Source organism: Chromobacterium sp. FG22 (genome assembly GCF_057809415.1).
This window is the reverse complement of sequence record NZ_JBMDJX010000019.1, coordinates 1-96,708: the sequence shown is the minus strand read 5'-3', so window position 1 is coordinate 96,708 and position 96,708 is coordinate 1. Positions and strand designations below refer to the sequence as shown.

The 96,708-nt window shown below is 63.7% G+C and carries 89 protein-coding genes and 3 riboswitches; of the genes, 34 read left to right on the top strand and 55 right to left on the bottom strand.

Translation table 11 applies throughout. The features are described from left to right. The first annotated feature begins 144 nt into the window (after nucleotides 1-144). From ACODSD_RS17725 to ACODSD_RS17715, 3 genes are all read left to right on the top strand, one after another. Nucleotides 145-993, top strand: coding sequence for a DMT family transporter (locus ACODSD_RS17725; RefSeq protein ID WP_488877943.1), 849 nt, complete (start codon nucleotides 145-147; stop codon nucleotides 991-993). Between the two features lie 74 nt (nucleotides 994-1,067). Beyond that, nucleotides 1,068-1,523 (top strand): large conductance mechanosensitive channel protein MscL, encoded by a 456-nt coding sequence (mscL, locus tag ACODSD_RS17720; RefSeq protein ID WP_107798407.1) that lies wholly within the window; start codon nucleotides 1,068-1,070, stop codon nucleotides 1,521-1,523. Nucleotides 1,524-1,561: 38 nt separating this feature from the next. Continuing rightward, nucleotides 1,562-1,745, top strand: a riboswitch (yybP-ykoY riboswitch). Beyond that, nucleotides 1,746-2,315: a TMEM165/GDT1 family protein gene (locus ACODSD_RS17715; protein ID WP_488877942.1), complete on the top strand. Its 570-nt coding sequence runs from the start codon at nucleotides 1,746-1,748 to the stop codon at nucleotides 2,313-2,315. It begins immediately after the preceding riboswitch. Between the two features lie 65 nt (nucleotides 2,316-2,380). Here the strand turns inward: ACODSD_RS17715 and ACODSD_RS17710 are convergent, their stop codons facing one another. From ACODSD_RS17710 to ACODSD_RS17700, 3 genes are all read right to left on the bottom strand, one after another. Beyond that, on the bottom strand, nucleotides 2,381-4,201 hold the full coding sequence (locus ACODSD_RS17710) for a methyl-accepting chemotaxis protein (protein WP_488877941.1): 1,821 nt from the start codon (nucleotides 4,199-4,201) through the stop codon (nucleotides 2,381-2,383). A gap of 199 nt (nucleotides 4,202-4,400) precedes the next feature. Then, nucleotides 4,401-4,982 (bottom strand): methyltransferase domain-containing protein, encoded by a 582-nt coding sequence (locus tag ACODSD_RS17705; RefSeq protein WP_488877940.1) that lies wholly within the window; start codon nucleotides 4,980-4,982, stop codon nucleotides 4,401-4,403. Nucleotides 4,983-5,015: 33 nt separating this feature from the next. Then, nucleotides 5,016-5,405: a DUF1289 domain-containing protein gene (locus tag ACODSD_RS17700; protein ID WP_107798403.1), complete on the bottom strand. Its 390-nt coding sequence runs from the start codon at nucleotides 5,403-5,405 to the stop codon at nucleotides 5,016-5,018. A 95-nt stretch (nucleotides 5,406-5,500) separates the two neighbouring features. On the opposite strand from ACODSD_RS17700, the gene ACODSD_RS17695 reads away from it, so the two are divergent. Continuing rightward, the gene (locus ACODSD_RS17695) at nucleotides 5,501-5,752 is read left to right on the top strand and encodes a hypothetical protein (protein WP_107798402.1); all 252 of its coding nucleotides are present in this window, start codon (nucleotides 5,501-5,503) and stop codon (nucleotides 5,750-5,752) included. A 55-nt stretch (nucleotides 5,753-5,807) separates the two neighbouring features. Here the strand turns inward: ACODSD_RS17695 and ACODSD_RS17690 are convergent, their stop codons facing one another. Then, a complete protein-coding gene (locus ACODSD_RS17690) occupies nucleotides 5,808-7,097 on the bottom strand; it encodes an NAD(P)/FAD-dependent oxidoreductase (protein ID WP_235089679.1) in 1,290 nt (429 codons plus the stop codon). Nucleotides 7,098-7,212: 115 nt separating this feature from the next. Next, nucleotides 7,213-8,391: an ABC transporter ATP-binding protein gene (locus ACODSD_RS17685; protein WP_107798400.1), complete on the bottom strand. Its 1,179-nt coding sequence runs from the start codon at nucleotides 8,389-8,391 to the stop codon at nucleotides 7,213-7,215. Between the two features lie 648 nt (nucleotides 8,392-9,039). Here ACODSD_RS17685 and ACODSD_RS17680 point away from each other — a divergent pair. From ACODSD_RS17680 to sbcB, 3 genes are all read left to right on the top strand, one after another. Then, nucleotides 9,040-9,828, top strand: a complete 789-nt coding sequence (locus ACODSD_RS17680; protein WP_488877939.1) for an alpha/beta fold hydrolase — start codon at nucleotides 9,040-9,042, stop codon at nucleotides 9,826-9,828. A gap of 30 nt (nucleotides 9,829-9,858) precedes the next feature. After that, nucleotides 9,859-10,647 carry an enoyl-CoA hydratase-related protein gene (locus ACODSD_RS17675; protein WP_227107250.1) on the top strand — a complete coding sequence of 263 codons (789 nt, stop codon included), beginning with the start codon at nucleotides 9,859-9,861 and terminating at the stop codon, nucleotides 10,645-10,647. A gap of 81 nt (nucleotides 10,648-10,728) precedes the next feature. Further along, nucleotides 10,729-12,144, top strand: a complete 1,416-nt coding sequence (gene sbcB / locus ACODSD_RS17670) for an exodeoxyribonuclease I (RefSeq protein ID WP_253315033.1) — start codon at nucleotides 10,729-10,731, stop codon at nucleotides 12,142-12,144. Between the two features lie 365 nt (nucleotides 12,145-12,509). Here sbcB and ACODSD_RS17665 read toward each other — a convergent pair whose 3' ends face one another. The 3 genes from ACODSD_RS17665 to ACODSD_RS17655 form a co-directional block, all read right to left on the bottom strand. After that, nucleotides 12,510-12,785, bottom strand: coding sequence for a hypothetical protein (locus ACODSD_RS17665; protein ID WP_107798394.1), 276 nt, complete (start codon nucleotides 12,783-12,785; stop codon nucleotides 12,510-12,512). Next, the gene (locus ACODSD_RS17660; protein ID WP_227107247.1) at nucleotides 12,782-13,825 is read right to left on the bottom strand and encodes a DMT family transporter; all 1,044 of its coding nucleotides are present in this window, start codon (nucleotides 13,823-13,825) and stop codon (nucleotides 12,782-12,784) included. The genes ACODSD_RS17665 and ACODSD_RS17660 overlap by 4 nt, the downstream gene beginning before the upstream one ends. A 229-nt stretch (nucleotides 13,826-14,054) precedes the next feature. Continuing rightward, nucleotides 14,055-15,863 carry a PAS domain-containing protein gene (locus tag ACODSD_RS17655; protein WP_488877938.1) on the bottom strand — a complete coding sequence of 603 codons (1,809 nt, stop codon included), beginning with the start codon at nucleotides 15,861-15,863 and terminating at the stop codon, nucleotides 14,055-14,057. Between the two features lie 324 nt (nucleotides 15,864-16,187). Between ACODSD_RS17655 and ACODSD_RS17650 the strand changes: the two genes are divergently transcribed. From ACODSD_RS17650 to miaA, 4 genes are all read left to right on the top strand, one after another. After that, nucleotides 16,188-17,657 (top strand): aldehyde dehydrogenase family protein, encoded by a 1,470-nt coding sequence (locus tag ACODSD_RS17650; RefSeq protein ID WP_488877937.1) that lies wholly within the window; start codon nucleotides 16,188-16,190, stop codon nucleotides 17,655-17,657. A 49-nt stretch (nucleotides 17,658-17,706) separates the two neighbouring features. Continuing rightward, nucleotides 17,707-19,416 (top strand): choline dehydrogenase, encoded by a 1,710-nt coding sequence (gene betA / locus ACODSD_RS17645; protein ID WP_488877936.1) that lies wholly within the window; start codon nucleotides 17,707-17,709, stop codon nucleotides 19,414-19,416. Between the two features lie 23 nt (nucleotides 19,417-19,439). After that, nucleotides 19,440-19,700: a CBU_0592 family membrane protein gene (locus ACODSD_RS17640; protein WP_107798390.1), complete on the top strand. Its 261-nt coding sequence runs from the start codon at nucleotides 19,440-19,442 to the stop codon at nucleotides 19,698-19,700. A gap of 215 nt (nucleotides 19,701-19,915) precedes the next feature. After that, on the top strand, nucleotides 19,916-20,893 hold the full coding sequence (miaA, locus tag ACODSD_RS17635) for a tRNA (adenosine(37)-N6)-dimethylallyltransferase MiaA (RefSeq protein ID WP_235089703.1): 978 nt from the start codon (nucleotides 19,916-19,918) through the stop codon (nucleotides 20,891-20,893). A gap of 4 nt (nucleotides 20,894-20,897) precedes the next feature. Here miaA and ACODSD_RS17630 read toward each other — a convergent pair whose 3' ends face one another. The 6 genes from ACODSD_RS17630 to ACODSD_RS17605 all read right to left on the bottom strand — a co-directional run bounded on the left by ACODSD_RS17630 (nucleotide 20,898) and on the right by ACODSD_RS17605 (nucleotide 27,564). After that, on the bottom strand, nucleotides 20,898-22,115 hold the full coding sequence (locus tag ACODSD_RS17630) for a M23 family metallopeptidase (protein ID WP_488877935.1): 1,218 nt from the start codon (nucleotides 22,113-22,115) through the stop codon (nucleotides 20,898-20,900). Nucleotides 22,116-22,304: 189 nt separating this feature from the next. Continuing rightward, the gene (locus ACODSD_RS17625) at nucleotides 22,305-22,652 is read right to left on the bottom strand and encodes a RidA family protein (protein WP_107798387.1); all 348 of its coding nucleotides are present in this window, start codon (nucleotides 22,650-22,652) and stop codon (nucleotides 22,305-22,307) included. Nucleotides 22,653-22,709: 57 nt separating this feature from the next. After that, the gene (locus ACODSD_RS17620; RefSeq protein ID WP_253315040.1) at nucleotides 22,710-23,855 is read right to left on the bottom strand and encodes a trans-sulfuration enzyme family protein; all 1,146 of its coding nucleotides are present in this window, start codon (nucleotides 23,853-23,855) and stop codon (nucleotides 22,710-22,712) included. A gap of 59 nt (nucleotides 23,856-23,914) precedes the next feature. Continuing rightward, nucleotides 23,915-25,291: a pyridoxal-phosphate dependent enzyme gene (locus tag ACODSD_RS17615; RefSeq protein WP_107798385.1), complete on the bottom strand. Its 1,377-nt coding sequence runs from the start codon at nucleotides 25,289-25,291 to the stop codon at nucleotides 23,915-23,917. A 78-nt stretch (nucleotides 25,292-25,369) separates the two neighbouring features. Continuing rightward, complete coding sequence (locus ACODSD_RS17610) at nucleotides 25,370-26,206, bottom strand: methyltransferase domain-containing protein (protein ID WP_474455874.1); 837 nt, start codon at nucleotides 26,204-26,206, stop codon at nucleotides 25,370-25,372. Nucleotides 26,207-26,382: 176 nt separating this feature from the next. Continuing rightward, nucleotides 26,383-27,564 carry a DesA family fatty acid desaturase gene (locus ACODSD_RS17605; protein ID WP_107798384.1) on the bottom strand — a complete coding sequence of 394 codons (1,182 nt, stop codon included), beginning with the start codon at nucleotides 27,562-27,564 and terminating at the stop codon, nucleotides 26,383-26,385. A 222-nt stretch (nucleotides 27,565-27,786) separates the two neighbouring features. On the opposite strand from ACODSD_RS17605, the gene ACODSD_RS17600 reads away from it, so the two are divergent. Further along, on the top strand, nucleotides 27,787-29,403 hold the full coding sequence (locus tag ACODSD_RS17600; RefSeq protein WP_107798383.1) for a YdgA family protein: 1,617 nt from the start codon (nucleotides 27,787-27,789) through the stop codon (nucleotides 29,401-29,403). 83 nt (nucleotides 29,404-29,486) lie between these two features. Here ACODSD_RS17600 and bfr read toward each other — a convergent pair whose 3' ends face one another. Together bfr and ACODSD_RS17590 are read right to left on the bottom strand one after the other, a co-directional pair. Then, nucleotides 29,487-29,963, bottom strand: coding sequence for a bacterioferritin (gene bfr / locus ACODSD_RS17595; protein ID WP_107798382.1), 477 nt, complete (start codon nucleotides 29,961-29,963; stop codon nucleotides 29,487-29,489). A gap of 163 nt (nucleotides 29,964-30,126) precedes the next feature. Continuing rightward, nucleotides 30,127-30,327: a bacterioferritin-associated ferredoxin gene (locus ACODSD_RS17590; protein ID WP_019103980.1), complete on the bottom strand. Its 201-nt coding sequence runs from the start codon at nucleotides 30,325-30,327 to the stop codon at nucleotides 30,127-30,129. Between the two features lie 107 nt (nucleotides 30,328-30,434). On the opposite strand from ACODSD_RS17590, the gene ACODSD_RS17585 reads away from it, so the two are divergent. The 3 genes from ACODSD_RS17585 to mnmA are packed head-to-tail and all read left to right on the top strand — an operon-like array spanning nucleotide 30,435 to nucleotide 32,537. Beyond that, complete coding sequence (locus ACODSD_RS17585; RefSeq protein WP_107798381.1) at nucleotides 30,435-30,887, top strand: NUDIX hydrolase; 453 nt, start codon at nucleotides 30,435-30,437, stop codon at nucleotides 30,885-30,887. A 28-nt stretch (nucleotides 30,888-30,915) separates the two neighbouring features. Then, a complete protein-coding gene (locus ACODSD_RS17580; protein ID WP_233246647.1) occupies nucleotides 30,916-31,464 on the top strand; it encodes a hypothetical protein in 549 nt (182 codons plus the stop codon). Next, nucleotides 31,461-32,537, top strand: coding sequence for a tRNA 2-thiouridine(34) synthase MnmA (mnmA, locus tag ACODSD_RS17575; RefSeq protein ID WP_107798379.1), 1,077 nt, complete (start codon nucleotides 31,461-31,463; stop codon nucleotides 32,535-32,537). The genes ACODSD_RS17580 and mnmA overlap by 4 nt, the downstream gene beginning before the upstream one ends. A 229-nt stretch (nucleotides 32,538-32,766) precedes the next feature. Here mnmA and ACODSD_RS17570 read toward each other — a convergent pair whose 3' ends face one another. After that, nucleotides 32,767-34,029, bottom strand: a complete 1,263-nt coding sequence (locus ACODSD_RS17570; protein ID WP_488877934.1) for an MFS transporter — start codon at nucleotides 34,027-34,029, stop codon at nucleotides 32,767-32,769. Nucleotides 34,030-34,130: 101 nt separating this feature from the next. Between ACODSD_RS17570 and ACODSD_RS17565 the strand changes: the two genes are divergently transcribed. Next, complete coding sequence (locus ACODSD_RS17565) at nucleotides 34,131-35,033, top strand: LysR family transcriptional regulator (RefSeq protein WP_486636721.1); 903 nt, start codon at nucleotides 34,131-34,133, stop codon at nucleotides 35,031-35,033. Here the strand turns inward: ACODSD_RS17565 and ACODSD_RS17560 are convergent. Further along, complete coding sequence (locus ACODSD_RS17560) at nucleotides 35,017-35,769, bottom strand: SDR family oxidoreductase (protein ID WP_227107232.1); 753 nt, start codon at nucleotides 35,767-35,769, stop codon at nucleotides 35,017-35,019. The genes ACODSD_RS17565 and ACODSD_RS17560 overlap by 17 nt on opposite strands. Nucleotides 35,770-35,772: 3 nt before the next feature. After that, nucleotides 35,773-36,675, bottom strand: coding sequence for a prephenate dehydrogenase (locus ACODSD_RS17555; RefSeq protein ID WP_227107230.1), 903 nt, complete (start codon nucleotides 36,673-36,675; stop codon nucleotides 35,773-35,775). A 93-nt stretch (nucleotides 36,676-36,768) separates the two neighbouring features. Here ACODSD_RS17555 and ACODSD_RS17550 point away from each other — a divergent pair, with 93 nt between their 5' ends. Then, nucleotides 36,769-37,038 carry a DUF4936 family protein gene (locus tag ACODSD_RS17550; RefSeq protein WP_488877933.1) on the top strand — a complete coding sequence of 90 codons (270 nt, stop codon included), beginning with the start codon at nucleotides 36,769-36,771 and terminating at the stop codon, nucleotides 37,036-37,038. A gap of 132 nt (nucleotides 37,039-37,170) precedes the next feature. Here the strand turns inward: ACODSD_RS17550 and ACODSD_RS17545 are convergent, their stop codons facing one another. The 12 genes from ACODSD_RS17545 to ACODSD_RS17490 form a co-directional block, all read right to left on the bottom strand. Then, nucleotides 37,171-38,043: an EAL domain-containing protein gene (locus ACODSD_RS17545; RefSeq protein ID WP_107798374.1), complete on the bottom strand. Its 873-nt coding sequence runs from the start codon at nucleotides 38,041-38,043 to the stop codon at nucleotides 37,171-37,173. A 258-nt stretch (nucleotides 38,044-38,301) separates the two neighbouring features. Continuing rightward, a complete protein-coding gene (locus tag ACODSD_RS17540; RefSeq protein WP_488877932.1) occupies nucleotides 38,302-39,483 on the bottom strand; it encodes a dicarboxylate/amino acid:cation symporter in 1,182 nt (393 codons plus the stop codon). A 198-nt stretch (nucleotides 39,484-39,681) separates the two neighbouring features. Then, nucleotides 39,682-40,494: an aminodeoxychorismate lyase gene (gene pabC, locus ACODSD_RS17535; RefSeq protein WP_488877931.1), complete on the bottom strand. Its 813-nt coding sequence runs from the start codon at nucleotides 40,492-40,494 to the stop codon at nucleotides 39,682-39,684. Then, complete coding sequence (locus ACODSD_RS17530) at nucleotides 40,494-41,786, bottom strand: aminodeoxychorismate synthase component I (RefSeq protein ID WP_488877930.1); 1,293 nt, start codon at nucleotides 41,784-41,786, stop codon at nucleotides 40,494-40,496. The genes pabC and ACODSD_RS17530 overlap by 1 nt, the downstream gene beginning before the upstream one ends. Nucleotides 41,787-41,912: 126 nt before the next feature. Further along, complete coding sequence (gene fabF / locus ACODSD_RS17525) at nucleotides 41,913-43,154, bottom strand: beta-ketoacyl-ACP synthase II (RefSeq protein ID WP_107798370.1); 1,242 nt, start codon at nucleotides 43,152-43,154, stop codon at nucleotides 41,913-41,915. A gap of 177 nt (nucleotides 43,155-43,331) precedes the next feature. Further along, entirely contained in the window at nucleotides 43,332-43,571 is a 240-nt protein-coding gene (gene acpP / locus ACODSD_RS17520) for an acyl carrier protein (RefSeq protein WP_019103041.1), read from the bottom strand. 106 nt (nucleotides 43,572-43,677) lie between these two features. Next, on the bottom strand, nucleotides 43,678-44,415 hold the full coding sequence (gene fabG / locus ACODSD_RS17515; RefSeq protein ID WP_107798369.1) for a 3-oxoacyl-ACP reductase FabG: 738 nt from the start codon (nucleotides 44,413-44,415) through the stop codon (nucleotides 43,678-43,680). 52 nt (nucleotides 44,416-44,467) lie between these two features. Continuing rightward, nucleotides 44,468-45,397, bottom strand: a complete 930-nt coding sequence (gene fabD / locus ACODSD_RS17510) for an ACP S-malonyltransferase (RefSeq protein WP_488877929.1) — start codon at nucleotides 45,395-45,397, stop codon at nucleotides 44,468-44,470. 130 nt (nucleotides 45,398-45,527) lie between these two features. After that, entirely contained in the window at nucleotides 45,528-46,487 is a 960-nt protein-coding gene (locus tag ACODSD_RS17505; protein ID WP_107798367.1) for a beta-ketoacyl-ACP synthase III, read from the bottom strand. A 5-nt stretch (nucleotides 46,488-46,492) separates the two neighbouring features. Next, nucleotides 46,493-47,530 (bottom strand): phosphate acyltransferase PlsX, encoded by a 1,038-nt coding sequence (gene plsX, locus ACODSD_RS17500; protein ID WP_107798366.1) that lies wholly within the window; start codon nucleotides 47,528-47,530, stop codon nucleotides 46,493-46,495. A gap of 57 nt (nucleotides 47,531-47,587) precedes the next feature. Beyond that, a complete protein-coding gene (gene rpmF / locus ACODSD_RS17495) occupies nucleotides 47,588-47,767 on the bottom strand; it encodes a 50S ribosomal protein L32 (protein WP_011136965.1) in 180 nt (59 codons plus the stop codon). A 46-nt stretch (nucleotides 47,768-47,813) separates the two neighbouring features. Next, complete coding sequence (locus ACODSD_RS17490) at nucleotides 47,814-48,317, bottom strand: YceD family protein (protein ID WP_107798365.1); 504 nt, start codon at nucleotides 48,315-48,317, stop codon at nucleotides 47,814-47,816. A gap of 107 nt (nucleotides 48,318-48,424) precedes the next feature. On the opposite strand from ACODSD_RS17490, the gene ACODSD_RS17485 reads away from it, so the two are divergent. Genes ACODSD_RS17485 through pncB form a run of 3 tightly spaced genes read left to right on the top strand, consistent with a single transcriptional unit; the run spans nucleotide 48,425 to nucleotide 50,923 of the window. Further along, on the top strand, nucleotides 48,425-49,006 hold the full coding sequence (locus ACODSD_RS17485) for a Maf family protein (RefSeq protein WP_227107222.1): 582 nt from the start codon (nucleotides 48,425-48,427) through the stop codon (nucleotides 49,004-49,006). After that, nucleotides 49,003-49,707, top strand: coding sequence for an SAM-dependent methyltransferase (locus tag ACODSD_RS17480; protein WP_081546160.1), 705 nt, complete (start codon nucleotides 49,003-49,005; stop codon nucleotides 49,705-49,707). Before ACODSD_RS17485 ends, ACODSD_RS17480 begins: the two co-directional genes overlap by 4 nt. 16 nt (nucleotides 49,708-49,723) lie before the next feature. Beyond that, complete coding sequence (gene pncB, locus ACODSD_RS17475; RefSeq protein ID WP_488877944.1) at nucleotides 49,724-50,923, top strand: nicotinate phosphoribosyltransferase; 1,200 nt, start codon at nucleotides 49,724-49,726, stop codon at nucleotides 50,921-50,923. Here the strand turns inward: pncB and ACODSD_RS17470 are convergent. Beyond that, entirely contained in the window at nucleotides 50,912-51,784 is an 873-nt protein-coding gene (locus ACODSD_RS17470; protein ID WP_488877928.1) for a Rossmann-like and DUF2520 domain-containing protein, read from the bottom strand. The genes pncB and ACODSD_RS17470 overlap by 12 nt on opposite strands. Before the next feature lie 129 nt (nucleotides 51,785-51,913). Here ACODSD_RS17470 and ACODSD_RS17465 point away from each other — a divergent pair, with 129 nt between their 5' ends. Genes ACODSD_RS17465 through ACODSD_RS17455 form a run of 3 tightly spaced genes read left to right on the top strand, consistent with a single transcriptional unit; the run spans nucleotide 51,914 to nucleotide 53,916 of the window. Further along, nucleotides 51,914-52,486, top strand: a complete 573-nt coding sequence (locus ACODSD_RS17465) for a LemA family protein (protein WP_253315047.1) — start codon at nucleotides 51,914-51,916, stop codon at nucleotides 52,484-52,486. 1 nt (nucleotide 52,487) lies between these two features. Next, complete coding sequence (locus ACODSD_RS17460; protein ID WP_488877927.1) at nucleotides 52,488-53,417, top strand: hypothetical protein; 930 nt, start codon at nucleotides 52,488-52,490, stop codon at nucleotides 53,415-53,417. A gap of 46 nt (nucleotides 53,418-53,463) precedes the next feature. Then, the gene (locus tag ACODSD_RS17455; protein WP_488877926.1) at nucleotides 53,464-53,916 is read left to right on the top strand and encodes a BLUF domain-containing protein; all 453 of its coding nucleotides are present in this window, start codon (nucleotides 53,464-53,466) and stop codon (nucleotides 53,914-53,916) included. 47 nt (nucleotides 53,917-53,963) lie between these two features. On the opposite strand, the gene ACODSD_RS17450 is transcribed toward ACODSD_RS17455, so the two are convergent. Further along, a complete protein-coding gene (locus ACODSD_RS17450; protein WP_488877925.1) occupies nucleotides 53,964-55,241 on the bottom strand; it encodes an O-acetylhomoserine aminocarboxypropyltransferase/cysteine synthase family protein in 1,278 nt (425 codons plus the stop codon). A gap of 677 nt (nucleotides 55,242-55,918) precedes the next feature. Between ACODSD_RS17450 and ACODSD_RS17445 the strand changes: the two genes are divergently transcribed. Further along, nucleotides 55,919-57,028, top strand: a complete 1,110-nt coding sequence (locus ACODSD_RS17445) for a porin (protein ID WP_488877924.1) — start codon at nucleotides 55,919-55,921, stop codon at nucleotides 57,026-57,028. 296 nt (nucleotides 57,029-57,324) lie between these two features. Here the strand turns inward: ACODSD_RS17445 and ACODSD_RS17440 are convergent, their stop codons facing one another. The 3 genes from ACODSD_RS17440 to ACODSD_RS17430 form a co-directional block, all read right to left on the bottom strand. After that, nucleotides 57,325-58,395 (bottom strand): ABC transporter ATP-binding protein, encoded by a 1,071-nt coding sequence (locus tag ACODSD_RS17440; RefSeq protein WP_227107199.1) that lies wholly within the window; start codon nucleotides 58,393-58,395, stop codon nucleotides 57,325-57,327. Then, complete coding sequence (locus ACODSD_RS17435) at nucleotides 58,388-60,133, bottom strand: ABC transporter permease (protein ID WP_488877923.1); 1,746 nt, start codon at nucleotides 60,131-60,133, stop codon at nucleotides 58,388-58,390. The genes ACODSD_RS17440 and ACODSD_RS17435 overlap by 8 nt, the downstream gene beginning before the upstream one ends. A gap of 101 nt (nucleotides 60,134-60,234) precedes the next feature. After that, entirely contained in the window at nucleotides 60,235-61,326 is a 1,092-nt protein-coding gene (locus ACODSD_RS17430; RefSeq protein WP_107798355.1) for an ABC transporter substrate-binding protein, read from the bottom strand. 123 nt (nucleotides 61,327-61,449) lie between these two features. Between ACODSD_RS17430 and ACODSD_RS17425 the strand changes: the two genes are divergently transcribed. Both ACODSD_RS17425 and ACODSD_RS17420 read left to right on the top strand, forming a co-directional pair. Next, complete coding sequence (locus ACODSD_RS17425) at nucleotides 61,450-62,115, top strand: response regulator (RefSeq protein WP_081546142.1); 666 nt, start codon at nucleotides 61,450-61,452, stop codon at nucleotides 62,113-62,115. Then, the gene (locus ACODSD_RS17420) at nucleotides 62,116-63,537 is read left to right on the top strand and encodes a sensor histidine kinase (RefSeq protein WP_488877922.1); all 1,422 of its coding nucleotides are present in this window, start codon (nucleotides 62,116-62,118) and stop codon (nucleotides 63,535-63,537) included. Between the two features lie 137 nt (nucleotides 63,538-63,674). On the opposite strand, the gene ACODSD_RS17415 is transcribed toward ACODSD_RS17420, so the two are convergent. Continuing rightward, nucleotides 63,675-64,325, bottom strand: a complete 651-nt coding sequence (locus tag ACODSD_RS17415) for a TetR/AcrR family transcriptional regulator (protein WP_107798352.1) — start codon at nucleotides 64,323-64,325, stop codon at nucleotides 63,675-63,677. Between the two features lie 647 nt (nucleotides 64,326-64,972). Next, on the bottom strand, nucleotides 64,973-66,556 hold the full coding sequence (locus ACODSD_RS17410; RefSeq protein WP_107798351.1) for an ABC transporter substrate-binding protein: 1,584 nt from the start codon (nucleotides 66,554-66,556) through the stop codon (nucleotides 64,973-64,975). 187 nt (nucleotides 66,557-66,743) lie between these two features. Between ACODSD_RS17410 and ACODSD_RS17405 the strand changes: the two genes are divergently transcribed. Beyond that, nucleotides 66,744-67,520 (top strand): substrate-binding periplasmic protein, encoded by a 777-nt coding sequence (locus ACODSD_RS17405; protein WP_227107189.1) that lies wholly within the window; start codon nucleotides 66,744-66,746, stop codon nucleotides 67,518-67,520. Here the strand turns inward: ACODSD_RS17405 and ACODSD_RS17400 are convergent. The 4 genes from ACODSD_RS17400 to gcvT all read right to left on the bottom strand — a co-directional run bounded on the left by ACODSD_RS17400 (nucleotide 67,501) and on the right by gcvT (nucleotide 75,642). After that, nucleotides 67,501-70,941, bottom strand: a complete 3,441-nt coding sequence (locus tag ACODSD_RS17400; protein ID WP_488877921.1) for an EAL domain-containing protein — start codon at nucleotides 70,939-70,941, stop codon at nucleotides 67,501-67,503. The genes ACODSD_RS17405 and ACODSD_RS17400 overlap by 20 nt on opposite strands. 176 nt (nucleotides 70,942-71,117) lie before the next feature. Then, complete coding sequence (gene gcvP / locus ACODSD_RS17395; protein WP_488877920.1) at nucleotides 71,118-73,970, bottom strand: aminomethyl-transferring glycine dehydrogenase; 2,853 nt, start codon at nucleotides 73,968-73,970, stop codon at nucleotides 71,118-71,120. Between the two features lie 123 nt (nucleotides 73,971-74,093). Continuing rightward, nucleotides 74,094-74,480, bottom strand: a complete 387-nt coding sequence (gene gcvH, locus ACODSD_RS17390; protein WP_107798347.1) for a glycine cleavage system protein GcvH — start codon at nucleotides 74,478-74,480, stop codon at nucleotides 74,094-74,096. 73 nt (nucleotides 74,481-74,553) lie between these two features. After that, on the bottom strand, nucleotides 74,554-75,642 hold the full coding sequence (gene gcvT / locus ACODSD_RS17385; RefSeq protein WP_227107183.1) for a glycine cleavage system aminomethyltransferase GcvT: 1,089 nt from the start codon (nucleotides 75,640-75,642) through the stop codon (nucleotides 74,554-74,556). A gap of 41 nt (nucleotides 75,643-75,683) precedes the next feature. Beyond that, nucleotides 75,684-75,780: riboswitch (glycine riboswitch) on the bottom strand. Nucleotides 75,781-75,794: 14 nt separating this feature from the next. Continuing rightward, nucleotides 75,795-75,886, bottom strand: a riboswitch (glycine riboswitch). Nucleotides 75,887-76,131: 245 nt separating this feature from the next. On the opposite strand from gcvT, the gene ACODSD_RS17380 reads away from it, so the two are divergent. Next, entirely contained in the window at nucleotides 76,132-77,814 is a 1,683-nt protein-coding gene (locus ACODSD_RS17380; protein ID WP_488877919.1) for a dihydroxyacetone kinase family protein, read from the top strand. A 43-nt stretch (nucleotides 77,815-77,857) separates the two neighbouring features. Here ACODSD_RS17380 and ACODSD_RS17375 read toward each other — a convergent pair whose 3' ends face one another. From ACODSD_RS17375 to gluQRS, 3 genes are all read right to left on the bottom strand, one after another. Beyond that, nucleotides 77,858-78,610: a M15 family metallopeptidase gene (locus ACODSD_RS17375; RefSeq protein ID WP_488877918.1), complete on the bottom strand. Its 753-nt coding sequence runs from the start codon at nucleotides 78,608-78,610 to the stop codon at nucleotides 77,858-77,860. A gap of 141 nt (nucleotides 78,611-78,751) precedes the next feature. Further along, entirely contained in the window at nucleotides 78,752-80,092 is a 1,341-nt protein-coding gene (locus ACODSD_RS17370) for an amino acid permease (RefSeq protein ID WP_227107177.1), read from the bottom strand. A gap of 423 nt (nucleotides 80,093-80,515) precedes the next feature. Further along, the gene (gene gluQRS, locus ACODSD_RS17365) at nucleotides 80,516-81,403 is read right to left on the bottom strand and encodes a tRNA glutamyl-Q(34) synthetase GluQRS (RefSeq protein WP_488877917.1); all 888 of its coding nucleotides are present in this window, start codon (nucleotides 81,401-81,403) and stop codon (nucleotides 80,516-80,518) included. Between the two features lie 137 nt (nucleotides 81,404-81,540). On the opposite strand from gluQRS, the gene fdxA reads away from it, so the two are divergent. Continuing rightward, complete coding sequence (fdxA, locus tag ACODSD_RS17360) at nucleotides 81,541-81,864, top strand: ferredoxin FdxA (protein ID WP_107798342.1); 324 nt, start codon at nucleotides 81,541-81,543, stop codon at nucleotides 81,862-81,864. Nucleotides 81,865-81,967: 103 nt separating this feature from the next. Here fdxA and cheD read toward each other — a convergent pair whose 3' ends face one another. The 10 genes from cheD to ACODSD_RS17310 form a co-directional block, all read right to left on the bottom strand. Continuing rightward, complete coding sequence (cheD, locus tag ACODSD_RS17355) at nucleotides 81,968-82,576, bottom strand: chemoreceptor glutamine deamidase CheD (RefSeq protein WP_488877916.1); 609 nt, start codon at nucleotides 82,574-82,576, stop codon at nucleotides 81,968-81,970. Further along, the gene (locus tag ACODSD_RS17350; protein WP_488877915.1) at nucleotides 82,573-83,646 is read right to left on the bottom strand and encodes a protein-glutamate methylesterase/protein-glutamine glutaminase; all 1,074 of its coding nucleotides are present in this window, start codon (nucleotides 83,644-83,646) and stop codon (nucleotides 82,573-82,575) included. The genes cheD and ACODSD_RS17350 overlap by 4 nt, the downstream gene beginning before the upstream one ends. 75 nt (nucleotides 83,647-83,721) lie before the next feature. Further along, nucleotides 83,722-84,555: a CheR family methyltransferase gene (locus ACODSD_RS17345; protein WP_233246646.1), complete on the bottom strand. Its 834-nt coding sequence runs from the start codon at nucleotides 84,553-84,555 to the stop codon at nucleotides 83,722-83,724. A gap of 20 nt (nucleotides 84,556-84,575) precedes the next feature. Beyond that, nucleotides 84,576-86,924 carry a methyl-accepting chemotaxis protein gene (locus ACODSD_RS17340; protein WP_488877914.1) on the bottom strand — a complete coding sequence of 783 codons (2,349 nt, stop codon included), beginning with the start codon at nucleotides 86,922-86,924 and terminating at the stop codon, nucleotides 84,576-84,578. A gap of 10 nt (nucleotides 86,925-86,934) precedes the next feature. After that, nucleotides 86,935-87,441 carry a chemotaxis protein CheW gene (locus ACODSD_RS17335; RefSeq protein WP_227107169.1) on the bottom strand — a complete coding sequence of 169 codons (507 nt, stop codon included), beginning with the start codon at nucleotides 87,439-87,441 and terminating at the stop codon, nucleotides 86,935-86,937. Nucleotides 87,442-87,459: 18 nt separating this feature from the next. Continuing rightward, on the bottom strand, nucleotides 87,460-89,469 hold the full coding sequence (locus tag ACODSD_RS17330) for a chemotaxis protein CheW (protein ID WP_488877913.1): 2,010 nt from the start codon (nucleotides 89,467-89,469) through the stop codon (nucleotides 87,460-87,462). Between the two features lie 47 nt (nucleotides 89,470-89,516). Then, complete coding sequence (locus ACODSD_RS17325; RefSeq protein WP_043635932.1) at nucleotides 89,517-89,882, bottom strand: response regulator; 366 nt, start codon at nucleotides 89,880-89,882, stop codon at nucleotides 89,517-89,519. A 228-nt stretch (nucleotides 89,883-90,110) separates the two neighbouring features. Next, nucleotides 90,111-91,169 carry a SpoIIE family protein phosphatase gene (locus ACODSD_RS17320; RefSeq protein ID WP_488877912.1) on the bottom strand — a complete coding sequence of 353 codons (1,059 nt, stop codon included), beginning with the start codon at nucleotides 91,167-91,169 and terminating at the stop codon, nucleotides 90,111-90,113. Nucleotides 91,170-91,189: 20 nt separating this feature from the next. Next, nucleotides 91,190-91,495, bottom strand: coding sequence for an STAS domain-containing protein (locus ACODSD_RS17315; protein ID WP_039754785.1), 306 nt, complete (start codon nucleotides 91,493-91,495; stop codon nucleotides 91,190-91,192). Nucleotides 91,496-91,535: 40 nt separating this feature from the next. Then, the gene (locus ACODSD_RS17310; protein ID WP_227107165.1) at nucleotides 91,536-92,729 is read right to left on the bottom strand and encodes a sensor histidine kinase; all 1,194 of its coding nucleotides are present in this window, start codon (nucleotides 92,727-92,729) and stop codon (nucleotides 91,536-91,538) included. A 143-nt stretch (nucleotides 92,730-92,872) separates the two neighbouring features. Between ACODSD_RS17310 and ACODSD_RS17305 the strand changes: the two genes are divergently transcribed. The 5 genes from ACODSD_RS17305 to ACODSD_RS17285 form a co-directional block, all read left to right on the top strand. Beyond that, entirely contained in the window at nucleotides 92,873-93,826 is a 954-nt protein-coding gene (locus tag ACODSD_RS17305; RefSeq protein WP_081546080.1) for a chemotaxis protein, read from the top strand. Between the two features lie 39 nt (nucleotides 93,827-93,865). After that, nucleotides 93,866-94,804 carry a chemotaxis protein gene (locus ACODSD_RS17300; protein ID WP_107798334.1) on the top strand — a complete coding sequence of 313 codons (939 nt, stop codon included), beginning with the start codon at nucleotides 93,866-93,868 and terminating at the stop codon, nucleotides 94,802-94,804. A 51-nt stretch (nucleotides 94,805-94,855) separates the two neighbouring features. Next, nucleotides 94,856-95,251: a chemotaxis response regulator CheY gene (gene cheY, locus ACODSD_RS17295; protein WP_048410525.1), complete on the top strand. Its 396-nt coding sequence runs from the start codon at nucleotides 94,856-94,858 to the stop codon at nucleotides 95,249-95,251. Nucleotides 95,252-95,296: 45 nt separating this feature from the next. After that, nucleotides 95,297-96,055 (top strand): protein phosphatase CheZ, encoded by a 759-nt coding sequence (gene cheZ / locus ACODSD_RS17290; protein WP_107798333.1) that lies wholly within the window; start codon nucleotides 95,297-95,299, stop codon nucleotides 96,053-96,055. A gap of 51 nt (nucleotides 96,056-96,106) precedes the next feature. After that, nucleotides 96,107-96,708, top strand: a 602-nt coding sequence (locus ACODSD_RS17285; RefSeq protein WP_488877911.1) for an Hpt domain-containing protein, incomplete at its 3' end; no start/stop codon positions are given.

The window sequence follows — 96,708 nt, the reverse complement described above, 5'->3', positions numbered from 1 at the left end:
GAGCGACGGACTGTTAATCCGCAGGTCGCAGGTTCGAGCCCTGCTCGGGGAGCCAAAATTTCAAAAGCCACAATCTCCGGATTGTGGCTTTTTCCATTTTCGCTTCCGTTTTACAATCGGCCCACCCTCCCCATTGGAATAATAATGATTCCCAGACCGATTGCCTTTGCCGGGGGCGCCATCCTGCTCTGGGCCTCTCTGGCCGCGCTTGGCGCTCAAACACGCTCGCTTCCCCCTTTCTTCGTCGTTGGCGTCTGTCTGCTGATCGGCAGCCTGCTCAGCCTGCGCCATTACCGCGACTGGAAAGTCCCGATGCCCACCCTGCTGGTGGGGATCTACGGCTTGTTCGGATATCACTTCCTGCTGTTCTTCGCGTTTCGGCACGCGCCGGCGATGGAAGCCAATCTGCTGAATTACCTGTGGCCGCTGCTGATCGTCATGCTCTCCCCCATCCTGGTGCCGGGCACCGTGCTGCATGGCCGCCACATCCTGGCCGGCGCGCTGGGCTTCAGCGGCGCGGCGCTGATTGTCAGCGGGGGCAAGCTCGCCTTGTCCAGCAGCCATCTCGCCGGCTATCTGCTCGCCATCGGCGCCGCCGTGGTGTGGTCCACCTTCAGCCTGCTGACCCGCAGACTGCCCAGCTTTCCCAATAGCGCGGTGGGCGGCTTCTGCCTGCTGTCCGGCCTGCTCTCCTTGCTGTGTCACGCCCTGTTCGAACCCAGCGTCGCCCCCAGCGCCGGCCAATGGCTGACCCTGATCCTGCTCGGCATCGGGCCGATGGGCGGCGCCTTCTTTCTATGGGACCGCGCGCTGAAGGAAGGCGACCCCAGGCAGATAGGCTCCCTGTCCTACGCCACGCCGCTGCTGTCCACCTTGCTGCTGATAGGCAGCGGCCAGGGTCAATTGAACGCCGTCGCTCTGACCGCCATCGTGCTCATTCTTGGCGGCGCCTTGCTTGGCAGCCTGCCCGTCCGCTCACGCTCAGCCGCCTGATAGAAAGACCCGCGGTGGAGCGACGGCGGCCGAATGTCCTATAATGCTTAACGCTATTTAAACAGAGGCCAACCATGTCCATTATTAAAGAATTCAAAGAATTTGCCATGAAAGGCAATGTCATCGATCTGGCGGTCGGCGTCGTCATCGGCGGCGCTTTCGGCGCCATCGTCAAATCGCTGGTCGACGATGTGATCATGCCCCCAATCGGCCTGTTGATCGGCAACGTCGATTTCTCCAATATGTTCTTCGTGCTAAAAGAAGGCAGCAAACAGCTTGGGCCTTATGTGTCCGTGGCCGCGGCCAAACAGGCCGGCGCCGTCACGCTGAATATCGGTCTGTTCATCAATGCCATGGTCAGCTTCACCATCGTGGCTTTCGCCATCTTCATGCTGGTCAAGGCCATCAATCGGCTGAAGCGCGAAGAACCGGCCGCCGCGCCGGCCCCCGCCACCAAGGAATGCCCGTTCTGCGTGTCCAGCATTCCGGAAAAAGCTTCTCGATGCCCGCAGTGCACGTCTCAACTCTAAGAGCGGAGATTGCCCCGCTACGCCAACTGATTTAGAATCGGCTGGTTCTGGGGGAGTAGCCTCGGCGCGGTTTTCAGCGCCGGCATGCGTCAACAGGCTTGGCCATCACGGCCATGGCGCATGCGACGAAAACTTCCGTTTGGCAAGACCCATGACATGTCTGCGCAACGCGGGGCTGCGGCGCGGGCTTGTCATGGCGTATGCGCAGCCCCCGGAGTTTTCATGGAAGCCTTCCTTATTTCCACCGGCATCGTCGCTTTGGCTGAAATCGGCGACAAAACCCAATTGCTCGCCCTGATGCTGGCCGGCCGCTACCGCAAACCCACGCCCATCGTTCTGGGCATCTTCGTCGCCACCTTGCTCAATCATTTCGCCGCCGCCGCGGTGGGTCACTGGCTGATGAGCAAGATAGGACCGGACTTCATGCGTTGGGGCTTGGGTCTTTCCTTTCTCGCCATGGCGGGCTGGATGCTGATTCCGGACAAGCTGGATGAAGACAGCCGGCTCATGGAGCGCTTCGGCGTGTTCGGCACCACCTGTATCGCTTTCTTTATCGCGGAAATGGGCGACAAGACGCAGCTGGCCACCGTCGCGCTGTCCGCGCGCTTTCCCGAGGCCTTGCTGTTGGTGGTGGCCGGCACGACGCTGGGCATGATGCTGGCCAATGTGCCCGCGGTGCTCTTGGGCGAGGTGGCCGCGAAGAAGCTGCCGCAAAAGCTGGTGCACACCGTTGCCGCGCTCTTGTTCGCCGGCCTGGGCATTATCACCCTGCTAAGCCCGTTGCAGATCTGAGGCGACGCTCAAAACAAAACGGAGGCCGCGGCCTCCGTTTTGCTTTCCTGCCGACCTGCGCCGCTTCAAGTCCGAGCGGCTCCGCGCCCAAGCGCCTCCAACAGCTGCTCCGGGTTGAAGCCCAGGCGGAAGCCGCCCCAATGCTTGCCGGACAACATGATGGGCAGCACCACTTCCGACAGCACCTCTCCGGTGTCGCGGGTATACGTCTGCAGCAGGAAGGATTGCGTGCTGCGCGCGGCCCGCAAACCGGCGGCATCGGCGAACTTGCGCTTGTCGCGGCTGTTGATCAGGTCCTTGGCCGCATCTCCGCTCAAGGGCTGGCTATACCAGCTATTGTGGGTCGGCGCGTAGCCGTTGGTGTCCACCGCCAGGCAGAACACGCCGCCGGGCACGGACTTGGCGGCGCGGTCGTACACCGGCTGCATCAGTTTTTCCAGCTTGGCGTCGTACTGAGTGCGGAACTTGGCCGGCTTGGCGCCGGCGATGGGCTGGTAGTTCTGATCGAACAGCGCCACGCCCGCGGCCAGTTGCGCGGCCATCATGGTTTGCAATTCATCCCGCGCCTCGCGGGCCGTTTGCATGATCTGGTCGAACTCGCCCTCGCCCAGAATGAAGCGCGCCACCAGTTGCTGCACCTGCTCCGCCGCACCGGATAATTTGGTGGCCGAGTCTTCGGTATGGTTCAGACGGTCCGTCACCTGATGGCCCAGTTCGTGGATTTCCGCCACATGCAGATTGACCTGGCCATTGGAGGCGACGAACTCCGACATGGTGGCGGCGATCTGGCTGAGACTGCTCGCCGTGGTTTCGAAGTCTCCCATCATCTTGCTGAAATGGTCGGACGCCTTGGAGACGATCTCCCGCGCCGACTTGGTGTCCTCTGTGATCTGCGCGGTTTCCACCTGGGTTTCCGACACCAGCCCCAACATGCCGTCGATATTATGCGAAATCTCGTCGGTGGCCTTTTTAACCCGCTCGGCCAGTTTGCGCACCTCATCGGCCACCACGGCGAAACCGCGTCCGCTCTCGCCGGCCCGCGCCGCCTCTATCGCGGCGTTCAAGGCCAGCAGATTGGTCTGGTCCGACACGTCCTTGATCAGATCGACAATGGTCTTGATGCTGGAGGAGCGCTGACTCAGATCATCCACCGTGTGATTGAAATGCCCCACTTTCTGGTTGATGCCGTAGATGCTCTCCGCCACGGACTTGAGTTCGGCGTAGGATTCCCGCGCCACATCCAGATTGGCCAGCGTGGTGGACGAGATCGCCTGGGTTTGCTCGGTAACCTGGCCCACGCCCTCGGTGCTCTGATCGCTGGCGGCCCGGACCTGCGTCGCCAGCTGATCCTGCTTGCGCGCGCCCTCCAGCGATTCGACCACGTTCTTGCGGGTGCGCGCCGAATCCATCGCGATCCGCACCGTCATCAGCCGCACATTGCTGATGATCTCGCGCATTTTCAGCAGGAAACGGTTATACGACAGCGACAATTCGCGGATTTCGTCATGGGTGATGGTGGGAATGTCTCTGGACAAATCCCCCTCGCCGGCGCCGATTTCATTGAAAATCCGGATAATCATTTTCAGCGGTCTGACGATGAGAAAGCGTAGATACCAGACCATGAAGGCGATGAAAGCGACGCTGACCACCCACAGCGCCATCGTCCAAAACAGCGCGCCGTCGATGCTGGACTCGATGCCGGCCAACACCTGGGGCGAAGCGACTTGCCCTTTCAGCGAACTCCGTATGTTTTCCAGCACATAATAAACATAAGCCACCATGCCCAGCTGAAACACGCTGATGAAAAAGAAACTGCACAATTTCTTGGTCAACGTATCCCAGAAAGTCTTTTCCACCAGGGTATACACGCGCCAGAACCACTGCATGACTTCTCCTCTTGCTCCGCAATCCCGTTCAGCGGCTGGTGCCGGCCCCGCGCCCTCCGGCGCTTCGGGCCCGCCCGTCGCTGTTATCTAGAATTATTGTTGTTTATTGACTTCAGTCAGCCATGCTAAGCGATAGCGGCCTTGTTTTTGGAATAGTTGGCTGACTATTGATTATCATCAAATAGGCCATGTCAATGTATTACAAATCCCCGTTTCCGTGTTGCCTTCTCCACACCATCCAGCACTCCCGACCGCCAAACACCGGCACGCCCTCCGCCTGCGGCGCGCAACTCTCCAACACGAAAGCCGGCTCCAGCAAAGCGCTCAAGGCCGACATGCCCAAGCCGAACGGCGGGCCCCGCGGCGTGTCCGCGATAAAGAACACTCCAAGCAGCGCGCCGCCGGGGCGCAACAAGCGCGCCATCTTTTCCGCATAGCGGGCATGCAGGCGGGGCGGCAACGCGCAGAGAAAGGCCCGCTCGAACACCATGTCGAAAGACGGCGTTTCCTCAACGGCGAAAAAGTCCGCCTGCCGAATATGGGCGGCCGCCTGCGGCCACTGCGCGCGAGCGATCTCCACCGCCTGCGCGCTGAAATCGACGGCCAGCACCTGATGGCCGCAGTCCAGCAACAGAGGCAAGTCTCCGGCGCTGCCGCAGCCGGGCAGCAAGATTCGACTGGCAGGCTGAGCTTGGAAAAACGCCAGGGCCTCCGGACTCAGCCGCGCGCCCTCCCAAGGCGTCACGCCGTCGCGATAACGCACATCCCAAAACTCGGTCAAAGAACTGTCCTGCGCCATCGCCTTCCCCTCGTTCTATTCAACGCCCGCCTGCTCGCGCAAAAAGGCGGCCACCTGCGCCGGACTCCAGCCGGCGCAATCGCGCTGACACGCCGGCTCTCCCGCCCGCAGCCAGCGCAGGCAGTTCCCCTCCATGCGGAACCACAAGGGCAGGCAGGGCACGCTCATCCACTCGCCCCCGTCCTCGCCCTGATGAAGCTCCGGCAGGCAGGAGAACACCGCGGCGATCTTCAATCCGCGCTGACGCAGCGGCAGCTGCAACCACACCCGCTCCCGCTCCTCCGCGTCCATGAAGCACCACTGCGAGATCTCGTCGAAGCTGCGCGCGCAGCCGCGGCAGATATCGTCGCCCACCGCGGTGGAACACACGGCGATGCAAGGCGAATCAGGGCGCTCCGTCGTCATGCCCCGGCCCTTGAAACAATAATGTCATATTTCTTGACGCGCCAAACTAAAGTGTCAGATAAATGAATAGTCATAAAAATAAAATATCCGCTGTCATGACCCGCAATGAAACCTTGATTTTCCGCACCTTACGCCTGCTGCAGACCATGCACATCCAGTATCTGGACGAACACAAACTGTTTCAGGCGCTCTCGCGCGAATCCGGCGGCGAATACAGCGCGGCCGACGTTCACGAGCACCTAGTCTACATGCAGCAAAACGGCTTGCTCAAACCCGTCCGCACCGCGGACAACCATACCGCCTACGCGCTGGATTGGGGCGGCTACGATTATCTGGACCCCACCTGAAAAATAAAAAGGCAGCGCGAAGGCTGCCCAGGGTCCGCGGCACGGCGACGCCCGCTTATAAATAATCCCGCATCCGGAAATAAGCCATGCCCAGCACCAAGGCCGGCGTGCGCAGCCATTTGCCGCCGGGGAAGGGATTATGACGAATCTTGGCGAACAGGTCGAAGCGCGAAGCGTCTCCGGCCACCGCCTCCGCCACCACTTTGCCGGCCAGGCCGGTGATGTTGACGCCGTGCCCGGAAAAGCCTTGCAGATAATAGACATTGCCGTCCAAACGGCCAAAGTCAGGGGCGCGGTTCACCGTGATGTCGCAAAAACCGCCCCAGGCATAGTCGATCTTGACGTCGGCCAGTTGCGGAAACACCCGCAGCATATCGCTGCGCATGCCGTCGGCCAAATGGGCTGGCTCGCGTCCGGAGTAACTGACCTTGCCGCCGAACAATAAGCGGTGGTCGGCGGACAGACGATAGTAATCCAGCACGAAATTGGTGTCGCACACCGCCATATCGTTGGCGATCAAGGCCTCGGCCCGCTCCTTCCCCAAGGGCTCGGTGGCGATCACATAAGTGCCGGCCGGCATGATACGCCGTTCCAGCTCAGGCACCAGCGCGCCGATGTAGGAATTGCAGGCCAACACCAGCTGGTCGCAATTGACCACGCCCCGCTCCGTCGCCACTTGCGGCCGCGCCCCCCGCTTCAGACGCAGCGCCGGGCTTTGCTCGTAAATGGCCACCCCCGCCTCGCGCGCGGCGCGGGCCAGGCCCAGCGTGTAGTTCAATGGGTGCAGATGGCCGGAGCGCGGGTCGTACAGCCCGCCCTGGTAGCGATCGCTGGCCAGCCGGGTCCTGAGTTCGTCCCGGTCCCACAGCTGCATGCCGCCATAGTCATAGGCCTGCGCCGCCTCTCGCTGCCAGTCCTCCAACTCCTGCATATGCCGCGGCTTGACCGCCACGCTGACATAGCCGCGCCGCCAATCGCAATCGATGCCGTGCCGGTTCACCCGTTGTTCGATGATGTCCACCGCCTCCACCGACATGTCCCACATCTGCTTGGCCAGGCTGTCGCCCAATTGCGCGCGCAGCGTGTCGACGCCGCAAGCGAATCCGGAAATCACCTGTCCGCCGTTGCGCCCCGAGGCGCCGAAGCCGATTTGCGCCCCCTCCAGCAGCGCCACGGAGAATCCGCGCTCGCGCAGATTCAGCGCCGCCGACAAGCCCGCCAGCCCGCCGCCCACCACGCAGACATCGCAGTCGACGACGCCTTCCAGCGCCGCCCCGGGCTCCCAGGGCAGAGCGGTGGCGGCGTAATAGGATGGAGCGTGAGCCTGATGGGCAAAGCTAAGCATGAAGACCTCTCAATGAAAACAGGAATGGCGGCCAAAGCCGGGCGGACCAAACGCCTCGGGAAAGAGAAGAAAAAGCGGATGCCATGCGGCATCCGCTGCGGCGCGTGCGTGGGCGCTAGCGCGTCAACACCACCGGTACATCCTGGCGCCAACTGACGAAGACCGGATCTCCCCAGGTCGGCGCGGTTTCGCCCGCATCATACCAGCGCGAAGACGGCACCACTGATTTGACGACCTTGCCGCTGGCCAGTTTCACGTGATAGATGGAATAACTGCCCAGATAGGCGATGTCCTCCACCACGCCGGCGGCGACATTGGGGCCCGCCGGCAACGGCTTGATGTCCAGCCTCACGTCTTCCGGCCGAATGCTGGCCCAGACGTGCATGCCCTTGGGGCCGGTAATCCCGTGGTCGATGCGGATGTCCCCGCCCAGCTCCGGCGAGCGCACTTCGACCAGGTCCGGCTCGTCCACCACCACCGCGCCCTCGAAAATATTGCTCTCGCCGATGAATTCCGCGGTGAAGCGACAGCTGGGGTAATCGTAAATTTCGGACGGGGTGCCCACCTGCAGCAAGGAGCCTTCGCTCATGATGCCGATGCGGCTGGCCATGGTCATCGCCTCTTCCTGATCATGGGTCACCATGATGCAGGTCACGCCCACCTGTTCGATGGTATTGACCAGCTCCAGCTGGGTCTGCTGGCGCAGCTTCTTGTCCAGAGCGCCCAGAGGTTCGTCCAGCAGCAAGAGCTTGGGCCGCTTGACCAGGCTGCGCGCCAGCGCCACCCGCTGCTGCTGGCCGCCGGACAATTGATGCGGCTTGCGGTTGGCGTACTTGCGCATCTGCACCAGATCTAGCATCTTGCCCACCCGCTCCGCGATCTCCTCGCGCGGCACCTTGTCCTGTTTCAGGCCAAACGCCACGTTCTGCTCCACCGTCATGTGCGGAAACAAGGCGTAGCTCTGGAACATCATGTTCACCGGCCGCTCGTACGGCTGCAGGCCCTGCATGTCCTCCCCGTCCAGGATGATGCGGCCAGAAGTCGGCGTCTCCATGCCCGCCAGCATGCGCAGCAAGGTGGACTTGCCGCAGCCGGAGCTGCCTAGCAGGGCGAAGATTTCATTTCTGCGGATATCCAGATCCACATGATCCACCGCGACATGATCGCCGAACTTTTTCAGTACGCCGGCAATGCGCAGATAAGCCTTGTCGGCGTCGGCCTGGGTTCCGGCGGCCTGGGCGTTGTGGGCGGAAAAAGCGGCCTGGGCCGGTTTGGCGGCAATAGCTTGCGTCATTGAGTCGTTCCCTCTATTGCAATTCCGCAGCGGCGCGGGCCGGCTGCGTCCGCCGCGCGGGCCTCGTCTCGAGGCGGCGCGGCGGCAATCGAATGCCTTGCTGGATGATCGCGCCGGCCAGGGCCCGCGCGCATGGGTTCAAGAATCCGTCCGGCGTCCCGCGCCGGCCGGCGGTCCCGCCGCGAGAGCGCGTGGCCATGCCGCCACCGCCGTGCCTATTGCCAACATGATGTCTCCTCTGTACGGCGCTTAATGCGGACACGGCCCGGCGGCCGCGACGACGGCGAGCGCCCTTGTCGTTTTAGTCTTGAACAGAAGCCTATGCCACGTTTAATAAATTTGACAATATCTAGTGCAAACGCTCTCGAAAATTTATCGCCTCTGTGGCGCGCGCGCCTCACCCAGGCTGGCCGGTCAAACCCGAAAACCCGGCCCTTCTCCCTAAGACGCCGGCGGCGAAAACCCCACCATCATTGTTTAATTCGTCAAACACTTTACCCTTTTCCACCGCAGGCAGACCGGCGCGCGCGGCGCCGCGTCCTCGCCACGCGTCCGCGTCGCCAGCAAATTGCCCCGCAAACGCCGACGCGCTCTAGAATGAAGCATGCATGTTGACGCCGCGCAACGCCTGACCAAAGGAATACCGCCATGCCCTATGCCGAAATCGCCGGACACAAGGTCTATTACGAACTCAGCGGACAGGGCGCCCAAGTTCTGGCGCTATTCAACGGCATCACCATGTCCACCGCCGCCTGGGCCCTGCTGCAGCCGCAGCTGGAACCGCACTTCCAGCTATTGCGCTTCGACTTTCTCGGCCAAGGCCAAAGCGACCGCCCCGGCGGCGACAAATATCCGCTCAGCGAACAAGCCGACCTCGCCGCCGGTCTGTTGAATCATTTGGGCATTGCGGAGGTCTATCTCACCGGCTTGTCTTACGGCGGCATGGTGGCGCAGCACTTCGCCCATCGTCATCCCGAGCGCGTGTCGCGGCTGCTGCTGGCCGCCACGCTGGCCTGGGCCGACAGCGTCAACAACCATATCAGCGACAGCTGGATTGCGGCCAACCGCAGCGGCGGGCTGGATTTGCGTTACGCGGTCAGCGTGCCCTGGCTGTTTTCCAGCCGATTTCTCGCCAGCAACGCCGCCATGCTCGACGATATGAAGCTGATCGCCGGCATGGTGGACTGGGACGCGGTGATACGTCTGATCGCCGGCGTCACCGAGCACGACGCGCGCACCTGGCTGCACGAGCTGAGCATGCCCTGCCATATACTGGTTGGCGACGAAGACCGCCTGACGCCCTTGTATCAAGCCGAACTATTGCGCGAACGGCTGCCCGGCGCGCAGCTGGAAACTCTGCCGGGCACCGGCCATGTATTGCACATCGAGGCCGCGGACGCCTTTGTCCGCAGCATTATCCGTTTTGGCCACGGCTGAAACGGCCATCATCAGAACAAGGAGAACCGAATGACCGCCGAGTCCGTTTTGCTTGCCGTTGATTCAAAGGGAATCGCCACCATCACCCTCAACCGCGCGGAACTGCTGAACGCGCTGGACGACAGCAGCGTCGGCCTGCTGACCGCGATGCTGGAAACCCTGGCCGAAGACGCTAGCGTGCGCGCCGTGGTGCTGACCGGCAGCGGCATCAGCTTTTCCGCCGGCCATGATATTGACTGGATGCGACGGATGGCCGGTTTCGGCCGCGAGGAACTGGAGCGCCACGCCCGCCTGCTGGCCAAGCTGCTGCGCACGCTGGACACCTTGCCCAAGCCCACCATCGCCAAGATACAGGGCTCCGCCTTCGGTCTGGGCGCGGGGCTGGTCGCCTGCTGCGACGTGTCCATCGCCAGCTCCGAAGCGCTGTTCAGCTTCTCCGACGTCAAGCTGGGCGTGATCCCCGCGCTGGTGGCGCCCTATATGGTCCGCGCCATCGGCGAGCGCTCGACGCGCCGCTACTTCATGACCGCGGAGCGTTTCAACGCCGGCAAGGCCAAACGCCTGGGGCTGGTGCATCAGGTGGTGGAAAGCGATGAGCTCGACATGGCGGTGGACTTCCTGATCAACCATCTGCTGATCAACAGCCCGGCGGCGATGCTGGAAGCCAAGCGGCTGCTGGCCGACATCGCCGGCCTGGGCGTCGGGGAAGACGGCATGGAAATCTGCATCCAGCGCATTGTCGCCATCCGCCTGAGCGAGGAAGGCCGCGAGGGCGTTCAGGCCATGCTGGAAACGCGCAAGCCCTCGTGGATGGATTAACACGCGGCGGGGAACGGCGCGGCTGGCCCTGCCGCGCCATGGGTGCGACAATGCGGCCAACTTCACCGCATTGTTGCCGCCATGTCCAACCACAGCTTCTTCTGGCACGATTACGAAACCTTCGGCGCCGTGCCGCGCCAGGATCGCCCCTCGCAGTTCGCCGGCATCCGCACCGACGCCGAGCTGAATGAAATCGGCGAACCGGTCATGCTCTACGCCCGGCCCGCGCCCGACTACCTGCCGTCTCCGGTGGCCTGCCTGCTGACCGGCATCACCCCGCAATGGTGTTTGCAGCACGGCGTGGCCGAGCACGAATTCGCCGGCGTGATCGAACGCGAGCTGGCGACGCCGGGCACCATAGGCGTCGGCTACAACTCTATCCGCTTCGACGACGAAGTCACCCGCTTCCTGTTCTGGCGCAATCTGATGGACCCCTATGCGCGCGAATGGCAGAACCAATGCGGCCGCTGGGATCTGCTGGACCTGGTCCGCGCCACCTTCGCGCTGCGCCCGGACGGCATCCAATGGCCGCAGCACGAGGATGGACGCCCCAGCTTCAAACTGGAGCATTTGAGCGCCGCCAACGGCCTGGCGCACGAAGCCGCCCACGACGCCCTCTCCGACGTGCGCGCCACCATCGCGCTGGCGCGCCTGATCAAACAACACCAGCCCAAGCTGTTCGACTTCTACCTGTCCCTGCGCAAGAAAGACGCGGTCAAGGTCCAGCTCAGCCTCCACGCGCCCAAACCCGTGTTGCACGTTTCCGGCATGTACGGCGCCGAGCGCGGCAATATGGCCGTGGTCTGGCCGCTGGCGGCCCACCCCTACAACGCCAACGAGGTGATTGTCTGGGACTTGGCCCACGACCCCCGCGAACTGCAAGGCCTGGGCCCGGACGCCATCCGAGAGCGCTTGTACACCCGCAGCGAAGATTTGCCGGAAGGCGTGCAGCGTTTGCCGCTCAAAACCGTGCACATCAATAAATCGCCGTTCGTGGTCGCCAACCTCAAGGTGTTGAGCCCGGAGCGCGCCGCGCACTGGGGCGTGGACATGGAGCAGGTTCAGCGCCACGCCGACTACGCCGGCGCGCTGCCGGATCTGAGCCCGGTCTGGCGCAAGGTGTATAAGCGCGAAACCGGCGAGCCGCGCGACGTCGACGAAAATCTCTACGGCGGCTTCGTCTCCAACAACGATCGCAAAGTGCTGACCAAGCTGCGCCGCATGTCGGCCGACCAGTTGACCGGCGAGATGGCCTTCTTCGAAGACCCGCAGCTGGCCGAACTCTTGTTCCGCTACCGCGCGCGCAACTTCCCACGCTCCCTGTCCGGCGAAGAGCAAGAACGCTGGCAGACATGGCGTCAAGCCAAGCTCAACGGCGGACCCGGCCGCGATGTCCGGCAATTCCGCCAGGAACTGGAGGAAGCCCGCGCCGGCGAGCTGAGCGAAAAAGCTCAGGACGTGCTGGCGCAGCTGGAAGCCTACGCCGCGCAACTGTAAAGTCGGTTCAAAGCCTGAGAGCAAGGGCGGGACAAGCCCTTGCGGCGGAGAAAACGGAATGCGCGCGCGGCGCAGGGCCTGCCTTCAGAGCTATAGCGTTCTCACATAACGCCTGGCGACGAATAAAGCCGCCAGGCTCAAACCCACAATCACAACCATCGCCAGCGTGGATGCGCCTTCATAACCCCAATAGTCGGACATGCCCTTCTCCTTCAAAAGCGGTTCAATGTCTGCCGCGCGTCGGCGATATGGCCAGAACCGGGCCTTGAACCCGTCTTCGACATGCTCATGCGCCACGAGTACATTCCGCCTTCTAGCCGTTATCGTCTTGTCTCGCTCTTGCTCGCGAGGCTTTGCGCGGGCATCTAGACCAAACCGGTCTGCCGCATGCGTTCCAGCCCGAACTCGCTGACCCGATAATTGAACAACAGGCGCGCGCCCTCCTCCTGCCAACGCTCGCATAAGGCCACCACCAGACCGCTGGCGCTCAAATCCGCCAGGCAGGCCCTCACCATGCCCAGCCAGTAGGCGTCTTCCGGTTTGCGGTACTCCCGGCAGATGCGCCGGGCCAGATCCACATCCCACAAGCCCGGCTGCCTGGCCAAAGCCTGCAGGATAAAACCCTTGATGTGCACCTTCACGCCCCGCCCTCCACATTGCGCACCGCGCCGGGATGGCGCTCGCTGTCCGACACCATGACGAAGCCGCCCAGAATCACCAGGGCCAAGCCGATCAGAAAATGCCACTCGGGAAAATTCAAAGTGAACGCGGCGGTGAACAAGGTGGCGAACAGCGCGTAGAAAGCGCCGATCGCCTGGCCGCGCCCAACGCCGATCAAGGGAAAGGATTTGTACCAGGCCACGGCGCAGAAAGCGAAACTGAGCCCGCCCACCGTCAGATAGAGCATAGGCCGCCACGACCACAGCTCGCCGGCCAGCGCATACACCGGCAAGGGCGTCAGCCAGGCCAGCGCCGGCAGAATCAGCAGCAGCCAATACAGGGCCTCGGCCAGATAGCGGATCGCCACCCCGCAATCGGGATCGGTCACATCCATCGCCCGTCCGACGATGGCGCCCTCCAGTCCCCAGCCCAGCGCCGCCAGCGCGCCGCCCAGATAGCCCAGCCAGCGCGCGTCGCCGTCGCCGCTCAGGTCCCCAAGCAGGCCCGGCGCGTAAATCGCCGCTCCGCCCAGCACGATGACCGCGATGCCCAGCGCCGCGCGCCGATCTATCCGCTCGCGGTACCACAAACGCGCCAAGGCCGCGCCCACCACCGGATACAACAGGCCCGCCACCGCGGCGAACACCGCGCCCACATAACCCATCGCCAGATATGAGCCGAAATTGGCCATCAGGCCGCCCAAGACCGCGGCCAGGAAATACCACTTGGAAATGCCGCCGAAGCGCCATAGCGTGCGGAAGAAGTCGGCCAGCTTGCCCAAGGCCGCCAGCCACAACAATTGAAACGCCGCCACCAGGCAGGCGTGAAAGGCCGTCAACACCGCGGCCGCCATCAGAAACCACTCGGGCCGCCCCCGCGTCAGCCCGGCCAGCGGCGCCTCGTGCCACACCGCGGCGCCGGGCACATACCATGCGCCCCACAACACCGCCGCCCACAAGGCCCAGCCATAACCCCAGCGGGTTCGGCGGCGAAGATACCGCTGTCTGTGCATGCTGTTCATAGCGCGTCAGCTCCTGTTGTCGGACGCCGCCCAAGCTTCCAGCGGCGCCTATTCTGGGTTCGAACGCAACAAGACGAAATCCATCTGCCTTGCCAGACGAGGGCCAAAAATTACCATAAGTTAATTTTTTCACCAACAGTCAATTAGTCCACACCCAGCCACGGCGGACGCAAAAAAGCCAGCCGACAAGCGGCTGGTTCCATGCATCCTCAACGCTAGGCGACCGAGATCAGCGCGCGCCCAAAGCGCCGATCAGGCGGCTGAGCGCGCCGTCGCTCCCGCGCTGCGCCACCAGCGACAAGACCAGCGGCAAAGTCTTGCCGCCCTCGCCATGCCACGACACATCCAGCTGCGCGCGGCTGGAAATATTGAAAATCGCCTCCAGGCTGTCCAGCCATCCCTGCCGCGAGGCGATGCGCAAACCGTCCAGAAAGCGCTGCTCCGTCGTCTCCTCAAAAGCCTCGCCGAACAATAGCCGCGCGGCCTGCGGCGACAAGCGCAGCCGCCCGGCGCCCAGATCCCATTCCCAACTGGCCATGCCGATGGACTGCAGCGCCAATTCGCTGCGCAACCGGGCCTCCTCCTGCGCGCGGCGCGCCTCGCGCCGCGCGGCCACCTCCTCCACCGCGGCGATCAAATGCCAGGGCTCGCCGCTCACCGGGTGACGGCTCAGCGAGGCGCTGACGTTCACCCAGACATGGCCGCCCTGTTTGCGCAGCAAGCGTTTCTCCAGCGAAAAACTGGCGACCTCTCCGCTCAGCAACTGATCCAGCCGCAGCAGATTGTCCTCCAGGTCGTCGGGGTGGGTCAGTTGCTGGAAGCTCATCCCCTCCATCTCCCACGGCGCGTAGCCCGTCATCTCGGCCAGGCGGCGATTCACCTTGAGCCATCGACCATCCAGGCCCAGATGCGCCAGGCCCAGCGCCGCCTGCTCGAAGACCTCGCGGAAACGCTCCTCGCTTTCGCTATAGGCCACCGCGGCTTGCCGGCTGTCGGTGACGTCCTGAGCCGCGCCTATCATGGCCTCCGCCCGCCCTTCCCCGTATAGAACCTCGCCCTCCTCGTGAATCTGGCGGCGGCGGCCGTCCGGCAGCAGGATGCTGTACTCCACGCAATAGGGCTGGCGCTCATCGATCGCCCGCCGGATGGCCCGATCGATGCGATCTCGGTCCTCCGGCGCCATCGCGGCGAAGTAACGCTCCATCGTCACCTTGAAGGCCTGCGGCTGCCAGCCGAAAATCCGGTAAGCCTCATCCGACCAGATGCAGTCGTCCTTGCGCACATCCCAGAACCAACTGCCCAAATGGGCGATGGACTGCGCCTTGTCCAGGATGGCCTGGTTCTGACGCAAGGCCTGCTCGGCCAGGCAACGCTGGGTGATGTCGAAGCTGACGCCTATCATCTTCACCGGACGGCGGTCGGCGTCCAGCACGCAGGTGGCGCGCGAGGCGATCCATCTCGTGTCGCCCGCCGGCCAGCGCACGCGGAACTCGGCCTCGTAAGCCGTGCCGGAGTTCAGGCACGCCTCCAGCTTGGCGCGCAAGGCCGGCGCGTCGGCCGGATCCAGCGCCAGCCAGAAATCGGACAGCAGGCGCACCGGGCGGCCAAACAAGTGCTCGGCGTTGGCGGAGTAAGCCACCGCGTCGCTCAGGATGTTCCACTCCCAGGTGACGATGCCGGACACCTTCTGCGCGAACTTCATCCGCGCTTCGCTTTCCATGATCTCCGCCAGATGCTTGCGGCGGATCTCCGTCAATTGCGCATCCGTCGTCGTCGCCGTCGCCAGATCCAGCACCGCCTGCTCGCCGTAGCGCAGCCAGATCCAGTTCACGCCCAGAAAATCCGCCAACACTCGCAGTTTGCGATATTCGATTTCCCCGCCGCGCGTCCATTTGTGCACGGCGGCGGACGATACGCCCAGGGCTTCCGCCACCTGTTTAAGCATGACGCGCTTGCGCCCCAGCACCTCCTTCAGGCGGGTGGCGAAGGTTTCATCCCCGACGGGAACAAGGGTTTGGCTGACTTGATTTGACGACACGCAACTGGTCGCGGCGGCGGCCGCGCCTCCTGGGTAATTGAATGCGAACACGGCGCGGCGATGCGCGCGCGCCACAGCCTACGGCTGTCAGCCGGCATGTTAACTCAGGCCGGAAAAATCCCGAAGCAAAGCAAAAGCCCGGCAGCCAAGCAAGCCAGGCCGGCCTCCGGCCCGGCTTGAACCTCGCCGATATAGCCAAACCCAATACATCCATCATTACCATAGCTGATTACGGATTGCCGGCCGCGCCGAATCGACACTACAATTAAACCAAAGGTAAATTTATTTACCAATGGTTAATTTCATCTCTTGCGTGAGGCTGCCATGATCTCTACCCAGCTCTTCATCGATGGCCAATGGCGCGACGCCGCCAAGGGGCAAACCCGTCAGATTCTCAATCCCTGCGACGAAAGCGAGATCGCGGTCGCCGCGGACAGCGGCCGCGCCGATGCGCAGGCCGCCATCGCCGCCGCCCGCGCGGCGTTCGATCACGGCCCCTGGCGGCTCGTCACCCAGCGCCAACGCAGCCGCCTGCTGCTGGACATCGCCCAACTGGTGGAGCGCGACAGCGAGCGCCTCGCCGAACTGGAGACGCTGAACACCGGCAAAACCTTGAGCGAGAGCCGCACCGACATGGGCGACATCGCCGCCACCTTCCGCTATTTCGCCGGCCTGGTGGCCACCGAAAGCGGCCAGGTCAACCCGGCGCCCGAGCAGGTGATCAGCCGCACCCTGCACGAGCCGGTGGGCGTCTGCGGCCTGATCACCCCGTGGAACTACCCCTTGCTGCAAGCGGCCTGGAAGATCGCGCCGGCGCTGGGTGCCGGCAATTGCGTCGTGCTCAAGCCCAGCAGCCTGACCCCGCTCAGCAGCTGGCGCCTCACCCAGCTGCTGACCGAGCTGGATTTGCCGCCGGGCGTGTTCAATCTGGTCAGCGGCGGCGCCGAGGCGGGCGCCGAACTGGCGGAGCATCCCGACGTGGATCTGCTGTCCTTCACCGGCGGCGCTCAGGCGGGGGCCAGCATCATGCGCGCCGCCAGCGCCAACTTCAAACGCATCGGCCTGGAGCTGGGCGGCAAGAACCCCAACATCGTCTGCGCCGACGCCGACCTCGACGCCGCCGTCGACTACGCGCTGAACGCCGCCTTCTTCCACGCCGGCCAGGTCTGCTCGGCCGGTTCGCGGCTGCTGCTGCAAAACGAGATTCACGACGACTTCGTGAACCGGCTGGCGGAACGGCTGCCGCGCATCGTCGTCGGCCCCGGCCAGCAGCCGGACACTCAGATGGGGCCGGTGCAGTCCGCCCAGCAGCACGACAAGATCCTGAGCCTGATCTCCGCCGGCGTGGAGGAAGGCGCCCGCCTGGTCTACGGCGGCGGCCGTCCGGACGGCGAACGCTATCGCAAAGGCTATTGGCTGCAGCCCACGCTGCTGGTCGACGTCCACGCCGACATGCGCATCGCCAAAGAGGAGATTTTCGGCCCGGTCATCACCGTGGAGCGCTTCCGCGACGAGGCCGAAGCGCTGCAGCTGGCCAACGACACGCCCTACGGCCTGGCGGCGGCGGTGTGGACGCGGGATCTGGCCCGCGCCAACCGCATGAGCCGCGCGCTGCGCTTCGGCACCGTCTGGGTCAACGACTACCACCCCTATTTCCCCGAAGCCCCCTGGGGCGGCTTCAAATCCAGCGGCATCGGCCGCGAGCTGTCGCGCATCGGTCTGGACGAGTACACCGAGCTCAAGCACAGCTACATCAATCTGGCGCCCAAGCCGATGGGGTGGTTTGGCGCCTGAGGGTCCATTCACCCGGTACCGCCTTCGTTCACCGATAAGGAGAATCAAGATGAGCACCACCCAGGAATTCGACTACATCATCGTCGGCGCCGGCTCCGCCGGCGGCGTGCTGGCGGCGCGGCTGAGCGAAGACAGCGGCGTCAAGGTGCTGCTGCTGGAAGCAGGCGGCCCGGACTGGCGTCTGGACTGGCGCACCCAGATGCCGGCGGCCCTCGCCTACCCCTTGCAAGGCCGCACCTATAACTGGGCCTATCTGACCGAGCCTGAGCCGCATATGGGCGGACGCCGCATGGCCCAGGCGCGCGGCAAGGGCCTGGGCGGCTCCTCGCTGATCAACGGCATGGTCTATATCCGCGGCAACGCGCTGGACTACCAGGGCTGGGCCGAGTTGCCCGGGCTGGGCGACTGGAGCTACGCCGACTGCCTGCCCTATTTCCGCAAGGCGGAAAGCTACGACAAGGGCGCAAACGACTACCACGGCGGCGACGGGCCGCTGCACGTCACCACGCCCAAGGCCGGCATCAGCCCCTTGTTCGAAGCCTTCATCCAGGCCGGCGAACAAGCCGGCTACGCCCGCACCGACGATCTGAACGGCTATCGTCAGGAAGGCTTCGGCCCCATGGACCGCACCACCACCGCCCAGGGGCGGCGCTGCAGCGTGTCGCTGGCCTATCTGGACGCCGCTCGCGACCGCGCCAATTTCTCCGTGCGGACCCGCGCGCTGGCGGACCGCATCCTGTTCGACAGCGCGCGCGCCGTCGGCGTGCAATACCTGCAGGGCGGCCGCAGCCATCGCGTTCGCGCCCTGCGCGAAGTCATCGTCTGCAACGGCGCGATCGCCTCGCCGCAGTTGCTGCTGCGCTCCGGCGTCGGCGACGCCGCCGAACTCGGCCGCCACGACATCGGCGTGGTCGCCCACCTGCCCGGCGTGGGCGCCAATCTGCAGGACCATCTGGAAATGTATCTGCAGTACGAATGCCTGCGTCCGGTGTCGCTATACCCGTCCTTGCGCTGGTGGAACAAGGCCCGCATCGGCGCTCAGTGGTATCTGAACGGCAGCGGCCCGGGCGCCAGCAATCACTTCGAGGCCGGCGGCTTCATCCGCAGCGACGAACGCTTCGCCTTCCCCAATCTGCAATACCACTTCCTGCCGCTGGCGGTGAATTACGACGGCAGCCACGCCGTCAAGATGCACGGCTTCCAATGCCACGTCGGCTCGATGCGCTCGCCCAGCGTCGGCCACGTCAAGCTGGCCAGCCGCGACCCGCGCGACAAGCCGCTGCTGCAATTCAACTATATGGCGCACGACACCGACTGGCGGGAGTTCCGCGCCGCGGTGCGGCTGACGCGCGAGATCGTCGGCCAGCGCGCGCTTTCCGCCTTCCGCGGCCGGGAAATCCAGCCGGGCGACAAGGTCGCCAGCGACAGCGAGATCGACCGCTTCGTCAAAACCCACGCCGAAACCGCGCTGCATCCGTCCGGCACCTGCAAGATGGGCAGCGCCGCCGATCCGACGGCGGTGGTGGATCATCAGGGCCGCGTGCACGGCCTGACCGGCCTGCGCGTGGTGGACGCGTCCATCATGCCGCGCATCGTCACCGGCAATCTGAACGCGCCCACCATCATGATGGCGGAGAAGATCGCCGACCTGATCCGCCAACTACCGCCGCTGCCGTGCTCGAACGCGCCGTTCTACCAGGCCGGCGGGGATCAAGACCCCGTCGCCGAAACGGCCGCGGCGCAAACCGCCCCCTTGTAAACGCCACGGCCCAAGGAGCCCATATGTACGACCTCATCGGCCTGATCGGCGTCATCAGCTATCTGGGCGCCTACTTGGGCAACCAGCTATTGGGCCTGCGCACCTCGGACCCTCGCTACTTCGCCTTGAACCTGATCGGGCCGGTCTGCATTCTGATTTCGCTGTCCAACCACTTCAACCTGGCGTCCTTCGTCAACCAGTGCATGTGGTTTCTGATCACCCTGGGCGGCTGGTGGCGCGCCAGCCGCCGCCGGGCGCTGCCGGCGCCCGAATCCGGGGCCTGAGCGCGTGTTTACCCTCTAGCGAGACCAGGCCTTGCGGCGGGGAACGCGGAAGCCACACATGGCGCACGGGCATTTTGCAGACGGCTCCAAAGCCCATGCCCACACAGCCCCGTCGACGCGCAGCCCATCGTCGACACCTTGCGTGCCCTGGGCGGCACTGTCCGCCCATGGGCCGCTTATGCGACAATCCGTCGATTGAACCGCAAGACCCGCCCATGAACGATACCCCGCACGCCATCCTGCTGATGGGCCCCACCGCCTCCGGCAAAACCGGCCTGGCGCTGGAGCTGGCCCGCCATTTTCCGGTGGAGATCATCAGCGTGGACTCCGCGCTGGTCTATCGCGACATGGACATCGGCACCGCCAAGCCCAGCGCGGCGGAAATGGCGCAATGCCCGCACCATCTGATCGACATCATCAGCCCGCTGCAAAGCTATTCCGCCGCCCAGTTCCACGCCGACGCCAACCGGCTGATCCGCGAGATCAACGGCCGCGGCCGGCTGCCGCTGCTGGTGGGCGGCACCATGCTGTATTACAAGGCCTTGCTGGAGGGCTTGTCCGACCTGCCGCGCGCCGACGCGGCGCTGCGCGCTCAGCTGGACGCCGACGCGGCGCAGGCCGGCTGGCCGGCGATGCACGCGCGGCTGGCGCAACTGGACCCGGACACCGCCGCCCGCCTCAATCCCAATGATTCGCAGCGCATCCACCGCGCGCTGGAGGTCTGCCTGCTCAGCGGCGAGCCGATGTCGCGGCTGCTGGCGCGCGGCAAGGAAGCCGCGGCGGATTTTCGCCTGCTGTCGCTGGGCCTGGTGCCGGCGGAACGCGGCTGGCTGCACCAACGCATCGCGCAGCGTTTCGAACTGATGCTGGAACAGGATTTCCTGGCCGAAGTGCGGCGTTTGCGCGCCGCCTATCCGGCGCTGACGCTGGAGCTGCCGTCGATGCGCTGCGTCGGCTATCGCCAGGCCTGGGAATACCTGGACGGCGTCGGCGACGAGCAGACCTTCATCGACAAGGGCGTCGCCGCCACCCGCCAGCTGGCCAAGCGCCAGCTGACCTGGATGCGCAGCCTGGACCTGGTGCCGGTCAACGCCCAGCGGGACGGCCTGGCCGAACAGCTGGGCGCCGCCGTCGCCGCCTTCCAGGCCGACGAGCCCCTGCCCGCCGGCCTGCGTTTCGACGGCGTGTATTAATCGCTCACCAAGGCCGGCTGGCCGACGCGCACAGCGGCACCACCGGCCCGTTGCTGCCGGTGTCCAAGAAGCCGTCGCTGATCCAGTCGCCGCCGCGGGTGCGGTTCCACACATCGGTGCGGCCCCACACCCCCTCCACCGTCTCGGCGCGCACATGGCACTGCAAGGCGACGCTGTCGCCGCGGCTGACCGCGCCGGTGATGCCGGCGCTCAGGCTGGGCGCGCTGCGCAGGTTCACTCTTCCCTCGCCCTTCGCCGGCGTCGCCACGCCGCTGGCGCCGGCCGGCGCGCCTCCGCCGCCGTAATTGTTCAGCAGGCCGCCGACATTGACCCGCGTCCCGTTGCGCAAGGCATAGCCCTGATAGGCGCGGTTGCCGGCGAAGAACTGCCAGCCGCCGAACAGCTTGCCGTTCACCGGCTCGGCCCGGCCCTGATACAAGAGGGAGAAATGCACGTGCGGGCCGGTGGTGCTTCCGCCGCACGGCAGGCCGTTGCCTATGGTGCCGAGATACGCGCCCGGATTGACCCGCGTCCCGTCCGCCAGCGTGTTCAGATTGATCATATGGTAGTAAGTGGACGAGAAGCCGTTGTCGTGCACCAGCTTGACCAAGCCGCTGCCGCCGCGCACGCAGCTCTTGTAGATCACCCCGGCCTGCGGCGCCAACACCCTGCCGTCGCCGCCGGCGAAGTCGATGGAATCGTAAGGCTGGCTTTCCCCGCTATAGCCGTGCGGGCCGCCGGTCATCCGCCAGGCCGCGCCCTGCCGCCACGGCAGGCCCAGACCGGTGGCGTTGGGCGCGAACGGCAAGCCCGGCCTGGCCGACTGGCTGCCCCAGGCGCGGCGCTCGTCCGCGTTGAGCCAATCGGCCGGCGCCAGGCTCAGCATCGCGGCGAAGCCCGGACTGCCTTCCAGTTCCAGCGTCCAGCCCTGCGCGTCGCGGCGCGCCAGGAACAGCCTGGACACCGGCACATGATCCATCGCCGCGATCGTGGTCATCGTCGGCAGCGGCTGGGTCACCGATCCCAGCACCCAGCCGCCGTCGGCGCTGTCGCGGTTGACCTCCACCAGCATGTCCAGCATCTCCCCCTTGGCCAGCGGCAGCATGGGCTGCAAGGCCTTGACCGCCGCCTGGCGCAATAAGGGGTCCGGCTGCTTCGATTCCGCCTGCGCGCCGCCGGCCAAGGCCGCCAATACGGCCATCATCAGAGCTGCTTGTTTCATTTCGGGCTCCATTCCTGGTTGGGAAAAACCAAAGCGACGCAATGCCAATAGCATTGCGCCGCAAACCATAGGGTTATAGAAAGCCCCATCCTTATTTCCTGCTGGCCTTTGGCTCAGCAGACAGCCGGCAAAAATCGATAAAAAAAGCCCACGTCGCAGGACGTGGGCGGTAGCGGCGGCGAGGCGATGTCAGCGCGCGGCCACCAGCTTGATTTCCACCTTCCAGGCCGGGTTGGCCAGTTTGGCCTCCACCGTGGCGCGCGCCGGCACATGGCCGGCCGGCACCCAGGCGTCCCAGGCGGCGTTCATCGCGTCGTAATCGGCCAGGCTGGCCAGGAAGATGGTGACGTCGACGATCTTGCTCTTGTCCGAATCCAGCTCCGCCAACAGCGCGTCGATCTGGCCCAGCACGTTTTCAGTTTGCGCCTTGGCGTCGGCCTCGGTGTTTTCCGGCACCTGGCCGGCCAGGAAGATCAGGCCGTTGGTGACCACGGCTTCTGCCAGACGCGCGCCCTGCTTGTGACGATAAATGCTCATGCGGATTCCCCTTGGGTGAGTCGGAACAAGACGAAGATTCTAACCCGGCCGCGCCGGCTATTGCCATGCCTGGCGCAAGTCCTCGATCAGCGCCGCCTCGCCCTCGATGCCCACCGACAAGCGGATCAGATTATCGGCGATGCCCAGCTCGCGCCGACGTTCAAGCGGAATCGACGCATGCGTCATCGCCGCCGGCAGGCAGACCAGGCTCTCCACCCCGCCCAGGCTCTCCGCCAGCGTGAACAGCTTCAGCCGCGCCAGCACCCGCCGCGTTTCTTCGGCGTCGCCTTTCAGATAAAAGGACACCACCCCGCCGTAACCCCGCATCTGGCTGCGCGCCAGCTCATGTTGCGGATGGCTGGACAGGCCCGGATACAAAACCCGCTCCACCTGCGGCTGGGTTTCCAGCCAACGCGCCACCGCCAGCGCGTTGCTGTTGTGGCGCTCCACCCTCAAGGCCAGCGTGCGCAGGCCGCGCAGCACCAGGAAACTGGCGAACGGGTCCAGCACCGCGCCCACCGCGTTGTGCAGGAAGGCCAGTTGCTCGGCCAGCTCCGGCCGCCGACGGCTGACCACCGCCGCGCCGGCGATCACATCGGAATGACCGTTCAGGTATTTGGTGGCGGAATGCACGACGATGTCGAAACCGAAGGCCAGCGGGCGCTGCACCACCGGCGAGGCGAAGGTGTTGTCCGCCACCGTGATCAGGTCGTGCCGCCGCCCCAGATCGGCCACCGCCGCCAGATCCACTAGTTGGTTCAGCGGATTGGACGGGGTTTCCACCCAGATCATCCGGGTATTCGGCCGGATCGCCGCCTGCAAGGCGGCAAGGTCTTCCGACGCCACATAGCTGATCTCCAGCTGCGCGCTTTGCTTGCGCACCTGTTCGAACAATCGGTAAGTGCCGCCGTACAGATCGTTGACCGCGATCAGGTGGCTGCCGGCCGGCAGCAGCTCCAGCACCGTGGCGATGGCCGCCAGGCCGGAAGGGAAGGCGTAGCCGCGCGCGCCGTCCTCCAGCTCCGCCAAGGCCCGCTCCAAGGCCTCGCGCGTCGGGTTCTGCGAGCGGGAATACTCGTAGCCGCTGTGCTCGCCCGGCGCGTGCTGCCGGTAGGTGGAGGTGGCGTAAATGGGCGGAATCACCGCGCCGAAGGCGTCTTGATGCAGACCGGCGGTGATGGACAAAGTATTGAAATCAGTCATGGCGTTTTCTCGCAATGCGGGTGGCCGGCCCCGCTTGGACCGGCCGGGATGAGGAGGAGCTAGACGGCGCGCGAGCGCGGCTGACGGCGCCAGAAGGCCAGCAGATCGGCCTGGGTGATCAGGCCCAGGTAGCGCTCGCCGTCCACCATTAGGGCGACGTGGCCGTCGTTGAAAATATGCAGCAGGTCTTGCAGCGAAGCGCGCGGCGACAGGGTCCGCACCTCGCTGGTCATCGCGCTGCGCACGTTCTGGCGGAAGTTTTCCGGCTCGCCGTGCACCGACAGCAGCAAGTCCCATTCGTCCAGGATGCCGACCACCTTATCGTCGGCCAGCACCGGCAACTGCGACACATCGTGCAGGCGCATGCGCTGGTAGACCACGTTCAAGGGCTCGTCCGGGTGGCAAGAGACGGTGCTGCCGTCGGCGTGGCGGCGCACGATCAGATCGGTCAGATCGCCCAGCCGCGGCAGCTCCACCAGGCCGTTGTCCACCAGCCAATCGTCGTTGTACATCTTGGACAGATACTTGTTGCCGCTGTCGCAAACCAGCGTCACCACGCGCTTGGGCTCGGTCTGGGCGCGGCAATAACGCAAGGCCGCCGCCAGCAGCGCGCCGGAGGAGGAGCCCGCCAGAATGCCTTCCCGGCTCAGCAGCAGGCGGGCGCTGTCGAAGCTTTCCTGATCGCTGATGCGGTAGGCGCGCTTGACCAGGCTGAAGTCGGTTTGCGGCGGGATGAAGTCCTCGCCTATGCCTTCGATCAGCCAGCTGCCGGCCTCGCCGTGGCGTCCAGTCTCGACATGATCCGCCAGCACCGAGCCCACCGGGTCCGCCAGCACGATTTCCACCCGCGGCGCCTCCCGGCTGAAGAAACGCGTCAGCCCGGTCAGCGTGCCGCTGGAGCCCACGCCCACCACCACCGCGTCCAGTTCATGACGCGTCTGCTCCCAGATTTCCGGACCGGTGCCGGTTTCATGCGCCAGCGGATTGGCCGGGTTGTTGAATTGGTCGATGTAGTAAGCGTCCGGCGTTTCCTTGGCGATGCGCGCGGCGAGGTCCTGGTAATACTCCGGATGCCCCTTGCCCACGTCGGAGCGGGTCAACACCACTTCCGCGCCCAGCGCCTGCAGATGCAGAATCTTCTCCCGGCTCATTTTGTCCGGCACCACCAACACCAGCCGATAGCCTTTTTGCGAAGCCACCAGCGCCAGCCCCAGGCCGGTGTTGCCGGCGGTGGCCTCGACGATGGTGCCGCCCGGCTTCAGCTTGCCTTCGCGCTCGGCCGCGGCAATCATGGACAGCGCCACCCTATCCTTGATCGAGCCGCCCGGATTGTGGCTTTCCAGTTTCAGATACAGCTCGCACAGGCCGGTGTCCAGATGCGTCACCTTCACCAGCGGCGTATTGCCGATCAAGGACAAAACGGATTGGTCTTGCATATTGAAATCTCCTAGCTACCGCATATAAATATTGTTTTTAACAACTTGTAGTTATATCGAAAATAAAAAAACGCCGCTTCACACCACGGCGGTGGCTTGCAGAAAACTATAGAAAAACACCAGTTCCGGATTGCTGCGCAATTGGCGCAGTTCCCGCGTCATCGCCGCCACCAGCGCGGCGTCCACCCGTTTCGCCTCGATCAGCTGATCCGCGGCCGACAGCAAGAGCTCGGTCCAGTAATCCAGCACTTGCTGGCGACGATGCGGATCGCGGCTGTCCAGATGCCAGGTCTTGACCTGAGTCTCCACATGGCGAAAGCCCAGGCGCAGCAGCATATTGCCCAGCTTGGCGCCGACGAAGGGATCGCCGCCCACCGCCAGTTGATGGTCATTGAAGGCCAGCCAGTACTGCTGCAGGTTCGAGGAATAAGGCGATAGAAAGAAAGACGCGTTCATCGCCTCGGTGGCGTACAGCCGCGCGCCCGGCTTCAGCACGCGCCGCACTTCGGCCAACACCCGCTCCGGCGACAAGACATGCTCCAGCACCCAGCACAGAAAGGCGGCGTCGAAACTGGCCGGCGGGAAATCCAGATCCTCGGCGTCCATATGCAGCAGCCGGGCGCGGTCCTGCCAGGGGCTGCCCTGCAAACGCTGACGCGCCACCGCCAGCTGACGCTGGCTGAAGTCGACGCCGGTGACCTCCAGGTCCGGATAACGCCGCAACAGAATCTCCGTCTGCGCGCCCACCCCGCACCCCACCTCCAGCAGCTGGCCGACGCCGGAGAAATCGATGTCCCGGTAGACCACGGACTCGGAGAAGCGCGCCTGGCGCACCAGGCGCGCCTGTTCGGCGGCGGAAAAACCATGAATATAGGGCAGCTCGCTCGCCCCGTCGGTCAGTTGCAATGTGGCCATGTCCATCTCGCAGAGTTGCATCAACATGGCCACATTATATTTCCAATTATTATTACAAATATAAATTTTATTTCTTATTTTTATATAAAAAACGAGTCTATCCACCCCGCCACAAGCCTGCGCGGACGCAAAAAAAACCCGCGGCGCGCCGCGGGTTTTCATCGAGTCGGACAGGCTTAAACCATGGCCGCCTGACGCAGGCTGATCGAGAAGCGCTGCAAGGCGGCGATGCCGGAGGCCTCGGCGCGGGTGCACCAGTCCTGCAGTTCCTTGAGCAGCTGCTCGCGGCTCAGCGTGGAACGCTCCCACAGACGGGTCAGCTCCTGGCGCATCGAATACACGGTGGCCAGCACCTGGCTGTGCTCCAGCAAGGTGGCCAACTGCATGCGCTCGGTTTCCGGCGTGTCCTTGGCGTCCTGCTTCAGCCACACCTTCATCTTGCCGCTCAGCTTGCTGCCGGAAAAGTCCGGCAGATTGATCTTGTCCAGCTCGCTGCGGTACACCTCTTTCAACTCGCGCGCATAGCGGGAGGCGATGGCGTAGCGGTTGGAAATGATGGCCTGCAGATGTTCCAGATCCAGTTGCGGACGCGAAGCGTCCTCGGCCAGCCGCGGCGCCACCTTGCGCACCTTGGCCAGGCCCAGGATTTCCAGGATGCGGATATACATCCAGCCGATGTCGAACTCGTACCATTTATACGACAGCTTGGCCGAGGTGCCGAAGGTATGGTGGTTGTTGTGCAGCTCTTCGCCGCCCACCAGAATGCCCCAGGGGAAGATATTGGTGGACGCGTCCTCGTTCTCGAAATTGCGATAGCCCCAGAAGTGGCCGATGCCGTTGATCACCCCGGCCGCCCAGAACGGAATCCAGATCATCTGCACCGCCCAGATCGTCAGGCCAGCCGGCCCGAACAAGACCAGATTGATCAGCAACATCAGCACGATGCCCTTGGCGCTGTGGCGGGTGTAGACATTGCGTTCCAGCCAATCGTCCGGCGTGCCGTGGCCGAACTTGTCCATGATGGCCTGATCCTTGCAAGCGCCGCGGTACAGTTCCGCGCCCTCCCACAGGACTTTCTTGATGCCCAAGACCTGCGGGCTGTGCGGATCGTCCGCGGTCTCGCACTTGGCGTGGTGTTTGCGATGGATGGCGGCCCATTGCTTGGTGACCATGCCGGTGGTCAGCCACAGCCAGAAGCGGAAGAAGTGGCTGGGGATGGGATGCAGATCGAGCGCGCGGTGCGCTTGGTGACGATGCAGAAAGATGGTGACCGATGCGATGGTGACGTGGGTCAGCGCCAAAGCGACCACGATATAGCCCCACCAGGGGAGGTCAAGCACGCCGTTTATCCAATTCATGTACTAATCGCGCCTCGTAAAGCAATCTAGAAGAAAGACTCTATTCTATACAAGCGGCCCGCCGATGTCAGACCGTTTTGCGCTTGCGCCGGCAACCCGCCGCCGCAAACGCCCAACTTGGACCCCGCCGACGCCCTCCGGTTCACGCGCCGGCAGTAACGCAAGCGGTGGACGATGGTGTACCATAGGGCCTCATTCCATCCTAGTTAAGAAAAAGCGCTAGTGTTGCCAAATCGTCGTCTGATCATTGCCGGCGCCACCCTCGGTGGCCTGTTCGTTCTGTATGGAGGCGCGACCCTGTGGGCCGGCGTCAAGGCGGAGCAGACCTTGCAGGAACAGCACAAGATGCTGGCCGACCTGCCGCTGTTCAAAGTCAAATCCCACAGCTACCAACGCGGCTGGTTCTCCTCCACGGAAACCACCGAACTGGTGTTCAACCGCCATTTGTCCGGCCCGTATGAAAACATGCTGCCCGACAATGTGAAGCCGCTGCTGAACGCCACCATCAAGTTCACCAACCACGTCAAACACGGCCCCCTCCCCGGCATCGGCGATTTCGACTTCCGGCCCGGCCGCGCGCTGGTGCGCACCGAGTTCGCGATGAGCGACTCCACCCGCAAGACGCTGGCCAGCTTCTTCGGCGACAAGGAACCCATCACCATCTTCAACCGTCTGGGCTTCGGCGGCGGCGGCGAACTGGACGTCAAGGTGCCGGCCTTCGACTATGAAGAAGCGCTGTCCGGCGTGAAGATGAAATGGAAGGGCTTCGACCTGAAGCTCGACTACGCCAACGGTTATAAGGAATACAAGAGCGAGGCGCTGTCGCCCGGCTTCCTGCTGGAAGCCGCCAGCAAGGGAACCGTGGCTTTCGACGGCGTGCGCTACGTCTCCGACATCCGCCCCGGCAACACCGGGGTCAAGCTGGGCACCAGCGAACTGACCGTGGGCAATGTCCGGCTCAACTCCCGCGAAAGCGTGCCCTACAGCATCAAGCTGAACGAGCTGGTCTACCTGATGACCCGCGTGCGCGTCGGCGAGTTCATCAATCCGTCCGGCGAATTCAAGCCGTCCGCGGTGACGCTGAAGGACTTCCGCTACCAGATCGTCACCAGCGAGCAGGACGACTACGTCAACACCCGCGGCAAACTCAACTTCGCCGAGTTCAACTTCAACGACCACCGCTACGGTCCGATGCGCCTGGACATCTCGGCCAACCATCTGCACGGCCCGACCCTGGTCAAACTGGATCAGGCCATCGGCCAGATCCCGTTTGAAGGCGTGGACCCGGCGCTGCTGCGCAAGCAATACATCGACACCATCAAGAAGAACGGGATTCCGCTGCTGCAGAACGATCCCAAAGTGGTGATCAACGAGTTCTACCTGAAGATGCCCAACGGCGAAGCCAAGCTGGAAGGCAGCCTGGGCGTCAAGGGTCTGCAAGCCGCGGATCTCAACGACGCCGCGCAGTTCATCAGACGCTTCGAAGTGGACGCCAAGCTCAGCCTGCCGCGCCAGACGCTGGAAGACCTGGTGATCGCCCAGGCGCGCACGCTGTTCACCGTCGATCAGAGCGCCGAAGACCAGCCCAATATGAAGGAAGTGGAAGACCTGGCCAAAAACCTGCTGGACAGCCAATTGGCGCAGTGGAAGAGCGAGCAGTACATCGTTGAGGACAAAGGCCAGATCAACACCGAACTCAACTACGGCGGCGGCGTGCTGACCATCAATAAGAAGAAGGTGGCCCTGCCCTGGGAGGAGATCGAGGCGGAAGCGCCGCGCGACGCCTCCCAGCCCGGCTCCGACAAGCATACGGACAAGAGCGCCGACAAGAAGAAGTAAGACGGCGGTCGACGCCGCACGCAAAAAGGGCTGTCATACGACAGCCCTTTTTCTTTTCCGACCCGGTCGAAACCTTGCGGCGCTTAATCGTCGTCGTGCATCTGGCTTTGCAGATAATTCTGCAGGCCCACGCTTTCGATCAGGCCCAACTGCGTCTCCAGCCAGTCCACGTGCTCTTCCTCGCTCTCCAGAATGTCTTCCAGCAAGTCGCGGGTCACGTAGTCCTTGGCGCTTTCACAGTAGGCGATGGCTTCGCGCAACAGCGGCAGCGCGTCCATTTCCAGTTTCAGGTCGCACTCCAGCATTTCCTTCGGATTCTCGCCGATATGCAACTTGCCCAGGTCCTGCAGATTCGGCAGCCCTTCCAGGAACAGCACGCGCTCGATCAGCGCGTCGGCGTGCTTCATCTCGTCGATGGACTCGTGATACTCGTGCTCGTTCAGCTTCTTCAAGCCCCAGTTCTTGTACATGCGGGCATGCAGAAAGTACTGGTTGATCGCGGTCAGTTCGTTCTTGAGGATCTGGTTCAGATACTTGATAACTTTTTTATCGCCTTGCATCGCGCTCTCCGGGAAGAAATGATTCTTCCATTATGACATAGCGCGCGCCAGTCTCAAGTTATCACAGCCAAAATAAAGGACTTCGCCCCGCTTGACGCGGTGCGTGGGGGATTTGCAGTTCGTCCGGCCTTGGCCGAGACTAAGCAACAGACGGGGTCAGGAATTAAGCGGCGCTGCGCGCGGTCGAAGCCGGACCAAGCGCGTGGACAGCCTCCTTGCGAAGTTGGTTAGCCATGCAGGCGCACTTGCCGCAATCAGTCGCCACCCCAAGCTCGCGGCTCAGATCGCACATGCGGGTTGCCCCGTTGTGTACCGCTTCGCGGATTTGCTTGTCAGTTACAGCGTGGCAGAGGCAAACGTACATGGCAGTTCCGGTGGTGAATGAAGACGGGATTGAGTTAAAGTAATCGAGAATCGTTATCAAGAATATAGATTCAAACAAGAATCATTGTCAACAAGAAAGCGCAGACCATGACGCAGTGGAAACCAAATGCGACAGTTGCGGCAGTCATTGAGCTGGACGGGCGCTACCTGATGGTGGAAGAGGTGACCAGCGACGGCATCTGCTTCAACCAGCCCGCCGGTCATCTGGAATACGGCGAAACGCTGGAAGACGCGGTGAAACGCGAAGTGCTGGAGGAAACCGGCTGGCACTTCCGGCCCTTGGGCCTGGTGGGCATTTATCTGGTGGACCGGCCCAACAGCGACATCACCTATCTGCGCTTCGCCTTCTACGGCCACCCCTTGCGCCGCGAGGACTATCCGCGGCTGGACGACGGCATCCTGTCCGCGCAATGGCTGAGCCACGAGGACATCGTCTCGCTGCGCGCCCAGCATCGCAGCCCGGTGGTGCAGCAATGCCTGGACGACTATCGCGCCGGCAAACGCCACCCCCTGGCGCTGATCCATCATCTGGGCCGCTGACCGCCCAAGCCCACCGCCCGGAGCCGGCATGTCCTTGAGATCATTGTCTTTCCTATTGGCTCTGCTGGCCGGCGTCCCATGGGCGGCACAAGCCAGCGCCATCAATATCTGCTACCATTACGGCTGTTCCAGACATGCCTACGTAGACATCTCCGCCGAAGCCGACGCTTGGCTCGCCGCTCGCCTGTCCGCCGCAAACAGCCCGGAAACCGAACGTTCCGCCGTCAGCGACGCCGTCACCGCGCTTTATCACATCGCCGCGCGCACGTTGCCCATTTGGCAGGACAAGGGCGGCAATTTCCGCGACGGGCCCGCCGAAGGCCGCATGGACTGCGTGGACCACAGCAGCAATGTCACCGCCTTCCTCACTTATCTGCAGGATCACGGCTGGCTGCAATACCACACGGTGGGCAAACCGGCCTGGCGCGCGCCGCGCCTGCTCGACCTGCATTACACCGCGGTGCTGCGCGACCTGCTCTCCGGCCAGGATTGGGCGGTGGACAGCTGGTTCAAGGACTTTGGGCAAGCCCCGGTGGTGCTTGCCCTCGATATTTGGATGGAAGGATATTCCCCGTGACGGGTAAGAAAAGAATTGTCGTCGGCATGTCCGGCGGCGTGGACTCCTCGGTGACCGCCTCGCTGCTGAAACAGCAGGGGCACGAGGTGATCGGCGTCTTCATGCAGAACTGGGAAGACGACAACGACGACGAATACTGCTCGATCAAGCAGGACGCGCTGGACGCGATGAGCGTGGCCGACATCGTCGGCATCGACATGGAGATCGTCAACTTCGCCAAGGAGTACAAGGACCGCGTGTTCTCCTACTTCTTGAAGGAATACTCCGCCGGCCGCACGCCCAATCCCGACGTGTTGTGCAACGCCGAAATCAAATTCAAGGCCTTTCTCGACTACGCGATGGAACTGGGCGCCGACTGCATCGCCACCGGCCACTACGCGCGCAAGCTGGAAAAGGACGGCACCCACTATCTGATGAAGGCGGTGGACCACACCAAGGATCAGAGCTACTTCCTCTACCGTTTGCAGCAGCATCAATTGGCCAAGTCCATCTTCCCGCTCGGCGACATCCGCAAGACCGAGGTGCGCAAGCTGGCCGAGGAAGCCGGCCTGCCCACCGCGGCCAAGAAAGACTCCACCGGCATCTGCTTCATCGGCGAACGTCCGTTCCGCGACTTCCTGCAGCGTTATCTGCCCACCCAGCCCGGCGAGATGATGCTGCCGGACGGCAAGGTGGTGGGCGAGCATATCGGCTTGATGTATTACACCCTGGGCCAGCGCAAGGGGCTGAATATAGGCGGCGCGCGCGAGGGCACTGGAGAACCGTGGTTCGTCGCCGGCAAGGACATCCCCGGCAACAAGCTGATCGTGGTGCAAGGCCATGACCACCCGCTGCTGCTGAAGCCGACGCTGGCGATGGCCGACCTGAGCTGGACGCTGCCGGCGCCGCCGGCGGCCGGCGAATACGCGGCCAAGAACCGCTACCGCATGGCGGACGCCGGCTGCAATCTGTCCGCCATCGTCGACGGCCAGGCCACGCTGACGTTCCGCGACAAGCAATGGGCGGTCACCCCCGGCCAGTCCGCGGTGCTGTACGACGGCGACGTCTGCCTGGGCGGCGGCATTATCCAATAAGAACCTGTTTACGATCTGCTACGCGTCGGTAGAGACATTGTGCGATGAGTGCCGTCTTCGAAATGCTCATGTACCGTATGTATACTCCGCTTTCTCAGCCGCAACGCCTTGTCTCGCCCTAGCTCGCCAGATCGTAAACAGGCTCTAAGCAGCGGTTCAAAGTCCGCTGAGCGCCGACGATGCGATGAAAAAGCCCTGCGCCAAACCGCAGGGCTTTTTTCTTTCAAGCTCAAGGTTGCGGCAAGGGCGGCAGCCGCCTCAGGCCCAGGCTGATCGCCAGCATCGCCGCCAGGCTGGCCCCCAAGACCGCGGCCACGCCCTGCCAAGCGCCGCGGCCCCACATCAGCCCGGACAAAGACCCCACCAGACTGGAGCCCAGATAGTAGGCGCTCAAGTAAATGGCCGAAGCCAGCGCCCTCCCCTGACGCGCCCGCAAACCCACCCAGCTGCTGGCCACGGAGTGACCGGCGAAAAACCCGAAGGTGAACAAGGCGATGCCGGCCACCAGCAGGACGATGTGATCGCTCAAGGTCAGCGCCAGCCCCAAGAGCATGGCCAGCACCATCAGCCACAGCATATTGCGCCGGCCCAGGCGATCCGACAGCTTGCCGACCCAGGCCGATGACCAGACGCCGACGATATACAGCGAAAACACCAGCCCCAGCAGGCTCTGGCTCATATTGAAGGGCGCGGCCAGCAGACGGAAACCCAGGTAGTTGTACAAGCTGACGAAACAACCGGACAGCAGAAAGGCGCTGATGAACAAGTAAGGCAGACCCGCGTCTTGGAACAGGGCCTTGGCCTCCCGCCACATGCGGCCCAGATCATGCCGACGCGGCTGGAAATGCCGGGAAGGCGGCAGATTGCGCCAAAACAGCCAGGCGCCGGCCGTGCCCAGCAAGGCCAAAGCCAACAAGGCCCAGCGCCAGCCGAAATGATCCGCCAGCAAGGAGGCGATGAAACGGCCGCTCATTCCGCCCAAGGCATTGCCGGCGATGTACAAGCCCATCGAGTGGCCCAGGGATTTCGCGTCCACCTCCTCGCTCAGATACGTCATCGCCACCGCCGGCAGGCCGGCCAGCGCCACGCCGAAAGCCGCGCGCAGCCACAGCAGATGCTGAAAGCTGTCCGCCAGCGCCGACAACAGCATCAGCAGCGCGCCCAGCGCCAGCGCCGCGTTCATCAAGGGGCGGCGGCCCAGGCGATCCGCCAGCAGGCCGGCGGGAATCAGGCTCAGGGCCAGGCTGCCGGTGGCCAACGACACCACGCCGCTGGAGGCGGCCGGCGACAAGGAGAAATCCTCCGCGAACATCGGCATCAGCGGCTGTGCGCCGTAGAGCATGGCGAAAGTGCAATAGCCGCCGACGAACATGGCGCGCGCGGTGGCGCGGAATTCCGCGGTGCCGGCGTGCAGCTTGACCGGAGGAAGAGGGGCGGCGGACGGCGGCGGCACGACGGCGCCTAGGCAGGGTGACGAAGAATCGGCGGACATGAAAAGCTTTCAATGCGAAATATGGCTTTGAGCTTAGTCTTGGCCGAAAGCGCAGTCCAATATATATTTAACCATCATTTGATACTTTTAAAATATCAATTATGGAACTACGCCATCTACGCTACTTCGTCGCCGTTGCCGAAGAACTGCATTTCACCCGCGCCGCCCTGCGCCTGCATATCGGCCAGCCTCCGCTCAGCCAGCAGATCCAGGCCTTGGAGGCCGAGCTGGGCGTGCGGCTGCTGCGCCGCCACCAGCGCAAGGTGGAGCTGACCGAGGCCGGCCGCCAATTCCTGAGCCGGGCCCAGCGCATTCTGGCCGACGCGGAACTGGCCGCGGCGGAAGCCAGACGCGCCGCGCGCGGCGAGATAGGCGAATTGAGCATAGGCTTCACTTCGTCTCTGCCGCTGTCCCCCATTCTGCACGCCGGCCTGCACGACTATCGTCTGCGTTTCCCGGAGGTCGGCCTCAAATTGCGCGAGATGTTCACCACCGACCAGTACCAGGCCTTGCAGCAACGGCGGCTGGATATCGGCTTCGTCCGCTTCAACGGCCTGGAGCCGATGGCGGACATCGCGGTGGTGGAGTTGCAGCGAGACGCGCTGCGGGTGGTGATCAGCGCCGAGCATCCGCTGGCCGGCCTGCCGGCGCTGCGCTTGGAGCAATTGCGCGGGGAAAGTCTGATCGGCTACCCGCAGGAGGCCGGCACCGGCTTGAACACGGTGCTGCGCGAGCTGGCGAGCCGGCAAGGCATGGACTGGCGGCCGCGGCAGGAGGCCGGCGAGGCGATCACGCAGATCGGCCTGGTGGCCGCCGGACTCGGCATCGCCATCCTGCCCTCGCCGCTGGAATGCGTGCGGCTTCCCGGCGTGCGCTATGTGCCGCTGCTGGACGAGGGCGCATATCTGGCGATGGGCTTGGCCACGCGGCTGGACGAAGACTCGCCGCTGGTCAGCCAGTTTCTGAACTTGATGCGCGAGCGCTGGCTCAACGCCCCCCGCTGACGTCCAGCAGGCTGCCGGTGCAAAAAGAGCTGGCGTCGGACAACAGCCAGACGATGGCGGCCGCCACCTCCTCGGCCGCGCCGCCGCGCCCCATCGGCACGCTGCCAGCCAGGCGCTCCACCCTGCCCGGCTCGCCGCTGGCGGCATGAATGCCGGTGTGGATCAGGCCCGGGCGCACCGCGTTGACGCGGATGCCTTCGGCGGCCACTTCCCGCGCCAGGCCCAGAGTTAGGGTGTCGACGGCGCCCTTGCTGGCGGCGTAATCGACATACTCGCCGGCCGAGCCCAGCCGCGACGCGGCGGAAGAAACGTTGACGATGGCTCCGCCAACGCCGCCATGACGGGTGGACATCCGGCGCACCGCCTCGCGGCAGCAGAGAATGGGGCCCAGCACATTGCTGCGCAACACCTGCTCCACCCGCTGCGCCGAGTAATCCTCCAACCGGCCTATCGGCGCGGTGACGCCGGCATTGTTGACCAGGGCGTCCAGGCGGCCGTAGCGGCCCGCCACCGCGTCGAACAGGCCGACGATGTCCGCCTCGAGCGAGACATCGGCGCAAAACGCCTCGGCGTCCGCGCCCGCATGCCGCAACTCGGCCGCCACAGCCTCCGCTCCGGCCCGATCGCGGCGGTAATTGACGGCGACGCGCCAGCCCTCCGCCGCCGCCAGCCGCGCCGTCGCCGCGCCTATGCCGCGCGAAGCGCCGGTGATCAGCACCACCTTGCCCTCATTCATGGATCAAGCCTTGCGCATGAATTGCTGATGCCAGCGCGTGCGCGCGCCGCGCGCCGCGCCGAAACGCTCCGCCAGCCGCTCGCCGTCGCCGGCGTCCAGCATCTGGCGCAGTTGGTCCAGCCCGGCGCGGTAGCGGTCCAGCTCCTGCAGCAACGCGTCGCGGTTGGCCAGGCTGATGTCGGTCCACATTTCCGGATGGCTGCCGGCGATGCGGGTGAAATCGCGAAACCCGGTGGCGGCGAAATCGAAGCAACGCTCGGCGTCGGCCTTGCCCGCCACCATGTCCACATAGGCGAAAGCCAGCAAGTGCGGCAGGTGGCTGACAGTGGCGAACACCGCGTCGTGCTCCTCCGCCGTCATGCTGTGGATGTCCGCGCCGCAGGCGCGCCATAGCGCCGCCACTCGCTCGGCGACGGAAGGCAGGGTCTCCGGCAACGGCGTCAGCACCACCTTGCGATTTTCGTACAGGCCGTACTGGGCGGCGGCGGCGCCGGACAGATCGGAACCGGCGATGGGATGCGCCGGCACGCAATGCGCCAGTTGGCTCGGCAGATGCCGGCGATACAACTCCACCACGTCGCCCTTGGTGCTGCCGGCGTCGGTGACGATGGTCTCCGGCCGCAGCTTCGGCGCCATCGCCGCCATCAGCGCGCCCATCTGCCCCACCGGCGAGGCCAACAGCACCAGATCGGCGCGTTCGGCCACGGCGGCCAAGTCCTGGCTGATCTCGTCCACCACGCCCAGCTCCAAGGCCCGCTCCAGGTTTTCCCGGGTGCGGCCGACGCCGATCACATGCCGCGCCATCCCGGCGCGCTTCAGCGACAAGGCGAAAGAGCCGCCGATCAAACCGACGCCCACCACCACCAGGGTATCCATCCCTTGCTGCACCGCTTCTCCTCTATCCATGGCGGAACCTAGAACGGCTATCATACCTGCCTAATGTCGGCTGACAACCACTCCGTTGCGACGCGATCCCGCGCGCCCTGCTTAGGACATACGATGCGCTACAGTTTTTATTGCTATTTCAAGGTCGATGCGGACAACGCGCCCCTGCTTGCGCAGCTGCGAACGCTGCAAGCCGGCCTCCTGGCCCGCGCCGGCGTCGCCGGCCGCCTGCTGCGCCGCCGCGACGACGCCGGCACCTGGATGGAAGTGTATGAAGGGATTCCCGACGCCGACGCTTTCCGCCGTCTCTGGCTGGATGTCAGCGCCGAATGCGGTCTGGCGGCGCTGAGCCGCCATGAGGAGTGGTTTCAGCCGCTGGATTAAGAACCGGCTTATGATCTGCGGCGCGTCGTGAGACCTTACACGGCGAGCAGCGCTTCGAAATGCTCATGTACCGCATGTACACTCCGCTTTCTCTGCCGTTTTCGCCTTAGCTCGCGAGCTCGTACACAGGTTCTAAGAAATTGGCCAGCTGAGGCTGTCCGTCGGCCGCGCCAAGTGAAAGCCCTGGACGAAATCGCAGCCGGCGGCGCGAGCGATGTCCAGCTGCATTTCGCTTTCAATGCCCTCGCCCACCACCTTGGCGCCGTGCAGCTTCAGGATGGCCACCAGCTCGGCCAGCTTGTCGCGCAGCGCCGGCCGCATCAGCGCGCGCCGCATCAGCACCTTGTCCAGCTTGACGTAATCCGGCTCCAGCAGCCACACCCGCTCCAGATTGGACGCGCCCTGGCCAAAGTCGTCCAGAGAGATCAAAAAGCCCAGATCGCGGTAGCGCTGCACCGCGCCGTGCAGCCGCACCGGATCGCTGACCGCGTCCTCCACGATTTCCAGGCAGACATGGCGCGGTTCCACCCCCAGCAGTTGCAAGGCCTCGGCGAAGAATTGCCCGTGCGCCTCGCTGACGTTCACCAGATGCTGGGCATTGACGTTGAGCGACAGCACCAGGCCCGGCGGCGGCGATTGCAGCAGAAAATTGAGCAGGTGCAGGCAGCGCAGTTGCCGGTCCACGTACACGGTGCGGCGCGGCGTGGTTTCCGCGGCGAACAGCACGGTGGGAATCAGCTGGCCGCCAAAGCGGTCCGACACCCGCGCCAGCGCCTCCACCGACCACAGCTTGGGCTCCCCGTCCTGCAAGCGGTACACCGGCTGGAAGACGCTGCGGAAGCGCCAGTCCTCATGCCGGCCGCGCACGCGCTCTTCGCGCCAGGCCAGCGGCTCCGCCTCGAAGCCATGCCGCGCCAGCATCTGATTCAGACGCGGCAACGCCGCCCGCGCCTGCCGCGCGCCCAGGTCCAGAACCGCTACCTCACACTCCGCCATCGCCGACATTGCGCCTCCCGGCATGCGCCAAGAAAACAAACAAGAAAAAAGGCCGAACATCGTTCGGCCCAAACAGGATACGAGAGAAACCTGCATGCGGTTCTGTTGAACCGACAAACAGTAAGAGGCTGCCTTTGACGACAAAGCCGCCAAAAGCCGCCAGCGCTCTACTGCGCCAGAAAGACCCGCTTAATATACATGGCTCTCTTTATCTCTAAAAATAATTAAATGCTCGTTGTATAGTTCACATAAATCTATGACTTGGATTTAGGCCTGCTGAGAAGCCGGCTTGCCTTCCGCTTCCGCCGGCCGGCCCATGATGCGATCCAGCCACAGCGCGATCACGCCGTCGCCGGTAACGTTGCAGGCGGTGCCGAAGCTGTCCTGAGCCAGGTAGAGCGCGATCATCAAGGCCAGGCTGGCCTCGGGGAAGTGCAGCATGCTGGCCAGAATGCCCAGCGCCGACATCACCGCGCCGCCCGGCGCGCCCGGCGCCGCCACCATGGTCACGCCCAGGAGCAGGATGAAGGGGAACATCACGTCCCAGCTCGGCACGTCCAGGCCGGCCGTCATCAGCATCACCGCGGTGGCGCAGGTGACCAGGGTGATGGTGGAGCCGCACAGATGGATGGTGGCGCACAAGGGCATCACGAAATCCGCCACCGGGCCGGACACTTTCATCTGCTTGGCCGAGCGCAGCGCCACCGGAATCGTCGCCGCCGACGACATGGTGCCCAGCGCGGTCAGGTAGGCCGGCAACATATTGCGGATCAAGGACCAGGGATTGCGGCCGCTGGCGAGGCCAGTCGCCGTGTACAGCAGGGTCAGCCAGATCCAGTGCATGGCGATGGCCAGCACCAGCACCACGCCGAAGGTCTTCAACGTGGAAAACACCGAACCGTCGGCCGCCATCTCGGCGAAGACGCAGGCGATATAGGCCGGCAGCAGCGGAATCAGCACCTTGGCCAAGACCAGTTCGACGATGTCCTTGCCCTGATCCACCACCTCCTTGAGGCGCAGCGCGCGGGTGACGGCGATGCCGAGGCCGAACACGAAGGCCAGCATCAGTGCGGTCATCACATCGAACAGCGGCTTGATCTCCAGCGTGAACAAGGCCTTGATCGCCGCCGGCTTGTCGGTGGCGTGCACGCCCTGAGCGATCAAGGACGGCAAAACGCCGGAGGCGACGGCGAAAGCCGCCAGCCCGGACAGAATGGTGGAGCAGTAAGCCAGCCCCACGGTCCAGCCCAGCATCTTGCCGGAGTTGGACTCCAGCGCGGCGATGCCGCTCATGATGTAGAACACGATGATCAGCGGAATCATGAAGCCGATGAACTGCCCGAACAGGGCTTTGAAAGTCATCAGCAGGGCCAGCGGGCCGTCCGGGGCCCATAGCCCCAGCGCCAGGCCAACCGCCATGCCGGCCAGTAGTTTAAGAATCAATTTCACGGCAACCTCTCTGAGCTTGGTCTTTGGTCTAATGTTGTTCGCGATCCGCGCGTGCGCTTGCCGCCATGCCCGGTCCGGACACGGCGCGCCAGTCGGAAGAATGGAGATCCGCCCGTCGAGGGCGGCATGGACAAGAGAACGGACGCGGTCCGGGCAGACCTGTATGCGGGCCGGGAACTGCCCTCCCGGCGCCTGGCCTCAGGCTTGAAGCGACAGGCTGTGTCGCAGGGCGCTCAATAGCGGATGAGGCGTCCAGCTACGCTCGCCCAGGCGGGTAATCTGCCAGATACCCATCAGGCTATTGGAGAGAAACACCGCATCGGCGTCAATCAAGCGCGGGGCGGAAAGTCGCGTTTCAGTAAAAGAGCGTCCGATATCCAAACAATGCGCGGTCAACCAATCCCGCACCGCGCCGTTCACGCCGCAACGGTCCAGCCTTGGCGTGACGATGGCCTCGCCTTCCAGCAGATAGACATTGCTCATCGTGCCCTCCGCCACCCAGCCTTCCATATCCAGCATCAGGCCTTCGGCGATGGCGGTATCTCGCCATTCCGAGCGCGCCAGCACGTTCTCCAGCCGGTTCAGATGCTTGATGCCGGCCAGCGCCGGCTGCAAGGCCAAGCGGGTTTCGCACCAGCGCGCCGTCACGCCCTGTTCGGCGCGCTCCGGAGGATAGCCGTTCCAGGGCGCGGCGCTGACGATGCGGGTGCAAGACGGCGCCTCCGGCATCGCGTATCCGCGCGCGCCTTCGCCGCGGGTCAGCACGATCTTGGCCGCCGCGCGCGGCAGGCCGTCCGCCGCCGCGGCCAGTTCGGCCAGCAACAGCGCTTCTTCGGGCGGAGGCAGGCGCAGCCGGCGCGCGTCCTCGCACAGCCGCGCGTACTGCCAGGCCCACAAGCGCGGCCGGCCGTTCAGCAGCTCCAGCGTGCGGAACACGCCGTCGCCGTAGGCCAGGCCGCGGTCCGCCGCGGCGATCCGCTCGCCGGGCCCGCCGTTGATCAGCATCGCCATCAGGCCTGCTCCACGCCCAGCGCCCGCAGCAGGCCGCGCGCCTTGTGGCGGGTTTCCTGCAGTTCGCGTTCCGGATCGGAGTCGGCGACGATGCCGCCGCCGGCGCGGAAGCGCAGCGCGCTCCCCTCCTGCATGAAGGTGCGGATCAGGATGTTCAGGTCCATGCTGCCGTCGCGGTTGAGATAGCCCAGGCTGCCGGTATAGGCGCGGCGCGCGCTGTTTTCCAGTTCGCGGATGATTTGCATGGTGCGCACCTTGGGACAGCCGGTGATGGTGCCGCCGGGAAACAAGGCGCGCAGCGTTTCCGCCGGGCCGACGCCGGGACGCAGGCGGCCGCGGACATTGGATTCGATATGGTGGACATAGGCGTAACTGGCCACCGCCATCAGTTCGTTGACCTCCACGCTGCCGGGCTGGCAGATGCGGCCCAGGTCGTTGCGCTCCAGATCGATCAGCATCACATGCTCGGCCCGCTCCTTGACGCTGGAAATCAGCCGCTGCTTCAAGGCGGCGTCTTCCGCCGGGTCCGGCGAGCGCGGATGGGTGCCGGCGATGGGCCGCGTTTCCGCCCAGCCGTCGCGCACCCGCACCAGCCGCTCCGGCGAGGAGCTGACGATCTGCGCGCCGCCGAAATCCGCCAAGGCCGAGAACGGCGCCGGGTTGGCGCGGCGCAGCGCGGCGAAGAGATCGGCCGCGGCGACGCCGGCGTCCAGTTCGGCGCGCCAGCCGCGCGAAATATTCACCTGGAACACATCGCCTTCGTAGATGTAGCGCTTGAGGCGGACGACCGCGTCGGTGTACCACTGCGGCGGGTCTTCCTCCAAGCCCCGCAACGCCACCGGACAGGGCTCGAAGACCGGCGCCGCCTGGGCCAGGCTCAGCGCCCGCTGCCACAGCTCCGCGCTTTCCGCCACGATCCAGCCGCAAGCCTCGCGGCGATCCACCAGCACCGCGGCCGGGGTGCGCGCCAGCGCCGCCAGCGGAAAGCTGTCCGGCAGCGCATCGGCCACGCTGGGCTCGAATTCGGACAGCAGATCGTAGCCCAGGTAAAGGAAATGCCCGCCGACGAAAGGCAGTTGATGACGGTTATCGACCGGCTGCGGCTTGAACTCGGCCAGGCGGCGCAGAAAATCGCCGCCCTCGCCGGCGTAAAACAGCTCGCGGCCGTCTTCCAGCAGCAGCAAGTCCCAGCCGGCGTCGCCGGAGGACATCATCAAATACGGAAAGGTTTGCGGATCCGCCGCATGCATCGCCAGCAGGTCCGGCGCAAAATCCAGTTTCTGAGTGAACATCGAGAAGTCCCGGGCCGGCAGCCCGGCGCAGCTTGCCGCCCGCTTTGACCCGGGCGGCGTGAAAACAAAGAAAAACCGCTGCGAGTGTAGCGCAGCGGTTCGGACTGTCAATCGACAAGACGACGATCAGACGCGCTTGAACACCAGCGTGCCGTTGGTGCCGCCAAAACCGAAGGAGTTGGAGATGCCGATGTCTATCTTCATCTCGCGCGCGGTATTGGCCACGTAATCCAGATCGCAGCCGGCCTCCACATCCTGATCGTTCAGGTTGATGGTGGGCGGCGAAACCTGGTTGTGCACCGCCAGAATGGTGTAGATCGCCTCCACGCCGCCGGCGCCGCCCAGCAAGTGGCCGGTCATCGACTTGGTGGAGTTGACCACCAGCTTCTTGGCGTGGTCGCCAAACGCCAGCTTGATCGCCGTGGTTTCATTGGCGTCGCCCAGGGGCGTGGACGTGCCGTGAGCGTTCACGTACTGCACCTGGTCGGCGTTGATGCCGGCGTCGCGCAGCGCGTTGCTCACGCCGCGCGCCGGGCCTTCCGCGCTCGGCGCCGTGATGTGGTGAGCGTCCGAGCTCATACCGAAGCCGATCAGCTCGGCGTAGATCTTGGCGCCGCGTTTGACCGCGTGCTCATAGTCTTCCAGCACCAGCACGCCGGCGCCCTCGCCCATCACGAAGCCGTCGCGGCCCTTGTCCCAGGGACGGGAAGCCGTGGCCGGATCGTCGTTGCGCGTGGACAAGGCCTTCATCGCGGCGAAACCGCCGATGCCCAAGCGCGAAACCGCGCCTTCCGCCCCGCCGGCCACCATCACGTCGGCGTCGCCGTACTGGATCAGCCTAGCCGCGTCGCCGATGCAGTGCGCGCCGGTGGTGCAGGCGGACACGATGCCGTAGGACGGACCCTGATAGCCTTTCAGGATGGACACCTGGCCGGCGATCAGATTGATCAGCGAGCCCGGGATGAAGAAGGGGCCGATCTTGCGCGGACCGCCCTCCATCAAGGCCACGCCGGTTTCCTCGATCAGCGGCAGGCCGCCGATGCCGGAACCGATGTTGACGCCGACCCGGGTCTTGTCCAGGCCCGGCACGTCGTCCAGGCCCGCGTCCGCCACCGCTTGCAGCGCCGCGGCGATGCCGTAGTGGATGAACAAGTCGTTGCGGCGGGCTTCCTTCGGCGAGATATAGTCGCTGATCTCAAAGCCCTTCACTTCGCCTGCGATCTGGCAAGCCATGTCGCTGGCGTCGAAACGGGTAATCTTGGCGATGCCGCTGTTGCCGGCCAGCAAATTGGCCCAGCCGGTGGCGACATCATTGCCGACCGGGGACACATGGCCCAGGCCGGTTACTACAACTCTGCGTTTTGACACGAAGAATCTCCGTGAGAGATGGGAGGGCAGTCTCCCCACGAGACCGTCCACGCATTGCGATGCCCTACGGTTTGGCAGGGATCAAACGCGCGTTTGGCATCCTCTTGGCAAAAGACCTCTGCGAAGAGACCAGAAGGCTCCGGGCAGAGGTCCTAATACCCCTCGAAAGGGAAGGAATTACTTGTTCAGGTGGGCAGTGACGTAGTCGACGGCTTGCTGAACGGTGGTGATCTTCTCGGCCTCTTCATCCGGAATTTCGCACTCGAACTCTTCTTCCAGAGCCATTACCAGCTCAACGGTGTCGAGGGAGTCGGCGCCCAGATCGTCCACGAACGAAGATTCGATTTTCACTTCGGCTTCGTTCACGCCCAGTTGTTCGGCAACGATCTTCTTAACGCGCGCTTCGATGTTTTCCATTTGTTTAAACCCTTGACCTTTCTGATTCGGGATAACAAAACCCCGGTATTCTACAAAAAAAAATTAGAGCAGCCTACCTAAATCTCCAGGCGGGCCGCAAGCTCGTTCACGGCATCAACATGCCGCCGTTGACATGCAGCGTCTGGCCGGTGATATAGCCAGCGCGATCCGACGCCAAAAAAGCGGTGGCGTCGGCGATATCCTTGGCGTCGCCCAGGCGGCCCAGGGCGATCTGCTCGACCAGCGCCGCGCGTTGCGCTTCCGGCAGCGCGCGGGTCATATCGGTGTCGATGAAGCCGGGGGCCACGCAGTTGACGGTGATGTTGCGGCTGCCCACCTCGCGCGCCATCGACTTGGTGAAGCCGATGATGCCGGCCTTGGCCGCCGAATAATTGGTCTGGCCCGGGTTGCCGGACACGCCCACCACTGAAGCGATATTGACGATGCGGCCGAAGCGCGCCTTCATCATGCCGCGCAACACGGCCTTGGACGCCTTGAACACCGATTTCAGATTGGTGTCCATGATGTCGTCCCAGTCCTCGTCCTTCATCCGCATCAGCAAGCCGTCGCGGGTGATGCCGGCATTATTGACCAGGATGGCGATCGCGCCGAATTCTTTTTCGATGGATTCGACCAGCGCGTCGATCGCGCCGGCCTCGGTCACATTCAACACCCGGCCGGCGCCGCCCTGTGCGGACAGGCGCTCGTGGATGCTCGCTGCGCCGGCCTCGCTGGTCGCGGTGCCGATCACCACGGCGCCTTCGGCCGCCAGCGCCGCGGCGATCGCCGCGCCGATGCCGCGCGATGCGCCGGTGACCAATGCCACTTTGCCTTGCAGGCTCATTGCAGTCTCCTTATCGTTATTCCGGCCCCGCCTTGACGCGGCCGCATTGCATTCAGTTCAGTTCGCCGCGAGCGGCTTCCAGCGCCGCCACATCGGTCAGCGCCAGGCATTTGATGTTGCCGTCGATGCGCTTGGCCAGGCCGGCCAGCACTCTGCCCGGCCCGCATTCCGCCATCTGCGTCACGCCGTCGGCGGCCAGCTTCTGGATGGTTTCGGTCCAGCGCACCGGCATGTACAGCTGACGGGTCAGCGCGTCGCGGATCTGCGCCGGCTCGTTGTAGCTGACGACGTCGGCGTTGTGCAGCACCGGAATGGCCGGCGCGCCGATATCCGCTTGCGCCAGCGCCGCGGCCAGTTGCTCCGCCGCGGGCCGCATCAACGCGCAATGCGAGGGCACCGATACCGGCAAAGGCAGCGCGCGCTTGGCGCCGCGGGCCTTGCACTGCTCCATGGCCCGCTCCACCGCGCCCTTATGGCCGGCGATCACCACCTGGCCCGGCGAATTGAAATTGACCGCTTCCACCACTTCGCCCTGAGCCGCTTCCGCGCAGGCGGCGCGGATGTCCTCGTCGGACAGGTTCAGGATGGCGGCCATCGCGCCGACGCCCACCGGCACCGCGGACTGCATCGCCTCGGCGCGCAGGCGCACCAGTTTCACCGCTTCGGCGAAGGGCAAGGCCGCCGCCGCCACCAGGGCGGTGTATTCGCCCAGGCTGTGGCCTGCCACCAGCGTCGGCTGGCGGCCGTTCAACTCCTGCCAGGCCAGATAAGTGGCGTAGCCGGCGGCCAGCATGATGGGCTGGGTATTGACGGTGGCGTTGATCTCGTCGGCCGAGTCCGCCTGCAGCATCGCCCACAGGTCGACGCTCAAGGCGTCCGATGCTTCGTCAAAAGTGTGTTTCACCACGGGCAGATCGGCAAAGCCGTCCATCATTTTCAAGCTTTGCGAGCCTTGGCCCGGGAACAGAAAAGCAAACGCCATAGTCGACTCCAGAGAATTCGACGCAAGAATGACGCAAACCGGCGACGTCTGCCAAGCCTAACGATCAAATATCGCTGAGGCTAGTGACCTCACGGTCAGCCGTCGGCGGCTTGCGCGCCAATGTTTCGGGTCAGATCTTCAACAATACAGCGCCCCAGGCGAAACCGCCGCCTATGCCTTCCAGCAATACGGTCTGGCCTGGACGAATGCGGCCGTCGCGCACCGCGCAGTCCAAGGCCAGCGGAATCGATGCGGCGGAGGTATTGCCCTGTTGCGGCAATGTGACGATCACGCGTTCCATCGGCAAGCCCAGATGCTTGGCGGTGGATTCTATGATGCGAAGATTGGCCTGATGCGGCACCAGCCAGTCCACTTCGCTCTTGTCGACGCCGGCTTCCGCCAGCGTCTTGGCCGCGATGTCGGACAAGGCTTTGACCGCGAATTTGAACACCGCCGGGCCGTCCATGTGCAGATAGGGCATGCCCTGAATCTTGCCGCCGGAAATCTGGGCCGGAGTGTTGAGAATGTCCTTGTAGCGGCCGTCCGCCGCCAGCTTGGCGTGCAGGATGCCCGGCTCCTCGGAGTCGCCGAGAATCACCGCGCCGGCGCCGTCGCCGAACAGCACGCAGGTGCGGCGGTCGTCCCAGTCCAGCACCCGCGACATGATTTCCGCGCCCACCACCAGGGCGCGGCGGGCCATGCCGCTCTTGATGTAGTTGTTGGCGGTCACCAGCGCGAACATGAAGCCGGCGCACACCGCCTGCACGTCGAACGCCGCGCAGCCGGGAATGCCCAGCTTTTCCTGCAACAGACAGGCGGTGCTGGGGAAGACCATATCGGGAGTGGTGGTGGCCACGATGATCAGATCGATCTCGTGCTTGTCGATGCCCGCGCTCTGAATCGCGGCTTCCGCCGCCTTGAGCGCGAGATCGCTGGTTTTGTGTTCCTCTGCGGCAATATGGCGCGCGTGGATGCCGGTGCGAGAGACTATCCACTCGTCGCTGGTATCCACGCGTTCAGCCAACTGCGCATTGGTGAGCACCTGCTCGGGCAGAAAGCTGCCGGTGCCTAGAATGCGGGAATAGCCCATGGTTGTCAGTTCGCTTCCGCCTCGGACTGCTTGAGATTGTTTAATTGGTGCGCAATCCGGTCGGCGATGTGACCAATCACGTCGGAACCGGCTTCCTCGCAAGCCTGCTCCAGCGCGTAACGGAATCCTGTGACATCGGTCCCGCCGTGGCTTTTCACCACGATGCCGCGCAGCCCCAGCAAGCTGGCGCCGTTGTAGCGGCGGGGATCGATGCGCCTCTTGAACAGTTTGAGCACCGGCAGCGCGGCCAGCGCGCACAAACGCGTCCACCAGCTGCGGCCAAACTCTTCGCGCAGGAACACGGCAAACATGTGAGCCAGCCCCTCAGCTGTCTTCAAAGCCACATTGCCGGTAAAACCGTCGCAGACTACCACATCCACCGTGCCTTTACAGATGTCGTCGCCCTCCACGTTGCCGTGGAAATTGAGCTCGGACTGGCGCAGCAGTTCGGCGGTCTTCTTGATATTGTCGTTGCCCTTGATGTCTTCCGAACCGATGTTCAGCAGGCCGACGCTAGGGCTGGCGTTGCCGCTGAGGCACACCACCAGTTCGGATCCCATGATGCCGAACTGCAACAGTTGTTCTGGGGTGCAATCGACGTTGGCGCCCAAATCCAACACGCAAGACGAGCCCTTGACGGTGGGCAGCATTTTGGCGATGGCGGGACGGTCGATGCCGGGAATGGTCTTGAGTACGAAACGCGCGGTCGCCATCAGCGCGCCGGTGTTGCCGGCGGACACGGCGGCCTGAGCTTCGCCTTCTTTGACCAGATTAATGGCCACCCGCATCGACGAATCTTTCTTGTTCTTCAAGGCGAGCTGAGGCGCCTCATCCATGCCCACCACTTGGGTGGCGTGCTGGATGCGGATGCGTTCACGCGCGACGCCTTGATGCGCGGCCAGTTCAGCCTCTAGGGCTGCTTGGTCGCCAACAAGAATCAAACGGGTGTCGGGATGGTTCTGCAGGAATTGGATCGATGCAGGGACGGTAACCTTGAGGCCAACGTCACCGCCCATTGCATCAACCGCGACGGTGATAGTCATCAACGAGTGCGGTAATAGTGCTGCCTAATCAGTGGGGAAAGTAGGAAAACGGGGAGATTACTCGCCCTTGGTCTTCACAACTTTGCGGCCGCGGTAGAAACCGTTCGGGCTGATGTGGTGGCGCAGGTGCGCTTCGCCGGTGCTGGCTTCAACTGCCAGAGCCGGAGCGGTCAGAAAATCGTGTGCACGATGCATGCCGCGCTTGGACGGGGACTTTTTGTTCTGTTGAACAGCCATGGTCGACTCCTAAGAAATTCAAGTAGATTCGGTTCGAATCCGGGTTTTACTCGGACTTGGGTCTCTTAAGCGCCGCCAGCACCGCAAACGGATTGGGCTTGTCAGCCTTGGCGAGCGAGAGAGTTTCCCTGCCGCAGTCGTCGTGTTTCGGCGACAGCGGCAAGCCCATAATGATTTCGTCTTCGATCAACGCCGTCAGGTTCAGTTCCGGCTCGGCGATGATAGCGTCCAGCTCCTCGTCCTGCTCGCAAGCCTCTTCCAGCTTGTCCGGATCGGTAAACAAGGTGACCACCGAATCGGTGTCCAGGCTGTACGGCATGCTTTCCATGCAGCGCTGGCAGGTCACTTTGAGTTCCCCGGACAAATGAAGACGCAGCGACAAACGGTTCAAGCTGTCGCGAAAACCGTCCAGGGCGTATTCCACGTTCCCGGAGGTGTCGGACAGGTCGCTGTGCACGCGCTCATCCAGCTCGCCAACCGGCAGTTTGCCGGCCTGCGAACGCCCTTCCCGGGCGAACTTGAGCGGATCGATCAAAATCGGTTTAGACATAAACCTCGCATGGTACAATCCATTCCCCTGATTTGTCAAAAGAAACAAGGAGCCCTCCGCGCGCGCCGCCAGGCCGCCCCGGCTCCGCAACAAGCGACGTCCACATCATGCAGATCGTACTGGCCTCCACCTCCCGCTACCGCCAAGAAATCATCGCCCGCCTGGGCCTGCCCTTCCACGCCGAACCGCCGGTGTGCGACGAAACCCCGCTGCCGGGCGAAACCGCGCTGGAAACCGCGGTCCGGCTGGCCCGCACCAAGGCGCAATCGCTGGCGGACAAGCATCCGCAAGCGCTGATCATAGGCTCCGATCAAGTGGCTTTGCTTGACGGACAGCAGATCGGCAAGCCAGGATCGTTCGAAAACGGCGTCAAGATGCTGCAATGGATGAGCGGCCGGACCGTGGTGTTTCATTCGGCGCTGGCCTTGTACAACAGCGCCGAGCGCCGGCTGCAAGAAGCGGTGGGCATCACCCGCGTCACCCTGCGCGCGCTGAGCGAAGCGCAAATCCGCAACTATCTGGAACGCGAGCCGGACGCGCTGCACTGCGCCGGCAGCGCCAAGAGCGAGGGCCTCGGAGGCGCGCTGCTGGAGCGCGTGGAGTCCGACGATCCCAATGCGCTGATCGGCGTGCCTCTGTTCAAACTGATTACGATGCTGGCCGATGAAGGCGTGGAGATTTTGCGATGAGCGGCACCCTGTTCCTGATCCCCGCCCCCTTGGGCGACGAATCCATCGCCTGGCTGCCCGAAGCCGAGCGCGCCAAAGTGCTGCACCTGACCCGTTTCGTGGTGGAAGCCGAAAAAACCGCGCGCAAACACCTGAAGGCGCTGGGCGTCAGCGCGCCCATCCGCGAACTCGCCATGAGCACGCTGAACGAACACACCCCGGCCGCCGACGTCGCCGCCTTGCTGCAACCGCTGCTGGACGGCCACGATCTGGGCCTGATCTCCGAAGCCGGCTGCCCGGCGGTGGCGGACCCCGGCGCGCAACTGGTGGCGCTGGCGCATGAGCGCGGCTTGCGGGTGGAGCCCTTGATCGGCCCCTCCTCCATTCTGCTGGCGCTGATGGCCAGCGGCGCCAACGGCCAGTGCTTCGCCTTCCACGGCTACCTGCCGGTGGACGCCGCCGACAAGGCAAAAATCGTCAAGGAGCTGGAGCTGCGTTCGCGCCAGCGCAACGAGACCCAGGTCTTCATCGAAACGCCGTACCGCAACAACGCGCTGCTGCAGCAATTGCGCGACACCCTGTCCCCGGCCACCCGGCTGGCGGTGGCCTGCGATCTGACCTTGCCGAGCCAGACCATCGTCAGCCGCCGGGTCAAGGACTGGCCCAAGGACGCGCCGGACCTGCACAAGCGCCCGGCCATTTTCATCATTCACGCCGCCTGAGCCCGCCATGGCCAAGATTCCGCCGCTGATCCATTCTCTGCTGGACACCGACCTTTACAAGTTCACCATGCTGCAAGTGGTGCTGCACCAGTTCCCGGCCTCGCACGGCGAGTACGAGTTCAAGTGCCGCAACCGCCCGGACATGCCCTTGACCCAGCTGAAGAAAGAGCTGGAAGCGCAATTGGACTGGCTGTGCCAGCTGCACTTCACCCAGGAAGAGCTGGCCCATCTGCGCACCCTGCGCTTCATCAAGAGCGATTTCGTCGATTATCTGGAGCTATTCCATCTGCAGCGGCGCTTCATCACCGTGTCCTGCCAGGACGAGGAGCTGGCGATCCGCATCAAGGGCCCGTTGGTTCAGGCGATGTTTTTTGAAATCTTCGTGCTCGCCATCGTCAACGAATTGTACTTCCGCCGTCTGGACAGCGCGGAAGTCCGCGCCGAGGGCCTGCGCCGGCTGGAAGCGAAAATCGCCGTGCTGGAACGCTTCCGCGACAGCGAGGCCGCGCAGCAGCGCTTTCCCTTGCTGATCGCCGATTTCGGCACCCGCCGCCGTTTCAGCCGGGACTGGCAGCAGCATGTGGTGGAGCGCCTGAACACCGCCTTGCCGGACATTTTCCGCGGCACCAGCAATGTTTACCTGGCCTGGAAGCTGGGCATCACTCCGATAGGCACCATGGCCCACGAGTTCTTCCAGGCCTTCCAGGCGCTGGGCGTGCGGCTGCGCGACTTCCAGAAGGCGGCGCTGGAATCCTGGGTCCAGGAATACCGCGGCGACCTCGGCATCGCGCTGACCGACGTGGTGGGCATGGACGCTTTCCTGGCGGACTTCGACCTCTACTTCGCCAAGCTGTTCGACGGTCTGCGCCACGACAGCGGCGATCCCTATCAATGGGGCGAAAAGGCGATCGCGCATTACCGCAAGCTGCGCATCGACCCCGCCACCAAGATGCTGACCTTCAGCGACGGCCTGAGCGTGGACAGCGCGCTGGACCTGCACCGCCATTTCAGCCCGCAGATCCAGGTCAGCTTCGGTATCGGCACTCATTTCACCAACGACATGGGACTGGAGCCGCTGCAAATCGTGCTCAAGCTGGTCAGCTGCAACGGCCAGCCGGTGGCCAAGCTGTCCGACAGCCCCGGCAAGACCATGTGCAGCGACGAAACCTTCCTCGCCTATCTGCGCCAGGTGTTCAAGGTGGCGCTAGCTGTCTGAGCCCTCCGCGGGCGCCAGCGCGCTCAGCACTTGCCGGCGCGCCTGCTCGGACAGGCGCTCGCCGGCCAGCGCCACCGTCTGCCGGCCCAAGGCCTGGTAGGCGGCGCGCAAATCGGCATCGTCCATCGCCTGCAAATGCAGGGCCACCGTCGAGGCGTCGCCACGCGCGATGGGCCCGGTCAAAGCCGCCTGCGGCCCCAGCGCCAAGGCATTGTCCAGCGTTTGCCGCATCAGACCGCCCAGCAAGGACGTCAGCAGCGCCTCGGGCACCCCGCCCTGGCCGGCCAGCCGCCGCGCGATGGCAGTCAGCGTCACCAGATAATTGGACGCCACCGACAAGGCCGCGTGATAGGCCGGTTTGCCGCCCTCGGCCAATTGAAACGGCCGCCCGCCTATGGCCTGCGCCAATTCCCTCAAGACAAGGCACGCTTCGGCGTCGCCCTCCAGCGCGCACAGCACGTCGGAAAACCCCTCAAGCGCGATGGCCGGATCGGCGAAGGAAAAAGCCGGATGCAGGCTGCCGACGTGCGCGCCGCGCGCCGCCGCCGGCCGCAACAGTTCGGATCCGCTGACGCCGCTGGCGTGAAACACCACCGCGCCGGCCGGCACCTCCGTCTCCGCCAGCCGCAAAGCGCAGTCGGCGATCGCCGCGTCCGGCACGGCCAGCAGGTACAGGTCGGCGGCGGCCAACTCCGCCCATGCGGTCACCGGACGCCCCGTGCCGATGAAGGTGCAGGCGGCGGCGGCGGAATCCGCGCCGCGCGTCATCACGTCCTGCACCCGGTAGCGGCCGGAACGCCGCGCCAGCGCCGCCAAGGTCTTGCCCAGACGCCCCGCGCCTATGATATTGATCCGAATCACGCTTCCTCCCGAAAACCTCAAGCCGCCCGCGCGTGCGCGAATCCGGGCGCAGACAAAAAAACAGCCTTGCACGATAATGCCGACATGGACGCCGCGCATCGGCGACGCCTATCCCGGAGAGACCCCATCATGAAGCTCGCCGTTTTCCTCGGCCTCATCGCCGTCGTCCTCTTCTACTTGATCACGCTATACAACGCGCTGATCAATTTGAAGCACCAGCTGACGCAAAGCTGGGCCAATATCGACGTCATCCTCAAACAACGCCACGACGAATTGCCCAAGCTGGTCGAAGTGTGCCGGCAATACGCCCAGTTCGAACAAGAAACCCTGACGCAAGTGATGGCCGCCCGCGGCGCGGTGGCCGACTCCGCCCGAGCGCGGGATCCGGAGGCCCTCGGCGCGGCCGAAGGACGCTTGCACGGCCTGATCGGCCAGCTATACGCGGTGGCCGAGGCGTATCCTGCGCTGCAGGCCGACCAGCAGTTCGCGCAATTGAGCGCGCGCATCACCCAGTTGGAGGAGGCGCTGGCCGATCGCCGCGAACTGTACAACGAGGCGGTCAAACTCCACAACGCCCGCATAGAGCAGTTCCCCGACGTGCTGCTGGCCCGCCTGTTTCATTTCCCGCCGGCCCGGCCGCTGCGCTTCGCCGCCGCGGAAACCCGCGACGTGGACATGAAAGCGCTGTTCGCGCGCAACTGACATGCCGGCGCTCGCCTCCCTGCTGCCGGGCCTGGGCTTGGCTCTGTACCTGCTTGCCGCCGCCTCATGGCTGCTTGGCGGCGAGGCCCGCCATGGCCTGCTGATCGCGGCGGTAGTCGGGCTGATAGGCTGGCGTCTGAATTACCGCCATTACCGCCAGGTGGCGGACACTCCGACATCTAGACTGGCCAGCGCGGCCTTGGGCCAAGTCGAATTATGCGGCCAGGCCCGCTGCCATCCGAACGCGCCCAATTACAGCCCCTTGAGCGGCCGACGCTGCGCCTGGTACCGCTGCTGGCGCATAGACGAGCGCGGCAAACTGGACTGGGAGGACTGGCTGACCTGGGCCATGCAACGCTCCAACCGGCTGGCGACCCGCGCCAACCCGCCGGAAGTCAGCAGCGACGACAGCTTCCTTCTGGTGGACGGCGACGCGGAAGCCACCATTCTCCCCGGCGGCGCCCAAGTGGTCGCCCGCCGCCGGCGTCGCTGGCATGAGGACGGCATGTTGCTGATAGAGGAATGGATAGACGAAGGCGACGCCATCTATGTACGCGGCCGGCTGCGACGGCTGGACGCGCGCGCCAGCGCGCTGGACCTTCGCCTGGATATCGGCGCCAAACTGGCCGAATGGAAAAACGACAGACAAGCCCTGCTGCGCCGCTTCGATCTGGACGGAGACGGGCAGCTCAGCGAGCAAGAATGGTCGCTGGCGCGCGCGGCGGCGCAGCGCGAAGTCGTCGCCCTGCAGCAGGAGCTCGCGCGACAGCCGGCGTCCTTATTGCTGCAGGGAGACGATCAAGACGCGCCCTTGATCCTCACCACCCTGTCTCCGCGGCAAAGCGCCCGGCTGTTCCGCCGCCGCGCCTGGCTTCACGCCGTCGTGGCGCTGGCCTGCTTATTGGGCTGGCTCAAGCTGGCTCGATTCTAAAGCGCTATACTGGAGCGAAAGCACTCGCCACACGGCAGGAGCGCAGATGATCCGCCTGATCTACAGCAGCGCAGCCCATCACCCGGTTTCCGCCGAAGCCATGCAAGCCCGCATTCGCCATTTCCGCGACTACAACCGGAGCCAGGACATCGTCAGCGTGCTGCTGATGCTGAACGACGACTTCCTGCAAATCCTGGAAGGCCCGGAGGACGCCATCGACGCGCTCTATCAACGCATCGCGCGCGACCCGCAGCACCATCAGCTGACCCTGTTATCTCGCGAGGAGATCGACCACCCCATGCTGGCCAATCACCCGCTGGAATACCTTGCCCCGGCGCCGCAGGCCGACGGCAAGCCTCTGTCCGCCTCAGCCATCGCCCGAGACGCCGGCTGGACCCTGCACGGCAAGGTCCAGCATGTGATCCAAAGCTTTCTCGACGGCAAATGGCATCATCACCTGCCCAACGGCATGAATCCGCAAGTGCTGCGCCGCGGCTGAGCTTATCTATATATGAGTGCGCTTCCTCGTCGGCGAGCCTGACCCGCTCAAGGTTCCGCCGCGGCCAGCGCCTGGTCGATATCGGCCAGGATGTCGTCGATATGCTCGATGCCTATCGACAAACGCACCATTTCCGGGCGCACGCCGGCGCGCAATTGCTCATCGGCCGACAGTTGGCGGTGGGTGGTGGTGGCCGGGTGGCAGGCCAGCGATTTGGCGTCGCCGATATTCACCAGCCGGGTCACCAGTTGCAAAGCGTCGATGAAGCGCCCGCCGGCCGCCGCGCCGCCGCGGATGCCGAAGGACAGCACACCGGAAGCCCGGCCGCCGAAGTAACGTCGCGCCAGAGCATGGTCCGGGTGATCCTCCAGGCCGGCGTACTCGACCCATTCCACCGCCGGGTGCGCGCGCAGATGCTGGGCCACGCGCAGCGCGTTGGCGCAGATGCGGTCCATGCGCAGCGCCAACGTCTCGATGCCCTGCAAAATAAGAAAGGCGTTGAACGGCGCCAGCGCCGCGCCCATATTGCGCAAGGGCACCACTCGCGCCCGCGCGATATAGGCCGCCGCGCCCAATGCTTCCACATAGTTGACGCCGTGGTAGCTAACGTCGGGCGTGTTCAAGCGCGCGAAGCGCTCGGCGTGCTCGGCCCAGGGAAAACGCCCGCTGTCGACAATGGCGCCGCCTATGCTATTGCCGTGTCCGCCCAGATACTTGGTCAGACTGTGCACCACGATATCGGCGCCGTGCTCGAAGGGCCGGCATAGATAAGGAGACGGCACCGTGTTGTCGACGATCAGCGGCAAACCGTGACGATGAGCGAGATCGGCGAAGGCGGCGAAGTCGACCACATTGCCCAGCGGATTGCCGATGGATTCGCAAAACACCGCCTTGGTGCGCGCGTCCGCCATGTCGCCGATCCGCTCCGGATGGCGATGGCTGACGAAACGCACCTCGATGCCCAGCTGCGGCAGCGTGTGGGCGAACAGATTGTACGTGCCGCCATACAAGGTGCTGGTGGCGATGATGTTGTCGCCGGCCTCGGTGATGGTTTGTATCGCGTACGTGATCGCCGCCATGCCGGAAGCCACCGCCAGCGCGCCTATCCCGCCCTCCAAAGCCGCCACCCGCTTCTCCAGCACATCGGTGGTCGGGTTCATGATGCGGGTGTAGATATTGCCCTGCACCTTGAGGTCGAACAGATCCGCCCCATGCTGGGTGCTGTCGAAAGCGTAGCTGGTGGTTTGGTACAAGGGCACCGCCACCGCCTTGGTCGTCGGATCCGGCGCATAGCCGGCATGCACCGCCAGGGTTTCCAGTTTCATCTCGTCAGTCCTTCCTTCTATATAAGGCGAGTCGCACAGCGCTCCTCTATGCCACTCGCCTACCTTAACCGGGAAGCGAAACCAGCGAAAGAAGCCAAATCTAAAACCGGAAAACCAAACAATCTATGCGGACGCACGTCCAGACCGTAAACCTCGCATAGGTTCAAAACAGACAAAACAAAACAAAATATATTTTACAAACAACAAGTTAACACTCACACCCATTAGCGCAACCTCAAGCAAATAGCCTCGCTTCAGCCTATTTACATAGACATCGCTTTCTATTATGATTCGATTGTGAATTCATTCTGGTGTGCGTCTTGCGGCATCGTGAATTCTCTTCAAGTCACGTTGATTTTTGAGCCCGCCCTCCGCGGGCTTATTTTTTTGCATTACCCTGAATCACCCTCCCCTTCCCCTTCCCGTTACTATCCTTATGGCATCAGGCTTTCGGCCAACAAGTGCATTTTTACAACACCCGTACGCAATGAGTCGATTTCATGATTTACCCCTTTATTTCATTGACTTAGCCAGACATTCCCATGTAAAACCACACACACAAAGCAACAATTGGTTGTTGATTTGCAACACCACATTTACCGAAAAGTTGCATTTACACAACTTAGCCAATAGCATTTGCTCACATTCCTAAACCCATATAAAAGGATGACTTGACCATGAAAAAGAGTCTGATCGCCCTGCTGGTAGCTACTCTGCCGGCTGCAGCTTTCGCTGACGTAACCATCTACGGCAAAATCAAAGGCGGCGTTGAATACGTTGACAATGGTTCCACCAAGATCACCAACATCGACGACCTGGGTTCCCGTATCGGCTTCAAAGGCAAGGAAGACCTGGGCAACGGTCTGAAGGCTATCTGGCAAGTTGAAACCGGCTTCAGCGTTGACGGCGCTTCCAAGTCCAGCTCCTCCACCGGCACCTTCGCTAACCGCAACTCCTTCATCGGCCTGCAAAGCGATCTGGGCACTCTGCGTCTGGGCAACGTGTCCAACTTCCTGGACAGCGACATGGGCATCGTTGACAGCTGGGAATACAGCAGCGACGCTCTGGGTCTGGGCATTTTCACCCGTGATGGCAAACGCCTGAAGAACTCCGTGCGTTACGATCTGCCGAGCATCGCTGGCTTCAGCGCCGCTCTGCAATACGGCACCAAAGAAGATAAGAGCAACAAGCTGGACGTGAACGGCAAGCCGGTCAACCAGAACCGTGAAACTGCTATCGTTGGCCTGGGCTACGAAAACAGCGGCTTCTTCGGTAAATACGCATACATCCACGAGAGCAAAGCGGCATCCTCCGCGAGCCTCGAGATTGATGGCGTATCCCTCAACAACGCAGCGAACGACAAACATCGCTTGGAAGTTGGCTACAACGCCAACAACCTGCTGGTTGCCTTCGGCTACCAGCAACAAAAAGGCGGCCTGGACATCGTTGGCGAGACTTGGGGCAATCTGGTTGGCGAGGGTTCCAACTACACCGGTAACATCGATGCCAACGGTAAAGTGAAAACCCGCGAATACGCTCTGACTGCCGCCTACACCATCGGCGCTTTCACCCCGAAATTCACCTACGCTCGTGGCGACAAGGTTGAAGTTGGTGGCGTCAAAGTAAATGACTCGCAGTACAACCAGTACGTGCTGGGCGTTGACTACGCGATCTCCAAGCGCACCACCTTCGGCGCGCAATACGGTCAGATCGACGTTAAAGGCGGCGAGAACAACGCCAACAAGGATCTGAAGGCCTTCGGCGTGAACATGATCCACGCATTCTAATTTGTCGGTTCGACGCAAGAACCTACGAACATGAATGAGAAAAAGGCCCGCGCAAGCGGGCCTTTTTCATTGCTTAGACGTTCTATTCACCATCAGATTAAACAATGGTGGCCAAAGGCACACAGTCTAAAACGCCATACCAAACCGAACCGGGACCACAACTCCGCCCCTAATCTCAACTCTGCTCAACAACTGGTGAAGCCCACCTGGCAGGGTTTCAACTCCCCCCCCAAACAAGCGGCCATGAAAAAGGGCAAGCCAAGCTTGCCCCCGACCGAACAAGCACACAGAACCTCTCAGGCCGAAGCGGCCTCGAACGCCCAGGTGTCCTCCAGCCCGAACTCCGCCCAGCACTCGCCGTTAGACCTAGCCTGCTGCCCAAAGGCGCGCAAGCGCAGGTCGCCGTGCTGCAACAGGTATTCCCAGCGATCCCCCAGATACATCGATGCGATCAGCCGCGCCGGCAAGCTGTTGCCGCCGGGCTCGTCTTGCACCCTCAGCCGCTCCAAGCGGATCACCGCCTCGGCCTGCTGCCCCACCTCCAGTGCCTGCCTCGCGGTGGCGCGCAGCTGCCAGCCCTCGCCCTGCAAGGTCACGCTGTCGCCGTTTCTGGCCGCCACCTTGGCCCGCAAAGTATTGTTGGCGCCCATGAATTGCGCGGTATAAAGGGAAGCCGGCGCGGAATACAAGTCGGTAGGACTGCCGGCCTGTTCGATGCGGCCGTTCTTCAACAACAAAATCTGGTCCGACATCGCCATCGCCTCGCCCTGGTCATGGGTGACGCACAAGGCGGACAGGTTCATCGACACGATCAGTTCGCGCAACCAGGCGCGCGCCTCTTCGCGCAGCTTGGCGTCCAGATTGGACAAGGGCTCGTCCAGCAGGATTACCGGCGGGTTGTAGACCAGCGCGCGGGCGATGGCCACGCGCTGCTGCTGACCGCCGGACAATTGATGCGGATAGCGCTCGGCCAAATGCCCCAGCCCCAGCTTGTCCAGGATCTGCCTCACCCTCGCGGCGATCTCCGCCGTCGGGGTCTGGCGCAGCTTCAAGCCATAGCCGACGTTCTGCGCCACGGTGCGGTGCGGCCACAGGGCGTAAGACTGGAACACCAGGCCCAGAGAACGCTGCTCCACCGCCAGGTTGCAACCGGCGGACGCGTCGTACAAGGGGCGGCCGTCCAACAGGATTTGACCGGCCGACGGCTGTTCCAGCCCGGCGATGGCGCGCAGCAAAGTGGTTTTGCCGCTGCCGGAAGCGCCAAGCAAGGACACCACCTGGCCGGCGGCCAGATCAAAGGAAACACCCTTCAAAATAGGATTCTGCTCATAATTCAGATGCAGATCGCGCACGCTCAGCTTAGTCATGCAGTTTCACTCCCAGACGCAAGGCCAGCGCCAAGCCGGCGCCCACCATCAGAATATTGATCACCGACAAGGCCGCCACCTGGTCCACCGCGCCGGTGGCCCACAAGGACACCAGCAAGGAACCGATCACCTCGGTGCCCGGCGACAGCAAATACACCGCGGTCGAATACTCCCGCTCGAAAATCATGAAGATCAGCAGCCAGCTGGACAGCAGGCCGAAACGGATCAAGGGCAAGGTCACGTCCAGACTGGTCCGCCGCTGGCTGGCCCCGGCGGTGCGGGCGGCCTCTTCCAGCTCCGGCCCCACTTGCAACAGGGCGCTCTGCACCAGACGCATGCCATAGGCCAGCCAGACCACGGTGTAAGCCAGCCAGATCGACAGCATGCTGTTCTTGGCGCCCTGCAGGCCGGGCACGAACAGGAACACCCACAGGAAGGCCAGGCCTGCCAGGATGCCCGGCACCGCGCGCGGCAGCAGCACCAGATAGTCCAACAGACGAGCGCCCCAATCATTGCGGCGATGTCCGGCGAAACCGACCAGGGTATAAAAGCCCACCGCCAGCGCGCCGCCGATGATGCCGACGCCCAGGGTGTTGACGATGGCGCGGACGATGTTGTCCTCCTCGAACACCAAGGCGTAATGATCCAGCGTCAAGGTCTCCAGCAAGGACACGCCCTCGCCCCAATGGCTGACCACCGAGCGCAGCGCGATGCCGGAAATCGGCACCACCACGGTGAGGAACAGCCACAGCAGCACGATGGCCAGCGCCAGATAGCGCCACGGCCCCAGCGACAGCGGATGCTGACGGCCGGCCTTGCCCTTGAGCGCGACGAAACGCTGAGCGCTGCGCAATAAGCGGCGCTGCAACAGGACCAGCGGGAAGGTGATGGCGATCAGGCACACCGCCACCGCCGCCATCAGATGATAGGACGGCACGCCGAGTTTATTGGTCAGCTTGTACAGATAAGTGGCCAACACCAGATGTCCCTCCGGGTCGCCCAACACCAGCGGCAAGCCGAAGACTTCAAACCCCAGAAAGACCACCAGCACGCCGGCGAACAGCATGGAGGGCATCACCATCGGCAGGCTGACGTCGCGCGCCACGCGAAAAGGACCGGCCCCGGCCACCCGCGCGGCCTCTTCCACGTCCGAGCCCAGATTGCGCAGCGCCGCCGACGCGTACAGATAGACATGCGGCACATGGGTCAGCCCCGCCACCACCGCGATGCTGAGCAGGGAATAAATATTCCACGGCACCTCTTCCACGCCGAACCACTGCTTGAACCACAGGGAGTAAAACCCCACCGGTCCGGCCGCCACCACGTAGCCGAAGGCCAATACCATCGGCGACACGAACACCGGCGTCAGCAACAAGGGCTCCAGCCAGCGCCGGCCGGGCAAATCGGTGCGCGCCATCAAGAAGGCCAGCACCCCGCCCAGCGGAATGGCGATCAGCGCCATGCCGGCGGCGATCACCAGCGAGTTGCCCAGCGCGGACCAGAAATCGGGATCTGTGAACACAAAGCGGTAGGCGGTCAGCCCCACATTCTTGTCCGCCATGAAGAAGGGCTGATCCAGCAGGCTTTGATAGACCACCAGCGATAGCGGGGCCAGCACCAGCAAGGCCAGCGCGCCCAAGACCAGCCAGCGGCTGGCGGCGCTCCAGCGCGGCCAGCCGCCGCGCGCGCGGGGCTGGGCGGCCGCGCCGGGGGCGGTCGGATTAATCGAGGAATTCATGCTTGCTCCCAGGCCTGCGCGCAGGCCTCTGCGCCGTCCGCGCGCGGCGGACGGCTGATTGAGTCATTGGAAACGTCGGCCACAACGGCCGGAAGGGGACGCTATTTCTTCAGCGCCTGCTGCCACTGACGCATGAAATCCAGCCGCTTGGCCTGGTCCAGATAGACCAGCAGGCCGGTACCCACCTGGATAGGCTTGGCGCTGCCGCCCAATTGCTGGTTCAAGGCGGCGATGGAAGCCGCGCCGCTCACGTCGCTGCGCAGCGAGAACAGCTCGGACTGGTTGGCCAGCACGCTCTGGCCGCGCTTGGACAGCAAATAGTCCAGCCACAGCCGCGCCGCGCCGGGATTGCGCGCCTTCTTGGAGATGATGGCCAGCCGGCTGACCACCTGGGTGTAATCCTTGGGATAGACATAGCCGATGGCCGGGTCCTTCTTCGCCTTGGCGTAAGCGTAGGAACCGAGGATGTTGTAGCCGATCAGGTTTTCGCCCGAGGAAATCCGCTCCATCATCGCGCCGGTGGAGGTTTGCAGCTTGACGCCGCTGGCGCCGAGCGCACGCGCCAGCTCCCAGGCGCCGTTGGCGTTATGGCGGACGTCCTGGGTCAGAAAGTTGAAGCCGACGCCGGACTTCTCCACATCGTACGTGGTGACCTTGCCCTTGAAGCGAGCCGGATTCGCCTTGAGGATGCGCACCAGATCGGCGCGGGTCTGCGGGATGTCCTCCGGCTTCAGCAAGCGCTTGTTGTAGACAATGGCCACCGGCTCGTAAGTGGTGCCGTAGGCCTGCTGCTGATAATGCGCCCAGGACGGCAGATTGGCCGCCTCCGGCGAAGCGTAGCTGGCGGCGTAGCCGTCATTGACGAACTTCACTTGCAGATCCATCGCCGAGCTCCACACCACGTCGGCGCTGGCGCTGCTGGCGGCGTTCTCGCTGATGAAGCGATTGTAGATCTCGGTGCTGTTCATATCGTGGTATTCCACCTTGACGCCGGGATACAAGGCCTGGAAATCCTTGATCAGGGGCCGCGCCGCGGCGCTGTCGGTGGCCGAATACACCACCACCTTGCCCTCCTTGACGGCGGCGTCCACCAGATTCTGATAACTGGCGGGATAGCCGGCGGGCACGGCCGCCCAGGCGGCGGCGGAACCCAGCGCGCAGCACAGCGCGGACAAGCTTCTGACTCTATTCATGGTGTTGCTCCTAGGTAGATGAAGATGTTCGCGACATCTTTCGAATCGCGCAGCTCTATTGGCTTCGCTTCCCCAGCCATGATATTAGAGTAAAGCTTTCAATCCGCTTTCAGTGACCCAACCATGCGCCTGCTCTTGGTGGAAGACAACCCGGCCCTGTCCGAATCACTGGCCCAGGCCTTGCGCCAGGCCGGTTTCGCCGTGGACTGCATGCTCAACGGCAGCGACGCCGATCATGTGCTGCGCACCCAGGATTACGCGCTGGCCATCCTGGACTTGGACCTGCCCAAGCTCAACGGCTGGGAGGTGCTGCGCCGGCTGCGCGGCCGCAAGCAAACGCTGCCGGTGCTGATCCTGACCGCGCACGGCTCGGTGGAAGAACGGGTGCGCGGGCTGGACCTGGGCGCCGACGACTATCTGGCCAAGCCCTTCGACCTCAACGAACTGGAAGCGCGGGTGCGCGCGCTGATCCGCCGCAGCCACGGCCGCGAAAGCCCGCTGCTGGAATTAGGCCCCCTCAGCTACGACAGCGTCGGCCGCCAGTTTCAGCTGAGCGGCGACGCGCTGCACCTGACGCCGCGCGAACACGCGGTGCTGGAAGTGCTGATGCTGCAAGGCGGCAAGGCCATAGGCAAAAGCCAGCTGTCGGAAAAGATTTTCGGCCTGGACGAAAGCGGCAGCGCCGAAGCCATCGAAATCTATGTGCACCGCTTGCGCAAGAAACTGGCCGGCCAGCCGGTTTCCATCGTCACCTTGCGCGGGCTGGGCTATCTATTGACCACACCGTAAATGCGACTCGCCCTCTCCCGCCTCAAACCCGCCAGCTTGCGCAAGCAATTGCTGCTCGGCCTGTCCGTTCCGCTGCTGCTGATGTTGGCGCTGGACGGCTGGATGACTTACGACCGCGCCTTGCAGGCGGCCAACACCGCCTTCGACCGCATGCTGCTCAGCTCCGGCCGCGCCATCGCCGACGGCGTCGCCGCCCACGACGGCGCCGTCAGCGTGGACATACCCTATTTCGCCTTGCAAATGTTCGAGTCCAACGCCTCCGGCAAGGTGTTCTACCGCGTCAGCCGCTCGGACGGCGCGCTGCTCACCGGTTACGACGACCTGCCGCTGCCGCCTCCGCGCCGGCGCGAGACCATCCGCTACCAGCCCGATTACATGGACATTTCCTACCACGGCGAAACGCTGCGCTTGCTGACCTTGAGGCTGTCGGTGCGCGACATGAGCACGCTGCGCAGCCAGGACGTGTGGATACAGGTGGCGGAAACCCCGGAGTCCAGGGAGCAGTTAGCGCGCACCCTGCTCATCGGCTCCCTGGCGCAGGAGGCGCTGCTCGGCGCCATCATGCTCGCCATCGTGCTGCTGGCGGTCGGCCATAGCCTGCGGCCCTTGCGCCGCTTGTCGCGCAATGTGGTGGCGCGCAAGGAAACCGATCTCAGCCCCCTGCCCAGCCGCGAGCTGCCCACCGAGTTGACGCCCTTGGTGGACGCGCTGAATCAGCAGGGCGTGCGCTGGCATAAATTGCAGGCGGCGCGCCGCCGCTTCATCGACGACGCCGCCCATCAGTTGAAGACGCCGCTGGCGGTGATGCGGACGCAGGCGGAGCTGGCGCGACGCCAGACGCTGGAAGCCTCATTGCGCCAGCAGTTGGACAAATTGCTCGCCTCGCTGGACAGCGCCAGCCACGGCGTGCACCAGCTATTGCAACTGGCGCGGGTGGAGCCGGACAACGGCCAGGCCATCGAACTGGACGATATGGACCTGGCCGCCTGGATCAGGGAATGGGCGCTGGAACAAGCGCCCTGGGCTCATGGCCAGGGCGCGGATCTGGGTTACGAAGGGGAGGAAACGGTATGGGTGCGCGGTAACGCCGGTCTGCTACGGGAATTGCTGGGCAATCTGCTGGACAACGCCATCCGCTATCATTCCGGCAACGGCGATGCGCGGATCACGATCGCGGCCGGGGCGCTGCCGGCGCCGTGGCTGCGTGTCGACGATAACGGCCCCGGCATCGCCGAGGCGGAACAAGACAAGGTATGGCTGCGTTTTTACCGCATCGCCGGCGCCGCCAGCAGCGGCAGCGGCCTGGGCCTGGCCATCGTCAGGGAGATCGCCCACCGGCATGGGGCGACCGTGGAGTTGAGCCGCAACGCCGGCGGCGGCCTCAGCGTCAAGCTTCAGTTTCCGCCGGCCGGCAGGGGATAGGCTTGAAGCCCGTTCACGGGCTCGCGAGCGGAGACGAAAACCGCCGAGAAAGCGCTATGCGCATACGCGCATCTGCGTTTCGAAACGGCGCTCGCCGCGTCGCGTCTCGCAGCGTGCGGCGGACTTTGAACAGCTTCTTAGAACGGCAGTTGGTATAAAGGATTTCGGCTGTCCGCGCCTTCGGCGCGAATGCGTTCCAGCTCGCTGCGCAGAGCGGTCTGCAACCACTGTTCCCGCATTTTGTCGCCTTCGGGATGCTCGTTCAGCATCCGGTACAAGGCCATGCCGTGGAAGGTGGTCATCATGGTCAGCAAGGTGGCGAAGAAGCCGGTGGAAATGGCGTAACGCGGAAACAGCGAGGCCATCATGGCGACGAAGCGGTCGCGGAAGTAGTTGCTGGAACTGGCCAGGAAGATTTCCCGCAGATCGGCGGTGGTTCGAGCCGCCATCAGCAGTTCCATCAGCACGATGTGACGCGGCGACAGCACCAGCGCCTTCATCAGCGCGACGATCCGTTCCTCCTCCGGCATCGTGCTGGACATTTCCGCCGCCAGCTTGAGGCCGGCCTCGAAAATATCGTCGACTACCTTGCGCCCTACCGGCAACATCAGTTCGTTCTTGGTGGCGAAATGGCGGAATAGGGCCCCCTGGGAGACGCCGGCCCGGCTGCAGATCAGCTGCACGCTGGTACCGTGATAGCCAAACTCCAGCAGACACTCGATGGCCGCTTCCACCAGTTTCCCAATGGTGGACTCCCTACGACTTTGTTGTGTTCGTCTAGTTTGCATTATATTCTTATGTCATGTTTATCCCAACCAAGGTCTGATGATACGCGAAACTTTTGCCATAAGCGAGGGCGAGCGCACGCTAAATAGGCCAGTGAGTAGTTTCAACTAGGGATAGCCGGAAAAATGCTGTTCTTTTTAAAGTTATTTCCCAATAACTCTTAAAAAGAGGTCGCAAATATTAAAATTACTATTATTAAATTGCGTAGTTTTGATGATTTGGAACATTTTGCGCGTCTTACTGTCTTGCCAGACGCCCCCAGCATGGACTCGCCGCCGGCGTGGCGTCCGCGCAACGCGCGAAAATAGCGGCAAGATCGCCGCGGATGTGAACAAAAACGCGCCATAGCAATGACGATGCTCGGCGACCGTCATCGACATCCTCACGCCCTCCCCGCCGGTCTTCTCTGCTTGACGATCCGCCTCAAGATAACAAGCAGACACTCAAGCAATGTCGCCCTTAGAAAGCAGCTAGTTTCTAATCGAAAAAATAAATACGTTAAAACAACATTTCAACAAAAATACGATGTTGAATTACTTAAAGCGGGGAAATATGCACAGGCAAGTTCGCATTCGAACATTAACCGGCATTTCCTCGCTTATGCTGACAAAGCCTGACGGGCCGGCCGTCGACAACCGGCCCGCCGGTCTCAATTCAACTGCGCTCGTCCAAAGTCCACCCGCCCGAACGGACTGACGGCGTAAGCGCTCAAATCCTTGCTCGCCAAGGCATACGCCGTGGGGTGGGCCAAGGGCAGCCACAAGGCCTGCTCCTGGATCAACTTCTGCGCCGCCAGATACAACTTGGCGCGCTGGGCGAAATCGCTGCTCTTCTTGCCGTCGCTGATCAGCTTGTCCAGCTTGGCGTCGCAGAAGCGCGCGAAATTGGTGCCGGACTGCACCGCCGAGCAGGAAAACTGCGGGGTCAGGAAGTTGTCGGGGTCGCCGTTGTCGCCGGCCCAGCCCATGAACAATAGCTCATGTTCGCCGGCCTTGGCGCGCTTGATCAGCTCCCCCCACTCAATCACCTTGATCTGCACCTTGACGCCGATCTTGGCCAGGTCGGACTGCAGCAGCTCCGCGCCCGCCTTGGGATTGGGATTCAGCGTGCTGCCGCTGGGCCGCACCCACACCGTGGTTTCGAAACCGTCGGGATAGCCGGCTTGGGCCAGCAGTTTCTTGGCGCGCGCCGGATCGTAAGGATAGGGCTTGGCCCCCTTGTTATAGCTCCAGGTATTCGGCGGATAAGGCAGGTCCGCCGCGGTGGCGGTATTGTCGAACACCGTTTTCAGATAAGAGTTCTTGTCGAAAGCCAGGTTGAGCGCTTGCCGCACCAAGGGGTTGTTCAACGGTTTTTTCTGGCTGTTGAAGGCGACGAAGGCGGTCATGAAGGCCGGCGTTTGCAGAACCCGCAGCTTGGGATCCGCCTTGGCCGCCAGCACGTCCTGCGGCTTGGGCGACAAGGCCAGCTGGCATTCGCCGGCCCTCAGCTTCTGCGCGCGCACCGCCGAATCCGGCGTGATCGCGTAAATCAGCGCGCCGACCTTGGGCTTGGCTCCCCAATAAGCCGGATTAGGCGCGTAGCGCACCACGGCGTCCTTCTGGAAGCTGCGGAAGACGAAGGGCCCGGTGCCGATTGGCTTGGCGTTCAAGTCCGCCTGGCGGCCGGCCGCCTGCAACTGCCCGGCGTACTCGGCTGAATAGATGGACGCGAAGCCCATGGTCAGGCTGGACAGGAAGGTGGCTTCCGGATAGTTGAGCTCGAAACGCACAGTATTGGCGTCCACCTTCTGCACCGCCTTGATCAGCTTGGGAAACTGCATGGATTGCGCATGCGGATAGCCGTTCGGCGCGCTCTTGTACCAAGGATGGGCCGGATTGAGCATGCGTTCGAAAGTGAACACCACGTCGTCGGCCGTCAGCTTGCGGCCAGGCTTGAAGTAATCGGTGGAGTGAAAGGCCACATTGGGCCGCAGCTTGAAGGTGTAACCGAGGCCGTCGTCGCTGACCTGCCAAGACGCGGCCAGGCCCGGCACCACTTTGCGGGCGGCCGGATCGTATTCGACCAGGCGGTTCATCAGCACGTCCGCCGACGCGTTGGTGGTGACCAGGGAGTTGTACTGCACCACGTCGAAACCTTCCGGATTGGCGTCGGTGCACACCGTCAACGGGCGCGCGGCCAGCGCCAGGGTAGGCGCCAGGGCCAGGGCCAACAGCGTCAATTGCTTGTTCATCGGCATTTCCTCATCAAACTGCATGGCATCTTCAGTATCAGAAACGAAGGTTAAGCGAATAAGCGAAAAAAACAAACCATCGATTATGCATATTCATATTCGCGACGCGGCCAAGGATGGAGTTTGAGCCCGGCGCAAATTGCCGCTACAGTCAAAGCGGACAGCCAGAATACAAAGCGCCATCGACATGAACCGCCGCCACTGCCTGCTTGCCCTGTTTTTGACCAGCTTTGCCGCCGCGCCGCTGCGCGCGGCGCCGGGCCCTGCGCTGGACATCCTGACCGAGGATGACCCACCGCTGACTTTCGAGCAAGACGGCAAGGCCGCCGGCCTGGTGGTGGAAGTGGTGCAAGGGATACAACGCCGCGTCGGCAACCACGACCCCATTGCCGTGGTGCCTTGGGCGCGCGGCTATCGCCAGGCGCAACAGCAGCCGAACACCGTGCTGTTCAACACCAACCGCACCCCGGAACGGGAGCGCATGTTCAAATGGGTGGGCCCGGTCACCGAAACCCTGGGCTGCCTGTTTGTGCGGCGCGACAGCCCGATCAAACTGCAAACGCTGGACGACGCCCGCAAACTGCCGCAAATCATGGTGGTGAGAGACTGGTATCTGCAACAGCTGCTGAGCGCGCAGAACTTCTCCAACCTGGCCACCGTGGCCACGCCGGACCAGTTGCTGACCATGTTGATGCGCAAGCGCGCCGACGTCATCGTCAGCGAAAACACCACCTTGCCGCATCAATTGCGCCAGCAGGGCTTCGACCCGGCCCAAGTGCGCAAGGCGCTGACCTTTTCCCACACCTACGGCTACATCGCCTTTTCCCGTCAGACCCCGGACGCGGTGATCAAGGCCTGGCAACAGGCGCTGGACGAGATGAAGCGCGACGGCAGTTTCGCCGCGCTGTACCGGCGCTGGCTGCCCGGCGAAACGGCGCCGGGCATCAATCCGCCCGCCCCGTGAAACACTCGAAACGGCCGCGCCACCAGGACACCAGCTCCTCGGGCGGCAAGGAGCGCGAATACAGATAGCCCTGGCCGCTATGGCAGCCGCGCGCCAGCAGCAAGGCGTGCTGGGATTCGGTTTCCACGCCCTCGGCCAGCACTTGCAGGCTCAGGCTTTCCGCCATGGACACAATGGCCGCCACCATGGCCAGATCGCGCTCGTCGCTGTCCAGCCGCATGATGAAGCTGCGATCTATCTTCAATTCATCGATGGGCAGCCGCTTGAGATAGGACAGCGAGGAAAAACCGGTGCCGAAGTCGTCCACGCTGATGTGAAAGCCCATGCGCTTGAGCGTCGGCAAGGCCTTCATCGCGCTGTCCGCGTCCATCAGCGTGCCCTCGGTGATTTCCAGGCACAGTTGCTCCGGCGGCGCGCCGCTTTCCTCGGCGATCGCGCGCAAACGCGCGACGGCGTCCGGCAAGCCGAAGAAGCGCGCCGACAGATTGACGCTGACGCGCCAGGGCGGCAGGCCCTGCCCTCTCCAGGCCATCACCTGGCTGCAGACATTGCGAAACACATACTCGTCGATATCGATGATCAGGCCGGTTTTTTCGGCGATGGCGATGAACTCCGCCGGCGACTGCTTGCGCCCGTCCAGCTCCCAACGCAACAGCGCCTCCATCCCCAGCATGTCCTGGCTGCGCAGCGTCATCTGCGGCTGGTACTCCAGCCGCAGCTCCCGTCGCTGCAAGGCCTGACGCAAGCCGGTCTCCACTTGCAGGCGCTGGCGCACGCCGTCCGCCATATCCTCGGAGAAGAAGCAATAACCGTTCTTGCCCGCGTACTTGGCGCGGTACATCGCCATATCCGCATCGCGCATCAGCCCTTCCGGCGTATCCGCGTCGCAGGGATAGCAGCTGATGCCGATGCTGGCGGACAGGAAATAGCGGTGGTCTCCGTCCTGGTACGGCGCCGCCAGCGCCGCCAGCACCTGCTCGGCCAGGCTGTCGGCCGCGCCGTCGGCGGCGTTCTCGGCCAAGGCGACGAATTCGTCGCCGCCGATGCGGAACAAAAGATCGTGGCCGCTCACGCAGGTGCGCAAGCGTTCAGCCACGATGCGCAACAGGCGGTCCCCCACCTCATGCCCAAGGTTGTCGTTGATGAAGCGGAAATCGTCCAGGTCCACCAAAAGCAGATACAGGCTCCGCCCTGAGCGCCGATGATTCCTCAAGCTCCATTGCAGCCGCTCGTTCAACTGCACGCGGTTGGGCAGTTGAGTCAGGCTGTCGTGCTTGGCGAGAAACTCGATATTGAGCTGCGAACGCTTCAGCGTGGACACGTCGCGGGCAAAGCCCATCGCGCGCCGCGGCCGCCCCTGTTCGTCCCGCCACAGGCTGGCGCTCACCTGCATCCAGACCTGCCCCGCCTCCGGCAGGGCGACGCGAAACTGACACTCGTGCAGGCTTTCTCCGGCCTCGGCCGGCAAGGCCTGCCAACGCCGGCGCAACTCGTCCAGGTCCTCCGGATGGATTTGCGCCAGCAAGGCGTCCAGACTGTCGTGACGATAATCCTCGGCCCGCCCGAAAATCCGCCCCACCGGCCCCTCTTCGTGCAAGACCCCGTCGCCCAGGTCCAGCTCCCAGGCGATTTGTTCCGCTGCGTACAGCGCCTGCTTCAAGCGCATCGCCGAGCGGCGGCGCTCGCCGATCAAGCGCCCCACCCGCGCCAGCAGCTCCGCCACCGAAAACGGCTTGAACAAGAACTCCTGCACGCTGTTCTGCAGCATACGCAGCCGCAGCGAATCGTCGGCGCGCGCCGACAGCATCACCACCGGGATGTCCTCGGTCTGGCGGTTGCCGCGCAAAGCCGACACAAACTCTTCTCCCCCCATTCCCGGCATCATCAGATCGCTGATGATCAGGTCCGGCTGCTCGCTCTGCGCCAAACGCAGGCCGCGGCCGCCCTCCGGCGCCGTCATCACCCGATAATGCTTGCCCAGCGCGCCGGCGATGAAGGCGCTCATATCGATGTTGTCCTCCACCAGCAGCACCAACGCCTGGGCGCCCTTGTCCGGCGCGGCGCCCCCCTCGGCCTGCGGCGACGCGGGCGCGGGCACCGCGCCGCCGGCCAGCAAATCGTCCAGACGCAAGTCTTCCGACTCTATCGGCGCACCCGCCGGCGCCAACAGAGGCAGGCTGAGGCGGAACAAAGCGCCGCCGCCCTCCGCGGCGAACAAGCTCACATTGCCATGGTGCAGCTCGATGAATTCTTTGACGATGGCCAGGCCAAGCCCGGTGCCGCCGTGCCGGCCGTAATCGCCGTCCTCCACTTGCACGAAGCGCTCGAACACCTTGTCGCGCATCTCGGCCGGCACGCCGGGCCCGTTATCCTGCACCCGGATGCCGGCCTGGCTTCCTCTCAGCTCCAGCGCAATCTGAATGCGGCCGCCGTCCGGCGTGAACTTGAAGGCGTTGGACAGCAGGTTCAGCAATACGCGCTGCAATTTGATCGCGTCCACCTGCGCCGACGCCGTTTTCGGCGCCGCCACTTGGTAGTCGATATGCCGGTCGCTGGCCAGCGAAGTAAAATAAGAGGCCACGTGACGCACCAGCTCGGCCAGGTCCAGCTGAGCGTAGCGCAGCTTCAGTTCCCCCGCGTCCAGCTTGGCCACGTCCAGCAAATCGTTGACCTGCTGCAGCAACATGCGCGCCTGCCGCTGGATCATCAGCAGATTGGGGCTCTCCTCCGGCTCGGCCTGGCCTGTCAAAAAGCGTTCTACCTGACCCAGAATCAGAGTCAGCGGCGTGCGCAACTCATGGCTGACATTGGCGAAGAAGCGGGTCTTCATCTGATCCAGCTCGCGCATCTGCTGATTCAAGCGGGCCAGTTCGTTATTGGATTCCTTCAGATCGGTGTTGGCCCGGGCGATTTGCGCATGCTGGTTCACCATTTCCGCTTCTAGCGCCGCCGCGTCCATTGCCCGCCATTCCGCCGGCTGACTCTGCTGCGGCTGGCTCCGTTTCAGGCGCACGAACTCGCTGACGTCCTGCGCGCTGTGAATGATGCAGGCCACGCTGCCGTCTGCGCGCTTCACCGGCCAGTTGGTCGGACTCCAATAGCGCTCTTCGAAACTGCCGTCCGGCCGAGGGATATCGTATTTCTGCATCGCCATGCTGTCCTCGACTCCGGTGGCCAGCACGCGCTGCAAAGAGATGCGCAGATTGCGCGAGCCCTCGCCTTCCGGCTCGGCGGGATTGACCGGAAAGATGTCGAACAGATTGCGCCCCAGGATGGACTCGCGCCGGGTCAAGGTCGTCTGCAGGTAAATATCGCTGGCGGCGATGACGTTGAAATCGGTATCCAGCACTAAATACAGGCCGGGGGCCCGTTCGAACAGCAGCTGGAAATCCGGTGCGGCAATCGCAACCTGCGCGTTCAACGCCAACGCAGCCTCCTATAGGTGGGATTCGCGGATCAAGGGCGGCAAGACTGCCGTCATATTCCTCATTAAATATGATAGTCGTATATCCACTCAACTCCAGTGCCGTATCGACGCGTCTATGCGTAAAAAAACCCCGGCCAGGGCCGGGGTGGTTTGGCGTCCGCCTGCACGGATCAGGCGTAGCTGTCGGTGGACGGGCAGCTGCACACCAGATTGCGGTCGCCGTATACGTCGTCGATGCGGTTGACGCTGGGCCAGAACTTGTTTTCCAGCACATAGTCCAGCGGGAAAAGACCGGTTTCGCGGCTGTACGGACGCTGCCAGTCGCCGGCGATGTCGGCCTTGCTGTGCGGCGCGTTGCACAGCGGATTGTTGTCCGCCGGCCACACGCCGTTCTGCACCTGGTCGATTTCCCGACGGATAGCCGCCATCGCCGCGATGAAGCGGTCCAGCTCGACCTTGGGCTCGGACTCGGTCGGCTCAATCATCAGCGTGCCCGGCACCGGGAAGCTCATGGTCGGCGCGTGGAAACCGTAATCCATCAGCCGCTTGGCCACGTCCACTTCGGTCACGCCGCTGGAGGCCTTGAGCGGACGCAGATCGATGATGCACTCATGAGCCACCCGGCCGTTGGCGCCGGTGTACAGCACCGGGAAATGCTCGGCCAGCCGCGTCGCCACGTAGTTGGCGGACAGCAAGGCGTTCTCCGTGGCTTGCTTCATGCCTTCCGCGCCCATCATCGCGATATACATATAGGAGATGGGCAGGATGGAGGCTGAGCCGAACGGCGCCGCCGACACCGCGGTCTGGCCCGGCTGGGCGGTGGGCACCGAGGCCACCACGTGGTTGGCGATGAAGGGCGCCAGATGCGCTTTCAGGCCAATGGGGCCCATGCCCGGGCCGCCGCCGCCGTGCGGGATGCAGAAGGTCTTGTGCAGGTTCATGTGCGACACGTCGGCGCCGATGTCGGCCGGACGGCACAAGCCCACCTGGGCGTTGAGGTTGGCGCCGTCCATATACACTTGGCCGCCGTGCTGATGGATGATCGCGCAGATTTCGCGGATAGGCTGCTCGAACACGCCGTGGGTGGACGGATAGGTGATCATCAGCGCCGCCAGCTGAGCCGAATGCTGCTCGGCCTTGGCTTTCAGATCCGCGACGTCGACGTTGCCGGCCTCGTCGCAATCCACCACCACCACCTGCATATTCATCATCTGCGCGGTGGCCGGATTGGTGCCGTGGGCGGAGCGCGGAATCAGGCAGATATTGCGTTGGCCGTCGCCGCGCGACTCATGGTAACGGCTGATCGCCAGCAGGCCGGCGTACTCGCCCTGGGCGCCGGAATTGGGCTGCATCGAAATGATGTCGAAACCGGTGATCGCGCGCAGCTGCGTTTCCAGGCCGGCGATCATTTCCAGATAGCCCACCGTCTGTTCGCGCGGGGCGAACGGATGCATATTGGCGAACTCCGGCCAGGTGATCGGGATCATTTCGCTGGTGGCGTTCAGCTTCATGGTGCAGCTGCCCAGCGAGATCATCGAATGATTCATCGCCAGATCGCGGCTTTCCAGCTTCTTCATATAGCGCAGCATCTCGTGCTCGCTATGATGGGTGTTGAACACCGGGTGGCTCATGAAGGCGGATTCGCGCTTCAGTCCGGCCGGAATCGCGTCGGCGGCCGCGGCGTCCAGCGCCGCGATGTCGGCGCTCTTGCCGGTGAAGATTTCGATCAGACGAGCCAGATCGGCCTCGCTGGCCGCCTCGTGGAAGGCGACGCCCAGCACATTGCCGCCGGCGCGGCGCAGATTGTAGCCGGCGGCCAGCGCCGCCTGATACACCGCCTCGGCCTTGGGCGCCTCAACCTGCACCGTGTCGAAGAAGCGGTCGAACACCAGCTTGCCGCCGGCGGCCTTGACCGCGTGGGCGAAAATGGCCGCCAGGCGGTGAATGCGGGCGGCGATGCGCTTGACGCCTTCCGGACCGTGGTACACCGCGTACATGCCGGCGATATTGGCCAGCAGCACCTGGCTGGTGCAGATATTGGAGTTGGCCTTTTCGCGGCGGATATGCTGCTCGCGGGTCTGCAGCGCCATGCGCAGCGCGGTCTTGCCCTTGGCGTCCACCGACACGCCGATGATGCGGCCCGGCGCAGAGCGCTTCATCTCGTCCTTGAAGGCGAAGTAAGCGGCGTGCGGGCCGCCGAAGCCCATGGGCACGCCGAAGCGCTGGGTATTGCCGATGGCCACGTCCGCGCCCATCTCGCCCGGCGATTTCAACGCCACCAAGGCCATGATGTCGGCGGCCACCACCGCCACCGCGCCCTTGGCCTTGACCGCGGCGATGTGCGGGGTCAGGTCGATCAGATCGCCGGCTTCGCCCGGATATTGGAACAGGGCGCCGAAGTATTCGCCCTTGCCCGCCTCTTCCGGATGGCCCTGCACCAGCTCGAAGCCGAAGTACTTGGCGCGGGTCCGCATCACGTCCAGGGTTTGCGGCAGCACGCGGCTGTCTACGAAGAACTGGCCGGACTTGGCCTTGGACACGCGGCGCGCCATCGCCATCGCCTCGGCGGCGGCGGTGGCCTCGTCCAGCAAGGAGGCGTTGGCCAGTTCCAGACCGGTCAGGTCTATCACCATTTGCTGGAAGTTCAGCAAGGCTTCGAGACGGCCCTGGGCGATCTCAGCCTGATACGGAGTGTAAGCGGTGTACCAGCCCGGGTTTTCCAGCAGATTGCGCAGGATCACCGTCGGGGTCAGCACCGGGTAATAGCCCTGGCCGATGAAGGATTTATTGACCACGTTCTTGGCGGCAACGGCCTTCAGTGCGGCCAGCGCCTCGGCTTCCGGCATCGGATCCGGCAGCTCCAGCTTGCGGTTCAGGTGAATGTCGGCCGGCAGCGTCTGCGCCACCAGTTCATCGATGGAGGCCACGCCGATGGCGGCCAGCATTTGCTCGCGCTCGGCGTCGGACGGGCCGATGTGGCGGGAGATGAATTCTTTGCGGTTGAAAAGTTCGGAGAGAGACATGAGTACGGGACCTTCTGTGCTTGCCGTCCGCGCCGCGGCTTGCGCGGCCAATCGGGTGTTGCTGGATAACCGGGCGAAAAAAACGCCTCGCGGCCGATTAGGACTGCGAGGCGGTTTTCACCATCAGGCGCCAATTTCCTTGGCGTAGGCGGCGGCGTCCATCAGGGCGTCCAGGTCCGCCGGATCCGCCGGCTTGATCTTGAAGAACCAGCCGGCGCCGTAGGGCTCGCCATTGGCCAGTTCCGGTTCGGCTTCCAGTTCCTCGTTGATGGCCAGCACTTCGCCGGCAATCGGACAGTAGATGTCGGAAGCGGCTTTCACCGACTCCACCACGCCGGCCTGCTCTTCCTTGGCGAGCTTGGCGCCCACTTTCGGCAATTCGACGAAAACGATGTCGCCCAGCAGTTCCTGCGCGTGCTCGGTAATGCCCACGGTCACGGAGCCGTCAGCTTCCAGGCGCAGCCATTCGTGGCTTTCAACGTATTTGAGTTCGGCGGGGATGTTGCTCATGAGTGTCTCCAGTCAAATCCAGGTCTTAAACGATATTCCCGGCCGCGTCGCGCGGCCTGCCCAAGCACGCCGCTCAGGCGAAAACTTTTTTGCCGTTGCGCACAAACGGCATTTTGACCACGCGCACCTCGGTCAAGGTTCCGCGCAGGTCCACCAGCGCCGTATCGCCGGTGCCGGCCGGCACGCGCGCGATCGCGATGGAGTGTTTGAGGGTGGGCGAGAAGGTGCCGCTGGTGATCACGCCCTCGCCTACGCCTTCCACCACCACTTTCAGGCCTTCGCGCAGCACGCCGCGGCCTTCCAGCACCAGGCCCACTTGTCTGGTTTTCAGGCCGGCGGCTTTCTGCGCCTCCAGCGCCTTGCGGCCGATGAAATCACGCTCCGCCGGTTCCCAGGCGATGGTCCAGCCCATGCCGGCCTCCAGCGGGGAAACGGTTTCATCCATATCGTGGCCGTAGAGATTCATGCCGGCTTCCAGGCGCAGCGTGTCGCGCGCGCCCAGGCCTATCGGCGCCACGCCGGCGGCCTGCAGTTGCTGGAAAAAGGCCGCGGCCTCAACGCCGGGCAGCATCACTTCCAGGCCGTCTTCCCCGGTGTAGCCGGTGCGGGCATAGAACCAATCGCCGGCGGGCTGGCCTTGGAAGGGCTTCAAGGCCTGGATGACGTCGGCGAGCTCGGGCTTGACCGCGCAGACCTTGGCGATGGCCTGCGGGCCCTGCACCGCCAGGATGGACAGATCGCGGCGCACCTTGATGTCCACGTCGAAATCCGCCTTGCGCCCTTCCATCCAGGCCAGGTCCTTGTCGGTGGTGCCGGCGTTGATCACCATGCGGTAGCCGTAGGAGGTCAGATAGACGATCAGATCGTCCACCACGGTGCCGTCGGGGGTGAGCATGCCGGAATACAGCGCCTTGCCTTCGAAGCCGAGCTTGGCCACGTCGTTGGCGATCAAGCGCTGCAGCCAGACTTTGGCGTCCGGGCCGCTGATGTCCAGCACCGTCATATGGGAAACGTCGAACATGCCGGCGTCGCTGCGCACGATCTCATGTTCCTTGAGTTGGGAGCCGTAATGGATGGGCATTTCCCAGCCGGCGAAATCGACCATCTTGGCGCCGGCGGCGATATGGGATTCAAACAGGGGGGTGCGTTTCGGGGCCGTCATCGGTGCGTCCTTAGCAAAAGCGTGTAGTGTTGCTCTATTCCCTACACCCCTCTGTCCCTGCACCTGAGATTTTCCGGCCTTGCGGCCGTTAGCCCCTTCGGTGGGCATCCGCGGATGCCGCTCTCCAGATTCGGCGAACTGGCTGCGGCCAGTCCGATGATGCAGTCCTTTTGCCTGAGCGATTGCGGGTGCGCTTGCGCCTTCGGCGGTGGCGCGGACGGCCACTCTCTCCTGCATGACGAGCCAGATTATGGTTGCTGGGCCGGGGCTTGGCAAGCCGTGTTTATCTTCAACTTAAACAATGACTTAAAATATTCGAAACCGCAAAACATTGAACCGGCATTGCTTCGTTTAAGATCGATTACGAACATATTTCATTTCCTTATCGATCAAAAAATAGATGCCCCCCCCATTGCGCCGCCGCTGATCGTAAGATGACATCCATCTTGACCAAGCACGATCTCTATCCGATCTGGAAAGGAAACCGCGATGCGAAAACTGATCAACGATCCGCGCCATGTGGCGCGGGAGATGCTGGAAGGCCTGGCCGACACCCTGCCCGGCCTGGCGCTGCTCGAGGAAGAAAACGTCTTGCTGCGGGCGGACCTTCCCGCCGGCGGCCTGCGCGACAAGGTGGCGCTGATTTCCGGCGGCGGCAGCGGCCACGAACCGGCCCACGCCGGCTACATCGGCCACGGCATGCTGGACGCCGCCGCGGTGGGCGACGTATTCACCTCTCCCAGCGTAGACACCGTGCTGGCGGCGATCCGCGCCGTCGCCGGCCCCAAGGGCGTGCTGCTCATCGTCAAGAACTACACCGGCGACCGGCTCAACTTCGGCCTGGCGGCGGAACTGGCTCGCGCCGAGGGCATCGCCGTCGACAGCGTGGTGGTGGCCGACGACGTGGCGCTGCGCGACACCGTGGAGCCGGCGCGCAGGCGCGGCATCGCCGGCACGGTGCTGGTGCACAAGATCGCCGGCGCGGCGGCCGCCTCCGGCGCCGGCCTGGCCGAGGTCGCCGCCGCGGCGCGGCAGGCTGCAGAACAGGTGGCCACCATGGGCGTGGGCCTGGGCGCCTGCACGGTGCCGGCCACCGGCCGCCCGGGCTTTCAACTGGACAGCGGGGAGGCGGAACTGGGCCTGGGCATACACGGCGAAGCCGGCGTGCGCCGCGTGGCGACGCCATCGGCCGCCGATTTGTGCGCGACGCTGCTGGACGCCATCTTGCAAGACCGCGGCTGGCGTTCGGGACACAGGGTGGCGCTGCTGGTCAACGGCCTGGGCGGCACGCCGCCGATGGAGCTGGCCATCGTCGCCCGCGCCGCGCTGGCTCATCTGCGCCTGCGCGGCCTACAGGTGGAACGCGCCTGGAGCGGCAACTTCATGACCGCGCTGGAAATGCCCGGCTGCTCCTTGTCCCTGATGGCGCTGGACGATCAGCGGCTCGCCAGGCTGGACCAGGCCACTCTGGCGCCGGCCTGGCCCGGTTCAGGCCGTCTGCCGGCGCAACGCCAGCTGCGCGCCGCGCCGCCGCGCGACGCTTTCACGCCCTCGGCCGCCGCGGCCGATCCCCGTTTGCGCGCCGCGGCCTGGGCCGCGGCCGACGCGCTGGACGCCGCCGAGCCGCTGTTGACCGAACTGGACGGCGCGGCCGGGGATGGAGATCTGGGCGTCAGCATGCAGCGCGGCGCGGCCGCGATCCGGGCCTTGCCCGACAGCGCATGGAGCGACCCCGCCACGGCGCTGCGCGCGGTCGGCCAGGCCTTGCGCCAAGCCATCGCCGGCAGCTCCGGGCCTTTCTACTCCACCGCCCTGCTGCGCGCGGCGCGGCGGCTGGACACGACGACCCCGCCCACCCCGAAGGACTGGGCGGCCGCCTTTCTGGACGGCGTCGCCGCCGTCGCGGAACTGGGCGGCGCGCAAGTGGGCGACCGCACCATGCTGGACGCCTTGTCCCCCGCCGCCGACGCTTTCGCCTCCGCCCTGGACGCCGGACAGGCTCCGGAGACGGCCTGGCGTTCGGCGCTGACAGCGGCGGAGCGCGGCTGCGCGGCAACCGCCGCCATGCGGCCGCGCCTGGGCCGGGCCAGCTATCTGGGCGAACGGGCGCTGGGCGTGCCGGACGCGGGCGCCAGCGCCGCGCTGGTCTGGTTGAAGGCGCTGACCGGCTAGCGCCAGGCCATGGGCCGCCGCGCCCGCGCGGCGGCCCTGGCGATCAGGCCGGCCTCTCCGGCTCGGTCTCCATCGACGGATAGATCCAATCCACGCCCAGCGCCTGCCCCCACAGGCAGTCGCCCAGATCGTAATGCCACCATTCCTCGGCATAATTGCTGAAGCCGGCCTGCTTCATCAGATTGAACAAGACGCGGCGATTGTGACGCACCGTCAGCCAGTGCTCGGAGGAAAAACCCAGGGCCGGATCATGCGGCGCTTCGAAGAAATCGGTGCGCGACGCCGGCTCCGCCGCGTCGAAGGCCGTGCCGAAATCGCAGATCTCGCCCGTGTCCATCCGGCAGATCGCCAGGTCCACGGCGCCGCCGGAATTGTGCGGCAACACCGCGAAACGGGCGGTGTCGTCCGGGTGGGCGGCGAACAGTCGCGCCTGCCGCTCCACCGCCGCCGCGTCCCAGTCCGGGTGCGCGGCGCGCACATCGTCCAGCACCATCTGAAACAGATCCGCCTGGGTTTCGCGGCTGCGGTAGGCGTCGAACAGCAGCAAACCGTACTCCGGCGCCAGCCGCGCCGCCGTCTCGCGCAAACGGCGCGCGACAAAGGACCGCGCCGACATGCCTTCGGCGCAGCCTTTGCGGCCGGCGCGGTAATAGCTGTTTTCCGGAAACAGGCCGTCCGCGCGCTCAAGCGCGCAAGGCGCGTTCTCCGCCCGCATCCGCGCCAGCGTCTGCGCGTCCGGCAGCGGATAGGTGAAATCGATGGCGACGAGCGCGTGATCGGCGGCGCTTATCCTCATGGCAACTCCCGGTCTGAAAGCAAAGCGCCCTAGTAGGCCACCAGCCGGCGGCATAGGCAAGCCCGTTGACTCATGACGATAGGCTTGCGCAAAAAGAAAACGCGGCCTAAGCCGCGTTTGGGATCCGACATCGCCTCTCCTTCATGAAGGATCGGCGTAACGCTCCTTCACCTGCCAGACATAGACCGGCAAGCCCAGCAGCAGCAGAATCATGCCCCACATCACGATGTCGGCGCCGGAGCCGTACAAGGCCCAGACCGAATAGGCGAAACCCACGCCGGCGAAGCACAGCGGCGCCAGGAAGTCCTTGCGCTGGAACTGCTGGGGGCGCATCAGCATGATGGCGAGCAAGGCCATCGAGCAAAAGGCGTAGGGCAGCAAAGTGGTGGCGGTGGCCAGCAGGATGATGAACTCGAAAATCTTGACGCCGCCGTCGCCGCCGGCGTACTTCATCGCCATCAGCACCGTCACCAGCCCGCTGGACAGCAGCAGGCCGAAAATGGGCACGCCTTCGCGGTTCATCTGGGCGAAACGACGGGGAAACAGGCCGTCGTGCGCAGCCGCGGCCGGCACGTGCGCCTGCATCAGGCTCCAGCCGTTGAGCGCGCCGAAGCAGGACACGATGGCGCCGAAACCCACCAGATAATAGCCCCAATCGCCCCACATCAGCCGGGCGGCGTCGGCGAAGGGCGCCTGGGAGGCGGCCAGCATCGCCGGCGGCATCAAGCCCATCAAGGCCACCGTGGACAGGATGTAGAGCACGGTGGCGATCAGAGTGCCCAGCACCGTGGCGCGCGGAATGTTTTTTTCCGGCTCGATCACGTCGCCTGCCGGCACCGACGCCGATTCCAGCCCCAGGAAGGCCCACAGGGTCAGCGCCATGGTGGCGGACACCGAACTGAGCAGCGGCTTGTCGTGAGGGTTGAACACGATATTGTCCGGCTGCATGTGGAAAAAGCCGATGAAGGTGACGGCGGCCAGCGGCAACAGTTTAAGCAAGGTGGTCGTCACCGCCACCAGGCCGGAACTGCGCGCGCCGCGGCTGTTGATCCAGGTGACGATCCAGATCAGGCTGATGGCGAACACGCCGGCCAACACATTATTGTGGCCCAGCGCCGGAACGAATACCTGCATATAGCTGGTGGCGGCCACCGCCAGGGCCGCATTGCCGGCCCACAGCGCAATCCAGTAGCCCCAGGCGATCCAGAAACCGGCGAAACCGCCGAAGGCTTCATGAATATAGGCGTACGGCCCGCCTTCCTTGGGCAGGATGGCCGCCAGCCGGGCGAACACCAAGGCCAGGCAGATCGCGCCGGCGGCGGTGAGCAGCCAGCCTATCATCGACACGCCGCCGAACGGCGCCAGCGACGCGGGCAGCAGGAACACGCCGGAGCCGATCATATTGCCCACCACCAAGGCGGTGCACATCCATACGCCCAGCGCCCGGGTCTTGGTCTTGCTGTCTAAATTGGTATTGCTCAAGGCTTGGTCTCCATCGGGCCTGCCGATTGACGGGCGCGCCGCGCGCGCATGTTTACGTTCATGCGATGGCGCCGGCGGAATTGGCCTGGCCAGTTCCGTTCGCATTCAGACTGATACGGCTGAAAAAGCGCCCATGATAGAGGGCCTCGCCCGCAAGCTGGGCATGCTTTCTTCAAACCGCTTGACCGGAGTCAACTGAAGCGGGACTTTGCGCCAGTGCGCGCGCATGAAAAAAAGGCGGCATTAGAACACAAATTCGACATAAAAACATGTCGCATTTTCCGCATATCAAGGAGAAGACGATGGCGACCCGCTTGCCGCGGCCGATGATGCGCAACAAGCGCGTGCGCAGATGCCAATATAGGCCAGCCGGGATGGAAAAAAAGACGTCAAACGCATAATTTTGGCATAAAACGGCGCAATTCAGCCGGCAAGCACCGGTCCGACTGGCACGCGCGCCAGCGACCAATGCGCTCGCGCCCACTGCCACAACTCGGCCAGGCTGCCGCACTCCTCCGGCGGAACATGCCCCAGGCGGCTTAAGGCCAGGCGCAAGGCCGCGGCGGCGTCCTCAGCCGCCACCGCCGGCGCCAGCGTCTGCTTGGACAGCTTCTCCCCCGCGGCGTTGACCAGCACCGGCAGATGACAATAACCCGGCGTCGCCACGCCCAGCGCCTGCTGCACCACCACTTGACGCGGCGTGGACACCAGCAGGTCGGCGCCGCGCACCACATCGTTCACCCCTTGTTCCGCGTCGTCCACCACCACGGCCAATTGATAGGCCCAAAAGCCGTCCGCGCGCAGCAAGACGAAATCGCCGATGTCGGCCGTCAGATTCTGACGGTAGGGCCCTTGCAGGCGGTCCGCCACCACGGTGTCGCCGGGCGCCGCCCGCAAGCGCCAGGCGCGGCCGCCTTCTTCCGGACGCCGCCGCCGGCAATGGCCGGGATAGACGTAACCGTCCAGGCCGCGCCGCGCGGTCTTGGCGATCTCCTTGCGCGTGCAATTGCACGGATAGGCGTGGCCGGAGGCGATCAACTGCTCCAGCGCTTGACGGTACAGCCCGTGGCGACGGCTTTGATACACCACTTCGCCGTCCCATTCGAAGCCATAGGCGTCCAGCGTGCGCAGGATGGCGTCGGCGGCCCCGGCCACCTCGCGCGGCGGGTCCAGATCCTCCATCCGCAGCAGCCACTCGCCGCCGCGCGCGCGCGCCTCCAGATAACTGCCGACGGCGGTGCACAAGGAGCCGGCGTGCAGCAAGCCGGTGGGACTGGGGGCAAAACGCCCGCGATAGCGAGAAGAGTTCATGACGGATAGGAAATTTACGGCGGCAATGCGTTGTGAAGGGAATTTCTGGCTAATAATGTTGACTGATACGCTCGAATCATCGCCCCGCCGCCGCGCCAAACGGCGCCGGCCGGCTTTCGACGACCAAGGAGCTGAACATGGCCTACGTTGTAACCGATGCCTGCATCAAATGCAAATACACCGATTGCGTCGATGTCTGCCCGGTGGACTGCTTTCACGAAGGCCCCAATTTTCTGGCGATCGACCCCGAGGAATGCATCGATTGCACGCTGTGCGTGGCGGAATGCCCGGTGAACGCGATCTACGCGGAAGACGACGTTCCGCCGGGACAAGAAGGTTTCGTCGCGCTCAACGCCGAATTGTCCAGGCTCTGGCCCACCATCACGGAGAAGAAGGACCCGCTGCCGGACCATGAGGACTGGGCGGAAGTCGAAGGCAAGCTGCAACACCTGGAGCGCTGAGAAGCACGCCCGGTCTCGCGAAGCGCGAGACCGGGCGAAACGCTTGGAAACGAGGAAGGCAAGCGCATTGCGTCTCACGACGCGCGGCGGACGTTGAGCCGCATCAGATAAACAGCTCGATATCGCCGGACCTGCCGGCCACCTCCGGCTGCATCACCTGCTGACGATAGCGGGTCTCCTCGCTGATCAGGCTGCGGCTGCGCTTGAGCTTCTTGACCAGCACCTTGCCGCTGTCGGTGAAGAAATACACTTTGCGCGCGCAGTCGCCCAGCAGGTCCTCGGCCAGAATGGGAATCCTTTCCGCATCCAGGTAGCCGTGGATGAAGCGGCGATTGCGCTCGCCCACGTTCATCACCGACATGCCCTCCAGCACATTGCCGCCGCCGAAGACCTTGGCTTCCATCCGATGGCGCATCGCGCCCAGTTTCTGCATTTCGGTAATCATCAACTCCATCGCGTGCACGCCGAAACGGGCGGCGGACGCGCCCTCGCCCACCTCGATGCTGCCCTCGGGCAACAGGAAATGGTTCATGCCGGCCACATTGGCTGTCCGGTCCAGCATGCATACGGCCACGCAGGAGCCCAACAAGGTCACCAGCAGCTGCGGCTGGCCGGTGACGTAGAAGCCGCCGGGAAACACCTTCACCGCCTGGCTTTGAAAATGCTTGTCGAAATACGAATGGCTGCTGAAATGCACCGCGCCGTTCTTCATAACATCGCCTTTTCCGCCTTGCCGTACAGGCAGGCCATGATTTTGGAGGGCAGCGCGTCCAGCGGCCACTCCTGTTGCACGCCGCCGGCCTTCATCGCTTCCCGCGGCATGCCGTACACCACGCAACTGGCCTCGTTCTGACCGAAGGTGACCGCGCCGGCGTCGCGCATCCTGCGCAGGCCGTCCGCGCCGTCCCGCCCCATGCCGGTCAGGATCACGCCGATGGCGCGCTTGCCCAGGCAGCGCGCGGCGGAGTCGAACAGCACGTCCACCGACGGCCGGTGCCGGTTCACCTTGTCGCTCTGATCCAATTCGATGCGAAAACCGTCCGCGGCGGCCTGCACCCGCATATGCCAATCGCCCGGCGCGATATAGGCCACGCCCTGCCGCACCGGCTCGCCCGCCTCCGCCTCCTTCACCCGCATCGGACAGCTGGCATTCAAGCGCGCGGCGAAGCTGGCGGTGAAATGCTCGGGCATATGCTGCACCACCAAGATGGGCGGGCATGTCGCGGGCAGGCCGCTCAGCAGCGCGCGGATCGCCTCGGTGCCGCCGGTGGAGGCGCCGATGAACAACATCGCCTGCTGCGCGCCGGTGCCCAAGAGCGGCGCCGGCGGCGGAACATCGGCCGGGCGATGAAAACGATGCGGCGCCCGCACCCTGGCCGCGGCCGCGGCCCGTATCTTGTCCCGGATCTCATCGGCGTAATCGCCCATGCGCCTGGCGATATCGTGCGCCGGCTTGGACAGAAAGTCGATGGCGCCCAGCTCCAGCGCCGTCAGCGTCGCCTCCGAACCCTGCTGCGTCAGCGAGGAGATCATCAGCACCGGCGTTGGCCGCAGCCGCATCAGCCGGCGCAGGAACTCCAGGCCGTCCATCCGCGGCATTTCAACGTCCAGCGTGATCACGTCCGGATCCAGCGCGCGGATGCGCTCGCGCGCGATCAGCGGATCGGAGGCGGTGGCCACCACTTCCATGTCCGGCGCTTCGTCGATGATGGAGGTCAGCAGATTGCGGATCAGGGCCGAGTCGTCCACCACGATTACCCGAATTTTCTTTTCCAGCGCCATCCACGCTCCCGGATCGATAAACAAGGCTCATAAACTCGCGCCGCAGCGCGACGGCCGGACGCACGGAACGCCTGATCAGGCCAGCCGGTAGCTGGTCTTGCCGCAGGGGACGAAGGCGTCGCTCAGGTGCAGGATGTTTTCCGAATGCCCCAGCAGCAGCAGTCCGTCCGGAGCCAGATGCCGCGCCATATGATTGAGTATGGCCGCCTGCGTCGGCTTATCAAAATAGATCAGCACATTGCGACAGAAAATGACGTCGAACTCCCCCAGCGGCGGCCATTCCTCCGCCACCAGATTCATCTGGAAAAACGTCATCGCCTCGCGCACGCGTTTCTTCAGGCGCACCTTGCCCTCATTGGCGCCTACGCCCTTGTCGAAAAAACGCCGCAGCTGCGGCTCCGGCAACTGGCTGACGCGCTCGCGCAGATACACGCCGCGCATCGCCTGTTGCAGCACATGGGTGTCGATGTCGGACGCCAGCAACTCGCAGGGGAAGGGCCGCAAGCTCTCCGCCAGTTCCGCCATGGTGATGGCGATGGAGTAAGGCTCCTCGCCGGTCGAGGACGCCGCGCTCCAGACCCGGTACGGCCGGCCGCGCTTGCGCCAGCGCTCGGCGTGGGCGCGCAGCATGTCGAAATGATGCGGCTCCCGAAAAAACGAGGTCAGATTGGTGGTCAGCGCGTTGATGAAATTCTGCCATTCCTCCGACAAGGCGTCCTGATCCAAGCGGTCCAGATACTCGGCGAAGCTTTTCAGGCTCAAAGCCCGCACCCGCTTGGCCAAGCGCGCGTAGGCCATATGCGTCTTGCTGTCGTTGAGGGCGATGCCGACCCGCTGGTACACCATGTCGCGGATGCGGCGAAAATCCTCGGGCGTGAACGTGATGTCCAATTCCAAGCCCGCCAACACGGCCCCTCCGGACCTGTGCCTCAAAACTCCTCCCACTCGCCGTCGCTCAGATCCACCTGCGGATGCAGCCGCGCCGGCACCACGATCTTGCCCGCCGGCTTAGCCGGCGCCGGATTGACGCCGCCGGCATGGGCGGCCGGCTCCGCCGCCGACGCGACGCGCGTCGGCGCTTGCCGCAGACGCGGGCCATGTTCTCCCAACTTGAACACCTGCACCGCGTCGTCCAGATAGCGCGCCTGCTCTTCCAGCGACTCCGCCGCCGCCGCGGCCTGTTCCACCAGCGCGGCGTTCTTCTGCGTGTTCTCGTCCATCTGCGTCACCGCCAGATTGACCTGTTCAATGCCCGAGCTCTGCTCGATCGACGCGGCGGAGATATCGCTCATGATGTCGGCGACGCGGCGGATGGAGATCACGATCTCGTCCATGGTGCTGCCGGCCTCGTCCACCAGCTTGGAGCCGGACTCGACCTTGGCCACCGAGTTGCCGATCAAGCCCTTGATCTCCTTGGCGGCGGCGGCGGAGCGCTGCGCCAGATTGCGCACCTCGCTGGCCACCACGGCGAAGCCGCGCCCTTGCTCGCCGGCCCGCGCCGCCTCCACCGCGGCGTTGAGCGCCAGGATATTGGTCTGGAAGGCGATGCCGTCTATCACGCTGATGATGTCGACGATCTTGCGCGCGCTATCGTTGATCTCGTTCATGGTGGCCACCACGTCGCCCACCACCTTGCCGCCGCGCGCGGCGATGTCGGAGGCGCCGGTGGCCAGCGTATTGGCCTTCTTGGCGTTCTCCGCGTTCTGCCGCACCGTGCTGGTGATTTCCTCCATGCTGGAAGCGGTTTCCTCCAGGCTGGCGGCTTGCTGCTCGGTGCGGCTGGACAGATTGGCGTTGCCGGAGGCGATCTCGCGCGCGGCGGTGTTGATCGCGTCGGTGGACTCCTTGATGTTGGACACGATTTCCTTCAGCCGCATCACCGTGGTATTGGTATCGTTCTGCAACTGGCTGAACAAGCCCTGGTAATCGCCCTTGATCGCATGGGTGAGATCGCCCTTGGCCAGAGCCGCCAGCACGGTGGCGATATCGCCCAGGCCCTGGCTGGTCACCGCCAGCAATTGGTTGACGCTTTCGCCCAGCTGGCGGAAAAAGCCGTCCTTGCCTTCCAGATTGATGCGCCGGTCGAAATCGCCGGCCGCGGCGGCGGAGATGATGCTGGCCACCTCTTTCTCTATCTCCACCTCCCCGGTACGGTCCTTCCATTCCACCACCGTGCCCAAACGGGAACCGTCGGTGCCGAACACCGGATTGGCCACCAGGCCGAAAATGCGCGTGCCTATATTGATCTGCGCGCGATAAGTGGCGCTCAGATTGGCCAACAGATCGCGCTGATGCGCCGGATTGCTGTGGAAAACATCCATATTGGCGCCCAGCATCGCGCGCGCGTCGAAATTGGGCAAGGCCTTGCGCAGATCGGCCTCGGCGCGACGCATCATCTCCAGCACGCTGTGATTGGTGTAGATGATGTTGCGCTCGTTGTCGGCGATCATCACATTGGTGGAGGCGTTGTCCAGCGCGTTGCGCACCCGGATGTTCTCGATCGCCTTCTCGGCCAGCAAGCTCATCGACGCGAACAGGCTGTGCTGGTCGCCCGGTTTGACCTTGATTTCGGAGCGCACCTGGCCTTCGGTCAACTCCCGCATCACTTTGACCAGTTCCGCCGGCTCCCCGCCCAGTTGGCGCATCAGCGAGCGGATGATGAAGACGCCGAAGCCGACGCCGATGAGCAGGGCCAGCAGAGTAAAGGCGAACAGCAGTTTGTAGGCCTGCCGGGAGTTGTCGCTGGCGTCCTGTCCCGCCTTGCGCATCAGGTTCTCTTCAAACGCGATGTAGCGGTCGATCGAAGCCATGTATTTGAGCTGGGTGTCGCGCAGGGTGACGAACAGATAATCGCGGGCCTGCACATCGCGCCCCTGCGCCTGCATGCGCCGGAACACGTTCAGCTCGGAGCGGAAACTGGCCTCGTCGGAGCGCATCGCCTCGAAAAGCGGCCGCCCGGCGCTGCCGACATTCGGCTCCAAAGCCGTCATCCGCTGCGTCAGACTGGCCAGGCTCTCGTCGATCTGCTGGTTGAACTCCTTGACCAGTTGGGCATCCTTGCTCAGCAGCAGATTGCGCACGTCCCGAGACGCCAGGTCGACATTGGCGGCGATCTTGTGCGCGGCGCTGACCTGCGGGATATGCACGCCGGAAATATTGACCAGATCATCGGCCAGTCCCTGCAGCTGTCTGACCGCCAGCGTCATCGCCACCGCCAGCAACAGGATCAGCAGACCGAAGCCCAGGATCAGTCTATGGATCACTTTCATATTGTTCATGCTTCGCCCCCTAATTCGCTTGCACTCGAGCCGCGGCATCAGTCAACGCCATTTCCTCGCTGCCCATCAGCCTCTCGATATCGACCACGATGATCATGCGCTCGTCCAGCGTGCCCAGTCCTTCGATATAGGCGGTGTCCACCGCCGCGCCAAACTCCGGCGCGGCGCGCAGCGCATCGCTCTCCAGCTGAATCACGTCCGACACGCCGTCCACCACCGCGCCGATGACCCGCCCGCACACATTCAGCACGATCACCACGGTGAACGCGTTGTACACCGGTTCGCCTATGCCGAACTTCAGGCGCAAATCCACGATGGGCACGATATGGCCGCGTAGATTGACCACGCCCTTGATGAAGTCCGGCGCGTTGGCGATGCGGGTCACCGCGTCGTAACCGCGGATCTCCTGCACCTTCAAAATATCGATGCCGTATTCTTCCGTCCCCAGCGTGAACACCAGCAGCTCATTGCCCGAGCGTCTCTGCGCCAGGCCCGGACCATCCCGTTCCGCCACCATTTCTTTATCCTTGTTGTTTCATGCGTCCAGCGCCATACGCTGGTTGTGCCGCGCAATCGCGGCGATGTCCAAGATCATGGCCACCTGACCGTCGCCCAGGATCGTGGCGCCGGAAATGCCGTCCACCTTGCGGTAATTGGTTTCCAGATTCTTCACCACGAACTGCTGCTGGCCGATCAGGTCGTCCACCAGCAGCGCCAGCCGGCTATTGCCGGCCTCCACGATCACCAGGATGGCCTCGCTCGGCGTCCGCCTCGCGTCCGGAATGGAGAAAAACCGGCCCAGCGGCACAATCGGCAGGTACTCGCCGCGAATGGCCACCACCTGGCCGCGAGCGGCCACTGTCTTGATTTCGCTCGGCGCCGGCTGCAAGGACTCCAATACCGCGCCCAAGGGCATCACATAGGTTTCCGCGCCGATGCGCACCGACATGCCGTCCATGATCGCCAGCGTCAGCGGCAGATGAATGCTGATGGTGGTGCCGATGCCGGCCATGGAGTCGATCTCCACCCGGCCGCCCATGCTCTGGATGTTGCGCTTGACCACGTCCATGCCCACGCCGCGGCCGGACACTTCGGTCACCTCGGCGGCGGTGGAGAAGCCGGCTTCGAAAATCAGATTCCACACCTCGGCGTCGCAAAGCGAGGCCGGCGCCGCCAAACCGCCTTGCCGCGCCTTGGCCAGAATCCGCTCCCGGTTCAGCCCGGCGCCATCATCGCTGACTTCGATGACGATATTGCTGCCCTGATGGAAGGCGCGCAGCGTCAGCCGTCCCACCGGGTCCTTGCCGGCCGCCTGCCGCGCTTCCGGGGCCTCGATGCCGTGGTCCAGGCTATTGCGCACCAGGTGAGTCAGCGGATCGGACAGCTTCTCGATGAAGCCCTTGTCCAGCTCGGTGCCCTCGCCCATCATCGTGAGCTCCACCTTCTTGCCCAGACGGCCGGCCAGATCGCGCACCACGCGCGGGAAGCGGTTGAACACGAAGGCGATCGGCGTCATCCGGATGGACATCACCGCCTCCTGCAGTTCCCGCGCGTTGCGCTGCAAGGCGCCGATGCCGCCTAGCAGGCGCTCGTGCGCCACCGGGTCCAGGCCCGCGCCGGACTGCGTCAGCATGGACTGGGTGATCACCAGCTCTCCCACCAGGTTGAGCAGCAAATCCACCTTGTCGATATTGACCCGGATCGAATTCTCGCCCACCGCGCCGCCGCGCGCCGCCGGCTTGGCCGCGTCGGGGTCCAAGGCCGGCGCCTCGTCCTGCGGCGCCGTCTCGGCTGGCGGCGGCTCGAACAGGCCGAAGCCGTCGCCCTCCAGCCAGACCGAAGCGTCCGGCTCCGGCGCCGCCTCGAGAAACAGCCCGAAGCTGCCCTCCTCCTCCACCCCATGATCGACGTTGATGCGGAAGCTGTCCTGCGGCAAGGCGAAGGCCAGCGACTCCGCCACCTCGGCAGCGTCCAGCGGCGAGGTGAACACCGCCACCCAGGGCAGCTTGTCGGCGTCCTCGCCGTGCTGCACCACGCTCAAGTCCCCGTGCTCGGCCAGCGACTCCAGCAAGGCGTCGATATCGACGCCGTCCACCACGTCGATTTCCAGGTACAGCGTCCAGTGCCGCGTCTCCTCCGGCGTCGCCCGCCGCGTCGCGGCCTCCGCCGGCGCGGCGGCCAGCGCCTCCAGCTGCGCCTTGAGTTCGCCGGCCAGCGCCGCGTCGGCCTCGCCCTTGCCCTTGTGCGCCGCCAGCATCCCGTACAGCACGTCCTTGGCCCGCAGCACCAAATCCACCAGATCCGAACTCAAGGCGCGCGCGCCGCGCCTCACCTCGTCCAGCAAGCCTTCGAGCACATGGGTCAGATCCGCCATATCGGCGAAACCGAAGGTGGCGGCGCCGCCCTTGATCGAATGCGCGGCGCGGAACACCGCATGCAAATCCTCCTGCTGCGGACAGGACTGGTCCATGCCCAGCAGCAGGCTCTCCATGCTGGACAAGTGTTCATCCGCCTCATCAAAAAACACTTGATGAAACTGCGACATGTCGATTGCCAAAAGCTCGCTCCTCGCCGTGCCCAAGATCAGCCGATTCAGCCGATCACGCGCTTGACCACATCCAGCAGCTTCTGCGGATCAAAAGGCTTGACCAGCCAGCCGGTGGCGCCGGCCGCGCGGCCAAGCGCCTTCATCTGATCGCTGGACTCCGTGGTCAACATCAGGATAGGCGTCGTCGTATACGCCGGCAGCTTGCGCAAGGAGCGGATCAAGGTCAGCCCGTCCATGCCCGGCATGTTCTGGTCGGTCAGCACCAGATTGAACTGTCCTCCCTGCGCCTTGGCCAGGCCGGCGTTGCCGTCCCCGGCCTCCACCACCTCGTAGCCGGCGCTTTTCAAGGTGAACGACACCATCTGTCGAATCGAAGCGGAATCGTCAACCGTCAGTATTTTTTTGTGCATAACATCCCCGTTTCAGGAAACCGCCCGCCGCTCGTCCGACGCAGTCCGCGCCGGGTCCGTTTCCCATTCTTTACCTTGCTCGCTCGTCGTCTCGCGCCGCGGCGGCGAGACGACCGATTCGCCCAAGCGCTGAAATTCGCGCAGATATTAATGATTGATCAACTAAAAAGCCCGCCGATTCAAGCCGGAATCCGCGCGGAACCGGCGCACGCGGCCAATGGACATTCTTCAAGCCGGCCGTGGCGGCGCCGACGACGGCACGGCGAAAGCCAGCGACGACATGTCGTCATTGTATGGGCTGCTGAAGCCTAGCGGAATTGACGGCAAGGGGCCATAGCCGAAACCGTCGGTCGAGGAAATGCTGGACAAGCGCAGCAAACGCGACAGCAGATACGGCAGGTCCGACTCCTCCATGCCGTCGCTGTGCGCCAGGAAGTGCTGGCCTTCCGCCCAGGGCAGCGCCAGCGGCTCCAGCGGTTCGATGTCGGCTCGCAGGCCCAGCGGACTGCACATGGAAGAAAAGCGCTGTTCCAGCCTGGTGGACAGGAACAACAGAATGTCCGGCATGCCGGCGTTGACCAGCCTCACCATGCGGGCGGCCCAATCGATCTCCAGCAAAGCGCTGCCGACGTAGCGTCCATCGGCCACATGGCTATGCATGAAGGCGTTGAGCTCCCGCAGGGCGGACAAGGACAGAGGCTGCTCCAGCAGCACCCGCGACGCGCCCAGCGCCAACAGCGCGGCGTCCAGCGCCGAACCCTGGCCGTGACCGGACGCGTCGCCCAGGATCAGCAAGGTCCGCTCCGGCAAATCCGCGCGCAGCACCACGTCGCCGCCCACCGCGTCCACCGGCTTGACCGACACTTCCAGGGGAAACACGCGGCCCGACGCCTGTCCCGACGGACGGTACAGGGACATGGCGCCGTTGATGATGTCGAACGCCGCCGCGCCGAACAAGCGCGGGCAGAGCGCATGTTGCTGCCAATGCCAGGCCAGCAGGCGGCTGCGCAGCAAATCCGCGTCGAAGTCGCCGCGCAGAAAATGAATACTGGGCGTGGCCAGCCAGGGCGCCGCGCGCCCCGAGGAAAACACCCACAAGGACTTGTCGCCCTCCCACTGCTCGAACAGCTCGGCCGGAGCGTCCGCCAGATTCGTCAGCCAAAGATCCTGCTTGCCGCCCACCGCGAAGTCGGCGCCACCGCAAAACCACCAATCCAGCGCCGACAACCAAGGATCGCCACGAACCCGTGCCTCGGCATCAGCGGACAACCAGGCCCGGATGCGCACAGACGCTCCAATGCTTGAACTTACTTAATGGTGAACATCTTGTTGAAGCAGGCGATTTCGAACACCTGCATCACCGCCTCGCGGCAATTGATCAAGGTCATGCTCTTCTTCTGCCCCGCCGCGCGCTCCTTCAGCAACAACAGCATGCCCAGCGCGGAACTGTCCAGGAAGGGCACCTGATCGAAATCGATCTCGATCTCCTGCACCTCCGGATTGTCCAGCAACTCCTGGCTGGCCTGCCGGAATTCCCGATGCAAGTTGAAGTCGAATTGCCCGATCAGGATCATCTTTCCAACTCTGCCCTCGACTTTGACAATGGGTCTCATGCGGCGTCCTCTGCTTTCTTCTGAATAAACGGCACATCCATCACGATTGCATCATCGGAAGGCTGAGCTCGAAACAGGCCCCGCCCTCCCCCTTGTTGAAACAACGCACTTGCCCGCCCAGTTCGTCCACCACTTTCTTGACGATGGCCAAGCCCAGGCCGGTGCCGCCGGGGCGGGTGGTGAAAAAGGGCTCGAACATCTTCTCCAGCTCCTCCGGGTTAAACCCGGGACCCGAGTCCTCCACCCGAAACAGCAAGGCCGTCTCGCCTTCCTCCACCGATAGCCGCACCACATCGCCGCTTCCTGAAAAGTGCCAGGCATTCTCCAAGAGATTCACCAAGGCCCCCTGCAACGCTTTGCGGTCCACCAAAACCTTTATGGCAGATGACACCACCACATTGCAATCAAAAAGCACGCCTTTTTCATGACATTGTGGTTGCATGACGGCGCGCAAATCCTCCAGCAGACCCTCCAGATCCAAAGGCTCCAGCGTCGTCACCTGGCCGCGGACAAAACTCAGCATGTTCTGGATCAAGCTCTCCAGCGCCCGCATCCGGGCCAGGCTCTTGTCGACGAAGCGCGCGCGATCCTCCGCCCGCGGGATATCCTGCTTCAGATTGGCCGTATACAGCATCGCCGTGGCCAGCGGCGTGCGCAGCTGGTGCGCCAATGCCGCCGCCATGCCGCCCATGGACGCCAACTTCTGCTGACGCGCCAATTCTCCGGTCAATTGATGCAAACGCGATACATCGTGAATAAGCACAATCTGTCCTCCGACAGACGGCAGATCCTGGCATTGCATGGTCAACACCAGACCCGGCTCGCCATGCCGATGGCAATAGGTGTCGTCCAGTTCCGAACGCTGCAACCCCGCCAGCATGTCCCGCCATAAAGCGCCGACAGAACAGCCATTTAGCATCCGGCTGGCGGCCGGATTCACCGCCGTGACCGCGCCTTCGGCCGAGACTTGCACCACGCCCGCGGGCAGCGCCTCCAGCAGCAAACCCAGGCGCTCGGCCAGCATTGCGTTCTCATCGCGCTGTTTGCGCAGCTGATTATTGGCTTCGTCCAGCTGCGCGTTGAGAACTGTCACCTGGCTCTCAAGTTGTCTATACGCATCAATGAGTTGGCCGGACACCGCATTGAATTGCTCGAAAGCGGCTTCCAGTTGCTGCTGATCTTTGAGGCTTGAAACCATATGCCGAATCGCTTGCGAGTTATTTGTAAAAACCACTTAAACAGTATGATAATGAATGGGTATCGCTGAGCCAAGCTGTTATCTGGCATGCAGCTCAGCAAAAAAAACCGGGCAAAACCGATATCTGGCGTATAAAGGGTAGTAGTACGCCACTTCAAAAGAATGCAGCGGAGGTTTCTGTGTCAGAGCTTCTCAAAAAAATCGACGCCAGGACGAAACTGGCCGGCACCAACAAGCTGGAAATCCTGCTGTTCTCGTTGGGCCAGGATCAGCGCACGGGGCGCAAGGAAATCTTCGGGATCAACGTGTTCAAGGTGCGCGAGGTCATGCGCACGCCGGAAATCACTTCCGCGCCTGAAATGCCCTCCTCGGTGGAAGGCATGGTCAGCCTGCGCGGCGCGCTGGTGCCGGTCATCGACCTGGCCAAATACACCGGCGTCGTGACCAGCAACAAGCCGGAAATCATGATCGTCACCGAGTACAACGCCCACACCCAGGGCTTCCTGGTGGAGGCGGTGGACACCATCCTGCGTCTGGACTGGTCCGCGATGCGCGTGCCGCCGGAAATGATCACCAACCGCATGGCCGGGCTGGTGACGGCCGTGACCGAGCTGGACAACGGCACGCTGGTGATGATGATGGACGTGGAAAAAGTGCTGGCGGAAACCACCATCGTCGACGACGGCCACACCTTCCTCGGCATCGAGCCAGTCAAGGAACCGCGCCGGATCTTCTTCGCCGACGACTCCGCCGTGGCGCGCAAGCAGATCGAACGCACGCTGGAAGTGATGAACATCCAGTACACCTCCGCCATCAACGGCATGCGCGGATGGGAAGAATTGCAGAAAATGGCCAATCAGGCCGATCTGGCCGGCAAGAAGCTGTCGGATTCACTGCACTTGGTGCTGACCGACGTGGAAATGCCGGAAATGGACGGCTATATGCTGACCAAGATGATCAAGAGCGATCCGCGTTTCAACGGCATTCCGGTGTTGATGCACTCCTCCCTTTCCGGTTCCTCGAATCAGAAGCTGGGCGAATCGGTCGGCGTGGATTCCTACGTCGCCAAATTCGAACCGCAGAAGCTGTCGATGAAACTGCGCCAGATGCTGAATCTGGAACCCAAAGACTAAAGATCAAGTAAGCAAAAGCATTAAGGGAGAGGGACAGATATGGCAGCCACAGACGCCTCCTTGCTTGCAACCGTTGACGCCAGGACCAAACTGGCGGGTTCCAACAAAATGGAGATTCTGCTGTTTTCGCTTGGAACGCGGGAAACCTTCGGCATTAACGTTTTCAAAGTGCGCGAGGTGTCGCAGACCCCCGCCATCACCAAAACCCCGAACATGCCGTTTGGCGTGGAAGGCGTGCTGTCGCTGCGCGGCAATATCATCCCGGTCATCTCGCTTGGCAAGTTCATCGGCGCCGATCAAACCCGCAGCTACGAAACCATGATCGTCACCGAGTTCAACAAGAGCACCCAGGCCTTCCTGGTCGACTCTGTGGACCGCATCATCCGCGTGGACTGGGACAAGGTGCGCGCGCCGGAAAACATGATGGCGGCGAGCGGCACCAACCAGAACCTGATCACCGCGATCACCGAACTGGAAAACGGCAAGCTGGTATCCATCCTGGACGTGGAGCAGATCCTGGCCAGCGTGGTCGGCGAGCCCCGCCTGCCGGACGTGCCCACCGCCCAGCTGGAAAACGACCAATACCTCTTCTTCGTCGACGACTCGGTCGTCGCCCGCAAGGAAATCACCGGCGTGCTGGAGAAGATGGGCATCAAATTTCAGCAAGCCACCAACGGCCGCGAAGCCTGGGACCGGCTGCAGACCCTGGCCGGCCGCAATTTCGGCGAGGACGAGTGCCTGCACGACCACCTGAAAATCATCCTCGTGGACGCCGAAATGCCGGAAATGGACGGCTATGTGCTGACCAAGCTGATCAAGTCCGATCAGCGTTTCCGTGGCATTCCGGTCGTGATGCACTCCTCGCTGTCCTCCAACGCCAACCGCGCGATGGGCTCCAGCGTGGGCGTGGACGCCTATGTCGCCAAGTTCGACCCCGGCGTGCTGGCCGAAACTTTGATTCCATTCCTGCAGAGGTAGTCGCTACAATATGCGGCTCGATGAATTTCAGATAAATCAGGACACACCTCAATGGCAGACAAGAATATTCGCTTCCTAGTCGTAGACGATTTCTCCACCATGCGGAGAATCGTGCGCAACCTTTTGAAAGAGCTAGGATTCACCAACGTCGACGAAGCCGAAGACGGCATGGTTGCGCTGCATAAGCTGAAAACCCAGCACTTCGACTTCATCGTTTCCGACTGGAACATGCCCAATATGACCGGCATCGAACTGCTCAAGGCAGTCCGCGCCGACGCCCAGCTCAAGCACTTGCCCTTCATGATGATCACCGCGGAAGCCAAACGGGAAAACATCATCGAAGCGGCCATGGCCGGAGCCAGCGGTTACATCGTGAAACCCTTCACTGCCGCCACCATGGAAGAAAAAATGAACAAGATCTTCCAAAACCTGAATAAACCAGCCTGAGTGCCGAAAAAAAACGGTCTGCGTCAGTATTGAGGAGGATTTATCGTGTCCAATCACATCCTGGAGAGCGGGGACAACCCGGATCTTGAAGCTCTGTTCGACAGCATTGCGACGCAGCAAAGCGAGGCCGCGCCGCCTGAAGCCGCCGCGCCCGAAGCCGTCGCAGCGTCCCAGCCCGCCGGAGCCGCCGGCAGCCCTACCTCGATGTATGAACAAATTGGTCAGTTAACCCGCAAAATGCATGATGCGCTACGCGATCTAGGCTACGACAAATCCCTGGGAAAAATGGCGGACGCGATTCCGGACGCCAAGGACAGGCTGACTTACATCGCCACCCTGACGGAAAATTCGGCCGAACGCGTGCTCAACGCCACGGATCTGGCCAAGCCGTATCAGGACCAGCTGGAAAGCAAGGCGCTGGAGCTGTCCTCGCGCTGGGAACGGCTGTACGCCAATCTGTTGAGCGTGGAAGAGTTCCAACAACTTGCGGCCGACACGCGCGGCTACTTAAATGAAGTGCCGGCCCAGACCCAGGCGACCAGCACCCAGTTGCTGGAAATCGTCATGGCCCAGGACTTTCAGGATCTGACCGGCCAAGTCATCAAGAAGATGATGGGCATGGTCCAACTGCTGGAAAGCGAGCTGGTCAACTTCCTGATCGAATTTTCGCCGGAGGCGAAAAAAGAAGAATTGGGCATGGGCACCAATCTGCTGAATGGCCCGGTCATCAATCCGGAAGGCCGCACCGACGTGGTCAGCAGCCAGCAACAGGTCGACGACCTGCTGGAAAGCCTGGGCTTCTAACGAACAACACGCAGAACAGAGCACGCGAGCAAGGCGTGGCGGGAGTGGAAAATGAGCGAATTCGCCGGCATGGAAGAGCTGCTGCAAGACTTCTTGATGGAGTCTACGGACCTCCTTTCCGATGTAGACAATAAACTGGTCGAACTGGAAAAGCGCCCGGAAGACAAAGCGCTGCTGAACGACATTTTCAGAGGCTTCCACACCATCAAGGGCGGCGCGGGCTTTCTCAATGTCGGCCCGATGATCAATCTATGCCATCGCACCGAAAACCTGTTCGACAAACTCCGCAACGGCCAGCTGCACATCACCGCCGGCATCATGGACGTGATTCTTGACGCCACCGGCATCGTGCGCGATATGTTCGGCACCATGGGCCAGGGCCTGATGCCCAGCGAAGCCGACCCGCGCATCCTGGCGGCCTTGGACGCCGCGCTGGCGGGCGAGACGCTGTCCGAAGAGACCGCGGCGGCCGAACCGGCCCCAGCGGCAGCTCCCGCTCCGGTTGCAACGCCGGCGCCCGCTGCGGCCGCGCCGCAGCCCGCAAGCAATGGTCAAGGCCCGGACTGGAATCAGCTCTATCAAGCCGTCACCCCCGGCGGCGCGCCCGCCGCCCCTGCGGCGGCGCCCGCGCCCCAAGCGGCGGCGGCGCCTCC

What these genes read in the sequence shown, in the direction of transcription:
- ACODSD_RS17725 (WP_488877943.1), top strand. Translation starts at nt 145, where the DNA reads ATGATTCCCAGACCGATTGCCTTTGCCGGGGGCGCCATCCTGCTCTGG.
- mscL (WP_107798407.1), top strand. Translation starts at nt 1,068, where the DNA reads ATGTCCATTATTAAAGAATTCAAAGAATTTGCCATGAAAGGCAATGTC.
- ACODSD_RS17715 (WP_488877942.1), top strand. Translation starts at nt 1,746, where the DNA reads ATGGAAGCCTTCCTTATTTCCACCGGCATCGTCGCTTTGGCTGAAATC.
- ACODSD_RS17710 (WP_488877941.1), bottom strand. Translation starts at nt 4,201, where the DNA reads ATGCAGTGGTTCTGGCGCGTGTATACCCTGGTGGAAAAGACTTTCTGG.
- ACODSD_RS17700 (WP_107798403.1), bottom strand. Translation starts at nt 5,405, where the DNA reads ATGACGACGGAGCGCCCTGATTCGCCTTGCATCGCCGTGTGTTCCACC.
- ACODSD_RS17695 (WP_107798402.1), top strand. Translation starts at nt 5,501, where the DNA reads ATGACCCGCAATGAAACCTTGATTTTCCGCACCTTACGCCTGCTGCAG.
- ACODSD_RS17690 (WP_235089679.1), bottom strand. Translation starts at nt 7,097, where the DNA reads ATGCTTAGCTTTGCCCATCAGGCTCACGCTCCATCCTATTACGCCGCC.
- ACODSD_RS17685 (WP_107798400.1), bottom strand. Translation starts at nt 8,391, where the DNA reads ATGACGCAAGCTATTGCCGCCAAACCGGCCCAGGCCGCTTTTTCCGCC.
- ACODSD_RS17680 (WP_488877939.1), top strand. Translation starts at nt 9,040, where the DNA reads ATGCCCTATGCCGAAATCGCCGGACACAAGGTCTATTACGAACTCAGC.
- ACODSD_RS17675 (WP_227107250.1), top strand. Translation starts at nt 9,859, where the DNA reads ATGACCGCCGAGTCCGTTTTGCTTGCCGTTGATTCAAAGGGAATCGCC.
- sbcB (WP_253315033.1), top strand. Translation starts at nt 10,729, where the DNA reads ATGTCCAACCACAGCTTCTTCTGGCACGATTACGAAACCTTCGGCGCC.
- ACODSD_RS17660 (WP_227107247.1), bottom strand. Translation starts at nt 13,825, where the DNA reads ATGAACAGCATGCACAGACAGCGGTATCTTCGCCGCCGAACCCGCTGG.
- ACODSD_RS17650 (WP_488877937.1), top strand. Translation starts at nt 16,188, where the DNA reads ATGATCTCTACCCAGCTCTTCATCGATGGCCAATGGCGCGACGCCGCC.
- betA (WP_488877936.1), top strand. Translation starts at nt 17,707, where the DNA reads ATGAGCACCACCCAGGAATTCGACTACATCATCGTCGGCGCCGGCTCC.
- ACODSD_RS17640 (WP_107798390.1), top strand. Translation starts at nt 19,440, where the DNA reads ATGTACGACCTCATCGGCCTGATCGGCGTCATCAGCTATCTGGGCGCC.
- miaA (WP_235089703.1), top strand. Translation starts at nt 19,916, where the DNA reads ATGAACGATACCCCGCACGCCATCCTGCTGATGGGCCCCACCGCCTCC.
- ACODSD_RS17630 (WP_488877935.1), bottom strand. Translation starts at nt 22,115, where the DNA reads ATGAAACAAGCAGCTCTGATGATGGCCGTATTGGCGGCCTTGGCCGGC.
- ACODSD_RS17625 (WP_107798387.1), bottom strand. Translation starts at nt 22,652, where the DNA reads ATGAGCATTTATCGTCACAAGCAGGGCGCGCGTCTGGCAGAAGCCGTG.
- ACODSD_RS17620 (WP_253315040.1), bottom strand. Translation starts at nt 23,855, where the DNA reads ATGACTGATTTCAATACTTTGTCCATCACCGCCGGTCTGCATCAAGAC.
- ACODSD_RS17615 (WP_107798385.1), bottom strand. Translation starts at nt 25,291, where the DNA reads ATGCAAGACCAATCCGTTTTGTCCTTGATCGGCAATACGCCGCTGGTG.
- ACODSD_RS17610 (WP_474455874.1), bottom strand. Translation starts at nt 26,206, where the DNA reads ATGGCCACATTGCAACTGACCGACGGGGCGAGCGAGCTGCCCTATATT.
- ACODSD_RS17605 (WP_107798384.1), bottom strand. Translation starts at nt 27,564, where the DNA reads ATGAATTGGATAAACGGCGTGCTTGACCTCCCCTGGTGGGGCTATATC.
- bfr (WP_107798382.1), bottom strand. Translation starts at nt 29,963, where the DNA reads ATGCAAGGCGATAAAAAAGTTATCAAGTATCTGAACCAGATCCTCAAG.
- ACODSD_RS17590 (WP_019103980.1), bottom strand. Translation starts at nt 30,327, where the DNA reads ATGTACGTTTGCCTCTGCCACGCTGTAACTGACAAGCAAATCCGCGAA.
- ACODSD_RS17585 (WP_107798381.1), top strand. Translation starts at nt 30,435, where the DNA reads ATGACGCAGTGGAAACCAAATGCGACAGTTGCGGCAGTCATTGAGCTG.
- ACODSD_RS17580 (WP_233246647.1), top strand. Translation starts at nt 30,916, where the DNA reads ATGTCCTTGAGATCATTGTCTTTCCTATTGGCTCTGCTGGCCGGCGTC.
- ACODSD_RS17570 (WP_488877934.1), bottom strand. Translation starts at nt 34,029, where the DNA reads ATGTCCGCCGATTCTTCGTCACCCTGCCTAGGCGCCGTCGTGCCGCCG.
- ACODSD_RS17565 (WP_486636721.1), top strand. Translation starts at nt 34,131, where the DNA reads ATGGAACTACGCCATCTACGCTACTTCGTCGCCGTTGCCGAAGAACTG.
- ACODSD_RS17560 (WP_227107232.1), bottom strand. Translation starts at nt 35,769, where the DNA reads ATGAATGAGGGCAAGGTGGTGCTGATCACCGGCGCTTCGCGCGGCATA.
- ACODSD_RS17555 (WP_227107230.1), bottom strand. Translation starts at nt 36,675, where the DNA reads ATGGATAGAGGAGAAGCGGTGCAGCAAGGGATGGATACCCTGGTGGTG.
- ACODSD_RS17550 (WP_488877933.1), top strand. Translation starts at nt 36,769, where the DNA reads ATGCGCTACAGTTTTTATTGCTATTTCAAGGTCGATGCGGACAACGCG.
- ACODSD_RS17545 (WP_107798374.1), bottom strand. Translation starts at nt 38,043, where the DNA reads ATGTCGGCGATGGCGGAGTGTGAGGTAGCGGTTCTGGACCTGGGCGCG.
- pabC (WP_488877931.1), bottom strand. Translation starts at nt 40,494, where the DNA reads ATGGCGATGCTGATCAACGGCGGGCCCGGCGAGCGGATCGCCGCGGCG.
- ACODSD_RS17530 (WP_488877930.1), bottom strand. Translation starts at nt 41,786, where the DNA reads ATGTTCACTCAGAAACTGGATTTTGCGCCGGACCTGCTGGCGATGCAT.
- acpP (WP_019103041.1), bottom strand. Translation starts at nt 43,571, where the DNA reads ATGGAAAACATCGAAGCGCGCGTTAAGAAGATCGTTGCCGAACAACTG.
- fabG (WP_107798369.1), bottom strand. Translation starts at nt 44,415, where the DNA reads ATGAGCCTGCAAGGCAAAGTGGCATTGGTCACCGGCGCATCGCGCGGC.
- fabD (WP_488877929.1), bottom strand. Translation starts at nt 45,397, where the DNA reads ATGGCGTTTGCTTTTCTGTTCCCGGGCCAAGGCTCGCAAAGCTTGAAA.
- ACODSD_RS17505 (WP_107798367.1), bottom strand. Translation starts at nt 46,487, where the DNA reads ATGGGCTATTCCCGCATTCTAGGCACCGGCAGCTTTCTGCCCGAGCAG.
- plsX (WP_107798366.1), bottom strand. Translation starts at nt 47,530, where the DNA reads ATGACTATCACCGTCGCGGTTGATGCAATGGGCGGTGACGTTGGCCTC.
- rpmF (WP_011136965.1), bottom strand. Translation starts at nt 47,767, where the DNA reads ATGGCTGTTCAACAGAACAAAAAGTCCCCGTCCAAGCGCGGCATGCAT.
- ACODSD_RS17490 (WP_107798365.1), bottom strand. Translation starts at nt 48,317, where the DNA reads ATGTCTAAACCGATTTTGATCGATCCGCTCAAGTTCGCCCGGGAAGGG.
- ACODSD_RS17485 (WP_227107222.1), top strand. Translation starts at nt 48,425, where the DNA reads ATGCAGATCGTACTGGCCTCCACCTCCCGCTACCGCCAAGAAATCATC.
- ACODSD_RS17480 (WP_081546160.1), top strand. Translation starts at nt 49,003, where the DNA reads ATGAGCGGCACCCTGTTCCTGATCCCCGCCCCCTTGGGCGACGAATCC.
- ACODSD_RS17465 (WP_253315047.1), top strand. Translation starts at nt 51,914, where the DNA reads ATGAAGCTCGCCGTTTTCCTCGGCCTCATCGCCGTCGTCCTCTTCTAC.
- ACODSD_RS17460 (WP_488877927.1), top strand. Translation starts at nt 52,488, where the DNA reads ATGCCGGCGCTCGCCTCCCTGCTGCCGGGCCTGGGCTTGGCTCTGTAC.
- ACODSD_RS17455 (WP_488877926.1), top strand. Translation starts at nt 53,464, where the DNA reads ATGATCCGCCTGATCTACAGCAGCGCAGCCCATCACCCGGTTTCCGCC.
- ACODSD_RS17450 (WP_488877925.1), bottom strand. Translation starts at nt 55,241, where the DNA reads ATGAAACTGGAAACCCTGGCGGTGCATGCCGGCTATGCGCCGGATCCG.
- ACODSD_RS17445 (WP_488877924.1), top strand. Translation starts at nt 55,919, where the DNA reads ATGAAAAAGAGTCTGATCGCCCTGCTGGTAGCTACTCTGCCGGCTGCA.
- ACODSD_RS17440 (WP_227107199.1), bottom strand. Translation starts at nt 58,395, where the DNA reads ATGACTAAGCTGAGCGTGCGCGATCTGCATCTGAATTATGAGCAGAAT.
- ACODSD_RS17435 (WP_488877923.1), bottom strand. Translation starts at nt 60,133, where the DNA reads ATGAATTCCTCGATTAATCCGACCGCCCCCGGCGCGGCCGCCCAGCCC.
- ACODSD_RS17430 (WP_107798355.1), bottom strand. Translation starts at nt 61,326, where the DNA reads ATGAATAGAGTCAGAAGCTTGTCCGCGCTGTGCTGCGCGCTGGGTTCC.
- ACODSD_RS17425 (WP_081546142.1), top strand. Translation starts at nt 61,450, where the DNA reads ATGCGCCTGCTCTTGGTGGAAGACAACCCGGCCCTGTCCGAATCACTG.
- ACODSD_RS17420 (WP_488877922.1), top strand. Translation starts at nt 62,116, where the DNA reads ATGCGACTCGCCCTCTCCCGCCTCAAACCCGCCAGCTTGCGCAAGCAA.
- ACODSD_RS17415 (WP_107798352.1), bottom strand. Translation starts at nt 64,325, where the DNA reads ATGCAAACTAGACGAACACAACAAAGTCGTAGGGAGTCCACCATTGGG.
- ACODSD_RS17410 (WP_107798351.1), bottom strand. Translation starts at nt 66,556, where the DNA reads ATGAACAAGCAATTGACGCTGTTGGCCCTGGCCCTGGCGCCTACCCTG.
- ACODSD_RS17405 (WP_227107189.1), top strand. Translation starts at nt 66,744, where the DNA reads ATGAACCGCCGCCACTGCCTGCTTGCCCTGTTTTTGACCAGCTTTGCC.
- gcvP (WP_488877920.1), bottom strand. Translation starts at nt 73,970, where the DNA reads ATGTCTCTCTCCGAACTTTTCAACCGCAAAGAATTCATCTCCCGCCAC.
- gcvH (WP_107798347.1), bottom strand. Translation starts at nt 74,480, where the DNA reads ATGAGCAACATCCCCGCCGAACTCAAATACGTTGAAAGCCACGAATGG.
- gcvT (WP_227107183.1), bottom strand. Translation starts at nt 75,642, where the DNA reads ATGACGGCCCCGAAACGCACCCCCCTGTTTGAATCCCATATCGCCGCC.
- ACODSD_RS17380 (WP_488877919.1), top strand. Translation starts at nt 76,132, where the DNA reads ATGCGAAAACTGATCAACGATCCGCGCCATGTGGCGCGGGAGATGCTG.
- ACODSD_RS17375 (WP_488877918.1), bottom strand. Translation starts at nt 78,610, where the DNA reads ATGAGGATAAGCGCCGCCGATCACGCGCTCGTCGCCATCGATTTCACC.
- gluQRS (WP_488877917.1), bottom strand. Translation starts at nt 81,403, where the DNA reads ATGAACTCTTCTCGCTATCGCGGGCGTTTTGCCCCCAGTCCCACCGGC.
- fdxA (WP_107798342.1), top strand. Translation starts at nt 81,541, where the DNA reads ATGGCCTACGTTGTAACCGATGCCTGCATCAAATGCAAATACACCGAT.
- cheD (WP_488877916.1), bottom strand. Translation starts at nt 82,576, where the DNA reads ATGAAGAACGGCGCGGTGCATTTCAGCAGCCATTCGTATTTCGACAAG.
- ACODSD_RS17350 (WP_488877915.1), bottom strand. Translation starts at nt 83,646, where the DNA reads ATGGCGCTGGAAAAGAAAATTCGGGTAATCGTGGTGGACGACTCGGCC.
- ACODSD_RS17340 (WP_488877914.1), bottom strand. Translation starts at nt 86,924, where the DNA reads ATGAACAATATGAAAGTGATCCATAGACTGATCCTGGGCTTCGGTCTG.
- ACODSD_RS17335 (WP_227107169.1), bottom strand. Translation starts at nt 87,441, where the DNA reads ATGGTGGCGGAACGGGATGGTCCGGGCCTGGCGCAGAGACGCTCGGGC.
- ACODSD_RS17330 (WP_488877913.1), bottom strand. Translation starts at nt 89,469, where the DNA reads ATGTCGCAGTTTCATCAAGTGTTTTTTGATGAGGCGGATGAACACTTG.
- ACODSD_RS17325 (WP_043635932.1), bottom strand. Translation starts at nt 89,882, where the DNA reads ATGCACAAAAAAATACTGACGGTTGACGATTCCGCTTCGATTCGACAG.
- ACODSD_RS17315 (WP_039754785.1), bottom strand. Translation starts at nt 91,495, where the DNA reads ATGAGACCCATTGTCAAAGTCGAGGGCAGAGTTGGAAAGATGATCCTG.
- ACODSD_RS17300 (WP_107798334.1), top strand. Translation starts at nt 93,866, where the DNA reads ATGGCAGCCACAGACGCCTCCTTGCTTGCAACCGTTGACGCCAGGACC.
- cheY (WP_048410525.1), top strand. Translation starts at nt 94,856, where the DNA reads ATGGCAGACAAGAATATTCGCTTCCTAGTCGTAGACGATTTCTCCACC.